The sequence below is a fragment of the Octadecabacter sp. SW4 genome (genome assembly GCF_008065155.1).
Classification (GTDB): Bacteria; Pseudomonadota; Alphaproteobacteria; order Rhodobacterales; family Rhodobacteraceae; genus SW4.
This window is the reverse complement of record NZ_CP042819.1, coordinates 2,097,921-2,212,017: the sequence shown is the minus strand read 5'-3', so window position 1 is coordinate 2,212,017 and position 114,097 is coordinate 2,097,921. Positions and strand designations below refer to the sequence as shown.

Sequence of the window (114,097 nt, the reverse complement as noted above, 5' to 3'; positions counted from 1 at the left end):
ACCTCGGCGTGGGTAAAGTTGCGAAAACCGTGGGCACTGGCATCGAATGTGCCCGCGACCGTGCCTGGACACATCGGGAAGACACGTTTGGTTTCAATGTCTTCCCAACATTCGGTCAGGCCAAGGGTAAAGATGAACACATCCGCCTTGCGCAGCATCTGTGCGGTGCGTTCAAGGTGGTAGTCGCGGTGAAACAGAACCTCTTGGGCGGTGTCCAGTCCTTCAGGTTCGACGGTGGGGCGAAAGGCATCGACAAAACGCCCGCCCTTGGCCCAGACGAACCGTGGATCGGGTGCGCCATCGGTCATCTCCTGCAGCAGTTGCACCATCTGACGGGCGGTGTAGATATTGCCATAACGCCCTGAAAACAGGCCATATCCAAAGGTCTTGCAGATATTTTTGTCCATCGTCACCGGGCGCGGTTCGGCATCAAGCACGTTGACACCCGCGCCGCGCAAGGCCTGCGCGATGTGCTGGGCAAAGCAGCTTCCCGCGGTGGCGACCCGCGTTTCCGCTGTCACCGGGAATTTCGGGACATGCAGGTGTTCAAGCCCGCCCGCCGCCGTGCCGGTGCGCCAGAATGCCCGTTGCGGCAGGTTTTCATAAGGGTGCGACACGCTGTTCTCCCGGGGTGGCAAATCTGCCCCTGTTGGTGAAATTACCATTGAAATTCAGGTGGGTCCAGCTTGGGGCGGAGGGCATATGGCGCGACGCGCTTGACAGCCATGCGCGGGCAGGCCAACCCTGCGCCATGTTCGATCTACGCCCCGTGGGATATGTCATTGGCTTGCTGGTCTGCGCCCTTGGGGTGACGATGCTGGCCCCTTTGCTTGCCGATCTGGTCGCGGGCAACGGGCATTGGCCCGCATTTCTGGAAAGCGCGGTGATCACGATCCTGAGCGGCGGTTTTATCGCGCTTTCTTGTGCCAATGGCGTGTCCTCGGGGCTTAGTATCCGACAGACCTTTATGCTGACGACGCTGGTGTGGTTCACATTGCCGCTATTCGGGTCGCTGCCCTTTATGCTTGGCGCGACCGAGGCAAGCTTTACCGATGCCTTTTTCGAAGCCATGTCGGGGCTGACCACGACCGGATCAACGGTGATTGTCGGGCTTGACGATTTGCCTGACGGGCTGAAGCTGTGGCGCGGGGTTTTGCAGTGGTTGGGCGGTATCGGCATCATTGTTGTGGCGATGGTGTTCCTGCCCGAACTGCGGGTTGGGGGGATGCAGATTTTCCGGTCTGAATCCTTTGATACAATGGGAAAAATCCTGCCCCGCGCGACCGAGATTTCCAGCAATATATCGGTGATCTATGTCGGGATTACGCTGGCTGCCGCGCTGGCCTATGCGGCCACGGGGATGAATGCCTTTGATGCGCTTGTGCATGCGATGACGACCGTGGCGACGGGCGGGATGGCCAATTACGACAGCTCCTTCGCGCAATTCGGGGCGGGCACGCTTTATGTGGCATCTGTCTTCATGATCCTTTCTGCGTTGCCTTTTGTGCGGTATGTGCAACTGATTTCCGGCACGGCCAAGCCGCTGTTTCAAGACAGCCAGATCAGGGTTTTCTTCGCCACAATCGCAGTGATTGTGACCGTCATGACGCTGTTCTTGTGGCGAAACTTTCACGGATTCGAGGAAATCGCCTTTCGCGAGGCCTTGTTCAACGTGGTCTCGATCATGACCGGCACGGGGTATAGCAGCACGGATTACATGGCCTGGGGGTCATTTGCTGTGGTGGTGTTCTTTTTCATTGGCTTGATTGGCGGATGCGCCGGATCGACTGCCTGTTCGATCAAGGTGTTCCGCTATCAGTTGCTGTTCACCTCGATCAAGGCGCAGGTGCGCAGGATCCACTCGCCGCATGGGATGTTCACGCCGCGCTATGATGGTCGCCCCGTCAGCGAGGATGTGTTGAATTCGGTCATGGCATTCTTTGTGGCCTTCCTTGTGTCGATGGGCGCGGTGGCGGTGCTGTTGGGGCTGACGGGCCTTGATTTCATCACCTCGATTTCGGGCGCGGCCACGGCGCTGGCCAATGTTGGCCCCGGATTGGGCAATGAAATCGGGCCAGCGGGAAATTTTGCCGGATTGAATGATGCAGCAAAATGGATTTTGTCAATTGCGATGCTGGTCGGGCGGTTGGAAATCATGGTCGTCTTTACCATGCTGACCTGGCAGTTCTGGAGGGTCTGATGTCTGAACGTCCGCTTGGCGCGCAAATTTCGCATATGCTGAAATCCCGTGGCGTGGATGTCATTTTCGGCATTCCGGGCGTCCACAACCAAGAGATGTATCGCGGCATCGAGGAAGCGGGGATCACTCATATCCTTGCGCGCCACGAACAGGGCGCGGGGTTCATGGCCGATGGCTATGCCCGTGCAAGCGGCAAACCGGGCGTGGCCTATGTGATCACGGGGCCCGGGCTGTGCAACATCATGACGCCGATGGGGCAGGCCTATTCTGATTCTGTGCCGATGCTTGTGATCTCGAGCTGTCTGGATGAGACGGCGGCACGTCGTGGACAGCTGCACCAGATGCGCGACCAGCGCGCGGCGGCGGCGATGGTCTGCGACTGGTCGGAGGAGGCGCGCAGCCCGCAAGCGGCCTATCAGCTGATCGACCGTGCCTTGGTCGAGTTCGAGACGCAGCGCGCACGCCCGAAACATATTCAGGTGCCGATCGGCGCTTTGGTGGCCGCAGCCCCGCCGCCGCCTCCGCCAAGCCATACGGACATGTTGGGCACGCCGGAATGGGACGGTCACGCGGTCAGAAAAATCGCATTGGCACTGCGGCAGTCGAAACATCCACTGTTTGTACTCGGCGGCGGCGCGGTCGAGGGCGGCACGCTGTGGGACAAGCTGTTGCACGCGACAGGCGCTGCGGTTTTCACCAGTTATGCGGGGCGCGGATGTGTGTCGCCAGACTATCCGCTTTCTTTTGGCTCCTATCTGGCGCGGCCTGACACGCCAGAGGTTTTTGCACAGGCCGATCTGGTTATCGTGGTGGGCAGCGAACTGGCGGAGGTTGACCTGTGGAAAGACCATCTGGGCCATAACTGTCCGATGATCCGTGTCGACATCGATCCTGCAACGCTGATTTCCGATGGCCACCCTGCGAGCGAGCAGCATATTGGCGATGCCTATCGGACGTTTGAAGCGGTCTATTCAGAACTTGCGGATCATAGGGCGCGGACACATTGGAACCCAGATCAGGTAGCCGCCATCCGTGCGCGGTGGCGGGCTCAGACAGACGCGGAGCGGCCCGGCATCGTGCCCGTGTGCGACGCGCTGCGCGCGGCGGTGCCCCCGGACACGATGATCTACTCCGACATGACCCAATTTGCCTATGTCGCCAAGGAAGTCTGGGACATGGACCGCCCTGGTCATTGGCACCACCCCTACGGCTTTGGAACCCTGGGTTATGCGCTGCCCGCGGCCATTGGCGGCGCGGTGGCGCGCAAGGGGCGGCCCACGGTGGCCATCGCCGGTGACTATGGGTTCCAGTTCACGGTGCAGGAACTGGGGGCGGCAGTAGAACTGGGCCTGCCCCTGCCGATCATCATCTGGGACAATGGCAAGCTGGGCGAGATCGAGGATGGCATGGTGCGCGCGCAGATCGCGCCAAATGCCGTTGTTCAGCGCAACCCCGATTTTATCATGCTCGCCAAGGCATACGGGGCCTATGCGGCCGCGCCCGAATCACTGGATGCCCTGCAAAAGGATGTGAAACAGGCGCTGACCGCAGACCGGCCAACGGTTATTCATGTGCGATCAGATATCGTTGCGGGGTAGGGTGGGGGGCGACCCAAGTTGCGTTTTTAGTCGTCCCAGCAGCTAACCAGCACGGTCACATCGGCTGCCATCAGTGTCATGATTTCCGGCGTCATATAGGCGACAGTATCGGTTGTTTGCGGGCTGATTTCGGCAGTCTGCAAGGAGGCGATGATCTGGTCGGCATCGACGGCAAAGCCCACCTCGGGGGGGAGGATCTGGCCGTTCACCGGCACCCTGGGCAACAGCATCCCCAGCACCGCGCCGCCGGCATCAAAGACCGGCCCGCCCGCGTCACCCGGTTGGGTGTGAATCGCAAGGCGTTTGATCGTGTCTTCGCCGTTCAGCCCGCGAATATCGGCCAATGTGCCAAACGTCAGCGACGGGGCCGACAGCACCCCACCATAAGGGAAACCGGCCACGGCCACCTCTGACGTGATACGCGGCACCCGGGTTTGAAGGGCCGCGACCTGCACCGGTGCAAGGGGCGTGTCAGGGCGCAACACCGCGATCCCAAGTGCGTCGTCGCGATGCACGACCGCCGCGTCATACTCGGCGTTGATGGTGATCGACGCACAGTCATCCACGGCCTCGGTTGTGGTCAGCACATCGCCGCGCGCGTCGATGAAGAAACCGGAACGGGCCAGACGGGGCTTGCGAACCTGCAAGCCCGCGATCAGGTCAATCGCCTGTTCTTCATCAGGGGTGGCGATGGCGGGGTCCAGAACCCCGTCGACCGTAGTAAAGCTGGCCTTCATTTCGTCCAGGATGCGCGTGCGGCGGTCTTCGTCACCTGCGGGCCAGATCAGGCTAAAGCCCTTGATCTGCCCGTTTTCCAGCCGCGCAAAGGTATAGGATGCGATTTTGTCGTCCATGCCATTGATTTCAAACGCGCGATCAGCGCGGTTGCGCGCCCCCTCAGCGGGGATGATCGCCAAGGTTTGCAGGATTTCGTAAAGGCCGAACAGGCGTGTCTGGTCGCCTTCCTGCGAGATCAGCAAGACGCGGGCGTCAATGTCACCGATTGGATCAAACCGCGCGAAGGGCGGTTCGTATTCGGCAAATTCAACCACGCCCGTAGGGATGCTGATTTCGATACCGGTGGCATCGTCACGCAGGGTTTGCAGGTTCATTCCGTCAAGGACCGCGTTGTAATCATTCAGCAGGTCGGCCCTTTGTTGGGTGGTCAACACGCCGGTGACCTCGACATTTCTGGAGTCCTGCCATGCGGACATCGCCGCGCGGGTGCCACGGCCAAACGCCCCGTCAATCGCCGCGTCGTAGAAACCGGCCCATTTCAGGGCGATTTGCAGCTGTTGCTTTGCCTCGCGATCAAGTTGGGCTTCGCTGGCGCGCGCCTCGCCAAGGGTTTCATCGGGGGCGGGAATGGGATTGGGTTCAACCTCGGGTGCGATCACGTCGGCGACCTCGGCGTCTTGATCCGCCGTTGCCGTGTCGCGCGCAGCGTCACTGCCCGGGATCGGTTGCGCCGTGGTTGGCGCGCCGACGCCGACGGGCCAGAACTGTTGCTGAAAGCGGCTGCCATCGGCGATAAAGCTGTCCTGAGGGATCACACCGGCATTGCGCAGGTCGCGCAGCACGGTTTCGGCGTCTTGTGGCGTGTAGGGACCAAGGGCAATGCCATACCAGCCCGACCCAAGGTAGTAGCCGTTCACGTTCTCGAGACGGCCCGCATAGACACGGACGCGGTCCTGCGCGCCGCTCAGGGTCGGTTCGGCCTCGACCTGGACCCAGACGATTTCCTGTGCGTATGCGCCGCTGGAAATGAATGAAGTGAATAAAAGCGCTGAAAGTGCCGTTCTCATAGCCGTCCCGAACCCGTCAAATCTGGTGTCAACTGCCCCGCACGCGGAGGATTACCATGAACATTAACAGACCACTGCGCGGGTGCATCAAGATTTTCGACAGCCTTGGCGGTCTGGATTCCAGCGCTGTCTGATTGACCCGCGCCGCCCGCGCGCCTATTGAACGCGCAAAGCTTTGACGAGGGCGGATATGGCCGACAAACCACGCAGTTTCCAAGAGATCATCCTGCGGCTGCAAACCTATTGGGCCGCCAAGGGCTGCGCGATCCTGCAACCCTACGACATGGAGGTCGGGGCAGGGACGTTTCACCCTGCAACGACCCTGCGGTCCCTGGGGTCAAGACCCTGGGCGGCTGCCTATGTGCAGCCTTCACGCCGGCCCACGGACGGGCGCTATGGTGAAAATCCGAACCGCCTGCAGCATTACTATCAATTCCAGGTGCTGATCAAACCCAGCCCGCCGGATTTGCAGGACCTTTATCTTGGGTCTTTGCAGGCGATCGGCATTGATGCGGCGCTGCACGACATTCGTTTTGTCGAAGACGATTGGGAGTCGCCAACCTTGGGGGCCTGGGGCCTTGGCTGGGAGGTGTGGTGCGACGGTATGGAAGTCAGCCAGTTCACCTATTTCCAGCAGGTTGGTGGCCACGATTGCCACCCGGTATCGGGCGAATTGACCTATGGGTTGGAACGTTTGGCGATGTATGTGCTGGGTGTGGATCATGTCATGGACATGCCGTTCAATGACCCCGACGCGCCTATCGCCCTGAAATACGGTGATGTTTTCCTGCAAACCGAACAGGAATATGCGCGCTGGAACTTTGATGTGGCCGATACGGACACGCTGTTGCGCCACTTCGAGGACGCCGAGGCCGAATGTCAGCGTATTCTGGATACGCCCGCCGTTGACCCGAAAACCGGCGCAAAAATCATCATGGCGCACCCTGCCTATGATCAGGCGATCAAGGCGTCGCATTTATTCAACCTTTTGGACGCGCGCGGTGTGATTTCGGTCACCGAACGCCAGGCCTATATCGGGCGGGTGCGCGCGCTGACCAAGCTGTGTGCCGATGCCTTTGTGCAAACTGACGCCGGAGGAGCCGCCGCATGACCCCGATCCGTATCGCAATTCTAGGGCTGTTCGCGACGGCCTTTATCGCTGGCTTTGCCATCTATTACCTTCAGGTCTATGCCTATTATGACGAGGTCACGGTAGAGGATGTTGGAGAAGTGCAACTTACCTCAGTGGAATTTGGCGCGCCTGCACCCATTTTGTTCGAAAACTTCAAGGCGATTGATAGCAACAGCAGCCCGATCCGGTTCCGTTCCTGCTTTGAAACGCCGCTGTCGCAGGACATGTTGCAGGAAACCTACGAGGTTCTGGAGGATGCGGCCCCGCTGGTCGCACCATCGTGGTTTGATTGTTTTGACGCCCGCGAAATTGGTGAAGCCCTTGAGAGCGGCGAAGCGATTGCCTTTATGGGCGTCGAGAACATCACCTTCGGGATTGACCGGGTTGTCGCGATCATGCCTGACGGGCGCGGTTTTTCGTGGCACCAGATCAATATCTGCGGCGAAAACGTATTTGACGGCAATCCGGCCCCCGAAGGCTGCCCACCTGTGCCGGAAAGGGGCGAGTAATGCCTGATCTATTGATTGAGCTGTTCTCCGAGGAAATTCCAGCGCGGATGCAGGCCAAAGCCGCTGCCGATCTGCAAAAGCTGGTCACGGACGGGTTGGTTGATGCGGGCCTGACCTATGCCGGGGCGGCCGCGTTTCACACGCCGCGCCGCCTGACCCTGTCGATCAACGGGCTGAGCGGCGAAAGCCCTGACACCCGCGAAGAACGCAAAGGCCCCAAGGTGGGCGCGCCCGATCAGGCGATTGACGGGTTTTTGCGCGGCGCTGGCGTTGCGCGCGAAGACCTTGACGTGCGCGACGACAAAAAGGGGCAGGTCTATTTCGCGGTGATCGCCAAAAAAGGCCGCAAGGCTGATGCGATTGTTGCCGAAGTTCTGGACACCACGATCCGCAGTTTCCCTTGGCCGAAATCAATGCGCTGGGGTGCGGGCAGTCTGCGCTGGGTGCGCCCGCTCCATTCCATCCTGTGTATCCTCAGCGACGAGGCGGGCGCGCAGGTGGTGCCGTTGGACGTGGACGGGATTGTGGCGGGCAACACCACGCGCGGGCATCGGTTCATGGGGCCGGATGCGTTTAGCGTCACGGGTTTTGACGACTACGAGGCCAAGCTGAAACGGGCCAATGTGATCCTGCGCGCCGATGAACGTGCCGAGATGATCTGGCACGAAGCCACCAATCAGGCCTTCGCCCAAGGGCTTGAGGTGGTCGACGACAAAAGCCTGCTGGCCGAGGTCGCCGGGCTGGTGGAATGGCCCGTGGTCTTGCTGGGTGAAATCGGCCAGGACTACTTGAACTTGCCGCCGCAAGTCCTTCAAACTTCTATGAAAGAGCATCAGAAATTCTTTTCGGTGCGCAATGGCAAAACCGGCCGGATCGAGAAATTCGTGACCGTCGCCAACATCGAGACAGCCGATCAGGGCGCGACCATTCTGGCGGGCAACCAAAAGGTGTTGTCGGCCCGTCTTGCGGACGCCAAGTTCTTCTGGGAGAACGATCTTCGGGTGGCCAAGGATGGCATGAAGATATGGCTGCAATCCCTTGAAAACGTGACGTTTCACAACAAACTGGGTTCACAGGCTGCGCGGATTGAACGCATCGCCGCGCTGGCCAAGGATATCGCGCCGCTGGTCAAAGCTGATGCTGCGCTGGCCGAAAAGGCAGCGCGCGTTGCCAAGGCTGACCTGTCATCCGAAATGGTCTATGAATTCCCTGAACTTCAAGGACTTATGGGGCGTTATTATAGTGCCGAGGCAGGGCTTGATCCGGCGGTGGCAGCGGCCTGCGAGGAACATTATTCCCCGCTTGGCCCCACTGACGATGTGCCAATCGCACCCGTTTCGGTGGCCGTGGCGCTGGCCGACAAGATCGACCTGCTTACAGGGTTCTGGGCGATTGATGAAAAACCTACGGGGAGCAAAGACCCCTTTGCGCTGCGCCGGGCGGCGTTGGGGGTGATCCGGCTGGTGCTTGCCAATGACGTCCGCACGCGTCTTGATCAATCGATCGATGCGCAACTGGTGCGGCACAAGATTGCGATCAACGGCAATGCCCTTGATGCGGGCGAACTGGATGGGTTGAACGCATTACTGCAAGAGATCGCGGAACATGGCGTTTTCGGAGCGGCAATCGACGCGGTGCACGACCAGCTCAGTAAGAAGTCAAAGGCCGTCGCCGATAAGATCCCGGATGTGTCCAGCGATCTTCTCGCCTTCTTCCACGACCGCCTCAAGGTGTTCCTGCGCGATGAAGGCATTCGCCACGATGTCATCGACGCCTGCCTTGCGATGCCGGCCAATGACGACCTGACGTTGCTGGTTAACCGGGCCCGTGCCTTGCAGGCCTTTCTGCAAACCGATGACGGTGAAAACCTGTTGCAGGGCTTCAAACGTGCCAACAACATCCTCACCCAAGCCGAGGAAAAGGATGGGGTAGAGTATTCGTTCGGCGCGGATGTGAAATTTGCAGAAGACCCCAGTGAAAAGGCGCTGTTTGCCGCCCTGGATAAAGCCGAGAAAACCATCACTCCGGCGATGGAGGCCGAGGATTTCGGCGCTGCCATGACGGCGATGGCGGCCTTGCGCGCGCCGATCGATGCGTTCTTTACCGATGTGCAGGTCAATGCCGACAGTTCGGTGGTGCGGCGCAATCGGTTGAACCTTCTTAACCAAATTCGCACGATTTGCCTTGGTGTGGCCGATTTGACGGTGGTCGAGGGCTAGGTTTCCCTTGTGATAGGGCGCGGCAAGTCTATGCTGCGCCCACACAAAGCAGGTGCCGCAGTGCAGAAAATCGTAACTCTCAAAGAAGTGACGCTGATCACCCCGACCGCATCAATGGATGCGACGGTGCATGGCGGGCGCGCGAAATGCCTGCAACGGTTGGTGTGTCTTGAAATGCCGGTGCCCACGACGGTTGCGATTTCGTTTCAGGCGGTGCACGGGATTGCAACGGGGCGGATGCCCAATGTGTCCGCGATCCTGTCGCATTTTGGTGAAGCGCCGCTGGTATCCGTGCGCCCCAGTAGCCAGGACCCTGATTGGGGCGGGCCGGGTGCGATCCTCAATATCGGTATGAATGACGCACGCTTTGACGCCATGTGCGAGACGATGGGCGAGGCGGCGGCGGCAGCAGTTTATATGCGCTTTATCCAGTGCTACGCTGAACATGTGGCCCGTCTGGACCCTGAATCGTTTCATATGCCCGACACGCCCAGCGGCGAAACCCTGCACGCGTTTCTGGCCACCTACGAGGCCGAAACCGACGAGGAATTCCCGCAAGACCCGCAAGAGCAGTTGGCCGAGGTGTTGCGCAGCATGGCGCGCACCTGGGAAGGCACGACCGCGCGATTGCTGCGCCAAGCTAAGGGCGCGCCTGCGGATGCGGGCCTTGGGCTGGTGGTGCAGGCGATGGCGCTTGGGGTTGGTGCGGGGGAATGTGGTGCGGGTGTTGTCCAGTTCGTCGATGCCACAACGGGCGCGCCCAGCCTGATCGGCCGCTATCAAAGTCAGGCGCAGGGCCGCGATGCCCTGCATGACAACAAGCGCGCGATTTATCTGACCAAGGACAAGCGCGGCGCGGCGCTGGAAGATATCTGCCCGGATGCCTTTGCCGAACTCATCCGTATTGGCGGCTTGGCGCGCAAGCATTTACGCGAAGAAATGCAGATCGAATTCACCATACAGAACGGGAAACTCCATATTCTGGACGGTGTGCGCGTGCAGCGGTCGTCGCGCGCAGTGGTGCGGGTGGCGGTTGATCTGGCCAATGATGGCGTGATCCCGCGTGAAGAGGCGGTGATGCGCGTGCCGCCTTCGGCCCTGTCGGAGATGCTGCACCGTCAGGTGGACCCGCGCGCCAGCCGCGACCTGATCGTGCGCGGGATTGCCGCCAGTCCCGGTGCCGCCACAGGGCGGATCGTGTTTTCTTCAAACGAGGCGCAGGCCAGCGCCGCGCGGGGCGAGGCCTGCATTCTGGTGCGCCGCGAAACCACGCCCGAGGATATTCGCGGGATGCACGCGGCCAACGGTGTGCTGACAATGCGCGGCGGTGTCACCAGCCATGCGGCGGTGATTGGTCGCGGGCTGGGGTTGCCTTGTGTCGTGGGCGCGTCCGATCTGGAAATCAACGCCAAGAAACACGCGATCATCACCCCGGACGGGCGCAGTTTTGTCGAAGGCGATGTGATCACTGTTGATGGCACGACGGGCGATATTCTGGCCGGTGAACCTGCCATGCTCGAGGCCGCTTTGGATGAATGGTTCCGCACGCTGCTGACCTGGGCCGAGGAATTTTGCGATATCGGCATTCGCGCCAATGCCGACACCCCCGCCGATGCCCAGACCGCCCGCAATTTCGACGCGCAGGGTATCGGTTTGTGCCGCACCGAGCACATGTTCTTTGAAGGCGACCGTCTGGGTGTCATGCGCGAGATGATCTTTGCCGACGATGCCGATGATCGCCGCGAGGTGCTTGAACGCCTCTTGCCCATGCAGCGCAGCGATTTTGTCGAGTTGTTCAAGATCATGCAGGGGCTGCCGGTGTGCATTCGCCTGTTTGATCCGCCGCTGCACGAGTTTTTGCCCTCAGACAAGGCCGGGATGCGCGATCTGGCCGAGGGGCTGGATTTGCATCTGTCCGAGGTCATGGCCCGCGTCGCGGCCCTTGAGGAATATAATCCCATGCTGGGGATGCGGGGCGTGCGTCTGGGCATCAGCGTCCCCGAGATTTACGACATGCAGGCCCGCGCCATTTTCGAAGCCACCGTCGTGGCATCGCGCAAGGGTGATCCCGTCGCGCCCGAGGTGATGATCCCGCTGGTGAGTGCGGTGCGCGAGGTTGAACTGGTCAAGACGCGGATTGATGCGGTGGCCGCCGCCGTCAAGGCCGAAACCGGCGTCGATTTCAGCTATCGTCTGGGCGTCATGGTCGAAACGCCCCGCGCGGCCCTGCGCGCCGAGGATATCGCCCAGCACGCGGCCTTTATGTCATTTGGCACCAACGATCTGACCCAGATGACTTATGGGTTGTCGCGCGACGATGCGGGGCGGTTCATGTCGTCCTACGTGCGCCAAGGCGTTTACGCCGAAGATCCGTTTCATACACTTGATGTCGAAGGGGTCGGAGAGTTGCTGTCGATTGGCGCCGAGCGGGGGCGCAAGGGCAACGAAAACATCGTTCTGTCGATCTGCGGCGAACATGGCGGAAGCCGTGCCGCGATCGCGTTTTGCCGGGCGCGCGGGTTCGATTATGTCTCTTGTTCACCGTTTCGTGTGCCCGTTGCGCGGTTATCCGCCGCTCAACTCGCTATTTCCAAACCGGAAACAATCTAGGGATAGGGGCGATTTACGCTTTTATTTCTATGTGTTGTGTGCGTTTTCGGACCCGTTGCCATTGTGCATCGGTTGTGGCGGAGCACCGCACCTGCATGGGTGGACCGTTGCCACATTTTCGCCTAGATGCCCCCTGCCTGTGCGGGGCTGGACCGCATGGAACTCTGGGTTTGGGATATGCGGATTGTATTGGGACGATTGACACGCGCGGCTGGATTGGCCGCATTGGTTGCACTGGCAGCGGTAAGCGCGCAGGCCGAGCCTCTGCTCGAAAGCCGTCTTGGCGCTGTGCTTGGACAAGAGCGCGAGGCGCTTCGTGTTGTGCCATCGTCGCGCATGACAGCCCTGACATCGCCACCTCCCGCCGAAGCCCGCAATATCGCCGTTGGTCCGGCGTCGATCACTTATGATCGCGCTTTTCTGGCCGCCCAGCCCCGCGCCAGCGGTGGTGCCGAATGGGAATGCCTGACCGAAGCGCTGTATTTCGAGGCGCGTGGCGAAAGCGTGCGCGGCATTTTCGCCGTTGCCGAAGTCATCTTGAACCGTGTCGATAGCAGTGTATTCCCGAGTTCGATCTGTAGTGTCGTTAATCAGGGCACCGGCCGTCGGTTTGCCTGCCAGTTCAGCTATACCTGTGATGGCCGTCCCGAAAGGGTCTCCGAACCTGCCGCATGGGCACGTGTTGGCAAGGTCGCGCGTCTGATGGTTGACGGGGCGCCACGTGATTTGACCGGTGGCGCGACCTATTACCATACCAAGGCCGTGAACCCGTCATGGGCGCGCCGTTTCCCGCGCACGGCCAGCATCGGGGCGCATTATTTCTATCGCCCGGACACCCGCACCGCGTCCAACTAGTCGCGATTGACCCAAGGGTGGCGCATCCCTGTGCTTGCGATGACGCGCGTGGCTTAGTATGCGGCAAGTGCTGCTGCTGATAAGGACCGCGCCATGCCATCGGACACTCGCCTTGCCTTTGCCCATCCATCGGAACGGGCCGAAGCGACCACACCCGAAGGGGCGCAGGGGCTGCGCGACCGGATATCGTTGCGCGACTATGTGACCGAAGTCGAAATCGGAGCCTTTCAGGCCGAACGCGGCACATTGCAGCGGATCAGTTTCAATGTGGTGGTCGAGGTCGAACCCTTGCGGGGCCCCGTGGATGACGATGTCGATCGTATCCTGTCCTATGACCGCGTCACCGAGGCGATTCAGATCGAATTGCAGGCCGAGCGGTTGAACCTGTTGGAAACGCTGGCGGCCCGCGTGGCAGAACGCATCCTTTTGGAACCCCAGGCGCTGCGCGTCTTTGTGCGGATCGAAAAGCTGGATCGGGGCCCCGGTGCCTTGGGTGTCGAAATCGTGCGTAGTGCGGATGGCACGATGCCGGCGGGTGTTGAACTGGTCGATGTGCCCCATCCGCGTTTGCTGTTCCTGAGCAATGATGCGATTGCCGCGGTGCACTTGGCCGGATGGATTGATCGGCTGACTGGTGATGCGCCTTTGATCATCTGTGTTGGTGCGCCCGATGCCTCTGCGCCCAAGGTGGGGGCGGCGATGCCCCAGCGCCGGATTGACCTGCTAGCGATTGAACAAAACGCCTGGGTGCTGGCGGCGCGTGACAAGCGCTGTGTCGTGGTTGGCACCCGCACCGAACTGGACTGGGCGATGAAGAACGGCCAGATCTGCGTTTGGGCGCCGTCCAAAATGGTGCTTGATGCCGTGGATGGCCCCAGCGCCTCCCCGCGCGATGCCCTTGCGCTGACGGCATGGTTTGCCGATGAAATGCAGGCGGTCGAGCTGCTGGTGATCGGGGCGGATGTGCCCGCGACCAGTATACCGACCCGCGCCGTTGCGGTGACCGAGGCGCAGCTTTGACGACCTATTACCGCCCCATTTTGCAAAGCGATCCCCATCGCCCCGACGACGCAGTGACGCTGGCAGGCGGGTGGCTGTGGTTTACCCATGTTGCAGTGTCGGGGCGCGAACAACCCGATCGCCTGCTACCCGCGCTGGACTTGCCTGCCGACGCGCGCGCCCGTCTGACGACGCCGCGCGCGGCGCTTGCTGGCCTGTCGCTGGACGCCCCGCGCATCATGGGCATTTTGAACGTCACGCCAGACAGCTTTTCCGATGGTGGGCTGTTTGACGACCCTGCCGCCGCTCTTGCCCATGCCCGGGCGATGGAAGCGGCGGGCGCGGATATCCTTGATATTGGCGGCGAAAGCACCCGCCCCGGCGCAGCCGAAGTGACCATAGCAGATGAAATCGCCCGCACCGCACCGGTGATTGCCGCGATCCGTGCCGACAGCGCCGTGCCGATCTCGATCGACACGCGCAAGGCGGCTGTGGCGCAGGCCGCGCTCGCGGCGGGGGCCAGCATGGTGAACGATGTGGCGGCCTTTACCTTTGACCCCGAACTGGCCGATGTGACCGCAAAGGCGCAGGTGCCTGTCTGCTTGATGCATGCGCAGGGCGATCCTGAAACGATGCAGGCCGATCCGCGCTACGACGATGTGCTGCACGATGTGTACGACTTCCTTGAGGCGCGTGTCGCCCTGGCGGAAGCGGCGGGTATTCCCCGCCACCGGATCGTCGTCGACCCCGGCATCGGCTTTGGTAAGACGCTGCAACATAACGTGACGCTTTTGCGCGGTATTTCCCTCTATCATAGTCTTGGCTGCGCCATTCTACTGGGCGCATCGCGCAAGCGGTTCATCGGCACACTGGGTCACGCGCCTGACGCGCAGGACAGGATGCCGGGATCGCTTGCCGTCGCGCTGCACGGGGTGGCGCAGGGCGTGCAAATTTTGCGCGTTCATGATACGAAAGAAATGCGGCAGGCGCTGAACCTGCACATGACAATGAGCGGGCAAGTGGCTGATGACTAAGACACTTTTCGGAACTGACGGGATTCGCGGCACGGCAAACAAGTGGCCGATGACTGCTGAAAACGCCTTGCAGATCGGTGCGGCGGCGGGGCGGTATTTCCGCAACGATGGCAGCAATGGCCACCGTGTCGTGATCGGCAAGGATACGCGCCTGTCGGGCTATATGTTTGAAAATGCGCTGACGGCGGGGTTGACCAGCACCGGCATGAACGTACTTTTGCTGGGGCCGATCCCGACACCGGCGGTGGGGTTATTGACCACCTCGATGCGGGCCGATGTGGGCATCATGATCAGCGCCAGCCACAATCCCCACCACGACAACGGCATCAAGTTTTTCGGTCCCGACGGGTTCAAGCTGTCCGATGAGGCCGAAGCCGAAATCGCGGCGCTCGTCGCAGGCGAAATCCAGCCCGTCCAGCCCAACAACATTGGCCGCGCAAAACGCATCGATGACGGGCGGTTCCGCTATGCCGAGCGCCTGAAGTCAACCTTTCCGTCGGGCATGCGGCTTGATGGTCTGAAGGTCGTGATTGACTGCGCCAATGGTGCGGCGCACCGGGTCGCCCCCGAAGTGTTGTGGGAACTTGGTGCCGAGGTGATCCCCGTGGGTGTCAGCCCGAACGGCTTTAATATCAACGACGGTTGCGGATCGACCAACACGCGCGCCGCGGCGGAAACGATCGTCGCACACGGAGCGCATCTGGGCATTTGCCTTGATGGGGACGCTGACCGGGTCATGATCCTTGACGAAAACGGCGCGGTGGCCGATGGCGATCAGATCATGGCACTGTTCGCCGCACGCTGGGCGGCGCAGGGGCGGCTGGCCCAAGACACGCTTGTGGCCACGGTGATGTCGAATCTGGGTCTGGAAAATTTCCTTGAAAGCAAAGATTTGCACCTGAAGCGCACCGCGGTGGGCGACCGCCATGTGGTGGCCGAAATGCGCAGTGGTGGCTATAATCTGGGGGGCGAACAGTCCGGCCATATCGTGATGACGGACTACGGCACCACGGGTGATGGTCTGGCTGCGGGCCTGCAATTTCTGGCGGCGATGATTGAAACCGGTGAACCGGCTTCGGCCCTCGCGCGCAGTTTTGACACCGTGCCGCAGATGCTGAAAAACGTCCGTTTCGGGGAGGGGCAAGACCCGCTCGGCGCTGCGTCGGTGCAGTCGGCGATCAGTGCCGCCGAGGCTGCGGTGCAGGGCCGCGGCCGTATCCTGATCCGCAAATCGGGCACCGAACCCTTGATCCGCGTGATGGCGGAATGTGATGACGACGGGCTTTTGTCACAGGTTATTGACGGGATCGTTGCAGAAATTACATCTGTGACAGCAGCTTAGCTGCGCATGAATAGCTTTTGCAGGCCGACCCACTGGCTGATCAGCAACCCCGTGAGGATCAGCGCAAGGGCTGCAAAGAAACGCAGCGGCAAGACTTCGGACAGCACCAGCGTGCCGAATACCACGGACCACAGCGGAACCTGGTAGTTCACCAGCGTCATGAAGACCGATCCGGCGGTGCGGATCGTCTGCACCCGTAAAAGCGCTGCAAAGGCCGTGGGCACGAGGCCAAGAAAGATGATCGCGTAGCCTGCGCGCCCCGCGGGCCAAGTTGGCAGACCTTCGATCAACAACATCGCCGGGATCAGGCAGATGGACCCGACCACCAGCGTTAGCGCCGCCATCGAGATACTGTCAACGGGCGGACAGCGCCGCGTCAGGACCGAACTCACCGCATAAGACAGCGAGGCGGCGATACAGGCGAGTTGTGCCAGCGGCACGATCCCCTGACCGATCCGCAGGGCGTTGGGGCCAATCAGCACCGCCGCGCCGGTAAAGCCGACGACAACGCCGAGGGCTTTGCGCCCGCTCATCTTTTCGTCACTGAACAGATGCGCCAACGGCAGCACGAACAGTGGCAGCGCGGCCATTGAAATGCCCGCAAAGGCAGAAGGCACATATTGCTGGCCCCAGGACAACAGCGCAAAGGGCAGCGCAGTGTTGAGCGCACCGATTACCGCCAGATACCCCCAAACCGCGCGCCCCGATGGCATCGGGCGACCCAGCGCGCGCATCAGGATCAGCAGCGATACGGCCCCCAACGTTGTGCGCGCGCTGGCAACCGTCAGCGGCCCGAAGCCTTCGAGGGCGATTGCGACAACCATAAAGGTGCCACCCCAGATCACGCCCAGGGCGGCGATGGACAGCCAGTTTGAAAGGGTAGGGTGCGTTGTCATGGGATCGCTTGGACCAGAGGGGGCGAAGTTTGTCCAGAAATCCCTGTGACTTAGTGCGCCGATGATGGTGGGCCACAACTTGGAAAGGGGCCGCATCGCACATGAACAAGGGCGTTACGGCGCCTTTTTTGTGATCGTGACGGCCCGCCCTAGCCCAAAGGCCAAGCATAGGGATTTGCGTCGCGCACTTGCGCCCAGTAGGTCGCAAGCCTGTCGCGCCCCTGGCTGACAGGCAGACTGTCAGCTTCCGGGGTAAAGATACGGCGAAAAAGGGCGAACATCACGCATCCTCCTCTTGCAGAAAATACGACAGTTGTTCGACAAAGCCGAAGCGGCGCATCATGGCATCGCCTTCGGCGGTGCGGCTGGCACTGCGGACACGGTCAATATCCTTGACGTCGCCGACCAGAGCGATCTGATAGGGATCGTTTGGATCGCGCAGAAGTGCCTTCAGCGCCATCGCATCCCCGAAAATTTTGTCATGCGCGTCGTGAAAATCCTTTGAACCAAAGGGGTTTTCGGTTGTAGACACGCGCGCGATCGAGACCATCAATGTCATTTTGTTTCCTTTCGACTTTTGCTGCAATGCGCCACCATCCGGTGACTTGACCATTGATCGCAGATGTCAGATCATACGATAATCCGGTATGTTTCGGTTTCATAATCCCATCCAGTCGAACAATCGGGGGCTTTCATGATAGACCAGTTGCGGGCAATGGCGATCTTTCAGGCAGTGGCCGAAGCGGGATCATTCAGGCAAGCGGCGGCCAAATTGCGCTTGTCCCCTTCAGTGGTGAGCCATCACATCACCCAGTTTGAAGCGCGTCTGGGAACACCGCTTCTGTATCGCTCGACGCGACGGATATCCCTGACCGAGGCGGGTACCGACCTTCTGCGTGCCAGCCAGCAGATGTCGCGGGCCGCGCAGGAAGGGCTGGCTGCGATTAACCGGCGTGTCAGCCAGCCGCAGGGCCGCCTGTCCATCACGGTGAACACGTCCGCCGCAAACCGACCAGTCTGTGACATCTACACCGGATTTGCCAAGGCCTATCCCAATATCCAGCTTTCGATGCACATCAACGATCGTCAGGTCAGCCTGGAAGGTTCGCCCTACGATCTGGCCATTCGCGGGACCACCAACGGTCTGGACGACAGCAGCTACAAGGCGACGCGGCTGGGGTCTCTCAAATTCTGTATTTTTGCATCGCCTGAATATGTCAACGCGCGACCGCCTGTGCGCAGCCTCGACGATCTGACAAACTGGGACTGGGTTCAAACACCGCAGATCGCATGGTCGTCCTTTGCAGGGATGTGCGGGCTCGCCCCCACAAAGAAGGAACCGCGGATCGCGGTCTCGTGTGACAACTTTGAAATGGGGATGCAGTTTGTCCGCGCAGGCTTGGGGTTTTGCGCCGAGTTCAAACTGCTTGTGGCCGCAGATCTGAAATCCGGGGAGCTGGTGGAAGTCCTGCCCGGCGCATTTTCAAAAAGCTTGGATGTCTTTGCCGTCTACCCGGCCAACGCCCCCGACGACAGCCCCGCCCGCTTGTTCGTCGAATACATGCTGGACCAGAGCTGGATTCTCGAGGGCGGTTATTTTTCGCGGGATTAGGCGATACGGGGGCGCCAAGGCCGACATCGGACAAGGCTGCCTTTTCGGGGCCGCCCGTTTATGGGCTGTTCAGCAAAGGCTGGCGTTCAAGCCGTCTTGTTCTTTCAGCAATTCTTTGAAATTCACTTCCAGTATGCCGTAACTGATATTGCCAAACAGGGTCTGGCGACCATTGTTGAGGATATAGGTCGGGCTGCCCTTGATCCCCATTGTCTGAACAAGCTCGTAATCAGAGGCCAGTTTTGCCATCGCTTCGCCTGTTTCAATCTTTTTGCTGACATCCGCAAAGTCGACACCAATTTTGTCACTCACGTGCCGTTGCACCCCCCAATCGGAAATGTCGTGCGCTTCCTTGAAAAAGGCCTCGCGCAGAAGCTTGGCGGCTTTCACGGACAAGCGTGACTGGAACGGCGTGGCACCGGCGTGTTTTTCCAGAAGTTCAACGGCCTTGATGAACAACTGCGGGCTTGCCGACGAAAACGGCCGGGTCTTTGACCAGACATCTTCATGGATTTCGACGCCATCAAAGCCATCGACAACTTCTCTCACGTGGCGGGCATATCCTTCAAACTCGCCTTTGTCGCGCCAGAGTTTGGACATCTTGGCTTGGGTGTCGGGAAACACGGAACAGTAGTGCACCTCGATATCCAAATGGTCCCCAAACCGTTCGGCAAGCCGGAAAAGCGGTGCCTGCCCGACATAGGCCCAGACACAAAGGATATCTGAGAAATGAACCAGTTTCAGCGGGGCCATGGGGGCATTCCTGTGTTGCTATAGGGTGAATATTTGCGGGCGCGGGCTTATTCAAGGCCTTCGTTTGTAACGCAATGTCGCGGCGGCACGACCCAGGGGCTGCATCAAGGCCGTCATTGTCTTCATTTTGCGCCCTCGCTTCAGGACGTCAGATGACCGATCCGGGGACAAGGGTGTGCCATTGAAAGAAATGATCACCCACGATGAAAGCCCTTTTGTGGTTCAGGCGTGGCGCACCACAAATGCCTTTCAACATTCCGGGTGCCCCTGTTAAGATTTCAACAAGGAGAGAGTGATGACATCTGATGCGATCAAGGTTGAAGTAGTTACGGATCTCGCTGATGCGCCCGGCTGGGCAGAAATGATGCGCGAGTATTTGCACTTCGCCGCCGCTCGTCATCGGGAGGCGACAGGCGAAATTGTCGATCCCGACGCGCATATGAAGCTGACCACGGAAAAGATCGACCATTATCTTGATCAAGATGGTCGCTTTATCGTCGCCCGACATCCCAAAGGCGGGTTGGCAGGTATGATCCTGTTGCAGCGTCTGGCGAACGGGAAGGGCGAAGTGAAACGACTTTATGTGGCCCCGACGGCGCGGCGCATGGGGATTGCAAATAAGCTGATGGCACGACTGGAGGCCGAGGCGCGCGCAATGGGCTGCATGACCCTTTATCTGGATACGACGACCGGACTTCCCGAAGCGATCGCCTTTTACAGAGGGCTGGGTTTTGTGGATGCCGTGTTCGATCCCGAGAGCGTGCAAGACCCCGCGATCGTCGCGCATCTTGTGTTCATGGAAAAACCCCTCGCAGATATAAAGCAGAAGTGAGCCAATAGAAAAAGGGGGATCAAGCTGACCCCCCTTTTCCTTTGTCTTGCAGATTTGACCTAGTTCCGGGCTTTGTCGACCATCTTGCCAGCGGAAATCCACGGCATCATGTCGCGCAGTTTCTGGCCGACCTGTTCGATCTGGTGTTCGTCGTTGGCACGGCGCGACGCCTTGATCGTCGGCTGGCCAACGGCGTTTTCCAGCATGAAATCACGCACGAATTTGCCCGACTGGATGTCGTTAAGCACTTCTTTCATGCGCGCCTTTGTCTCGTCGTAGTGCAGGATGCGCGGGCCCGACACATACTGGCCGTATTCGGCGGTGTTCGAGATCGAGTAATCCATGTTGGCGATGCCGCCCTCATAGATCAGATCAACGATCAGTTTGACCTCGTGCAGACATTCGAAATAGGCCATTTCGGGTTCGTAGCCAGCTTCGACCAGGGTTTCAAAGCCCATGCGGATCAGTTCGACCAGACCACCACAAAGAACGGCCTGTTCACCAAAAAGATCGGTTTCGCATTCCTGACGGAAGTTGGTTTCAATAATGCCGGACCGGCCGCCACCGATGGCCGAGCAATAGGACAGGCCAATTTCATGGGCTTTGCCGGACGCGTCGCGGTCAACGGCGATCAGGCAGGGCACGCCGCCGCCTTTGGTGTATTCGCCGCGCACAGTGTGGCCGGGGCCTTTGGGGGCCATCATGATCACGTCGACGCCTTCTTTGGGTTCGATCAGACCAAAGTGCACGTTCAGCCCGTGAGCAAATGCGATGGCCGCGCCGGGTTTGATGTTGTCATGCACGTATTTCTTGTAGGTTTCGGCCTGCAATTCGTCGGGCATGGTGAACATGATCAGATCACACCAGGCAGCCGCTTCGGCGATGCCCATAACCTTGAGGCCTTCGCCCTCGGCCTTGGCCTGGCTGGGAGAGCCTTCGCGCAGGGCGACGACAAGGTTCTTGGCGCCGCTATCGCGCAGGTTCAGGGCGTGGGCGTGGCCCTGGCTACCATAGCCAAGGATCGCGACCTTCTTGTCCTTGATCAGGTTCACATCGCAGTCACGGTCATAATAAACGCGCATGTCGGGCGTCCTTTCGGGTTGGGGTGCATTGGTGGCGTTTATGACCCGACGTTGCACCGTTGGCGAGTGGTGTTCTTTTGAGTTGTATTGGCCAAGATGAAGTTGTTATGCGTAGTTTTGTAAATAATAGGGTTTTTCATGCTTGATGACATTGATCGCCGTCTGTTGCGCCAGATGCAGGCCGACCCGAGCCTGACCGCTGCCGATCTGGCGGCGCGTGCGGGTGTTTCGCCGTTGAAGGCGCAGCGGCGTCTGGGCCGTTTGCAAGAGCGCGGTATTCTGAAGGGCCAGCACGCGGTGATTGACTGGCGCGCGCTGGGCTACGGCGTCACGGTGTCGCTGCGCATCACGCTGGACAAGACGCAGGCCCGCGCCTTTGACGAATTTATCGCCGCGGCGCGGGGCATTGCCGAGGTCACCGAAATCCAGACCTTTCTGGGCCGTGTCGATCTGCGCCTGTCGGTCATTGCCCGTGACATGGGCCATTATCAGCAAATCTATCGCGACAGTATTCTTGCCCTACCACATATGGCCGATATCGAGGCCTTGATGACGGTCGCGACACTTTATGACGATGAAAGCCTGCCGCTGTGATGGATCTGGATGACACTGACCGCGCGATCTTGCGCGCGCTTGAACGCGATGCCAGCCAATCGGCGGCCGCTTTGGGCGGGCGCATCGGGTTGAGCCAGCCTGCCACATGGCGGCGCATGAAACGCCTGCGCGACGGCGGCGTGATAGCAGGGCGGCGCGTGGCATTGGATGCGGAAAAGCTGGGCTTTGGTGTGACGGTGTTTTTGGGCGTCAAGCTGGCCACCAAAGGGCGCGTATCGCTTGAGGATTTCGAGCGCGCCGTCATGGCCATTCCCGAGGTGCAACTGGTTGAGCATGTGCTGGGCCTTTATGATTACCGGTTGCGGGTTGTCGCCCGCGATCTGGCGGATTTCGAGCGGGTCCTGCGCCGCCGCGTGATGACCCTGCCGGGTGTGGGGAATGTCGAGGCCAATGTGCTGCTGAGCGAGGAGCGCCGCCCGGGGCCGCTGTAAGAACGTGGCTTACACTTGGCCGGTGGCGCGCTAGTATGGGCAAAACCCATGATGGCGGAGCCGCACAATGATCAATACCCCAGTCGATCCCGATGGCCTTATGGAATTCAGCGTCGTGTTCACCGACCGCAGCCTGAACCATATGTCCAAGGCATTTCAAGGTGTCATGACGGATATCAGCGGCATGTTAAAGGACGTCTACAAGGCCGATGCCGTGGCCATCGTGCCCGGGGGCGGCACCTATGGGATGGAGGCCGTGGCGCGCCAGTTTGGTGGCGATGCCCATGCGCTGATTGTGCGCAACGGCTGGTTTTCCTATCGCTGGAGCCAGATTTTTGACGCAGGTCAGTTCACGGCGCAGACAACTGTGTTCAAAGCCCGTCAAACCGGCAATGACAGCCGTGCCCCCTTTGCGCCCGCCCCGATTGCCGAAGTCACCGATGCGATCCGCGCGACCAAACCGGATGTGGTGTTCGCGCCGCATGTGGAAACCAGCGCGGGGATCATCCTGCCGGACGATTATATCACCGAATTGGCCGCCGCCGCCCACGAGGTTGGCGCGCTGATGGTGCTGGATTGCATCGCTTCGGGGTGCGTCTGGGTGGATATGGCGGCGACAGGGGTCGACGTGTTGATCTCCGCGCCGCAAAAGGGCTGGTCCTCTACGCCCGCTGCCGGATTGGTGATGCTGTCAGCGCGCGCTGTTGAGCGGATGGGCAGCACCGCTTCGGACAGTTTCGCGCTGGACCTGAAAAAGTGGCATGCGATCATGCAGGCCTATGAAAACGGCGGTCATGCCTATCATGCGACCATGCCCACTGACAGCCTGCGCGCGTTTCGTGATGCGATGGTGGAAAGCCGCGAATTTGGCTTTGACAAGCTGCGCGCGGCGCAATGGGCTTTGGGCGACGGGGTGCGGGCATATTTCGCGGGCAAGGGTATCAAATCTGTCGCGGCGGACGGGTTTGGTGCGCCCGGAGTCGTTGTCAGCTATACCGATGATGGCGATGTGCAAAACGGGTCAAAGTTTGCGGCACTGGGGATGCAGATCGCGGCGGGGGTGCCGCTGCAATGCGATGAACCGGCCGATTTCAGAACCTTCCGCATCGGGTTGTTCGGATTGGATAAATTGTATGACGTCGACGCCACACTGGCACGGTTCAGGCCGGTCGCCGATCAGGTATTGTGACTCCCACTTTGGCTTGAGGCACCAAGGCCCATTTGCATCAGTGTCTTGCGCAGGGGGGCGACGGAATAAAGCGCCTCTATGCCCTTGGCGCGCAGGTCGCGCAGCATTGGCGACCCGGCGATTGACGCGCGGTTGAGGGCATCGACACCTTTGACGCGCAGCACGACCTCGGGGTGGCGGCGTGCGTGATAGGCGTCCAGCATCTTGCGATCCCCAAGGGTGGAGGGGCTGGCCACAGCCAGATCCAGCAGGCAGGTCATATCGGCCAGCGACATGTTCAGCCCCTGCGCGCCGATGGGCGGGACCACATGCGCGGCCTCGGCCACAAGAGCGACCCGTTCGCACGACATGCGGGCGGCCCGCTGGCTGATGATCGGCCAGACCATGCGGCGCGAGGCGAGGGTGAGCGGGCCATAGGTTCCCGCAGATCGTGTGGTGGCGGCCGCCTCGAAATCGGCCGCTTGCAACGCCGCCAATCGCAGCGCTTCGGGGCCGCTTTCCATCCAGACCACGGCAGAACAGGGCTTGCCATCGAGGTCGGGCAAGGGGACCAGCGTAAAAGGGCCGCCGGTGCGGTGCACTTCGGTTGATACATTGTTGTGGGGGGCTTCGTGGGTAACGGCGAATGTCACCGCTTTTTGCCCGTAGCGCGTTGTTTTCACGTCAATTCCCACGGCCTGACGCACGGGGCTGTCACGTCCGTCAGCCGCAATGACCAGCTGCGCGCGGACCTGCGCGCCATTGGACAGGGTCACCAGGGCCTCGCCCTCGCGGGTCAGCAGGGACTTGAAGCCGACGCCGGCGCGGAAATCGACCGTATCAAGTTCAGCCAACCGCGCGGCCATCTCGCGGCGCAGCAGCCAGTTGGACAGGTTCCACCCGAAGGGTGCGTCGGAAATATCGGCGGCGTTGAAATCGCGGGTGACGCGGGCATCGGGCGCATCGCCGCCCGCATCGACGATCCGCATGATCTGCAACGGCGCAGCAAAGGGTGCAAGGCGATCCCACAGCCCCGCGCGGTCCAGCAAATCGCGCGCTGGTTGCAGAAATGCCGTGGTGCGCAGATCGGCGCCTGCAGCCGTTTCATCCGTGACGGGCGGCGCAGGATCAACACAGATCACGCGGAACCCGGCGCTGCCAAAGGCGGCCGCTGCGGTCAGCCCAGCGACACCGCCGCCGGAAATCAGGATATCAGTGTCTTGCCGTTCCATCCCTCAGACATAGGCCTGTGCGCAGGTAGGGGAAAGGGGTGTCAGACCAGCTGCGACAAGAAGGCGGTCAGATCTTCGGTGTGGTGATGGATGTGATCGGCCAGAAAGGGCGCAGGCGCCACATGCACCGTGCGCATTCCCATCGCATGTGGCGCGGCAAGGTTGCGGGTGTCGTCCTCGAACATCGCGCCCTGTCGCGCATCCAAGCCGTCTAGGGCAAAGACCGCTTCGAATGCGGCCTGTTCGGGTTTGGGGCGGTAACCGGCGTGTTCAACACCGTAAACCGCATCAAAAAGCCCATCCAGACCGCGTGCTGCCAGCACGCGCTGCGCATAGGGTTCGCTGCCGTTGGTATAGACGATGCGCCGCCCGGGCAGGGCGCGGATACGGGCGGCCAGATCGGGGGCTTTTTCAAGGTGGGACAGATCAATATCGTGGACCGCACCCAGATAGGGGCCTGGATCGACACCGTGCTCGGCCATCAGTCCTGCCAGTGTCGTGCCATATTTGCGCCAATAGTGGTCGCGCAGGTGATCGGCGCGCGTCGCATCGACGCCAAGCGCGGATTGCACCCATGCGGTCATGCGCACCTCGATCTGGTCAAACAGACGGGCGCTGGGCGGATAAAGCGTGTTGTCCAGATCAAAGACCCAGGCACGCACATGGGCAAAGGATGCGGCAACCATAGCGTCACCCTAGGGCGCGCGGCGCAGGGTCGCAATCGCTTTGCCTTGATTGGCAGGGCTGCGCGGGAGTAGGGTATGCAGACTGAACACAAGTGAGCCGCATGACTGACCAAACCACCCCGCAAAAAGATGCATACGCCCTGATCCTCGAGGCGATTGATACAGGTCTTTACCGCCCTGGTGACCGGCTGGTCGAGAACGAGCTGGCGGATCGTTTCGGTGTGTCGCGCACGCCTATTCGCGAGGCATTACAACGGCTTGAGACCCAAAGCCTGCTGACACGTGACGGCCGGTCATTGATCGTTGCGTCGCTGGATCACAACCAGTTGGCCGAACTGTATGTGGTGCGCGGCGAGTTGGAGGGGCTGGCGGCCCGTCTGGCGGCGCGTCATGCCAACCCCGAGGAAGTGCGTGTCCTGCGTGATATGCTTGAGGCGGATCGCGCTTTGGTGGATGATCCTGCCGCGCTAAGCCGTGCCAACAAGCGGTTTCACAAGCAGATCCATCTGGCCAGCCACAACCGGTTTCTGGTGCAGCAGCTTGATCTGGTGCATCGTTCGATGGCCTTGCTGGCGACTACATCCTTGGCGGCCGAGGGGCGCCCCGAAGGGACGCTTGAAGAACACGCCGCCATTGTCGCCGCGATCGAGGCCGGCGATGGCGAGGCGGCGGCGGCGGCCCTGCGCGATCACATTTCAAAGGCCTTTGTCACCCGCCTGAAACTGGATGCCGAGAAGGTCGAGGCGGCAGAGTAGCCGCAGCGTCAGGCCCGCCCAGCACGCCATGTTCGGTTTTGTCCCAGTAAAATGGCTGGGTCGCCAGTTCCAGCACGCCCTTATAGGCGGCGATGGCGGCAAGCGGGAAGTAGACATGCAGCGTGGGCGTCCATTTCAGCAGGCGGGGTTTTCGGGCGCTTTTGACGGCCACCATTGCCACGGCGATATTGATCAGTTCCGACATGAAAAACACGCCCCCCAAGCTCCAGAAGGCCCAGGTTGGCAATACGCCGGCCAGCGGATGGGGCAGACCTAGGGCGACCAGCCAGAACGACCACAAGACCGGCGCAAGGGTGAATTGTGAGAGCGTTCCCGCGAACAAAAGTTGCACACCAAAGAACCGCCACGCCCCGAGTTCACGCCACGATTTCTTTGGGTTGCGCATATGAACCCCGTAAGTGATCGCATACCCCTTGAGCCAGCGCGAGCGTTGCTTGACCCAGGGCCAGACGCGGGCATTTGGCTCTTCTTCGGTCACCGAGGCGATCAGTTCGGTGCGATACCCGTGTCGTGCAAGACGAATACCAAGATCCGCGTCCTCGGTCACGTTATGGGCATCCCAGCCGCCCAATTCCTCGAGAACCGCGCGCCGCATGAACAGGGTCGTGCCACCCAGCGGAATGGCCAGTCCCAGCCGTTGTAGGCCGGGCAGCATCACCCGGAACCAGGTGGCGTATTCAACGGCAAAACAGCGCGACAGCCAGTTGGTTTCGTAATCATAAAAATCAAGCACGCCCTGCAGGCAGGCCACCTGCGGGCCGCGTTGGGCGAACCGCTCCACGACCTTGCGGATCTGGTCAGGGGCGGGGGCATCTTCGGCGTCATAGACGCCAATGATCGTGCCGCGGGCAAAATTCAGCGCGTAATTCAGGGCGCGCGGTTTGGTCTTCAGCAGGCCATAAGGCACCATGATCGGCCTGATCCACGGCGGCAGGGTGGCGCGGGCCACGGCGGCACGGGTCATGTGATCGTCTTCTTCAAGGATCAGGCAGACATCCAGCAGTTCACGGGGATAATCCAGGGCCGATAGCCGCCCGATCAGCGCGCGCGCCACGTCCTGTTCGTGGAACAGTGGCACAAGGATTGTGACGATGGGCAGGCGGGCGGGTGTCGGGTTGGCCGGGGTTTCCCGAGGTTCGCGGGCGCGCAGATGCATCACCCCAGCCGTGGCCTTGAGCGCGGTGTTGAGGACCAGCGTCAGCACTGCCCAGACGCTAAGCAGGCCAAAGGTAGCGGCTGGCCAGTGCAGCGCCGCGGCGAGCAGTGCAAACACGGCCGCCAACCCGATATTTCGCGCCGCGCGGCGGTTCCATGTGCGGCAGCTTTGGGCGGCGGGCACACGCGATTCTGCGTGCCGGATCAGTGGCATATCGCAGGCCTGCTTGATCGCCTTGTGCAGCAGTGGTTCGCTGGTGACGGCCATGCGCACGGGGCCAAACAAAACGCGCAGCGCATCACGGTGACGCGGGAAAAGATCGGGGCGCGTGGTCAGCACCAGCGTGCTGCCGCCAGTATTGCGCAGTGGCAAAAGCCCGTGTTTGAGGCAGACAGCAACCCCCAGTTTATGAACCAACCGTCGGTCTATCTGTTCACGGGTCGGATCGACCAGCGTGGTTTTCGCCGCCTCGGCTTCGGCGCGAGCAAGGGTGTTGGCGGGCAGGTTCAAGCGGTTGCGCAGCACATCCGCGACCCGCACTGCCGCGTGATTTGCACGCTCGGTCTCCTGCATCAAACGACGCGCAGAGATAAGCCCCTTTGCCTGCAACACATCCCCCACCGTCAGGGGTTGTGCCAGCCTTGCTGCGCGGTTTGGCGCAGGTGTATTGGCGTGGGCATGGCCCACGGATGTGTCTGATTTCAGTGCCATTGCCTACACCGTTACTGTCCCGAGGATCACCTTGGGGCAGGGGTGGTTAACAGGCCGTTAAGTATGATTATGAGCGCGTAAATTAAGCGTCGCGCGCGGCCATTGCAGCGGCAAACCGTTCAAAAAGATAGTAGCTGTCCATCGGACCGGGGCTGGCTTCGGGGTGATATTGTACCGAAAATACTGGCCGGTCGGCCATCGCGATGCCGCAGTTGGAGCCGTCAAACAGCGACACATGGGTTTCGCGCACACCTGCGGGCAGGGTCTGGCTGTCCACGGTGAACCCGTGGTTCATGCTGGTGATTTCCACCTTGTTGGTGTCATAGTCCTTGACCGGGTGGTTGGCGCCGTGATGGCCGTGGTTCATCTTGATGGTCTTGGCCCCCAGTGCCAGCGCAAGCATCTGATGCCCAAGGCAAATCCCGAAAACCGGCAGGTCGGTCGTGTTCAGGACGTGCTTGATCATCGGCACGGCATAAACGCCCGTCGCCGCCGGATCGCCGGGGCCGTTGGACAGGAAAACACCGTCGGGGTTCAGTGCCAGCACGTCTTGGGCGGTGGCTGTCGCGGGCAGCACCGTCACATCGCACCCCGCGCTGGCAAGACAGCGCAGAATGTTGCGTTTCGCGCCGTAATCAATGGCGACGACCTTGTGTTTGGGGGCGTTCTGGGGCTTGTAGCCTTCGGGCCAGGCCCAGCGCATTTCGTTCCAGTGGTAGGATTGGGCGCAGGTCACGTCCTTGGCCAGATCAAGCCCTTCAAGCCCTGCAAAACCACGCGCGGCCTTGACCAGAGCGTCCAGATCGAAATGACCTTCGGGATCATGGGCCAGTGCCACATGCGGCGCACCCTGCTGGCGGATTGCCCGGGTCAGGCGGCGGGTATCAACACCGCCGATGCCGATGCGTCCGCGCCGTTCCAGCCAGACGGTCAGTTCTTCGGTGGCGCGCCAGTTGCTGGATTGGGTCGGGTCCCATTTGACGACCATGCCCGCGGCGACAGGATCGGCTGTTTCATCGTCCTCGGGGGTGACGCCGGTATTGCCGATATGGGGAAAGGTAAATGTCACAACCTGACCGGCATAGGACGGGTCGGTCATGATTTCCTGATAGCCGGTCATGGCGGTGTTAAAGCACAATTCAGCGGTTGTTTGCCCTTTTGCCCCAAATCCCTTGCCGTAGAACACCGTGCCATCTGCCAGAACAAGGCAGGCCGTGGGTTTGCTGGATTGACTGGTCATGGCAACAGATCCCCCGAGGCGCCCGAAACCGGGCCAAACTTGGCGATGTCTAAGGTTGCGGCAGGGGCGGGTCAAGGGTTGATCGGCCCTGTCACGGGCCAATTTGACGTAGCGACACGGCCCGTTGTCACCGCGCGATTGTCGGGGTAGTGTCGCGGCCTTGTCACCGCTCACATCAGGGATACATCGATGGATATGCGCGAACGGGTCTCAACCGCCCTGAAAGAGGCGATGAAGGCAAAAGATGCCGACCGCCTGTCGACACTTCGTTTGATCAATGCCGCCATCAAGGACCGTGAAATCGCCGCCCGTGGCACGGGGGATGACGATACGGTCACGGATGATGACGTGCTGGGGATCCTTGGCAAAATGGTCAAGCAGCGTCAGGAAAGCGCGCGCGCCTATGAAGAGGGCGGACGGCTGGAACTGGCGGAAAAAGAGCAATCGGAAATCGGGATCATTGAGGAATTCCTGCCCCGCCAGCTGGACGAGGGCGAAACTGCCGCCGCGATTGACGCCGCGATTGCGAAGGTCGAGGCGCAAAGCGTGCGCGACATGGGCAAGGTCATGGGGATTTTGAAAAAGAAATACACCGGTCAGATGGACTTTGGCCGTGTTGGCCCGATGGTCAAGGACCGCTTGGGCTAGGAGCGGATTTGCGGCGTAGCAATCGCCCGTCCAACACGATCAACCCAAGCGCAAGCAGCGCCAGCCCGGCGTAAACGTTGGGTGACAGCACCTCGTCAAGCACGAGCGCGCCCAGCACGATCGACACCGGCGGAATCAGCAGGGTAACGATCATCGTGTTACCCGCACCGGCTGCCGCCAGGATGCGGTAATAGAGCAAATATGCGCCTGCCGTGGCAAAGATCACGTAATAGGCAATCGCTGCGACTGCCTGCCAGCCGATATCAAAGCGCGGCGCGCCATCCATCAGCAGCGCTGCGGGGACCATCACCAGTGACGATCCCGTCAGCATGCCTGCCGCCGCGACCTGCGGAGCCAGCCCCGTCAGACGCAGCCGCGCCCAGATGCTGGCAAAGGCATAGGATACTGTCCCGGTGATCACCGCCAGTTGCGCAAGGCTGCGGATATCAAAATCGCGCAGTGACTCCAGCCCGATGGCGACGGCGACCCCTGCAAAGCCGAGCCCGATGCCGATGGATTTGCGCAAGGTCAGCCGTTCATCCGCCAGCAGGAGTGCGGCAAGCAGCGCGCCAAAGATTGCCGTGCCTGCGTTGAACACCGATGTCAGCCCGGTGGGGATATGCAGCTGTCCCCATGCCATCAAGGAAAAGGGGATCACATTGTTAAGCAGCCCCATGACGAAGAAGGCGATCCAGATGCGCGGGTCGCGCGGCACCGGCAGGCGGGCCACGGCGACATAGCCCCACAGGATCAACGCCGCCCAGAACACGCGATGCGCCACGGATGTGACAAAGCCGACCTCGTTCAGGGCCAGTCGGATCGCAAGGAAACTGCCGCCCCAGATCACCCCGAGTAGGGCGAGTTCGATCCATGTGCGGGTCGGGATGCTGCGGGCTGTCATGGGGTGACGCTAGCGGTGGTGCAGCGGTCTGGCGACCCGAAAGATGCGGATTTCGCGCCCCGGGGGCTTGCCCCTGACCCCCAGAGTTTTTTTGAACAGAAGAAGGTGGGGTCAAGGATTGGTAAAGGCGCGTCGCAGGTCGCCGTAAAGCGCGCGGCGTTCGTCCTCGGACAGGAAGGCGCCGATTTCGACCTCGCGCGGGCCGCCCTTGAGCGTGAGGTAAAAAGGGACGGGGCCACCGCCCTCGTGCAGTTCAACGCGAATCCAGTGGGGATTTGCCTCCCAGGTTTGGGTGGGCTTGCGCGGGGTATGGCGGGTCAGCGTCGCCCGGTCATCCCAGATGCGCAGTTCCTCGAGCAGTTCACCGTCGCGGTAGCTGCGGTTCAGCGCGAGCCAGACTCCGGCGATCATGGCAGCCAGAAACGGTAGCAGCGCCCAAAGCACCGGCGAGCCGATCACCGCGAGCAGGGGGAGTGTCACCAGCGTGGCCGTGCCGGCAATGAAGATCACGAAATCACGGCGGAGTAGCGACCGGTAGGGCCAAAGGTGCAATTCGGCCCGTGGCGAATCGGGGGTGTCGGGCGGGGTGATCCATTCGACCGGCATCAGCGACGCAGCCGTGCGATCACCGACCAGAGCATCAGCGTGACCATCAAGAGGAAGGCCAGGGCGGCAGAACCTGCAAGGATCATGTTGATCGTGTTGGGCATCGCCGAGGCTGCCGTATAGTCGGTGTAACGGCGCGGCATGCCCTGGCGACTCAGCAGCAGCGCGACAAACGGCATGGCAAGCACACCGAGGTGCAGCACCCAGAACAGGGTTTTAGCCAGCCATTGATGCACCAATGCGTTCCAGCGGGTCAGCACCCAAAGGATCAAGCCGATCCCGCCAAACAGCAGACCGGGCATGATGACCGGTCCGATATTGGCGACGACGTAATAGGTATCAAGATAAGGACTGTTGTCACTGGTTTGCGACAGGGTGATTGTGCGCAGCACGGTTTGGGCGATAGCGGGCGGCAGGGCGGTGATCAGCCAAAGGCCAAAGACCATCAGCGCATAGATCGCGGCGACTGACAGGGCCATGCCCGCCGCCCCGACCCCACGCAACTGCATGGCCAGCGGTATGGCGATCAGGACCAATGCGAACAGAATGGCCAAGAGCGGTTTCCTTCATGAAAAAGGCCCCGGCGTTTCCGCCGAGGCCCGATGTTTTTCAGCCTCTGGCGCAGCTAGTGCGCGTGGCCCTTGTCCCAATCGCTTTGCTTGGGGAGGGTTTCAAAGGTGTGTTCCGGGGGTGGGGATGGCAATGTCCACTCAAGCGTATCCGCATATTCGTTCCACGGGTTCGCCGGTGCTGTGCGTTTTGCAAAGATCAGCACATAGAACAGCACCACGATGAAGAACACGAAGGATGCGAACGACAGGAACGCGCCCCAGCTCGAGACGTAGTTCCAGTATGCGAATGCCTCGGGGTAGTCGATGTAGCGGCGTGGCATCCCCTGACGACCCAGGAAGTGCTGTGGGAAGAAGGTGACGTTGGCCCCGATGAACATCGACCAGAAGTGGATCTTGCCCGCCCATTCCGGGATCATCTTGCCCGAGAACTTGGGCAGGTAGAAATAGATACCGGCAAAAATACCGAACACGGCACCAAGGCTCATCACATAGTGGAAGTGGGCGACCACGTAATAGGTATCGTGGTAGACACGGTCGACACCGGCTTGTGACAACACGATACCGGTCACACCGCCAACGGTGAACAGGAACAGGAAACCAAAAGCCCAAAGCATCGGCGTCTTGAATTCAACCGAGCCGCCCCACATCGTGGCGATCCAGCTAAAGATTTTTACCCCAGTGGGCACCGCGATCACCATCGTGGCCAGCATGAAGTAGGACTGCTGCGTCAGCGACATGCCGACGGTATACATGTGGTGCGCCCAGACGACGAAGCCCAGAACACCGATCGCAACCATCGCATAGACCATCGGCAGGTAGCCAAAGATCGGCTTGCGCGAGAAGGTCGCGATGACGTGGCTGATGATCCCGAAGGCGGGAATGATGATGATATAGACTTCGGGGTGACCGAAGAACCAAAGGATGTGCTGATAAAGCACCGGATCGCCGCCGCCGGCGGGATCAAAGAAAGACGTGCCAAAGTTGCGGTCCATGAGCAGCATGGTGATGGCACCGGCCAGCACGGGCAGCGCCAGCAGGATCAGCCAGGCGGTGACAAAGATCGACCAGCTAAAGAGCGGCACCTTGTGCAGGGTCATGCCCGGCGCGCGCATATTGAGGAAGGTCGTGATCATGTTGATCGCACCCAGGATCGAGGAGGCACCCGAGACGTGCACCGCGAAGATCGCAAGGTCCATCGAGAAACCCGCCTCGTTGGTCGAGAGCGGTGGATAGAGCACCCAGCCTACGCCCGAGCCGGACTGGCCGTTGCCACCGGGCGCCAGAAGCGAGGCCACACCGAGCGCCACACCGGCCACGAACATCCAGAACGACAGGTTGTTCAGGCGCGGAAAGGCCATGTCGGGCGCGCCGATTTGCAATGGCATCAGGTAGTTACCAAAGCCACCGAACAGCGCCGGAATAACCACAAAGAACATCATCAGCACACCGTGATAGGTGATCATGACGTTCCAAAGATGGCCGTTGGGGGTACAGTCTTCAGCCGCCGCAGCGATAAAGCGCGCGCCTTCGAGGCACATGTATTGCACGCCCGGCTCCATGAGCTCCATGCGCATGTAAACGGTGAACAGCACCGAGATGAAACCAACAGCACCGGACACGAAAAGGTAAAGGATACCGATGTCTTTGTGGTTGGTGGACATGAACCAGCGGGTAAAGAAACCGCGCTCGTCGTGATGTTCTTCGCCGTGGATGGCTGCGTCTGCCATGTGGCACTCCCCGTTTATGACTGCGTTTCAGACGGCCCGAGTCATACCCGGGCCGTCATGTTGATACATGTTCTAGTGCGTGTCGCATGGATCGGCAACTGTGGATGCACCGGATATGGTGGGTAAAATTGGCGCAGGTGCACCCCGCAGCAGCTGGGGGGATGTTGCGGAGTGCAGTTCAGGTCTGCGGCTGTTGCCGATGGGGGCGTGATAAGGTGATTCTGATGGCGTGACTTTGCGCTGGATCAAATGGGCATTCCTAACCGCGTGGCGATATGGACAATTCGACATCGTCGATGCAAATCTCTTGCGCGCTATCGAACCCGTCCTTGATATCAAGGTTCAGGGTGACGCGGTCGATCTGGCGCACGATCTGCGACCAATCGCCGTCTTCTTCCCACCAGAGAGCAGAGATCGGCACGAAGACATCCTCGTAGGGGAGGTCGTTATACGAACTCAGGGATTCATAGCGGATGGCAGTGCCATAGGGGCTGTGCAGTGTGATCACGATCGGCCATTGCGTTGTGCCGGTGTAATAGGCGCGAAAGGCGAAGTGGCCGCGGCTGCCTCCCCAATCGCCAAGAAACCTGGCGGGCAAATCGACGATCAGATCACCTCTTTGATTGTCGATCAGGCACAGGGCTGCGGTGCGATCCACGATCAGGGCATCCGGGCCGTCATTGGTTGTCCAGTCCGGCGCCCCATTTGTGAAATCTTCGGTCACGATGATGGGTGGCCCAAGGCCGCGAAAGCGCAGATCGCGCGCGGTTTGCGCGACGCGGGGCGCGCGCCATCCCGCAAAGGTAAGCGGGGCGGTGGCCGCAAGCCCTGTGGCCCCAAAGCCGCGAAACGCCATGCTGTCGGTGGCGGCGGTCGCGGGCGCAGCCCAGCCTGTGAAGGTCACGGCGGCAAGCGGATCAGGGGCCGCCGCCCAGCCCGCGAACGCCAACGGTGCGCTGGGTGGCGGTGCAGGGTTGCGCCAGCCGTTGAAACCGATCCGCGCTGTTGTCGGGCCGTTCGTATCGCGCCATCCCGAAAATCCCAGTTGCGCCACTTGCGCGTCAGGCGCGGCCCAGCCGACAAAGGTCAGTGCCTTGGTTTGCGTCGCGCCCTCTGCGCCAAAGCCCGCAAAGGCAAGCCCTGCCGTGACCACCGCTTCATCCCCCCAGCCCCGAAAGGCCAGTGGGGCGGTGGCGGGTGCAGTGGCGGCTTTCCACCCGGTGAATTTCAGGGCTGGCGTGGTGGTTTGCGCGCTGCCTGTGCTGGTCAGCGTGATCCAGACCGCACATGCGGCCAGAGCGCGCAAGGCCCGCCCTGTCATCTACTCGGCCGCGCTGTTGGGCATGATCACGGTGCCGTCCTCATTAAAGCTAAGCCCTTCGCGCTGAAAGGTGACTTCGGTCAGGCCCTCGGAGCCGGGAAAGCGGCAATGGGCAACGCTCGCCCCACCAGATTCGCCGCAAAACTCAGGGCGGCGGAACCGGACCTCAAGAGACCTTTCCATCGCGTCGTCAGCCGACAGGATATCAAGGCTACATGTCCCCGAAGCCCAGGCGTCGATGTAGTATCCGGGAAAGGCCTCGACGGTGACCACGACATCGCCGGAATACCCTTCGAGCGTGGTGACGATGTTGTAGAAATCGTCACCTGTGCTGACCAGAGCATACCGCCGTTCCAGTTCTGTCGGATCGACATCGTCAATCAGAAAGGTCTGTCCCAGCGCGAAAGGTTCACCGTCGCCCGAGAACACCTCGCAGGCGACCGACACGGCGATCACGTCTTCTGTCAGGTCCGACAGGCTGACCGGCACGGTCACGTCCAGCGTATTCGCGGTGTCGGCGTCCTGTGCGATGGCCGTGTTTGCGCCCGCGGCAAGGCCAAGTGCGACCGCAAGGATCGGCGTCAAGTTGTGCATTGTCATTCCCCCATCACCCGACACCCCCACGTGCCGTTTCAACACCGTAGCAGGGTTTTTGGGATCGGCCAAATGTGGGGGCAGGGGTGCGGACCCAAGCTGTCAGTGACACCGCGCCACTACCGTCGCACCATCACCTGATCAAAGGTCTTGCGCAGGGCGACATCGACATCCTCCATCGTCACGGGCAGGCCCAGATCGACAAGTGACGTGACACCATGTTCAGTGATCCCGCAGGGGACGATCCCGCTGAAATGGTCGAGGTCGGGTTCGACGTTGATCGACAGCCCGTGAAAGCTGACCCATTTGCGCAACCGGATGCCAAGGGCGGCGACCTTGTCTTCTTGCGGCTGGCCTAGGGCGGTCAACGGTTTGTCAGGGCGCTGCACCCAGACGCCCACGCGCCCCTGCCGGATTTCGCCCTTGAGGTTGAATTCGGCCAGCGCGGCGATGATCCATGTTTCAAGGTCATGCACAAAGCAGCGCACATCACGGCCCCGTTCGGCCACGTTCAGCATGACATAGGCAACCCGCTGGCCTGGGCCGTGATAGGTGTATTGCCCGCCGCGTTTGCTGTCGTGCACCGGAAAACGGTCGGGGTCGGTCAGATCGGCGGGTTTGGCGCTGGTGCCGGCCGTGTAAAGCGGCGGGTGTTCGACCAGCCAGATACATTCGTCGGCTTCTCCGGCGGCGATGCTTTGGGCGCGGGTCTCCATGACATCGACGGCCTTGGCGTAGTCGGTCAGCCCAGTGGTGGTAATCCATTCAACCATGCGTATCGAGGGCTATAGCCCCGTCTCCTTCTTGCGCGAGAACATCGTGGCGGGCGTGAATATCGCCGTCTGACCAGACATAGGCAATCAAACGCGGACTGCCAACGACCAAGGCTGCACTATCCGCGGCGCTGCGCGCGCGGTGGCCGCAAGTAGCGCGGGTTTTTGCGCGCCCCAGAGCGCCGCGAGGGGGCCTATTTTAGCACTTGAGGTGGCGCAAGCCTTGGTCTAGAGAACCGCCAGCCCTGACTTGCGGTCGTGGCGGAATTGGTAGACGCGCAGCGTTGAGGTCGCTGTTCTGTAACAAGAGTGAGGGTTCGAGTCCCTCCGACCGCACCATAGCCTGAATTTGATTTTCTGAAACGACTTTGGGCAGCGGCGGCGAAGGTTTTGCCCTCGCCATCATGGTCCATCTACATCGGGAATCGGGTGGGTTTGGCTGCATTGACGGGCGAAAACGCCTACTTCTGAACGGTTCTAAGAGCTGGGGCCAACAGCGAAAGGACGAATGTCCTGCGTGTGGGTAAAATTTACGCGTTTTCGCCTGTAAGGTAGGCAATCCCGTGGCGATTGTCCTGCGGCCATTTTGTTTGCGAAAACATTTTGTGTTTCCAGTTGCAATGTCGGAGTGGCTTTGTTTTGCTGCGTATCTGACAAGGCGGAACAATCCGCTGGCAAACGGGGAGATACGTGTTGGCCGATGGCACAACCGAAAATGCGTTCGTTGAATTCGAGCGTGTCCAGAAAAGCTACGATGGCGAAGTGCTTGTCGTAAAAGACCTTAACCTCTCGATGCCCAAGGGCGAGTTTCTGACGATGCTTGGGCCTTCGGGTTCCGGCAAGACAACTTGCCTGATGATGCTGGCCGGGTTTGAAACCGCGACTCACGGCGATATCCGCCTTGATGGTGTGTCGATCAACAACATTCCGCCGCACAAGCGCGGCATTGGCATGGTGTTCCAGAACTATGCGCTGTTTCCGCATATGACGGTGGGCGAGAACCTCGCGTTTCCGCTGGAGGTGCGCAAGATTGCCAAGTTAGAGCGCGAGGAAAAGGTCAAACGCGCGCTTGATATGGTGCAGATGGGGGCTTTTGCGGGCCGCCGCCCCGCGCAACTGTCGGGTGGTCAGCAACAGCGGATCGCGCTGGCCCGAGCGCTGGTGTTTGAACCCGAACTGGTGCTGATGGACGAACCGTTGGGCGCGCTGGACAAACAGCTTCGTGAAACCCTGCAGTTTGAAATCACGCATCTGGCTCACCGGCTGGGGATCACCGTGGTTTACGTGACCCACGACCAGACCGAAGCCTTGACCATGTCAGACCGCGTGGCCGTGTTTGATGATGGCCGCATTCAGCAACTGGCCCCGCCCGACAAGCTGTATGAAGAGCCTGAAAACAGCTTTGTGGCGCAGTTCATCGGTGAAAATAACACAATGGAAGGCGTCGTTGCCGAGATCAAAGGCGATGTCTGTTCCGTCAAGCTGGACAGTGGCGATATCATCGATGCCAAGCCGGTGAATGTGGCGACGGTGGGCGAGCGCACCAAGGTGTCGATCCGCCCCGAGCGGGTCGAGATCAACCCCGCGCGCCTGCAAGAGAACGCACATACGCTCAAGGCCGAAGTGCTGGAATTCGTCTATATGGGCGATATCTTTCGCACCCGTCTGCGGGTTGCCGGCATGGACGATTTCATCATCAAGACACGCAACGCGCCTGATCAGGTCCGCCTTGAACCGGGCACCCAGATCGACATCGGCTGGTTGCCGCAAGATTGCCGCGCGCTCGACGCCTGAACGTCAGCGCGCGAACATACGGGGATGCCGCCGCCCGGAGGCGCCCTCGAAACGTTTTAACCGGGTTAACTAACGGGAGAATACGAATGAAATTCACCAAAGCACTAATGGCGACAACGGCGCTTACGGTTGCCGGCTCGATGGCCGGCGCCGAAGCCCACATGGCCAGTGAAATGACAATCGTCAGCTGGGGTGGTGCCTATCAATCCAGCCAGACGAACGCCTATTTCACCCCCTACACAGAAATGAACGACGGTGTGACCATCATCACCGACGAAAGCTCGGCCGAGGCTGTGACCAAGCTGCGCGCGATGTCCGAAGCGGGCAACGTGACATGGGATGTGGTTGACGTTGTTGCCTCAGACGCCATGCGTCTGTGCGACGAAGGTTTGGCGCTGGAAATCGACGCTGACACGCAACTGGCACCTGCGCCAGATGGCACGCCCGCCTCTGAAGACTTTGGCGACCTGATCGTCAGCGACTGCTTTATCCCACAGATCGTCTATTCGACGACCTTTGGCTATCGCACCGACCTGATCGACCAGCCCACGTCCGTCTGCGACATCTTTGACCTCTCTGCATACCCCGGCCAGCGCGCCCTTGAAAAGCGCCCGATCGGTAACCTCGAGTGGGCGTTGATCTGTGACGGTGTCGATATCGCCGATGTTTATGACGCGCTGGAAACCGAAGAAGGTGTCGCGCGCGCATTTGCCAAGCTCGACACGATCAAGGACAGCACTGTCTGGTGGTCTGCCGGTGCGGAAACGCCACAGCTTCTGGCTGACGGCGAAGTCGTGATGGGATCGACCTACAATGGCCGTCTGTTTGCCGCGATTGCCGAACAGGGCCAGCCGATTGGCATGCTGTGGGATTGGCAGATGTTCGACCTTGACGGCTGGATCATTCCTGCCGGTCTGTCGCCGGAACGCGAAGCCCGCGCGCTGGACTTCGTTTACTTTGCCACTGACACCCAGCGTCTTGCTGATCAGGCCCAGTATATCTCTTACGGTCCTGCACGTCTTTCTTCGGCCCCACTGGTTGGTGACCACGCCGAACTGGGTATCGCAATGGCACCCCATATGCCGACCGATCCGGCGAACGCTGTAAACACCTTCCTGTTCAACTACGAATGGTGGGCCAGCTACCGCGACGATCTGGACGCACAGTTCCAGGCCTGGTTGCTGCAGTAATCTGAACCCGGCGGGGGGCTTTGCGGCCCCTCGCCATCCTTGTTTTCGACAAGCGGAGCGCCGCTTTCCCAAGACAAGTCAATGACGCCGATCACGGCGCGCCAAGACCGACAGGGGGCACCAATGGCCGAGACCCACACCGATGCAAGCGGACTCGTGCTTGCCGCCGATGGCACACCGCTCAGGCAAAGCCTGAACCGGGCGCTGCGGGCGCAAAAGATGCGCGCGTTGCTGCTGATCGCGCCGCTGTTGCTGTTCATTCTCATCAGTTTCGTGCTGCCGATTGGTGAAATGCTGCTGCGCTCGGTGCAGAACAAGGCCGGCACATCCTATATTCCCGACGTGATCCCCAATGTTGTCCAGACTCTCGAAGACTGGGATCCGCAAAGCGGCGAAATGCCACCCGAAGCCGTTTACCGCGCGCTGGCCATCGACCTTGCCACCGCGTTCGAGGATCGCAATCACACCCAGCTGGGCCGCCGGTTCAACTATGAAACGCCGGGCATGTCATCGCTGTTCCGCAAATCAGGGCGGCCCGTGTCGCGCTGGGACATCGAAACCGATGGCCCCTTCCGCGAGGCATTTCTGGATATCGACGACGATTGGGGCAACATCGAATACTGGGCCACGATCAAGGCCAATTCCGGCTATTACACCAGCAGCTATTTCCTGGCGGCGGTTGATTCCCAGCGCACCTCTCAAGGGATCACGATGAAAGATCCTGATCAGAGGGTTTATCAGAAACTCATGGTGCGCACCCTGTGGCTGAGTTTTGTGATCACGCTTTGCACGCTTGCGCTGGGTTATCCGGTGGCGTGGCTGTTGGCGGACTTGCCCGCACGCACGTCCAACCTGTTACTGATCCTCGTGTTGCTACCGTTCTGGACATCCCTTTTGGTGCGGACATCGGCATGGAAAATCCTGCTGCAACAACAGGGCGTGATCAATGATTTCTGGATAGCGCTGGGCTTTACCGAACGATTATCGCTGATCAACAACCAGTTGGGCGTGATTATCGCGATGACGCATATTCTGCTGCCGTTCATGATCCTGCCGCTTTACTCGGTGATGAAGACAATCCCGCCGTCCTATCTGCGCGCCGCCAAATCGCTGGGCGCGACCAATACCACGGCCTTCTTGCGGGTCTATTTCCCGCAGACCACGCCGGGGATCGGGGCGGGGGCGCTGCTCGTGTTCATTCTGGCGGTCGGTTACTTCATCACGCCCGAACTGGTGGGTGGTGCCGACGGCACGTTCATCTCGAACCGGATTTATTACCAGTTCTCAAGTTCCGGCAACTGGGGGCTGGCGGCCGCCCTTGGCACGATCATGCTCGCGGTCGTGCTGGTCCTTTATTACATCTACGACAAACTTGTCGGCGTCGATAACGTGAAGTTGGGATAGATCATGGCAACCACACTCCAACCCTATGCCACACTTGGGCAGCGCATCTGGTTCTACGCATTTCGGGTGATCTGCGGTTTGATCTTTTTCTACCTGATCTTTCCGATCCTGGTGATCATCCCGCTGTCGTTCAACGCGCAGGATTTCTTTACCTTTACGCCGGAAATGCTGCGGTTTGATCCCGATGGGTATTCGCTGAAACACTACCGCGACTTCCTGGGGGCGAATGGTGACTATTCCTGGCTGCAAGCCCTTGGCAATTCGTTCAGCATCGCGCCGCTGGCGACATTGATCGCGGTGTCATTCGGCACCTTGGCATCGATTGGTCTGACCCAACCGCATGTTCCCTTCAAACGCCAGATTACGGCCCTGCTGATTTCACCGATGATCGTGCCATTGATCATTACCTCGGCGGGGATGTTCTTTTTCTACGCCAATATCGGCCTGCAGGGCACGTTTTTGGGCGTGGTGCTGGCGCATGCTGCCCTTGGGATTCCGTTTGTGATCATCACCGTGACAGCCACGTTGTCATCGTTTGACACATCGCTGACCCGCGCGGCGGCGAATATGGGCGCGGACCCTGTGACCACGTTTTTCCGGGTGCAGATGCCGCTGATCCTGCCGGGCGTGATTTCCGGTGGGTTGTTCGCATTCATCACCTCCTTTGACGAAGTCATCGTGGTGCTGCTGGTCGGGTCGGCCGGTCAGAAAACCCTGCCGTGGCAGATGTTCCTTGGCCTGCGCGAACAGATCAGCCCGACCATTCTGGCGGTGGCGACGATTTTGGTCGTGATTTCGATCGGTCTGCTCACCACCGTGGAATTGCTGCGCCGCCGATCAGAACGTCTGCGCGGAATGACGCCCAGCTAAGGCAGGATCGTCAGCCAGAACAGCGCCGTGAATATGGTCAGTCCCGTGCCAATCAGCACGGCGCTGGCCGCCACACGCCGCGCCGCGCCATACATATTTGCAAAGACATAGGCGTTGATTCCCGGCGCCATTGCTGCCGTGACCACAGCGCTGCGGAAAGCGGGTGTATCAAGGCCCGTGGCGCTGCCCAGGCCCCAGACAATCGCCGGATGAAGCAGAAGCGACACCGCACAGACAAACAGGATTGCGCGCAGATCGCCTTCGGGGCGGTAACGGTAAAGCACACCGCCAAGGCCAAACAGCGCGGCGGGCAGGGCGGCGCTGGTCAAAAGGTCAATGGCTTCGGTCAGGACTTCGGGCAGGGTGATGCCACCAAGGTTGACGACGAACCCCAGCCCGATCCCGATGATCAGCGCGTTGGAAAACATCGCCTTGGCCACCGTGCGGGGCAGCGCGCGCAGCGGTTTGCCACGGGCGCGCACGATCTCCATCGCGGTGATGCCGACGCCGTAGCAGAATGGCGAATGGATCGCGATGATGGCGTAGTTCGCGGTCAGCGCAGCCACGCCATAGGCGCGTTCGGTGATTGGCAGGCCCAGCAGTAGCGAATTGGAAAACAGACAGCAAAAGCCGATGGCAACGCTGTCTTCCCACGACCGGTTGAACAGCCAGCGCGCGCCAAACAGCCCGACAAAAAAACCCGCGAGCGCGCCCATGTAAAAGCTGAACAGCAGTGCCACGTTAAAATTCTGCCCCAGATCCAGCGTGGAGATCGCGCTGAACAGCAACGCCGGGATCGCGAATTTCTGGGTGAACACCATGAGGCCATCCACGCCTGCATCGCTGAACAGCCCGCGCCAAACGGCGACATAGCCAAACCCGATCAGGATAAAGACAGGCAGGATGACGCTGGTCAGGTCGCCCATCTAGACGTCAAACGTCAGGGTCATCCCGTCATAGGCGGGGGTCACGTGATCGGGGGTTTCCACCGCGATCGTGTCATGGTCCAGATCAATGTGCATATTGGTCAGCACCGCATGGCGCGGCTTGGCCTTTGCGATCCATTCCAGGGTGCGGGCAAGGTGGGCGTGGGTCGGATGCGGCGCGCGGCGCAGCGCATCCACGACCCAGGTGTCAAGGTTGTCCAATACCGGCCAGACGTCGGCGGGAATGTCGGACACGTCGGGCAGATAGGCCATATCGTTGATCCGGAAGCCCAGCGCGTCGATGCTGCCATGTTTTACCTCGAACGGGGTGAAGGTAATGTCGCCTCCCTTGCCGCCGATGGTGGTTGGGCCGGTGATTGTATTCAGCTCGCAAATGGGTGGATAGGATGACCCCTTGGGCTGCACAAAGGCATAGCCGAACCGCGCCAGCAGTTGGTTCCCGGTCTCGCCGTCTGCCCAGACTTGCAGGCGTTGACGTATGTTGAAAACCACCATGCGCAGATCGTCCAGCCCATGCACGTGATCGGCATGCGAATGAGTGTAGATCACGGCATCCAATTCGCCCACCTCGGCGGCCAGCAGTTGATGGCGCAGATCAGGCGAGGTGTCGATCAAGACGCGGGTGGTGCCGCCGCTGTCATGGCGGCTGACCAGCGCGGAACAGCGGGTGCGGGTGTTGCGCGGGTTGGTCGGGTCGCAATCGCCCCAATGCCCACCCAGACGCGGGACGCCACCGGATGATCCACAACCAAGGATGCGAAATTCAAGGGTTGCCATTACGCTGGTGTCCACGTGGCGGCCTTGGAGAACAGCCGGTTAAAATTCGCTGTGGTCCGCGCCGCGAATGTATCGAAATCCACGCCGAACAGTTCGGCCCCGACGCGGGCGGTGTCGGCCGTGTAGGCCGGTTCGTTGCGTCGCCCGCGATGGGGTTTGGGCGCAAGGTAGGGACTGTCGGTCTCGACCAGAACCCGGTCCAGTGGGGCGGCGGCAAAGATATCGCGCACCTCTTGGCTTTTGGGAAAGGTTGCGATGCCGGACATGGACAAATAAAATCCAAGGTCCAGCATGGCACGGGCCAAGGCGGGGCTGCTGGAAAAACAGTGCATGACACACGTGAACGGTTTGGCCTTGTAGCCCGCTGTCAGGATCTTGGACATGTCATCGTCGGAAGCGCGGTTGTGGATGATCAGTGGCAATCCGGTTTCCTGCGCCGCCGCGATATGAATGCGCAGGGATTGTTTTTGCACCTCCGCGCTTTCGGCGGTGTAGTGGTAATCAAGCCCGCTCTCACCGATCCCGACCATTTTCGGGTGCTGCGCAATGGCGATCAGGCCATCGACCGTTGCCATCGGTTCGTCAGCCGCGCTCATCGGGTGGGTGCCTGCGGCGTAAAAGACGGGGGCGTAGCTTTCGGCCAGCGCGCGCACGGTAGGTTCATTGCGCAGGCGCGTGCAGATCGTCACCATGCGTGTCACGCCCGCTTCCGCCGCGCGCGCGATCAATGCTGCGTGTTCCCCGTCAAAATCGGGAAAGTCGATGTGGCAGTGACTGTCAACAAGGGTGGTCATACGCGCCTTCAGGCTTTGACGGCCTTTTTCGCCGTGGCTTCGATCTTGAAAATCATATCAAGGATCAGCGCCGCAGGGTCAAGGTTGACGGCCCGCCCGTGACGGCTGCGCGCGGACAGATCCTGGCCCAGCTCTGCCCAAATCCGCGCCGCACGATCCGTGGGCGAGAGTTTGGCCAGCAACAGGGCTTCGTGGGGCGCGCCTTGGGTCGTGGGGGGGCCGGAAACGCCGGCGCGGGCCGTGCGTGACAGAAACCGGTCCATCAGATCAAGGGTCATGGCAAAGCGCACTTCGGCGCCCTTGCCTGCGCAGGAATTGGCCAGCGCAAGGGCGATCTGACGGTCACCGTCAGGCAGGGTGCCAAAGAGTTTGACCAAATCCCCATAAAGCGCGAGGCCATCGTGGTGCAGCAGACGCACCGCTTCACCCACGGAACCTTCGGACAGGGTGGCAAGGCTTTCGGCGTTGGGAACATCAATGCCCGCCTGATGCAGCGCCGCCGCCATATCGTCATGCCCAAGGGGCGCGCAGCGCAGCACGCGGCAGCGCGACCGGATCGTCGGCAACAACCCCGATGGTTGGTGCGAAATCAGAATAAACGTTGTGTTTTTTGGTGGTTCCTCAAGTTCCTTGAGGATCGAGTTGGCAACGGTGCGGTTCATCTCGTCGGCGCAATCAATGATGATCACGCGCCGCCCGCCCTCGGTCGCGCGCATGTGCAGGAACGCCTTGAGCGTATTGGGGCCATCGTCGTGCCCGCACAGGGCCGCCATTGTGATATCTTGTTGCAGCGCGGTTTCGGTCTTGTTCATCACGCGGCGCAAGACGTAAAGGCGCGGATGCGCGCCCGATTGCACAAGGCGTGCGTCAGCATTATCAGGCGAAACGGTCAGCGATGTGGGCGGTGGCGCCTCGCCAAACAGGCCTGCATCGGCGGGCGGTTCTGTCAGCAGGAAGGTCGCGATTTTCCACGCCAGCGTTGCCTTGCCAACCCCTTGGGGGCCGGTGATCAGCCAGCCCGAATGCATACGGCCTGTGCTGTAGGCTTCGAGAAATGCGTCTTGGGCGCGCGGCTGGCCAAACAGGGTCCGGGTTTCGCGTGGATGCGGTGCGCCCGCGATCTGGTCGGGGTGCGGGTGGTCGGGCACGGTGCTCATGGCGCGCGCATCGCCACATGAGCGGCGATTTCACTGGCGATCTGGGCGGGATCGCGCCCGCCATCGACCACCACACAGCGTTCGGGAAAACTGTGTGCCAGCGACAGAAAGCCGTGGCGCAGGGTTTCCTGAAAGCCAAGGCCGAAATCCTCGAAACGGTCCTCGCCGGATTTGCGTGCAAGACCACGTTGCAAGGCCTCGGCGGGATCCATGTCGATGATGAATGTCAGGTCAGGTTCGCGCCCAATCATCAGGGCATGAAGCTGATCGACGGTGGCGCGCAAATCACCACGCGTCGCCCCCTGATACACGCGGGTGCTGTCGGCAAAGCGGTCGCAGATCACCGTGCGGCCCGCGTCCAGTGCGGGCTGGATCGTCTTTTCCAAATGGTCGCGGCGCGCGGCATTGAACAACAGCAGTTCGGTTTCAGCCGACCAGCGGTCCGGATCGCCCGTCAGGACCAGCTGGCGGATTTCCTCGGCGCCGGCACTGCCGCCCGGTTCGCGGGTCAGCACAGGTTCGCTACCGGTCGCGCGGATGCGTTCGGCCAGCAAGCGGGTTTGCGTGGATTTGCCCGATCCGTCGATGCCTTCAAACGTGATAAACAACCCTTGCGTCGGCACTGCGCCTAGGCCCCGCCGGGCAGGGGCGGCACGCCCATCTTGCCAAGAACGACCTGAAAGGCGGTGCGCAAGCGCGTCGTAAAGCCGCCCTTGGCCACATCGGATTCCGCGATCAGCGGCACGCGGGCTTCGGGCAGACCTTCAAGGGTGACGACAAGTTCGCCAAGCTGATCACCGGCGGTGATCGGCGCGGTGACCGGGCTGTCATAGACCACTTCTGCAATCAGACCTTCGGCCGAAATTGTGGGCACCAAGAGCGACAGGTCTTCGGCCAGCGTCATACCAACAGAGGGGCTTTCACCCATCCAGACCTCGGCCTCGGCAATGCGAGTGCCAGCGCGGGACAGATCGCGCTGGGTGAACTGCCGGAAGGCCCAGTTAACGATGTTTTCGGCTTCTTCGGCGCGGGCCTGTTCGGTGTCGAGGCCCGTCAGCACGAAAACGATGCGCCGGTCTCCCTGTTTGGCCGATCCGACAAGCCCGTAACCGGCCTCTTGGGTGTGGCCCGTTTTCAAACCATCCGCACCAATCCCCAGACCAAGCAGGGGATTGCGGTTGCGGGTGTTGGCGGGGTGTTCGCCATCGTAATCAAATTCCTCTTCGGCAAAGAGCGGATAAAACGTCGGGAAATCCAGGATCAGCCGATTGGCCAGAATGCCAAGATCGCGGGCCGACATCAGATGGCCCGGTGCGGGCCAACCGTTGGAATTGAGGAAGGTTGACTGGGTCATACCCAACGCCCGGGCGCGTGTGGTCATGGTTTGGGCAAAGCCAAGCTCGGTTCCGTTAGGCGACAAAGCCTCGGCGATAACGCAGGATGCATCATTGCCGGACAGCACGATGATGCCGCGCAACAGATCCTCGACGCTGACTCGGTCCCGCGTATCAAGGAACATCGTCGAGCCGCCGTAATCCATGCAGCGCTGCGAGACGCGCAACTCCTCGGACACCGAAAGGGTGCCCGTGGCAATCGCCTCGAAGGCCATATAGATCGTCATCAGCTTGGACATCGAGGCGGGGGGATAAGCACATCCGCGTTCTTGGACAGCAAGACGGTGCCTGTTGTCTGATCGATGACATAGGCTGCGCGCGCGCGCGTATCAAACGATTGGGCCGCTGCGGCAAAGGCGCTGAGCGCAAGTATTCCGGCGGCGACGAGAGTAGTGGCTGTCAAACGGGCGGGCATTGCGCGCATCCTTTCGAGTAGATCAGTTGGTCACGAAATAGGCATCCGCAAAGCCTTGGGCCCTGACTTTTTCCAGCAGGGCGGCGCGTTCGGACGCCGAGGTTGCGGGGCCGACAATCACGCGCCAGAACGGGCGACCCTGGCTTTCCTGTTCCAGCACCGTCGGGACAATGCCTGTGGCGCGCATCTGGTCGGCTGTGCGGGTGGCGTTGGCTTCGATACTGAAAATCCCGATTTGGATGAACGGTTTTTCAAGACCCGAGGGTGCACGCGGGGCAGGCGCAGGGGCGGGCGCTGTCGGGGCCATCTCGGCCGCGGTTTCGGCTGCGTCAATCGCGGCGGCGGCTCCGGCGATCGGATCAAGGGTGGTTTCCTCGATGGGTGTCGCGGCGATGTCGGTGGGCTCTGCGAAATCTGTCACGGCCTCGGATGTCGCGGCCACGGGGGCTTCCTCGCGGCGCAGGGCGGTAACGTTCAGATCGGCCGGCGCGCCGGCAAGCATATCAAGCGCCGTGGCAGCATCAGAGGACACTTGCAGGCGCGGGCCGTTATTGTCGCGTTCACGCCGGAACAGCGCACCGATCACAAATGTGCCGTTGGCATCATTGCGGATGATCACCCTTTCGGGGTCTTGCACATCCGGATGGGCGACCCAAACGCCGCCAAGCGAGGGGCGCCCGTCCCACAATCCCGGTTCGGTGACTTGGAACACGTCGGGCGCTTCGACGTCGCGTTCAACCAATTCAACGCTACGGGTCGTTCCTTCGCCCGCTTGCACGGCACTTTCAGCGCCGCCACCGGCAAGGATGAACTGGCCGTTTTCGTCACATGCTGCCAGCGTCAGGGCCAATGCAATGGCTGCCGGAAGTTTGAAATTTGCCAGTCGTATGAATGGTTTGCCCAACGTGACTTGCCCCTTTGTTTGCGCCTGTTTTCAAGCGCGTGACCGTTGACCGATCGTTGATGCCCGAGAGGGAGCGGCGAAAATCCGCTCCGTTTCGGGGACAATAGCGCTGCAAGGTGCGTTTTGAAAGGCTTGCGGCAGCACTGTCGGCGGATTTCCCCAAGTCGTGATCGCGCCTTGATTGACCTTCCCGAATCGCGACAGGCATACTAAGGGTGCGCCCGACGGAGACTTGGCAGAGTGGTCGAATGCACCGGTCTTGAAAACCGACGAGGGTGAAAGTCCTCCCAGGGTTCGAATCCCTGAGTCTCCGCCAATCACCGGCATCAAGTCATTGAATTTAAATTAATTTCTTTAGGTACTCATTGGTAGACCCTAACTGTAACCCTAACTTGGACGCGTTGCTGACTATCAAAATTGTGTAGATTGACTGGGAACGATGCTCGCTGCTGTTACCGCAATCAATCGATCCAATCCTCATTAGCCAGCGGCGCAGCATTGAGTTCATCTCTGATCAGCCGCCATTGTGGCAGCTTTTGATCAAGAAGTGCTACAAACCGATCCGAATGGTTCCGCTCGAAGAAATGGCATAGCTCGTGTACGATGACGTACTCAAGGCAATGCGGAGGTTTCTTTACCAATTCCAAGTTAAGCCAAACCCGCTTCGCCTCGATATTGCAGCTGCCCCACTTGGTCTTCATCCGCTTAATCCCCCATTTCGGAGGATTGATGCCGAAGACCTCAGCCCACGCAGCCATCAAGGGTGTGGCACTGCTTCGTAACTCGCGGCGATACCATTCAAGAAATACGCGTTCTCTCGTTGCCGTTTCACTCCCCGTCCGAACATACAGGTCCAACGTCCGACTGTTGCGAATGCACACACGCCCAGCAGGCGCGCCATCAATAACATTCAGACGGTAGCGCTGGCCGAAGAAGAAATGGCTCTCGCCCGAGACATAAGAACGCTCGGACTGCCTCGGCTGGCGGTCAAACTTAGACTGCTGTCGTTTGATCCAGCCCATCCGCGTGACCACTGCAAGTCGGACGGCTTCATCGCTTACACTCACAGGGGCGGCCACTCGGATGCGTCCATCGGGCGGGTACACTCCCAAATGAAGGTTCTTGATTGGCTTTCGAACGACTTCAACATCGAGACCACCAACCGTAATCTGATGCCCCTCAGTACTCATGTTGATTTCGCACCAGATCGAAGATCACATCGACCAAAGCAGGATCGGCAATATGGGCTTTGATCGCATTGTGCACTTCTTTTTCCTTGAAGCGGTTGCCACGCCACGCGTCTTTCTTTGTGGCGCGAATGGCAGCGTCGACTGCCACAGCTAATTCGTCATCTCCACCAAGGTTATCGAACAAGGCCCGCTTTGCTGCAGAGTTGATCGACGCTGGGTACGACGTCGTAGTTTCGGGGCTTTTTGCCTGCTTGGTCAGTTCGACGATCTTGGCAAGATATGCCTCATAGTCGATTGCATCGGTTTTCCGCTGCGCAATCAGCGCATCCAAGAGTTCCGACATTTTCTCATAGTATTTCGGATTGATCGGGGTCTCGTCGATAATCAATTTACGGACGTTGTTTTCGATGGTTTCGGCGACCGCTTCCTTGTTCTTGCGGATGCCACTTGGCAATGCGTCGACAGCATCAACGCCCCGGTTAACGATCAATTGGATCAGCGACAAATCGTCGAACTTCGAAATGACTTCGCTTTCCTCGGCACGGATGTATGTGTCGATCAAGTGACGCATCGCAGGTTCGTACATCTTGAGGTCGATGTAGTCGCCGCTGGCAAGCTTTACCTCGTTTCGGACCTTTTCGAAATGATCGACATCCGCCTTGATCGCCGTTGTTTCACCGTCGGAATATCCAGCATCGGTCATCTCATTCGCAATATCGGCGTAGGCGCGCAAAAGCGCGGCCGCCAGCCGATAAAGAGCCAGACGCTTCGGCTCGTTTTTCTTCAAAGCGTCTTTGTCAGCGGTGTCCTTGGCACAAAAGAACTGCAAATAGGCGTGAGTATCCCGAGGCGCCTCGACTGGCTCGCAAAGCGCCCTTACTTCTTCCAGCGCATCGTCCAGGCGCTCCCGCGCCATCTTCAGCCGATCGGTCAGCAGCCCGGCCACATCCTCCTTGTCATACCCATCGAAAGCCTCGGTCGTGTAATCCTTAATCGAGGTCTCAAGACTTTTGAACAAGTCCTTGTAGTCGATGATGTAACCGTATTCCTTATCGTCACCGTCCAAACGGTTGACCCGGCAGATTGCCTGGAACAGGCCGTGATCCTGCATCTTCTTGTCAATATAGAGGTATGTGGCGGACGGTGCATCGAACCCCGTCAGAAGCTTGTCCACAACGATCAGCAGCTTCATCTGCGCGGGCGCGTCGATAAACTTCTTCTTGGCCTGCTTCTCGAAGGCCTCGGCCTCCATACCGCCCAACATCTTTGTGTAAATGTCGTATTGCCGCAACCGTTCGGTCAGGCCCTCACCGCTTTCTTCGCCTTTGATATCGCTCGCTGTCGGCTTGTATGACGTGACGATTGCGCATTTGCCTGCCAGATCGGTCTTGTCAAACAACTCATAGAACTTGCACGCCTGATAGATACTCGACGACACCAGCATCGCGTTTCCGTGGCCGCTTTTGAGCCGGTCTTTCAATTCCATGTCCATCAGGATATCGCCAACGATCTTCTCAAGGCGCGACTGGCTGGACAGCACTTTCTGCATGGTTCCCCAACGGGCCTTCAGCTGCGCCTTGGCCAGATCGTTCAACCCCTTCGTCTTCACCTCGAACCATTTGTCGATCTTGTCCTGCGATGTGATGTTCTGATCGACATCCCGCGCCTCATAGCGCAGGTCGAGCACGACACCGTCGGCGACAGCTTCGTTGAACTTGTAGGTGTGGATATAGGGGCCAAACACTTCGAGGCTGGTCTGCTTGTCTTCCTTCAAAAGCGGCGTTCCGGTAAAGCCGATGAACATCGCATTCGGCAGGATTACCTTCATGGCCTTGTGCAAGTCCCCGCTTTGCGAGCGGTGGCATTCATCGACAAAGACGTAAAGATCACCCTTGGCACGAAAATCCTTGGGCAGCGCCTGTCGCACGTCTTCGATGTAGCCGCTGACATCACCGTCGGCCTCTTCCTTGCCGCCAAACTTGTGGATCAGCGAACACAGCAGCCACGGCGCCTCAGCGTTCAGCTCCGCGATCAGCTCTGCGCCGCTCTTGCTGCGCTGGATGTCCTCATTGACGCCCTTGAAAACCTTCTCGATCTGCTCGTCCAACTCGGTGCGGTCGGTGATCACCAGCACGCGGGCGTCTTTCACGTTTTCCCGTATCCACTTGGCCAGCCACACTGTCCGTCGTCAGGGTTTTTGGAACCAATGGCAGCTTAAACTAAGTGAGAGTTTGGCTCATCTGGTTGGTTTCATTATGCGGCGTGCTGTCGGTGATGCAAGCGCCGCGCTTCGAGTGTCTTTCGTTTGATCCTTTCCCTTTGTTTTAGAATGGCTTTGTCACGGCCAAAGTAGACGTCGGCGGGTGTGACGTTGTTGATGCTCTCGTGATACCGCTGATGATTGTAGTGGTCGACGAAGGCTTCGATTTGAGCTTCAAGATCACCCGGCAGGAAGTAGTTTTCCAGCAGGATGCGGTTCTTTAAAGTCTGATGCCAACGCTCGATCTTGCCTTGGGTTTGCGGATGGTATGGCGCGCCGCGAGAATGCTTCATGCCTTTGTCCTGCAACCATTCCGCCAGATCTCCAGAGACGTAACTCGATCCGTTGTCGCTGAGCAGACGTGGCTTGTGAACGACGTGAACTTGGTCGCAGCCGGATGCTTGCAATGCGAGGTCAAGCGTATCGGTAACGTCTTCAGCCCGCATGTTGGTGCAGAGCTTCCAGGAGACGATGTAGCGGCTGTAGTCGTCGAGGACAGTGCTGAGATAGAACCAACCCCATCCCAGAACCTTGATGTAGGTGAAGTCTGTTTGCCAAAGCTGGTTGATCGCAGTTGTTTTGTCTTTGAACTCGCTGGCTGCCTTGATGACGATGAAGGCCGGGCTAGTGATTAGATCATGCGCCTTTAGCACCCGATACACTGTGGATTCTGAGACAAAATAGCGCTCCTGATCCGTGAACGTCACCGCCAACTCGCGCGGTGACAGTTCCGTTTCCTGCAAGGCGAAGTCGACAACCTTGCGCTTCACCTCGTCAGGCACGCGGTTCCAAACGTGCTTGGGCTTGGGGGATTGATCCTGCAATCCGGCCTCACCGCGCTGCAGGTACCGATCGTACCAACGGTAGAACGTCGTGCGTGGGATACCCAGCTTGGCCAGTGTCAGACGCGCCGACAGATGGCTGCCCTCAACCAAACGAATGATCTCCAGCTTCTCTGATGCAGGATACCTCATTCGTGGTCGCCCCCATCGCCTGTCATGCTTTTTTTGAGAAGACGCAATTCGAGCGTCTGTTCCGCGACAACCTCTTTGAGATCCTTGGCCTCACGGCGCAGTTCTTTGACCTCATCGGTGTTTGCAGCCCGCGCAGTGTCGCCTGCCAGACGCCGCTTACCGGCTTCCATGAAGTCCTTGGACCACTTGTAGTAAATGCCTTGCGATATGCCTTCACGGCGGCACAGCTCTGCAATGCTGTCCTCGCCACGCAGCCCATCCAGTACGATCCTGATCTTCTCTTCGGATGAATAATGCTTGCGCGTGGCGCGCTTGATGTCTTTGACGATCTTCTCGCCAGGGCTCTTCGTTGTCTTTCTCATCGTCCACTCCTCAGTGGCTACGATGAGCAACAAACACTCTCTTAGCAAATAACGCTATTTGGACCCATGGGCGCTGACGTCAGACACCGGCCGATTTTGTTGAAAAACTCCGAAATTCAGATGTCGCAATTTTCCGACAAAACCCCATGATGCCAAGAAGTCAGGTGAAATCGTTTGCAAGGCGCAGAGAGCTGGCACATGAGCGGCGAAAGACCAATTTGGCCGACGCCCTCGCCGCCGAAAGCTGGTTGATCTGTATGGCGAAAAATTTCGCTGCTCTGGGTCAAAAATGGAGCTTTTCAACAAAATCGGCCTATTTTGTTGAAAAACTCGGGGTTGATCGAGAGGTAAGTCGCTGATTCAATTCGTCCTGCAAGGGGGGATTTTGCGATGATGGGCCCGAGGCAGGAAGCACAAGCAGCGTTGTTCTATCAGTTCTCGCTGGAGGATCATGTTCCCCAAGATCATCTTTTGCGGTCAATCGACCAGTTCCTCGATCTGAGCGACATTCGTCAGTATCTGGCCGAGTTCTACAGCCATACTGGTAGACCTTCTGTCGATCCAGAACTGCTGATCCGTATGTTGCTGGTGGGGTATTGCTTTGGAATCCGGTCCGAGCGGCGTTTGTGTGAAGAGGTGCATCTGAACCTCGCCTATCGCTGGTTCTGCCGTCTGGATTTGAGCGATCGCGTTCCCGACCACTCCACCTTCTCGAAGAACCGCCATGGCCGTTTCCGTGAGAGCGAGTTGCTTCGGCATCTGTTTGAGACGACCGTGGCCCGCTGCATCACCGAAGGTCTGGTCAGCGGGCAGCGCATGGCCATTGATGCCAGCTTGATTGAAGCGAACGCGAACAAACAGAACTCGACACCGAAGGAAGATTGGGACGCGGCCAGCATCGATCCGACCGATGCGCCGAGGGCGATTCGCGAGTATCTCGACACGCTGGACGAGGCTGCGTTCGGCGCAGCCAGCGAGGTGCAGCCCAAGTTCACCTCGCATTCCGATCCGGCCAGCCAATGGACCGCAGCACGCAAAGGGCCGGCATTCTTTAGCTATTCCGACAACTACCTGATCGATACGGATCATGGCGTGATCTTAGATGTTGAAGCCACCAGATCGATCCGGCAGGCCGAGGTTGGATCAACGAAGACCATGCTGAAACGGGTCAAAGCGAAGTTTGATCTGCATCCTGAACGCATAATCGCTGACACTGCCTACGGTACTGGCCCGATGTTGGGCTGGCTGGTCGAACGCAAGATCGCGCCGCACATTCCGGTCTTTGACAAGTCCGGGCGCAACGATGGCACCTGGACGCGGGCCGACTTCGAGTGGGATGCCGAGAACGATCAATACGTCTGCCCGGAAGGGCACGCTCTCAAGCAGTTCCGGCGTAACTACTCGGACCCGAACCGGGGACCGACCGGAAAAGGCACAGCGCGCTATCGCGCCTTGAAAGAAGTTTGTCAGGTCTGTCCGTCTAAGTCCAAATGCTGCCCGAACGCCGATACGCGCAAAATCACCCGCGAAGAACACGAAGATGCACGCCAGGTTGCCCGCGACATCGCCAAAACCCGCCAGTACGATATCTCTATGAAACTCCGAAAGAAGGTCGAAATGCTCTTCGCCCACCTCAAGCGCATCCTTGGCCTGGGACGGCTGCGATTACGTGGGCCATGCGGCGCAAACGACGAATTCCTCCTCGCAGCAACAGCCCAAAACCTCCGCAAACTAGCTAAGATCTTTCCTGCACCGCAGCAAACGCGCAAAGCCTGATCACAAAGGCACTCGCGCTCAGTTCAACGCATCACTTCCTGCGCTAGCAACACGTTGTTTTTCCACAGAATCGGCCCATAGCCGCCGTTCGACGTCATCGCAGCGAACGGCAACTCCGAGCCCACAATGACCAATGCTGCGTTTTGCACCAACGACCAGTCTGGAAAAGAGAGATAAATGCCTCTCAACATCCCTGCCCATTGCTGCCGTTCACCTACCCTCGGTCATGCGGATGTGCAGCCTACCAGACCGGACACTCGCCAAACACGCAAAATTGGGAGGTGGTTGAACTCACGGTCTGCGATCTGTTTTCATAGGGTATGCGCAACACTTTAATCTTTTGGGAAATATGGAGTGGCTAATATAAAGTATCGCACATGAAAGTTGTATACGGACCTAGAAATGTCCGAGATGTGGGATCGGTGGCAACGCGGTGATTCAATGGGCTCGAAAGGCCGTCAAATCAACCGTGAGTCGTCTTCGATTGCTCAAGATTTGAACCCGTCAACTTCGACGGTCGGTCGCGAAGTTCGCAAAAACTGAGGACTAACTGCTTAGCCTCATGTAGGGCCGCAAAGGGCACACCATATGATTTCACTTCGTACGCTCAGCACTCAGTGGAATTGCGAGCCCTTGAGAAGTCTGCGGTAAGCGTTTGGCAATAAGTTCTACCGTCGTGTCGATGTGGTTTTCAACCAGCGCAACGCAACGTTCGATGTCGCCATCAATCGCGCTTTCAAAAATTTCGGCGTGTTCCTGGCTAACATCACGGTGTTTGCGATTGTCCTTCAGAACAAGGCGGTGATAGCGATCGCTGTGTTGATGAAGGAGCCGTCTGAAATCAATCAGCCACGGGTTTCGGCAGTTCTGCACCAGACAATCATGGAACTGTCTATTCCGAAGATGCCATTCGCTCGTCAGATTGAGATCTTGCTTGGATAACAAACGGTCTTCGACAAGCTTTAATTTGCGATAGGCCGCAAATAGATCACCCTCCCAATTGTCGTCGCGGTGATCGAGTGACGAGCGTAGCGCGCCTATTTCGACGATCTTGCGGGCTTCGCTGATGCTGCGGAAATCATCGAGGCTCAGATCACGAACCCAGAACCCGCGCTGGCGCTCTGTTGTGACAAGGTTGTCGATGAGTAGTCGCGACAGGGCTTCGCGCATTGTCGCTGTCGAGACATCGAACTTGAGCCGTAGTTTGTCCACCTGGAGGCGGGTTCCGGGTGGCAGGTCGAAGTTGAGGATCTGATCCCTAAGCTGTGCCTGCACCGTTTCAACGGCCGTTTTCTTGGTCTGATTTGGATTTTCAATATTCATGGGGCCCTGCACTTCAGAGATTTTGTCATACTTAGCGCAGATCATACTGACAACCAACGATAAAGTTCTGATAAAACGTTTATACAAACCTAAAGCGTTTATAAAATTGACAAAACGTTTTTTCAGGAACACTGTGCAGGCTGGGACTGGTCAAATTTCAGAGGGGGACACCATGACGGATCACGAACAAGGGGGTGTGGGCGATGTGCCGAAGATCACTCTATACAACAACAGGATGTCTCCCTGTGCCCAGAAGGTGCGCATAGTCTTGGCGGAAAAGGTAATTCCCTATGAAACACGGGATGTTGATCTTCCGGGGAAGGAGAACTTGCAGCCCTGGTATCTAAAGCTCAATCCGGCGGGCGTGGTGCCGACTCTTGTTGATGGGGACCATGTTCTGCGGGAATCGTCACTGATCTGCGAATATCTTGACGAAGCCTATTCCGGTGACGTGTCACTGCGGCCGGACGCGCCGCATCTTCGGGCTGAAATTCGACTGTGGATGAAACATGTCGATAACAGCCTGCATCCGTCATGTGGGGCGTTGCAATGGCCGTTGGCGATGCGACCGCGGCTTTTGGAGATGGACCGGGATGAAGCGCTTGCGCTGATTGCTCAGGTGGTCGAAGCCCCACGCAGAGAGCGTCAAAAACGACTTTTTGACAAAGGGCTTGATGCGCCTGATGTCAGGAATGCGGTTGGCGTTTATTGTCAGACGATTGATCGGATGGAACGGGACTTGCAGGATCGCGATTGGTTGATTGGCGACCACCTTAGCCTCGCTGATATTGTGGTTGCACCATATTTCCAGACGCTTTTGCAGTACGGCTGGACCGATCTTTACGCGGCAACACATCCGCGCGTCACCGGTTGGATTGAACGATTGCAGGGTCGGGACAGCTGGAAGGCGGCAATCAAGGCAGACTTTGACGCCGAAACACGGGCGTATTTGCGCGGAATCGGCACCAAGGCGTGGCCCAAAATCCAAACCCACATGGCGTATACCGGCGCATCCTGACGAATCTGTCATGAAATGGTGGAACGATCCGTCCCACTGTCAGGAACGTGTCCAACCAAAATCTAAAGTGATAAGTTGCTTCGCCATCGCGCGAATGCCTTGCAATACAAAGGAAAATCAATCCCACGAAGAGCAAAAACGTTCTTAATGTTTCAAAAACGTTTTTAAGGTTGACGAAACGACTTTAACTGAGCATCGTTCTGAATAGCTGGTTCGGCGGTGTGCCGGGCATTGATCAAACTCTGGAGATGATATGCTGGATAACGGGACCCTCACTGAACACATGCTGTTTATTGACGGCGAATATCGGTCGGCTCTTTCGGGGCGAATGTTTGATAAGGTGTCGCCTGCGACGGGTCAGGTCATTGCGCATGTCCATGAGGCAGGCCGCGAGGATGTGGACCATGCTGTTCGTGCCGCAAAGGCTGCGCTGAATGGTCCCTGGGGCCGTATGGCTGTAGTAGAACGGGCGGGCATCCTGCAGCGCGTATCGCAAGGCATCAATGATCGCTTTGAAGAGTTTCTGGCGGCCGAAGTGGCTGACACCGGCAAGCCATCCAGTCTTGCGCGGATGGTTGATATTCCGCGCGGCGGGGCGAATTTTTCTACTTTCGCTGATATGATAAAGAACCTCGGTTCGGAGTTCTTCGAGACCGATACTCCCGACAGCGGCAAAGCGATCAACTACGGCGTGCATCGGCCCAAAGGGGTAATCGCGGTAATCAGCCCTTGGAATCTGCCGCTGTTGTTGATGACATGGAAAGTTGGACCCGCGTTGGCATTGGGCAATACGGTCGTTGTCAAACCGTCCGAGGAAACACCGCACACGACGACCCTTTTGGGCCAGGTCATGAATGACGCGGGCGTGCCGAAAGGGGTCTACAATGTCATCCACGGGTTTGGCCCAGAGTCAGCCGGTGAAATGCTGACGCAACATCCGCTTGTCAACGGGATCACGTTTACTGGTGAGACCGCGACCGGCGAGGCGATCATGAAGCAGGCCGCCGTTGGGCTGCGTGATATTTCGTTGGAGCTCGGTGGCAAAAACGCGGCGATCGTCTTCGCAGATGCCGATCTGGATAAAGCCGTCGCAGGCACGATGCAGTCCGTATTTGCCAATTGCGGCCAGGTTTGTCTTGGAACCGAGCGAGTCTATGTTGAGCGCCCGATCTTTGATGAATTCGTTTCCCGGCTTAAAGATGGCGCGGAAGCCATGGTTCTGGGCGGACCGGACCATTCGGGTGTGAATATGGGGCCGCTGATTTCTGCGGAACACCGCAAGAAGGTGCTGTCCTATTTCGAGCTGGCCAAGCAGGAAAATGCAATCGTTGTGACAGGGGGCGACGTGCCAACGTTTGATGATGCGCGTGATGGCGGCCATTTCGTAGAACCGACGATTTGGACTGGCTTGCCAGAAACCAGCCGCGTTGTTCGCGAAGAGATTTTCGGCCCGTGCTGCCATATCACTCCGTTCGATTCAGAGGATGAGGTGATCGCAATGGCTAACGACAACGATTATGGCCTCGCGAGTGCGATCTGGACACAGAACATTTCTCGCGCACACCGCGTCGCACCAAAAATTGAAGTGGGCCTTGTGTGGGTAAATTCCTGGTTTTTGCGCGATCTTCGCACGGCTTTTGGTGGCTCCAAAAAGTCAGGCATCGGACGCGAGGGCGGCGTGCACTCGCTCGAGTTTTATTCAGAGCGCGCAAACATTTGCGTGAAGCTTTAAGGAGAGAATTGGCGATGTCTGACACGATTGAAACCACAGCAAAAGCCCTGATTGCAGCGGGACGCGATTGTGCGGCGGTCGCGCCGATTGCCGCGGACTTCGGCAACAAAGCCGATGTTGACACAGCCTATGCCGTTCAAAAAGCCGTGACAAAAGCCGCGCTAGCGCAGGGTCGTCGGATTGTTGGGCGCAAGATCGGCCTGACTTCAACTGCGGTTCAAACGCAGATGGGTGTGGATCAACCCGATTACGGGATGCTGTTTGCGGACATGGAATATGCCGATGGCGACACCATTCCTGCTGATGCGTTGATTCAACCGAAAGTCGAAGCGGAAATTGCTTTTGTTCTGGGGCGTGACCTGCCGGCCGTGGATGTAACAACCGCAGAATTGATCGGCGCGATCGATTATGCGTTGCCCGCTATTGAAATCGTAGACAGTCGTATCCGGGACTGGAAAATCGGCATCTTCGACACGATTGCCGATAACGCATCGTCCGGGCTTTATGTGCTTGGGTCGCGGCCCGTGCGTCTTGCCGATTTTGATCTGCGGCTCTGCGGAATGGTGATGGAGCGGATGGGGCAACCGGTCAGCTTCGGGGTTGGCGCTGCCTGCATGGGCAACCCGCTGATCGCATCGCTCTGGCTTGCCCGTCGCATGGCACAAGTCGGGCGTCCGCTGATGGCGGGTGATGTGATCCTGTCCGGTGCGCTCGGCCCGATGGTCACCGCCGCTCCAGGGGACACGTTTCGCGTTTCAATCAATGGCCTCGGCGAGGTTACAACCCATTTCGCAAAGGAAGAATAGGCATGACTTTTAAGGTTGGGATAATTGGGTCGGGCAATATCGGCACGGACCTCATGATGAAAATCCTCAAAGGCTCGGATGAGCTTGAGATGGGCGCGATGGTCGGGATCGACCTGGAAAGCGACGGGCTGAAACGCGCAGCTGATCTTGGCGTGCTTATCACTCACGAAGGGCTGGAAGGTTTGCGCGCTCTGCCGAATTACAAAGATATATCCATCGTGATGGATGCGACGTCGGCCGGGGCACATATGAAGCACCATCCTGTGCTGGTGGCCGATGGCAAACAGATCATCGATCTGACGCCTGCGGCGATTGGGCCTTTCGTCGTGCCATCCGTGAACCTCAATGAAAACCGTGGTGAAAGCGCGCTGAATATGGTGACTTGCGGCGGGCAGGCGACGATTCCCATGGTTCACGCGGTACGCCGTGCGACGGATCGTCTGATCTACGCCGAGATCGTTGCATCGGTCTCGTCGCTCTCGGCAGGACCGGGAACGCGGGCAAATATTGACGAGTTCACCCAGACCACCAGCCGCGCAATCGAGAAGGTCGGCGGAGCGGAGCGGGGCAAGGCGATTATTATCCTCAACCCTGCCGACCCACCGATGTTGATGCGCGATTCCGTCTTTACACTCAGCCAGGGCGGCGACGAAGCCGCCATCCGCGACAGCGTCGCGCGCATGGTGGAAGAGGTGCAAACCTATGTGCCAGGCTACCGTTTGAAACAGGACGTGCAGTTTGAAAGCATTGGCGACAACGCGCCGCTGAACGTGCCTGGCATCGGGCGGGTTTTTGGCCTGAAAACGTCGATCTTCATCGAGGTCGAAGGCAACGCCGACTACTTCCCGTCCTATGCAGGCAATCTCGACATTATGACGTCAGCAGCGAAGGCGGCTGCGGAAAACTGGGCGCGCGCCCATAAAGTGGCGGCAGCGTAAAATGGCAATCCTCAACAAAGACAAAATTTACGTTCAAGACGTGACAATGCGCGACGGGATGCATGCCCTGCGCCACCAGATGAGCCTCGACGATGTGGCGACAATCGCAGGTGCGCTTGATCGGGCGGGTGTCGATGCGCTGGAAGTTACCCATGGGGACGGGCTTTCGGGGTCGTCGTTTAACTACGGGTTTGGCAGCCATTCCGATCTAGACTGGATTGGTGCGGCGGCGGACGCTGTGGAAACGGCCCGCATCACGGTGCTTTTAGTACCCGGCATCGGTCTGGCAGATGATCTGAAGGACGCATATGGCGCCGGTGCCCGATCAGTTCGGATTGCCACCCATTGCACAGAGGCTGATGTATCACGCCAGCACATCCGTGTGGCCCGTGACCTAGGATATGACACGGCCTGTTTCCTGATGATGGCGCATATGACGTCGCCTGAAGCCTTGGTCGCACAGGCGCTGTTGATGGAAAGCTATGGTGCGGAATGCGTCTATGTCGTGGACAGTGCGGGTGCAATGCTGCCTGCTGATGTGACCGCGCGGGTGACTGCACTGCGTGAAAATCTGAAGTCGGAAACGGAAGTCGGCATTCACACCCATGAAAACCTGCATCACGGCGTTGCCAATGCGGTGGCCGGAATCCAGGCCGGCGCGGTGCGGGTCGATGGATCGCTTGCCGGACTTGGGGCAGGGGCCGGAAACGCCCCGATTGAAGCCATGATCGCGGTCTTTGACCGGCTTGGGATACAGACCGGGTGTGATTTCGCGCAGCTTTCGGCCACGGCTGATGATGTTGTGCGCCCGTTGATGGACCGCCCTGTTCGGGTGGACCGCGAAAGCCTGATGCTGGGGTATGCGGGTGTCTACTCGTCGTTCCTGCGTCACGCAGAAAAGGCAGCCGCAGACTACGGCATTCCGACTTCGGACATTCTTGTTGAGTTGGGTAAACGAAAAATGATTGGCGGTCAGGAAGACATGATCGTCGATGTCGCTTTGGACCTTGTCGCTGCACGAAAGGATGCATCATGACGAACTCTCTCTCAGCAATCGCAAAACGGCTTGATGATGCCATCCAATCTGCCACAGCGACCCACCAGTTGCCGAATGACCAGCAGGTCGATGCAGCCACAGGTTACGCCATTCAGGCCATGGGGATCGAGCTGCGCCAGCAGCGTGGTGAACGCATTGTCGGTGTCAAAATGGGCCTGACCAGCCGCGCCAAGATGGAACAGGTGGGTGTCGAGGAGGTCACATGGGGACGTCTGACCGACGCAATGCGTCGCGAAGAAGGCGGCACGCTGGTTCGGGCCGATTTTATCCACCCACGCGCAGAACCCGAGATTGCGTTCGTTCTGGGCCGTCGCTTGACCGGAGAGGTCAGCATGGCGGAGGCCGCGCTTGCCATCGAAGCGGTCGCACCCGCGATTGAGATCATCGACTCCCGATATGAGAATTTCAAATTTTCGCTGGGCGATGTTGTGGCTGACAATTCGTCGTCAGCCGCGTTCTTTATCGGCCCCTTTGCGCGTCCCGATGTCGACATTGCCAATCTGGGCATGGTTCTTTCCATCGACGGGAAACCGCGTGAGGTGGGGTCGTCCGCCGCAATTCTCGGCCATCCGCTACGCGCACTTGTTGCGGCAGCACGGATGAGCGCGCGTGCGGGCCATGTGCTTGAACCAGGCGATATCGTTCTTGCCGGTGCTGCAACAGCGGCGGTGCCGGTGACGCCCGGAATGCAGGTTGAAGTCGAAGTTCAACACATTGGCCGCGTCAGATTTGACGTTTCCTAAGGGAGAAATGACATGCCGCTCGTAGAAATCACGATCATCGAAGGGCGCACCAGCGCGCAGAAATCAGACCTCATCACGCAGGTAACGGATGCTGTCGAACGTGCGATTTCCGCCCCTCGTCAAGCCATCCGTGTGGCGATCCGCGAATTGCCCGCCGAGCATTGGGCCATCGGCGGGGTTTCCATCGCTGAAACCCGTGCGGCACAGGCCGAAAAGAAAACGCCGAGCTAGCCGTTGCCGACATGAAGATATTGCCGCCCCGATCGTGGGGCTGCCACGAATAAACGTCTAGAGATGCGGGAGGGCATTGATAAATGTTAGAAAACCCAGAAATTGGTAGTCAAATCACGATCGACGGCATCAAGACGAATTACCATGATATCGGGGACGGCCATCCGGTCTTTTTCATTCATGGCTCGGGGCCGGGTGTGTCCTCCTGGGCGAACTGGCGGCTGAACCTGGCGCCGATTGCCGCCCATGGGGTCCGGTGTATTGCACTGGATATGGCTGGCTTTGGCTATACTGACGCGCCCGAGGGCTTGCAGTTTTCCCGCGATGCCTGGGTCGAACATTTTGCTGCATTCGTGGATAGCCAGACGCGCGACAAGATTTCCATTGTCGGCAATTCGTTTGGTGGCGCGATTGCCTTGGCTTATGCGATCCGGTTTCCGGAGCGGGTCGACCGCTTGGTCCTGATGGGCGCTGTCGGGCTGGATTTCCCGATCACGCAGGAACTTGATCAGGTTTGGGGACACGTTCCGACTGTGGAAAACATGGTGGAGCTGCTGAAGATATTCGCTTTCGACGCGTCATTTGTGAACGACGACCTAGCAGAACTGCGCCACCGCGCTGCGATGCGTCCGGGCGTGATGGATGCTTATTCGTCCATGTTCGAAGAACCACGTCAAGACGCCCTGAGCTCCCTTGCATCTCGCGAGGATGACGTCGCGCGGGTGAGAGTTCCTACCCTGATTGTTCACGGGCAGGACGATCGGGTTATCCCTGTCGATGTTTCCAGACGGCTGTTCGCGCTGCTTGGGAACTCGGAACTGCATCTGTTTCGCAATTGCGGACACTGGACACAAATCGAAAAGGCCGACCGTTTCAACACGATTGTCGGTGATTTCTTAAACTGATTGCGATCCGCTGGAATGCCGGCGCCAGAACAAAGACGAACTCTCCCGGTCCTTGCGGCTGGCGGATTACTAAAAGGAGGAGGCAACATGTCTGTGAACTATAATAATGCGGCGGCCGGAGAGACGATCAGTCTTGCAGGCGTGTCGAAAACCTACATGACCGCAAAAGGGCCTCTGCCCGTGTTGCGCGATATCGACCTTGAGGTCAAAGCGGGTGAATTCGTTTCGTTCGTCGGACCATCCGGCTGCGGCAAATCCACTTTGCTTAAAATCATCGCCGGCCTTGTAAGCTATGACACCGGCAATGTTTCCGTCGGCGGTGATGCACCGCGTGAGGGACGCGAAGATATCGGTTTCATGCTACAACAATCGGTTCTGATGCCTTGGCTGAACGTCAGCAAGAATGTGGAACTGCCCTTTGCAATCTCGGGCCGTCGCGATGGCAACACGGCCAAACGGGTAGCGGACCTCCTTGAGCTTGTCAGCCTTACTCCTGTTGCAAAACTTAATCCTTGGGAATTGTCGGGCGGCATGCAACAACGCGTTGCGCTTGCGCGGGCGCTGGCGCTCGATCCGGGCATCATGCTGATGGACGAACCATTCTCGGCACTTGACGAATTCAAGCGCGAATTTCTGAACATCGAAGTTGCACAGATGGCCGATACGCTTGGCAAGACCACATTGCTGGTGACGCACTCTATTGCCGAAGCCGTCTTGATGTCGGACCGCATCATCGCGTTGGGGGCCAATCCAGGGCGGGTTGTCGGCGATATCAAAGTCGATCTCGAACGCCCGCGTCGCTCCGACATGGTCGGCACCGACCGTTTTCAAGAAATCAGCAACGAAGTGCGCGTCGCATTGGCCGCCGATCTACAAGGGGCCAAGTAATGACAAATTCAATTCTCTATCGGGTCGGGTTGCCGACCTTCGTGGGGGTCTCGATCATCGGACTCTGGCAGTTGATGAGTGTTGTCGGGGCGATAAATCCGATCATGATCCCGTCGCCGTGGGACATCGGCGTTGCTTTCAGTGAGCTCGTGACGCGCGGATATTTCTGGCAGGCTACATGGTTTACCTTGCAAGAAACAATTTACGGTTTCGCAATTGGTGTAACGCTCGGGTTGATCATCGGTGCACTGACGGGAACATTCCCGATGTTTCGCACTGCTATCTACCCTTTCGTAATCGCGTTTCAAAACACACCCCGTGTAGCATTGGCTCCGATCTTTCTGACATGGTTCGGCTTCGGCATGACGTCCAAGGTCGTGATGGCTGCTGTGATCTGCTTCTTTCCTGTCGTGATCAACACTGTCGCCGGTATGGCAAGCGTTGGAGACAACGCCAAGATGCTGTTCCGGTCATTGGGTGCGAGTAGGGCACAGACGTTTTTCCGCCTCACTTTGCCGGGCGCGTCAGAAATTGCCTTTGCCGGCATAAAGACGGCGCTGACGCTTGCTTTGTTGGGTGCGATCGTTGCCGAGTTTGTCGGTGGATCCGTCGGTCTTGGCGTGTTGATCAAGGAACTGAATTTCCAGCTCGAAGTCGCCAAAGGATTTGCTGTTGTGCTGTTCCTCGCCGTGATCGGCCTAACCCTCTATGGGCTGATCGAGCTGCTTGAACGCTACCTGATCACTTGGAAACACGACTGATAAATGCTGCTTAGATTTTGTTTATCGGAGTATCGGAAAGGAGACGTCGATGAAGAAGCTAAAACCAAACACCAACGCGGTCGTGAACTTGCCGCAATCAAATCAACAAGGGAGAAGACAATGAAGCAACTGTTTAAAACCACCGGCATGGCCGCAATCGGCGCTGTGGCGCTGCAAATGGGAACGATGAATGCGGCGTTCGCGCAAGACCTGACACCGCTGGAAGTGCTGCTTCCGATCCCCGAGGGCTTTGCCTTCACACCGCTGATCGTTGCCCGCGAGCTGGGATACTTCGCCGATGAAGGCATCTCTGTCTCGACAGTGGTCGCTGACGGTTCCGGCTACCTTTCTCAGCAGATCGTGGCGGGGAACAGCGAATTTGCACTTATGGGCGCGACCGATGCGGTCGTCGCTTTCAACCGGCGCGATGATATTCGCGTTCTTTTTTGCAATCAGGTGAAAAACGTCTACAGGATCGTTGCACGCGCCGATACGGGCATCACGTCGATGGCAGGTCTGGAAGGCAAAGTGCTTGGCTACACCGAGGCCGGCGGCGGCGAAAGCCAGCTCGTCTCGGCAGCGATCGCCGAGGCAGGCTTGGTCGTCAACCAGACGATCACTGTACTTCCGATTGGCCCAGCAGGCCCGCAATCTCTGGTCGCTTTGCAACAAGACACCGTGCAGGCTTATAGCTCGAGTTTTCCCGATGTCGCAGTTCTGGCTGCATCGGGTATCGAGTGGGTCGACATTACGCCTGAAACCTACTCGAACGTCCCAGGGGCATGCATGGTGACGACTGAGGAAGTTCTTTCTACAGAGGAAGGGATGAGCGTTGCAAAGGCTCTGACGACCGCGTGGGTCGAAGGCCAATACTATGCTATCGAAAATTCACAGGCGGCATTTGATCTTGTCTGTGACGCCGTCGAGGTGGCATGTGAAAGCCCAGTCGTCGCCGCAGCATTCTATGCCGAAGCTATGAACCTCATCACGCCTCCTGAGGGTCAGCGTCCGGGCGAACTCAAGCTGTCGTCGTGGCAAACTGTTGTGGACATCCTTGCGTCAAGCGAAACGGTTTCCGCAGACTTTGATGTTGCGCCATTGATTTCCGGCGACAATGTGCAAGCAGTTATCGACGCGGCCTACGCCGACCGTTAAATTCGCTGTTTTGTGCTGCAGTTAGTAACGGTATTTGAACTTTAACAAGAACGCCCCGACTATAAAGCTCGGGGCGTTCTTGCCTCATACCGCGGCAATTCGACCACCCTAAAGCGAACTCTCACAGCATTGTCCACGATTAGTAATTTGGACTCACGGCCGTCATTAGAAAAAGTCGCAGCATTTTGGGGTTCAACCCTCAATGAACGGCAGCTTTCACGAGGCCGCATGAGAACTGGCGCAAACGAAACGAAGGGCCGGTTTCCGCCCTTGGTGCATTTTGCCTCAATTGTAACCAGATGAGAGCGGCCTTTGGTGAAACAAAACTTAAGGTCGGGTTCGTCCCGCACAGCAGACCTCTATGTAAAGCGCCGCGAATGTCTCCTCCCCGCCCTTGAAGCATACTGTTGATACCGACCACTAAGCATCTGTTATGCACTTCGTTGAATGCAGCTTCTTAAAAGCTCTTGAGATTTCTTGTTTTCGAGCTTGTTGCCGCGCCGCATTCCGCCGTCTCTCGTCGATTGCTGAACGAGAACTGCCGAGGTCATTGGCAACTTCAGACGGCAATATCTTGAAGATCTGTGCCAAGAAATAGCTGAATGGCGTCAACTCTTCTTTCTTGGTTTCCGCGGGAAACCCGGTGCTCCGTAGCCACCAGTTGTCCAAGTCCAATTGCAAGTCTGCCTTTAGACCATCTTGGTAACGCATACCGACATTCTTCTTTCCATCTTCATCCTTTGGACTGCGCGGGTCCATCCTAGCAAGCACGTCCAGTGATGCCAAAAGCTGGCCTGACGTCATGGGCGCTAGATCATAGTCCAAAATCTTGCCCAGACCGAGTTGTGTAGCTTGGTCAATTGCTAACGATAATTTACTAGCCTTCGATGCTATCCCTTCAATTTTCACCACTTCACCCTTGTTGAGATACCCGCGCCAATCGACGCAAGTCCGGCTAAATTTATGAAGTAAAATTTCCAAGAGATCCCACTCCGAGACTGAAACTGTTAGCTCAATGTGGAAATTTCGTTTCAAACCAGCGGCGATCTCGTCGCGCCGTTTTTGATCAATCGGCCTTAGACTGTCCCTTTCATCAAATTTTTCTGTCTCTGGCATATGATCCCTTCCTTATGACTGGGCGATAGACAAGCAGTGACCAGCCCAGGCAGTCATCAGTTCACGCCTTTTTTCTAAAGCGTCGGCACGCCGATATGCTCTTTCTGTTTCGTTGCCAACTTGATGCGCCAGCGCTTGCTCCGCGATATCTCGCGGGAAGTGTGTTTCATCTCCGGCCCAATCGCGGAATGCAGACCGAAAGCCATGGACGGTGTAGATGTCCATTTTGATACGCCTCATAAGCATCGTATTGGCCATGTTGGACAATGGTTTATCCGGTTTCTGTCCAGCAAAGACAAAGTCTGACACTTTGCGGTCAGATAGATCCTTAACGATTTTTGAGGCACGGGCTGACAGCGGCACTCGGTGTATTTTTCCGGCCTTCATCCGTGATGCAGGCACCGTCCAAACACTCTTCTCGAAATCAAATTCACTCCATACCGCCTCGCGAACCTCGCCCGACCTAGCGGCCGTCAATATGAGGAACTCAAGGGCGCGCGCTGAGTTCGCTTCAAGGCTCTGCAACCTTTCTACAAAAGCTGGAACTTCCGAGTATGGCATAGCGGCATGATGGCCACGCGACAGTTTGGTTCTAGCGGGCAGTATGCTCTTGAGGTGCCCGCGCCACAGCGCCGGGTTTTCACCCGATCGCCAACCACGGACCTTGGCATAGTCAAGAACCCGTTCAATGCGGCCGCGCAGTCGAGACGCCGTCTCGGGGATGGTCTGCCAAATCGGGTTTAGGATCCGAAGCACATCGTCGGTATTGACGTCTGATACACTCTTCGATGCGATCGGCTTGGCATATGTCAAAAGCGTTGCCCGCCATTGCGCACGATGCTTTTCATTGCGCCACTGAGGCTCCATGGATTTGATGAACAGTTCAGCGCATTCGCCGAAGGTTGGAACAGCCTCCCTTTTGCGCTCGACGATCGGATTGCGGCCATCAGCTATCGCCTCACGGTGTTCCGCGGCCAACGCGCGCGCCTTCGCTAGAGAAACTGCCGGGTAAGGTCCGAGACCCAACTCATGGCGTTTGCCGCCGCTCTTCCAGATAAAGCTCCACGAGCGGCTGCCCGAAGTTCTAATGCCTAAGTATAACCCTCCACCATCGCCCAACATGCCAGCTTTGGTAGACGTCTTGCAGGTCCGGTCAGTCAACTTGTGAATTGCGCGTGCCACGTGGATGTCCCTAACTTTGACCCTAACTTGAGTTAGGGATAATAGTGGACTTCCGTGGATGAGCAAGGACATGTTTTCGCATAATGAGTATAAAAACATAAGATTAGTGGGCGGTTACAGACTAATACGGACGGCAGTTCGGCGGACTGAGTCTCCGCCATCCACACCCCATTGATATTGTTGGCAAGTATGGCGCCGCACAGGGCGTGTGTACCGCTTGCTTCGGGTATGTAATCGGGGTGTGAGGCGGCGAATTTCCGCATCTCAACGAATTTTGGCCACTTAATCTCAAATCCAGATGTTAACGGGTCACTTTTGTGCAGAGCATTGCGTTCAAGGTGCAAATTTTTTGATGGCCTGAAGCACCGGCTTCAATATCTTCGGAAGGCTGTGGAGTATCATCCGCTGGGCGTCCCAATCGGCTGGGTGCCGGTTGTGACCTGTGCGCGCAAATCGGGTCCGAGGAACGACAGGTCGTGTAAGTCGCGAAAACGACTGCGGCAGGTGCCTGAGTTGGCGATCGCGCCGACGGAAGTCCAGTCGAGAAGGGCGAAAGGCGGGCGTTCGCTGGAATTGGCAGCCGGAATGAAACCTTGATCCACCTTAAATGGGGCGCAAACTGGTCAAAATTCTGGGACCACCACTGGTGGGGGTCCCCACATTCAACTTCGATGCTGGAGATACGTCACGACCAGACAGGTTGATCAGCCGCGCAATGATTGCGTCTGATCAAATTGTAAGTTGAAAATGTCGGCCACGAATGGCGCAACAGTCCGCCCGCATACATTTGCCAAAAATAGACCGGCTCGCGACCCGGACGCGACACCGTTGAATGATGTGCAGCCATCTGAACTTGGGGGCGCCGTTGCCTCACCCAAGGGTGAAACAACGGCACTGTTTCGTTGGCGTTTATTGCAACGCTTGATCAGTAATCACGCTTGTCCACGCCCCTTCGGGTGCGACTGTAATTACCGGATCCGAGCCACCGCCAAGCAGTGTCGCGACGGTGCGTTCGTAGTCCGCCTCGTCCAAGGCACCGTCAGAACCGGCTGTCAGTTTGGCAATCTCGGTCATCATGCGGATCTGTGCTTGCTCGGACTGCGTACCAGTTTCATCGTTGTCCACGACGATACCTGCCGCTTCCTCGACGTTCTCCTCGGCGTATTTCCAACCGCGCATCGACGCGCGCACGAAACGCACCATGTTATCAACGAACACCGGATCCTCGAGGTTTTCTTCAAGCACATACATGCCGTCTTCGAGGGTAGCGACACCTTGATCTTCATACATGAAGGTCACCAGTTCGTCAGGATCAACACCCGCATCCAGCACCTGACCGTATTCGTTGTAGGTCATCGTGGAAATGCAGTCCGCCTCGCGGTTCAGCAGCGGATCAACGTTGAAACCCTGCTTGAGGACCGTGACACCGTCTTCGCCGCCTTCGGTCGGAATACCGACCTGGCTCATCCAGCTGAGGAACGGATATTCATTGCCAAAGAACCACACGCCGATGGTCTTGCCGCGGAAATCCTCGACGCCGGTGATGCCGGTGTCTTTCCAGCATGTCAGCATCAGGCCGGACGTCTTGAACGGCTGGGCGATATTGACCACAGGCAAGCCGCGTTCACGCGCCGCCAGCGCTGACGGCATCCAGTTCAGCATCACATCGGCCCCGCCACCGGCAAGCACCTGCGGTGGCGCGATATCGGGACCGCCCGACAGGATCGTCACGTCCAGCCCTTCTTCCTCGTAGAACCCCTTGTCCAAGGCCACGTAGTAGCCCGCAAACTGAGATTGTGTGACCCACTGCAACTGCAACGTTACGCTGCCTGCGTGCCCTTCGGCGTGGACCGCCGTTGCGCCGATGCCCGTCGCGAGCGCGGCTGCTATCATTAGATTTTTCATCGTGTTGACCTCCTAGTCAGTTGAATGATTTGGCTATTCCGCCTTGTTATCGTTGAGAGGGGTGCCAGAACGTCACCCGTTTTTCGATGAGCGCCACCGCGCCATAGAATGCTGTGCCCACAAGTGCGGTGACAACGATTTCGGCCCAGACCATATCCATCGCCAGACGCCCGACCGAAGTCGAAATGCGAAACCCCATGCCCAGCGTCGGCGAACCGAAGAACTCGGCAACAATGGCACCGATTAACGCCAGAGTCGTCGCAATTTTCAATCCGTTAAAGATAAACGGCATCGCCACAGGGATGCGCAACTTGAACAGCGTGGCCCAGTATCGCGCGCCGTAGGTGCGCATCAGGTCGCGTTGAATGGCCGAGCTATCCTTGAGCCCCGCAACCGTATTCACAAGGATCGGAAAGAACACCATGACACTGACGACCGCCGCCTTGGACTGCCAGTCACTGCCCAGCCACTTCACGAAAATTGGCGCGGTTCCGACGATGGGAAGGGCTGCAAGGAAGGCGCCGACGGGCAAGATGCCTTTGGTCAGGAAATCGGATCTATCAGCGATGATGGCAACGAAAAAGGCAGCAACCGCCCCGACCAGATAACCTGTCAAAGCGCCCTTGATAATGGTTTGCTGAAAGTCCGCCCAGAGCAGTGGCAATGAATTGGCGAACTGCACGGCGATGGCGGATGGCGCGGGCAGAATAACCGCGCTGATGTCCAGCATCTGCACCAGAACCTCCCAGATGAGCAGGATTGTGACGCCGAAAATGGTCGGGATAATCAGGCTCACCACGGGCGCGTCAGCGGCCGAGGAATTGGACAGTCGGGTGTTGAGCCACCACCCGCCAATCCAGATGACAAGGGCAATCGCATAGGCCATCACGCCGCCTCCATGCCCATTTGGCGCAGGGTGCGCCGTTCAATCATGCTTAGGATCGCCAGCAATCCAGCGGCGGTAATCGCGGCGGCAAGCAGCGCCGCCCATGTCACCAAAGGCTGGCCATACTGATCGCCCACCAACATCCGCGCGCCAAAACCGGCCTTGGCCCCTGTCGGCAATTCACCGACAATCGCGCCCACCAATGCGGCCGAAATACCGATCTTGAGCGAAGCAAAAAGATAGGGGATCGACGCGGGAAGCCGCAGCTTCCAGAACCCTTGGCTGTCGCTCGCATTATAGGTGTGCAGCAGATCAAGCTGCATCGCGCCGGGGCTGCGCAACCCCTTGACCATCCCTACGACGACGGGAAAAAAGCTGAGGTATGCGGAAATTACCGACTTGGGCAAAAGCCCCTGTATCCCGACCGACCCCAAAATCACGATGATCATCGGCGCCAGCGCGAGGATCGGAATGGTCTGCGAAACGATGGCCCAAGGCATCACGGATTTATCCATCGTCTTGTTCAGAACGATCCCGATCGCCAGCAATATCCCGAGGGTTGTGCCAATCGCAAAGCCCAGCAATGTGGCCGAAAGCGTGACCCAACCGTGATAGACAAGGCTGCGCCGCGAAGTGACTTTCTGTGTGAATACAGTGTTATACAGCTCGACCGCGATCTGATGCGGTGACGGCAAACGCGGGCGCACCTGCACAAAGGTCAGCGGAATAATATCTGGGTTTTTCAGGGCCAGCGTCAGCCCCAGATAGTCTTGCCGGTCGGCTGCAGATGCAGGGGTGATCACGATGTCATCGCGCGCCGCCTGATCGGCAGTCAGATGCGCGTTCATCGGAATGACGGCCAGCGTCCAGATCAAAAGGATCGCTGCAATGATCGTCAAAACCGGAAAGAACGCGCCGCTTTTATTCATCGCCATGCCCCGCGCGCAGGCCTTCGCGGACGCGGTGCGCAACCGCGATAAACGCGGCTGAATCGCGAATATCCAACGGGCGTTCTTTGGGTAGCGGGCTGTCGATAATGTCGGAAATTCGTCCCGGTCTAGGTGACATCACAACGATTTTCGTGCTCAGATATACGGCTTCGGGGATCGAGTGCGTTACGAAAGCGATGGTCTTTTGCGTGCGCGCCCAAAGCTGCAACAACTGCTCGTTCAGGTGGTCGCGCACGATCTCGTCAAGCGCGCCAAAGGGTTCATCCATCAACAGAATATCGGCATCAAACGCCAAGGCACGCGCAATCGAGGCGCGTTGCTGCATACCGCCGGACAACTGCCAGGGAAACTTCTGCTCGAACCCCGCGAGTTCGACCAGTTCCAGAACGCGGGCGACACGCTCGGCCTGCTCGGCTTTGGAAAACCCCATGATTTCAAGCGGTAAACGGATATTCCCGCCAATCGTGCGCCACGGATAAAGCCCCGCCGCCTGAAACACATAGCCATAGGCGCGCGCGCGCCGCGCCGCATCGGGCGTCATCCCGTTGACGGAAATGTCACCCGCCGTCGGCGTTTCCAGCCCGGCGATACAGCGCAGGAACGTGGTCTTGCCACAGCCCGACGGGCCGATGAAACTGACGAAGTCTCCCTTGTTGATGTCGAGGTTCACGTCCTTGAGGGCATGGACGGGGCCATCGTTCGTCTGAAACGTCAGGTCGAGGTTTTGGGCGGAAATGACTGTCATCGCGGGGTTTGCACCTCGCCCCGGACCTGATCCGGGGCCTCGCCGCCAAGTTCATAGAGGCCCCGGATCAGGTCCGGGGCGCGATAAGTTTTTCTCACTGAATCAAACCCCCGTCACCGGAATACCGGACCGTTTCACCGGCCGTGGCGAGGTGAGTTCTTTCCATGATGACAGCGCCTTGTTGGTCGCGGTGTTGCCCTCGCGACGCACGAACTTGCCGTGGCCTTCCTGCGTGCGAATTTCGCCATCGTGCACGGCGACTTGGCCGCGTGTCAGGGTAAAGCGTGGCAGGCCTGTCACTTTCTTGCCCTCGAACACGTTGTAATCAATGGCAGATTGCTGCGTGTCGGCGGTGATCGTTTTGGACTTTTTCGGATCCCACACCACCAGATCGGCATCCGCCCCGACCAGCACCGCACCTTTGCGCGGATAGCAGTTGAGGATTTTCGCGATGTTGGTCGAGGTCAGCGCCACAAATTCGTTCGGCGTCAAACGTCCGGTTTCAACGCCGTGCGTCCAAAGCATCGGCATCCGGTCTTCCAGCCCGCCCGTGCCGTTTGGGATTTTCGTGAAATCGCCCACGCCGTGGCGTTTCTGGTCGGTCGTAAAGGCGCAGTGATCCGTCGCGACAACCGACAGCGAGCCTGACTGGATACCAGCCCAAAGGCTGTCTTGATGTTTCTTGTTGCGGAAGGGCGGTGACATGACGCGCCGCGCGGCGTGGTCCCAATCCTTGTTGAAATACTCGGACTCGTCCAGCGTCAGGTGCTGGATCAGCGGCTCGCCCCAGACGCGTTTGCCTTGGCTTCGCGCACGGCGGATCGCCTCGTGTGAGTCCTCGCAGGATGTATGCACCACATAAAGCGGCACGCCCGCCATATCGGCGATCATGATCGCGCGGTTTGTCGCCTCGCCCTCGACCTGCGGGGGGCGGGAGTAGGCGTGTGCCTCGGGGCCGGTGTTGCCCTCGGCCAGCAGTTTGGCAGAGAGTTCGGCCACCACATCGCCGTTTTCAGCGTGCACCATCGCAATCCCGCCAAGTTCGGCAAGCCGTTGGAAAGACGCATACATTTCGTCGTCATTCACCATCAGCGCGCCCTTGTAGGCCATGAAGTGCTTGAAGGTGTTGATGCCGCGGTCCTTGATGACGGTTTCCATATCTTCGAACACCTTTTCACCCCACCACGTCACCGCCATATGGAACGAATAGTCGCAATTGGCGCGGCTTGATTTGTTGTCCCAGCGCTTCAGCGCCTCGTGCAGCCCTTCGCCCTGATTGGGCAGCGCAAAATCAACAACCATCGTCGTGCCACCGGCCAGTGCGGCGCGGGTGCCGCTTTCGAAATCATCGGTGGAATAGGTGCCCATGAATGGCATCTCGAGGTGCGTATGCGGATCAATCCCACCGGGCATGACGTAGCAGCCCGTGGCGTCCAACTGATCATCACCCTTCAGGTTCGGCCCGATCTCGATGATCTTGCCACCGTCGATCAGGACATCGGCCTTGTAGGTCAGATCGGCAGTGACGATTGTGCCGTTTTTGATAACTGTGGTCATGGGGTTTCTCCTTGACGATACCCGCCCCGAACTTGATCCGGGCCCTCGGCCACAGAGATCAAGGAATGGCGTGTGTCATGTCTTGCCAGTGTGGGTTTGCTTGGGTGATCAGCGCATCTTTCCATGCGCGGCGCCATCTCTTGAGCAAGCGCTCGCGTCGAAGGGACGTCTCGAAATCGTCGTGCGCCTCGAACCAGACGAGGGTTTTGATTTTGTATTTTGCCGTATGGGCAGACAGGCCAGACCGGTGCGCTTCTACGCGCATACGCAAGTTTCGGGTGCGACCCATGTAGAGAGCACCGCCGGGTCGCGAGGCCATGATGTAAACAAAGTGGGGCATACTGTTTTTGTGCCTGACCTTGGTTAACGACAGGTGAACCACGCCCCGGACTTGATCCGGGGCCCCTCGGCGTCAGAAGCATGAGGTCCCGGATCAAGTCCGGGGCGTGATTGACAGGATCCCTCACGCCACAATCTCCGCCGTCTCAACAACCGCATGCAGCAGCACATCTGCGCCTGCCGCGGCCCACTCCTGCGAGATATCTTCGGCTTCATTGTGCGATAGCCCGTCAACGCAGGGGCACATCACCATCGCCGTGGGGGCGGTGCGGTTGATCCAGCAGGCGTCGTGGCCCGCGCCGGAAATCAGGTCACGATGTGAATATCCAAGCCGTTCGGCGGCGTTGCGCACCGCCGTGACGCAGCCCGCGTCAAACGTCACGGGATCAAACCCGCCGACCTTTTCAAACTCTACCGTCATCCCCATGTCATCAACGATTTTCCGCGCCTCGGCATGCAGCCGCGCTTCCATGTCTTCGATCACCGCGAGGTTGGGCGAGCGCAGATCGACGGTGAACACCACCTTGCCGGGGATCACGTTACGCGAATTGGGATAGACGTCGATATGGCCCGCCGCACCGACTGCATGGGGGGCATGGGACAGGGCGATTTCCTCGACCTTATCCAGTATCCGCGCCATCGCCAGCCCTGCGTTCTTGCGCATCGGCATGGGCGTTGAGCCGGTGTGGCTTTCCTTGCCCGTCACCGTGACTTGGGTCCATGACAGCCCCTGACCGTGGGTGACAACGCCGATATCCTTGCCCTCGGCCTCGAGGATCGGTCCCTGTTCGATGTGCAGCTCGAAGAAGGCGTGCATCTTGCGATCGCCGACCTTTTCGTCGCCCTTCCAGCCGATCCGCTCCAGTTCGGCCCCGAATGTCTTGCCCTCGGCGTCGGTGCGCCCATATGCCCAGTCCTGCGTGTGCATTCCCGCAAACACGCCGGACGCCAGCATCGCGGGGGCAAAGCGGGTGCCTTCCTCGTTGGTCCAGTTGGTGACGACAATCGGGTGTTTCGTTTTGATCCCAAGGTCATTGAGCGTGCGGATAATCTCGAGCCCGCCAAGTACGCCCAACACGCCATCGTATTTGCCACCCGTGGGCTGTGTATCAAGGTGCGAGCCGACATAGACCGGCAGCGCGTCAGGGTCTGTGCCTTCGCGGCGCGCGAACATATTGCCCATCTGGTCAAGGCCCATCGTGCAGCCCGCGGCCTTGCACCAATCCTGAAACAGGTGGCGCCCTTGGCCGTCTTCGTCGGTGACGGTCTGGCGGTTGTTGCCGCCGGCGACGCCGGGGCCGATCTTGGCCATCTCCATCAGACTGTCCCACAAACGGTCGCTGTTGATTTTCAGATTTGCCCCGATGGTCGCCATTTGAATTTCCCCGCATATTTGACCAACTGGTCAAAGGAACGCTAACAGAGGGTATGGGTGAGTCAAGGATTGTGCTTAACCATTGCGCCTTATGTCGCTAGACACGCCCAATGATTGGGCAACTTGCCTTGATGTAGCCAGCAAAGTGGATGCCCTAGATGTCGAAATCCGAAACACGCATCCAGAAAAAGAACCAGGCCACGATTCTTGCGGCAGGGCTTGAGGTTTTTTCCCAATACGGATTTCGCGGATCGACATTGGATATGATTGCCGAGGTCGCCGGGCTGTCCAAGCCGAATCTGCTCTATTATTTTTCGTCCAAGGACGCGATCTACAAGACCCTTTTGGCCCAGCTTCTCGAGAACTGGATGGAGCCTGTTTACGCGATCAATGCGGACGGTGATCCGGTCGAGGAAATCCTGAACTATGCAAAGCTCAAGCTGAAGATGAGCCAGAATTTCCCGCGTGAAAGCCGCCTTTTTGCCAACGAAATCCTGCAAGGCGCGCCTCAAATCAGTGATGTGCTGCACGGTGAATTGCGCCGCGCCGTTACCGATTTGGCAAAGGTCATAGAGGGCTGGATTGCGGCGGGGCGTATCCGCCCTGTCGATCCCTATCATCTGGTGTTTTCGATCTGGTCGCTGACCCAGCATTATGCCGATTTTGACGTGCAAATTCGCGCTATCATGGGCGACACCGACCCGATGATCGGCGCAGAACATCACATCGAAGACATCCTGCGCCGCCTGCTGACGCTCTAGCTATTCCGCTGCGGTCACCGACGGATTGTTCGGGTGCGTCGTCCAGTTTGCATAGTCCTTTTCAACGACCTTGCCTGTGCGCGGATCGATCGTGCCGGGGGTCATTTGTTCCATCGTGATGCAGTTTTCGACCGGGCAGACATCGACGCATAGATTGCAGGCCACGCATTCCTCGTCGATCACGGTGAAAGTGCGATCTTCGGACATGGCGATCGCCTGATGCGAAGTGTCCTCGCAGGCCGCATAACAGCGCCCACAGGCGATGCAGGCGTCCTGATCAATCTTGGCCTTGGCGACATAGTTCAGGTTCAGATACTGCCAATCGGTGGTGTTGGGCACGGCCGCGCCCATGAAATCGGCGATGCTTGTGTGGCCCTTTTCGTCCATCCATTGTGACAGGCCGGAAATCATCTCATGGACGATCTTGAAACCGTATGTCATCGCCGCCGTGCAGACCTGCACGTTGCCGCAGCCAAGGGTGATATATTCCGCCGCATCGCGCCATGTGGTGATGCCGCCGATGCCGGAAATTGGCATGCCCGCCGTTGCCGGGTGGCGCGCTATTTCCGAGACCATCGACATGGCAATCGGTTTGACCGCAGGACCGCAATAGCCGCCGTGCGTGCCCTTGCCGTCGATGCTGGGCTCGGGTGACATCGTATCAAGATTCACAGAGGTAATCGAATTGATTGTGTTGATCAGGCTGACCGCATCCGCCCCGCCGCGCCGCGCGGCTTCGGCGGGTTTGCGCACGTCGGTAATGTTGGGCGTCAGCTTTACGATGACGGGTTTCGAGTAATACTGCTTGCACCAGCGCGTCACCATTTCGATGTATTCCGGGACCTGGCCGACGGCGGCGCCCATACCGCGTTCCGACATCCCGTGCGGGCAGCCGAAATTCAGCTCGATCCCGTCAGCGCCTGTGGCTTCGACGCGCGGCAGGATCGCTTTCCACGATTCCTCCTCGCAGGGGACCATGATCGACACGACGATCGCGCGATCAGGATAGTCTTTCTTGACGCGGGTGATTTCTTCGAGGTTGATCTCGAGCGAGCGGTCGGTGATCAGCTCGATGTTGTTGATCCCCAGAACGCGGCGATCTGCCCCGTAAATGACACCATACCGCGGGCCGTTGACGTTAACGATCGGTGGCCCCTCCTCGCCAAGCGTTTTCCAGACGACACCGCCCCAACCCGCCTCGAATGCGCGGCGCACGTTGTATTCTTTATCCGTGGGCGGGGCCGAGGCCAGCCAGAACGGATTGGGGCTTTTGATGCCCAGAAAATCAGTTGTCAGATCAGCCATATTAAGCGCCCTCCATCAAGGTTGCGTGCATGTCCATCGCGGCGTCGCGGCCTTCGGCGACCGCCGTGACTGTCAGATCGTCCCCACCTGCGGCGCAATCGCCACCGGCCCAGACCTTCGCACGGCTTGTGCGGCCCGCACCCGTGACGGCGATCTTGCGCCCGTCACGTTGCAGGCCCGCGTCGGTGACAAGTGTCTGGCCAATTGCGCGGTAAACCTGATCGGCGGGCAGGCGGATCACCTCGCCCGTGCCTTTGAGCTTCCCGTTGTCGGTGGCCGTGTATTCCAGTTCAATCTCGGCCACGGCGCCATTGCCGTGAATCGCCTTGGGCTGCACATTGAACAGCAGTTTCACCCCGTGCGACGCCGCAAGGTCTTGCTCGTATCGGCTTGCGCTCATCGCATCGCGGCCGCGGCGATAGGCGATTGTGACTGTATCCGCGCCCAACAGCTTTGACTGCACGGCGGCATCAACTGCAGTCATCCCGCCGCCAATGACAACCACGTTGCGCCCCACTGGCAGCTTGGACAGGTCACTGGCTTGACGCAGGTCCGCGATGAAATCAACCGCATCTTCGACGCCTTCCGTGTCGTCCCCTGCGATCCCCAAGGCATTGACGCCGCCCAAGCCAACCGCAAGGAACACTGCATCAAAATCACCCGTCAGCCGATCAAGGCGCAATCCATCGCCAAGCGCCTGACCCGTTTCCAGCATGATGCCACCGATGGACATCAGCCAGTCAACCTCCTTGGCCGCGAAATCATCCGTCGATTTATACGCGGCGATCCCGTATTCATTCAGACCGCCCGCCTTGGGCCGCGCGTCATAGATCACAACCTCGTGGCCAAGCATCGCCAGCCGATGTGCATTCGAAAGCCCCGCAGGCCCCGCGCCGACCACGGCAACACGCTTGCCTGTCGCTTTGGCCCGCTCAAACGGGTGGGTGTCTTTCGCCATCAGTGTATCGGTCGCGAACCGCTGAAGCCGCCCGATTTCGACCGGTTTGCCTTCGGCCATTTCGCGCACACATGCCTGTTCGCATAGATCTTCGGTGGGGCAGACCCGCGCGCACATGCCACCCAGAATGTTCATCTCGAATATCGTCTTGGCGGCCGCTTCGGGTGTGCCGGTGCTGATCTGTCGAATGAAAAGCGGGATATCAATGTCGGTCGGGCAGGCCGTGATGCAGGGCGCATCATGGCAGAAGTAGCACCGATCCGCCGCTACTGCGGCCTCGTGCGCGCTTAGCGGCGCGTGAAGGTCACCAAAGTTCTGCGCCAATTCCTCTGCGTTCAAACGCTCAGGCACTACGCCGGGGGTAAATGCACTGTTCATGTCTGCTCCGTCCATCAGATTCACGCCAATGTTGGCACAGAACGAAATTTTATCAAACGGTAAAATATTGATCGGCTCTCATGAGAGCTTTTCCCCTGCGCTAGCTTGAGTTGATTCCAGTCTCGACGGCCTTCTCCGACTCGCAAACGAAACGGTCCGACGCGCTTTTCGTGTGATGATGGTTCACACGCACATCCATTTTCTTAAAGAGTTGAGTGTTGCGTCGACCCATTGAAACCACCACCCAACGCAGGGATTCGCGACCGCGACAATTCAATTGCCGGGTCAGTACATCTGCGACGTTTGGTGATTAGAGCTGCCCGACCCGGTTCGGAACATAAAAAATACGCCGATAGTGCAGCCTTTGCATTTGCACCGCGATGGGGCGGGATACTCCCGTGTCGGACATAAGTCCCATTTTCACCTCGAACCTCACCGGTCTAGCAACAACGTCGTCGCATCCTTCGCTTAGGCGGCAGATTGGTGGAAGGGTGGTTCGCATGCCGGTTCTCGCCCAGATGGGCTCTCTGTCGCAAAAAACCTCAAGATAGCCAGTGTCGCGGTCCGTCAGTTTGACCCGAAACTCAACCCGGTGCCAATTACCCAGCTCATTTGGCCCAATACACGTCCTGCCCATCACCGTCACACCCCGGGCCGCGCTTAGGTCTGCTGAAATAATGTCAGTTGGCGATGCACCCGCTCGCGTCAGCCGTGCGAGGGACACAGCCTCGTTTCCGATCCCTCCGGGGGCGACACGTATGTCAAAACCGAACAGATAAGTTTGCCCCGTGCGCCATTCATTGCCGCCCCATTCGCCGGTGGCCACCAGAGCGCTGTTGCGTTCGCCGTTTTCCAGTCGAAACGTGACGGTCGGGTCCTCCACAAGCGGCGCGCGATCTGACGCAGGATGGACGGAACCTGGCGCTGTGACCCAACTGTAAAGCTTTGAATCGACCTGATATACTGGCCCGGTTTCGGTTGCCGTACAGCCAGGCAAAAGCAATACAGCCAGCAGAAGGAGGGCCCAACGTGTCATCCGACCGTCGCCGAGGTGCGTTGTCGTTCACGCAGCATCGCCCGGGACGGAAAGGGGATCATCCTGCCAATCTCTTCGTCAAAAAGTTTCCAGCGCAAGCAACGCAAGCCCTCCAGGAAATTAATCTTTTCTGACTGAATCAGACCCTCGGCCTCGAGTGCGGCATGCGCATTTCGCAGAGAATACCCGGGGATCTTGGCGTTGAAGTGGTGCAGATCATGGTAGCCAATATTCAGTGTCACCAGATCGAACAGGCGGCCCCAGTCCAGCACGGCGCTGCCGTCAAGTGCGGCCGACGCAAAGGTCAACTCAGGTCGCCTTCCCCAGCGCACGTTTTCAAAGTTGTGAACGATATACGGAATCAAACCGCCAAAAGCACAGGCGAAATAAACTGACGCGACCCAAAATCCGAGGCCCGCCCAGCCGGTCGTCCACCAAATAATGCCAAGATAGGCCGCAAGCAAAACGTTGTGAAAGACGAGGTCGCCCACGCCGGTCTTGAACCCGTAAAGTGGAAGCCGTCTCAGCACACCAAAGAGGACGAAGGGACCAATCAAGATCAGGACAACGGGGCTGCGATAAATCCGGTAATGGAGCCGCTTCCATCCGGGTGCGGCCTGCCACTCGGCAAGCGTCATGGTAAATATCTCAAATGAATCCCTGCGTTCGAGATCACTGACGTAGGTATGGTGAAGGCCGTGAATATAGCGCGTCGCCTTGTAAGGCGTCATCGCAATCGGCGATAGCAGCATGCCAATCAAATCGTTCGTTTCGCGTGATGCGAAAAACGACCGATGCAAACAATCATGCTGGATCATGTAAATCCGAAGCCCCATTGCAGATGCAAGCAGGACTGTGGGGAGTGTGATCCACCAGATGCCAAGCGTCGCCAAACCGACAAAGACCGAAGAAACATATAACCCGAAAGTCACCGCAAGCTCGACCCAGGCGCGTCTGCCGTCAGATCTTGCAAATCTTTGTGTGGCAGAAAAAATATCGGAGGTGGAACTCAAAATACAACACTCCCATGGATCAATGCTTAACATAAAACCTACTCTGCGAGCTTACTTTACGTCAAGTTCGGGGGTTGCCAGACTCGGTTCGCGCGAAACGTCGGTGACTGGTCGAAAAGCCTAAGGGTCTCAATTCACTGCGTATTTGACATCTTGTTGTTGGGAATTGGTATCGGCTTTGGCCCGGAATGCTGCGGGTTCGTTGTCAGTCATGGCCATCTGACATCACGCAAGCCGCGGCACGGAAATTGTTTCTTTCCACGGGAATGCATGGCATTTTTACGATGCGCGCTGCCGATGGTATTTCGGGGCAGACTTGCGAAATTTTGGGTTGGGGAAACGGGGAAAGGCATTTGGGCACCACTGGTTTGTCACGCGCGGTCATTCATGGGCTGCTGGTCGAGGTAACGGCGCAAATTCTGCAGGCGTCTGTTGATCCGCAGCAATCGCTTGTCGCGCAGGGGCTTGACTCCTTGGGAGCCGTTGATCTGCTCGAGGCGCTGCACGCGCATGGCTATGAGGCGGATTATGAAGACCTGCTGAGCGATGCAAGCGTCGATAGTCTTGCCGGTTTGGTGCGCGAAAAGGCGGATGCCGGGCCAACTCCGACGCCGCGCGACCTTGCTGGCAAACCTGTGGCACTGACCGGGCCGCAGGTGCTTTGGGCCAATCTTGAACGGCAGGGGTGGGGCGATTGGGCCAACATCAGCCTTTGTCTGTCGATGCCCGCATCTGTCATTTCCGCAGCCTATTTGCCCGCGATTGCGCAGTCGCTTTGCGATGCCAATGATGCGATGCGGATGGTTCTTGTCCGGTCGCAAGACGGCGATGAGACGATCATGCAGCGCTGCATCCCGAACGTCCAACTGCCCTGTCAGTCTTGCGATGCGCCCCGGAGCGCGCGTGATGCGATGCGCTTGGTTGAAGCGTTTGAAGGACAGCCGGTATCGGCCTTTGCGCCCTCGGCCCGCGCGTTGGTTCTGGCGTCAGCAACTGAGGACGGGCGGCATTGGCTGTGTATCACGATGCACCATGCCTTTTGTGATCGCATCAGTATGCAAAGCCTTGCGCGCCAGATCAAAGAGATGATTGCACTGGGTGGGGTCCATAGCGCCAAGCCCCCTGCGATTGGCTATGTCGACTTTGCCAACTGGCAGCGCAAACTTGCAGCGCGTGCGCACTCCATACAAGGCTTCCAAAGCCTTGGCGCGCGCTTGGCAACCCGTGCAGGCCCGCCGGGCCGTCCCACGCCGCGCTTGATGAAGCCTGCGGATTTTGACGTGACGGATACCCCAGCGGTTGCAAACCTGCGCCCGTCCGAAAGTCAGGCGCTTGAAGGCCTTGCGCACCGTCTTGGCACGACCCTTCCTTTGCTGTTGCATGGGGTTTTTTCGCTGCTTGCGGCGCGTCTGACGGGTGATGAAGGTGCCACGGACGGCACATCCGATGTGCTGGTCTGCCATGTTGCTGCAAACCGCGAGCGCCACGTTGCGCTGAAGAACCTGATCGGGTGTTTTGATACATCGGTGCCTGTGGCCCTGCGCATCGGCAAGGCGGAAACCCTTGAATCCTTTAGCAAACGGACGCGGCGTTCCTTTGCGCAGACCTATGGGGCCGTGTCCGATTTTGCGCGCGGCGGCTGGCTGGCACCTGACGTAAGCGACCCACTAAGCCAGCATTGGCCGGCGTTGCTCGAACGGGTGCCGCATATCAATATCGTCCGCGCGCCTGCCAATGATCCGCGCGACGATGGCGCCTGCGATATTCGCGAACATCCGGTGCGGCGGGTTCAGAAAACCCGCTGGGGTCTGCTGCTGCGCGTAACACTACCCCGGTCGGACGATGCCAAGGCAGAGGGCATGAAGATCCGCGCATTTGCCGAAGATCGTGCGCTGGCGAGTGTCACCCAGCAGTGTTTTGTCGATCTTCTGCATGACCTGCTGAGTTACCCACCCGCCGAGGCGGCGCAGTTGCCCATTCTTGATCAGGTTGATCGGGTGATCGACCGCGCCAGATTTGCCGCCGCACAGGTGCGCCGCGCCGCCGCCCTTGTGCCCAAAGGGTCCGCTGCCCCCTTTATCTACGAGAAACTGGTTGCGCGTCAGCAGCGATGGTACGAGCATGATGCCCGTTTCGACCTGTGCCGTGACGCTGACAATCGCTTTGTTGGCACGGCGGAAAATCCGTTTCCCTTCACGCAGCTTGATAAGCTGAAAGAGCGCGCCTTTCTTGAAGGTCTTGGTGCGCCGATGCCCAGGCTGCGTCAAGTTCTGCCCAAGGATGGCCTGCAGGAGGCGTTGATGAACATCGCGTCGCAACTGCCTGAAAGCTTTGTCATAAAGCCTGTCGGAGCGGGGCATTCCTTTGGCGTGACGGTTGTGCGCGATGGTATTGATCTGACTCGCAACGGCGTGGCGTTTGATGTTGCGGCGGTCGCCGCAGAGCTGGCGCAAATGGCCGCACGCGGCTACTGCATGCACGAAGGCCGTCGGTTCGCGTTCAACTTTTCGGCCTTCCTGATCGAAGACCTTGTGATTGACGAAAGGGGGTTTGAAGCCCCGTCCGATTACAAGGTGTTCATGATCGGCAAGACACTGTTGTGGGTGCAGCTTCACTTTCGCCACGACGGTCACACCTGGGTCGCTTTCGTTGATGCCGATTTCAATCTGTTGCCGCAACCGGCGTGGGATCCGACAGTCTGTTGGCGCACGCACAAGGCACTTGTTTGCACCGATCAGGCCATGGTCGATGCGCGCAAACCCGCGTGTCTGGCGGCGATCCTTGATCATGCGGCGCGTCTTGCCGGGCAGATGGGTATCTTTGTGCGCCTTGACTGGTATGCCGACAAGGATCGTGGGCCGTTGTTGGGGGAAATCACCACATTTCCGCATATGCTCCAGCCGCGCAATTTCTACACAGCATGGGCGAATGACAGGGTCAGGGGCTTGTGGCAGGACCCTGACGGCGTTGGTGCACCAGACATTGGTTCGACAGCCGATCAGGGTGATATCGCAGGATTGATGGGCAAGGCGGGCGCAGGCGGCATTGCACTTGCCGATATATTGGCCCGACCGTCCCAAGGTATCTGGGCGGCTCGGGACGGGGTGACCTACGCGGACTTGCATCGCTATCTGGATGCGTTTGATCTGTCACCCTGGGGCGTGTCGCGCGGTGATCGTGTCGGGCTGCTGATGGGCAATGGCGTGCCCTTTGCGGCAACATTGCTTGCGGCAATGACCCGTTATGTGGCCGTGCCAATCGGGTCGGCGCAACCGGCCGAATTCGTCGCCGCGCAACTGGCGGCTTGTCGTGCCAACGCGCTGATCGTGATCGCAGGAACCGAGGCGGCGCAAATGGCCCGAGTGATCGCCCGCCAGATGCCCGGCCTTGTGGTGATCGCATTGGACCTGCCCCCGCAGGCGGTGCTTCCTGAACCGCCGACAGCCGCACAAACTGTCCGAAAAGCGGTGCGAAACCTGGATGATGTTGCGCTGGTCTTATGCACCTCCGGGGCGACCGGCGACCCCAAAAGCGTCTGTTTTTCACTTGAAAGGCTCGTGCGGTCGGCGGCGATGATTGGTCGGTCACTGGACCTTGGCCCGGATGATCTGGGGGTGTCGATGCTGCCGCTGCATCACGTGGGCGGGATTGCATGCAACCTGGTCGCCCCGATGCTTGCCGGTGGGCAGACGCGGTTTGCAACGGGGTTTGATCCCAAGGCCTTTTTTGCTGCACTTGCTGGCCCCGAAGGTGCAAGCTGGTGCTATTTGGTTCCGGCGATGTGGCAGACGGTGCTGGACTACGCCAAAGAGCACCCCGAGCTGGGTGCAACCAGACCTTGGCCCCGCTTGCGCGCGATCCGCAGCGCGGGGGCCGATCTACCCCATGCCCTTGCCTGCGCCCTGGCGGACCTGTTTGGTGATCGCGTGCGTGTCCTGCCAACCTATGGCATGACCGAAGCCATGCCCATCGCGGCCCCGCCATTGACCTACCGGCTCACGCATGCCGGAAGTGTGGGGCGCGCGTTGCCCTCCTTGTCCATCGAAATCATCGACCCAACCGTGGGGGCGGGCTGCGCTGTCGTGCCAGACGGGACGGTCGGCGAGGTGACGGTCAAGGGCGCGGCGGTCTTTGACGGATATGACCAAGGCGGCCCCGTGCCGGTCGAAGTCCTTACCCCGCGCGGATATTTTCGCACCGGCGATCTGGGTCGCCTCGCCGCAGATGGGTCGGGCTGGCTGTCCATTCATGGCCGCATCAAGGACGCGATCAATCGTGGTGGCGAAACCATTGCACCGGCACAAATCGAGGCTGTCTTGCGCGATTATCCGGGCTGGCAGGGTGGTGCCAAGGTTGATCTGATGGTCTTTGCCCGCGCGCACGCCGACCTTGGCGAAGATGTGGCGCTGGCAGTAGCCCCGATGGCTACTGAAATTGATCTGGCTGATCTGAACGATTGGGCGCGACAGCATTTGCCCTCGTCGATGCTGCCGCAAACCCTGATCCTTGTGTCTGAAATTGCCCGAACCGAAATGGGCAAACCGCATCGCGTCCGGTTTGCGCAACAGATGAATGGGCTTTTGCCGCCTGGCAAACTTGGGGTGATGCAAAACTATGTTCTGGATGGGCAGGGCGGTGCAGCGCAGTTGCGCGCCCAAAGCAAATCGCCGATGCGTGACATCCCGCAACAGACCGTCGCCGATGTGACCCTGGACGCCGTGTTGGCGGTCGCGCGTGGTTTTGTGCAGGGCGAGGGCCACATCGGGCCGGATACGCGGTTTGACGATCTGGGCGTCAACTCGCTTGCGGCGGTTGAACTGTCGGCGCGCCTGAGTGCCCGCTTCCGGTGCGATCTGCCCACTTGGTTGATCAGCGATCATCCAACCCCGCGCGCGGTCTTTGAACACCTGATCGATAAGGTGCAGGGCGCAACGCCGGAGCAGACAGCGGGCGAAAACCTTGCGGCGCCGCCCCGGCAAACCCGCCCGCTTCGTATGCTGTTCCTACATGGTGAAGGGGCGGATGGCGATCTGATGGACCTCAGCCTGCAGGCGACATCCTGGAAAGGGCAGCTTGCGACGCGTATCGAATTTGTCTATCTGGACGCCCCGCATATCTGCGCGCCCAAACCGGAACTTCATGCCAAAGCTGTCGCGGCGGGGATATATTCCAAAGACGCCTATCGCAGTTGGGGTGTTTATGATGCGGACATGCTGGCGCAAAGCCTGTCTGCGGTGACAACCGCCCTTGAAACGCTTGGACCGATTGATGCGATTGGCGGTATCTGTGACGGTGGGCTGGTGGCCGCCCTGATTGCGTCGCGCAGGCCCGAGTTGCGGCTGTTCCTGAACATCGCGCCAAGCCCGCTGCACAGGGTGGCCCGCCAGGGCATAAAGACGGATTGGGCGATCGCATGCCAATCAATCCATCTGGTTTCTCATGATGACCCGCTTCATTCCTTTGCGGAGCTTTCGAATATCTTTGCCCATTGCGAAAAGGCAACCCTGCTGCAGCATGATCACGGGCACGCGGTTCCGATGCTGAAGGGCGCGCTTTGCGATGATATTTGCGCCGCAATTGATTGGGTCACGGGCGCGCCGCCGCAAAGCTTTGGCAAATCGCACAGGTCCGGACATGACCGGACACCAGTGACGGGCGATCGGCGGGCGAGTGCCAAACATGAAGCAACGGTCGAAAAGGCGATGGCAGAGGTTCTTGGCCACGCTGATTTCCGCAGGGATGATGATTTTTTTGATATTGGCGGCAGCTCGTATCGGGCGGTGGCGTTTGCGGCGAAACTTGAGCAGTTGTTTGGCGTCGAATTCCCGCTCGAAAGCCTGTTCCTTGACGGCACGAGCGTGCGCGACCTTGCCCATAAGATCGAAACCTTCGTTAAACAAGAGGACGAGGTTGTGCTGGTCCCCCTGAACCGGTCGCTTGCAGATTCCGTGTACTACGCCCTCCCGACATTCTCGGGTGGCCTGACGGATTACCTGCCTTTGGCCGCGACCTGCGCGGGCTCTGCAAAGCTGGTCGGGCTTCGGATCAAGGCGCTGCAATCGACTGCTTGGGCAAAAACCATCACGATTGATGATCTGACAGATATGGCCGCAGATATGATCATCGCGCGCGAGGGTCGCAAAGCGATCAATCTGATCGGATTTTCCGCCGCCGGAATGATCGCGTTTGAAACAGCGCGCAAGCTGCGTGAAAAGGGGCATGAAATCAACAGTTTGATCCTGATTGATGCGGGTGCGCATGCATCGCGCAAACGTTGGCCCGTGCCGATGCATGTTTTTGCGAACCGGTTGCGTGCCTTTTCGCGACGTCTGCGCGGCAAGGAATACTGGCTCCAGCGATATCATTATGTCGGGCTGCACCTGAAAAAGCAGTTCGCCGATTGGCGCCCGGCCCCAATTCCGGTCAAACGGCCGATCCTGCTGGTGGCCGCACACGGCCCGCTGCAGGCGCGCGAAATTGACAGGTGGCGGGCGGCCTTTGATGGCACGCTTCAGGTGGTACCTATTTCCGGCAAACACACAGGGCTACGCAGCCCCGATATCGCCGCCGAAATTGCACAGGCGATTTTTGGCAGCAATGGCTGATGGGTTGCGTTGCGGGCGGCCGATTAAGGTGCCTTCAAGATATGAATCGTTGCGATGACAAACCCGTCGACAGCGGCCCATTTGCCGCCTGATATCACCATCGGCGCGGGCAGGGCGGGGGCTGTATCGCACAGGGTGGCGGTCCAGTTTCCGCTCTCGTGTAGGTCCACGTTGGCGTCCAGAAAGCCGAAAAACTGCCCTGTGATCGGGTAGATGGCTTTGAAAAGTGCCTCTTTCGCCGCAAAGGTGGCCTTGCAGCGCGATGAGTTGGCGACCAATGGTCGCGCCTTGCGCGCCGCGGCTTCGCTGCGCGTCAGGATATATTTTCGCAATTCTTTCTTAAGCGGGGCGTCCCCTTCGATGTCCAAACCCACACTGGCCGTGGTTTGATCATGCCCGACTATCGCCGCGGCGATCCCATCGGTGTGACTTATGCTGCCGATGATGCCGTTGGGCCAAAGGGGGCGGCGATCAGCGGCACGTGGGATCGGCACAGGCGCGATGGCAAGGGTCGCGAGTGCGCCACGCGCCGCCGCGCGACCGGCCGCAAATTCGTCCCGCCGACGGGGTGCGGCGTTGTGGATCGCGCGGTCTTCGACATCGAACAGATCATGAGAGCCGTCGATAGGAGCGATCTTTGCCGCCATACCATCGGGTGTGACACTGACCAACACGGCGCTGAGGTTTGAATGTTCCATGTCGTCTTGGTGCAATCCATCACTTCGGAGGGTTCCGCTGGGCGGACATTGATGGGCAGCCGCGACGCGGCTGCCCATATCGCCTTCATGAAACAGGCAGCGCGCGGTGGCAAGCGCGCCGAACCTTTTGCGATTATTGCCCTTCACTATCGGCAACAAGAGCCTCCATTTGACCAATATCGCCGCGCTGCGCCTTGATGATTGATGTTGCCAGTTCCTGCACGCGCGGGTCGGAAAGTTCGGCCCGTTCTCTGGTCAGGATGGCGATGGAGTGGTGCGGGATCATGGCCTTTATCCAGCTGACGTCCTGAACCGTGGCCTGGGATCGCACTAGCCAGAGTGCCAGGACGAAAAGCAGAATAGACCCGGCATAAATGCCCAGTTTCGACCCGCGATTGCGATACTTTGCCAGCATGAAGGTCAGCATCACGACCGCCATGCTGGCAAAGTATCGGAAGATTGAGTTGTGTCGTCTTGCATCTTTATGTCTCCTCTTGACGGTAATTGAGGGGACAACAACCTTCCGAAACTGGAGCGTTTAGAAAACTCTTGAAAGATGCGGTCTTGACGGCGTCCAGTCGCGTCAAGGCGAAGGGGCTGTGGCGACTGGAAAACCTGCCAAAAAAACAGCCATAAGGGCACCTTTGCCCAGCCAGGCTGCGCGCCGTTACTGTTCGCGGAAGGCGCGGTTCATGCTGTCGGTGATGGGTTTCATCAAATATTGAAAGAAGGTGCGTTCTTCGGTCTGGATCATGATTTCGGCGGGCATGCCGGGGGTGGGGGTAAAGCCACGGACACGATCCAGTTGCTCTGGTGCCACCGATACGCGGGCTACATAGACTTCCTGTGCCAACTCCTGACTGCGATCAACGATGCTGTCGGCCGACACGTAAAACACTTCGCCCGTCAGGACCGGCGTTGTCCGCGCGTTCAACCCGGTCAGGCGCACCGTGGCCTCCTGACCTTTTTGCACCACATCCACTTCGGTGCGCGCAATGCTGACTTCGATGATCAGCGGCTCGCCAGCGGGCAAAATCTCGGCGATGGGTTTGCCGCTTTCGATCACACCGCCCGGTGTATAGTAATGCAGCGTCACGATCGTGCCCGACACCGGCGCGACGACCTCGGATCGGCTCAGGACGTTTTCGGCGCGGCGCACCTGTTCACGCACGCTTTCCAGTTCCGATTGCACGATCTGCAATTCATCAAGAGCAGCGCCCTGGCGTTCGCTGATCGTCTGGGCGATTTGCGCTTCATAGCGTTTTGAAACTTCGGTGATTTCATCAATTTCGGCGGTCAGCCGCCCGATCTGGCCTTCGGCCTCGGCGATGGCGCGCCGGATGCTGTTGACTTCGGAGCGGCGAATGAGGCCACGATCCAAAAGCTGTTCCTTGGCGGTCATGTCTTCGCGCAGAATTTCAAGTTGGGTGCGCGTCGAGATAAGTTGATAGTCATAGCCCGTCGCGCGCACCGTCAGCGCTTCGATGCTTTGCTCCAAAAGCGAAAGGTCGTTGTTCAGCTGGCGCGCAGCCGCATCAAATGTCACCGTTTGTGCGTCCAGCATCGAGGCGATGGAAAAGTCTGATCGCAGGGCCTCGATACTTGCGGGAAAGATCAGCCTGTCGGCGCCGCTGTGTTCGGCCAGAATACGCGCTTCCATCGCTTCAAGTCGGACCTGACGCAGGAAAAGCTCGCGTTCGGTCGCCAGGGCGGCGGTTTCGTCGAGCAACAGGATGGGCTGCCCTTCGACGACGGTATCGCCCTCTTCGACAAGGATTTCGCGAATGATGCCGCCCTCGAGGTGCTGAACGATCTTGTTACGGCCCGTGGCGACGAAACTGCCTTGTGCGATCACGGCGGCCGCAAGCGGCGCGCGCAAGGCCCATGCGCCAAAACCGCCGAACGTCAGAATAAACAAAAGAATCCCGAATGTGATGTGTTTGGTGACCGAGCGGGGCACATCCGCATACCATTCGGCGGGTTCGGCATAGATCGTCACGTTGCTCATCTTATTGGCCCCCCTGTCCACCCTGTGCGGGCGGCAGGTTGCCCCCGGCATTGCGCTGCGCCAGTTGTTCAAGCACCTGCTGGCGGTGCCCGAACATCGCGATGTTGCCGTCAGCCATCAGCATAATCTTGTCGACGACACTTAGCAGGGACGGCTTTTGCGTGATGACGACAACGGTGATCCCGTGTTCGCCGGCATGTTTGATGGCCGTCGCAAGGGCGCGATCCCCCGCCGTATCAAGGTTCGAGTTGGGTTCATCGAGCACCAGAAAACGCGGGTTACCAAAGAAGGCGCGTGCCAGTGCGATCCGTTGCTTCTGCCCGCCCGACAGTGGCGAGCCATCGGCCTGCACCATCGTTTCATAGCCGTGCGGCAGCATTGCGATCATGTCGTGCACATCCGCCAGCATGGCGGCGCGATAGACGTCTTCGTCTTTGGCATCCGCCCGCATCCGCGCGATATTGGCCTTGATCGAGCCGGGGAAAAGCTGCACGTCCTGCGGCAGATAGCCGATGTTTTCGCCCAACTGGCGCGTGTCCCAGTTGCGCAGGTCCATCAGATCAAGCCGCACGTTACCCGACGTCGGCAGGATCGACCCCACCAGCATCTTGCCCAGGGTGGTTTTGCCCGCGCCCGAATTGCCGATCACACCCAAGGAGTCGCCGGGGTTCAGGGAAAACGTCAGCCCGTTCAGGATCACCTGCTTGGTCCCTGCGGGGACAAACAACAACCGCTCGACGTTCAGGCGGCCTTCGGGGTTGGGCAGCACCAGTTTCTCGAACCGCTGCACTGAATTGTGCATCAGCGATTTCACCCGGTCATACGCGCTACGCGACAGGATATAGCCGTTCCAGCCTTCGATGGACCCTTCGATGGGGGCCAGTGCACGTCCGGCAATGATCGAGGCGGCAATCACCATGCCGCCGGTGATTTCACCCTGAATGGCCAGAAAGGCGCCCCAGCCCAGCATCGCGATCTGGGTCAGCAGACGCGCCGCACGCGACACGGCGGCCCAGGCGATGTTGCGGTCCTGCGCCTTGACCTGCGCGCGCAGGGAATTGGCCGTGTCCTTGCCCCACAGCGCAACCGCCTCGGGGACCATCGCCAGCGCGTTGATGATCTGGCTGTTACGGGTCATGGAATCGAGGTGCATATTGGCGTGGCTTTGCGCGATATTGGCTTCGGCAAAGGGTTTGGCAGTGGCCTTTTGGTTGATGATCGCGATGACCATCAAGACCAGAGAAGTGGCGATCACGATCATCCCAAGGTGCGGATGCACAAGGAAAATCGCCACGATGAAGAGCGGGGCAAAAGGCACATCCAAAAAGGAAATCAGCGTGCCAGACGTCAGAAACCCGCGCAATTGCTGCAGGTCGCCCAAGGTTTGATACTGTCGCCCGTTGTCTTGCAGGGATGCATGGGCGGCGGCACTGAGAACCGGCGCGCCAAGCCGCACTGCCACCTCGACGGCGGTGCGCATCAGGATAAAACGGCGCACCGCGTCAAAGACGGATTGCATGACCACCGCACCTACCATCACGATGGTCAGCATCACCAGCGTATCTAGGGACCGGCTGGTCAGAACGCGGTCGGAAATCTGGAACAGGTAGATCGGGATCGCCAGCACCAAAAGGTTCGTCGCGCAGGTCAGAATCATGACAAAACCAAGGTTGCGTTTGACGATGCGGGTGCCCGTGTTCAGCTGTTGCACGAATTGGTCGGGGGCCGCGCGTTTGTGAAAACCCTGCGATCCGCCACCGCCGCCACCGCCCTTGCCGCCGCCTGTCGTGCTAGGGGGCTTGCCCGCGCCGTCCTGTTTCATGATCGGGCCGGTATCACCTTCGATCTGTTCGCCGCCCAGCCCCTTGGCCGGTGTGCCCTTGCTTTCAAACGCCGGCGCTTCATCGGGTTCGGCCCGCTGATCCGGGGTCAGGGTCAGGGGATCTGTGCGCCGCGCCGTAGACCGGGCCTTCGCAGCCTGGGGGCTGTTTGCTTGATCTGTCTGTGAGTGGGGCGCGGCGCGTTCGAAACGTTTGGGGTCATCGAAAGTCATTCTTGCAATATCCTATTAGGCGAGCATTGTTTGCATCATATCCGGTGATGCGGTGCTTTCGGGTGCTGTCGCCACAATCGGCACATCGACCGGGCCGTTGTCTGGCGTCAGCATGTCATCGGCCAGAAATACGACCGCCTCTGACGCAAGCGCGGGCATGTCCACACCCAGCGGATCGGCGTCGGTGTCGATCAACTCGGCCTGATATAGGAGGGCATCATCATAGACTTCACCGCCCACCATGACGTTTGAATCGACCCCGTAGTCGGTGATGGTGGCCAGGTTTATGGTAGCGTTCGATCCTGTGATGACATTCACTTCACCACCGTTTTGCGCGGTGAAATCATCAAGGGCCAGATGCACCTGATCGCTATCGCCCAGCACGTTGGTCTGTTCGATCCAGTTGATCGTCGTATAATCGCCCTCGATATAAAGGACGCGCAGGATATCGATGCCTTCAAAGACGCTGTCCTGGGCGAGGCCGGCGTTGATACTGGTCGCGCCTTGGGCAAAACTATCGGCGGCGCTGGCGAAATTGTCCTGCATTTCGCCGTAGGCATCGACGCCGGAACTGGTGATGCTTGCGCCGTTGAACAGCAGGTTGTCACCGCCCAGCATGCTGGTTGGGGTCATGCCGGAATAGGTCATGGTATCGTTGTCGATCATCACATTGATCTGATTGATCCAGTTGATCGAAATCATGCTGCCCCCGACGACGATCAGGTCATAGCCAAAGCCCAGTTCGGACAGATTGGTAAGGTTGATCACGGTGTTGTCGCCCAGCCCGATGTAGGTATTGGAGCCGTTAAAGGTGATCTCGGCAATGTCGTTGTCGGTCTGGAATGTGTATTGGGATACCTGATTGACGCTGAACAGATCGCCATCGATCCGCGTCACTGCCCAGTTAACGGGCAAGCCCAGATCGCCCGTATCTTCGGAGGCTTCAGCGCCCTCTTCGGGCACCGGGGCGGTGCTTGTGAACGCGAAGGTTGCGGCGTTCATTGCCACGGATCCGACAACCTCGCCGATGCTGCCCAAGTCATGATCGACCAGCACGTTGATCTGCGAAATCATGTTCAGATTTACGACATCGCCCATCACCGAAATGACAGAGGCGTCCAGCCAGGCCGTCGTGATCGAGACCTCGTTGACGACAAGGTTACCCCCGGACACGACCAGATGGCCCTCGTCCACTTCGAACAGGCTGTTATCGGTGCTGCTGCCGCCAAGCCCTTCGAAAGGGTCGGGAAACTCATAGTCGGCGGCGGCGTCATCAGCCGCATCCTCGGACGTGCTATCGCTCGCGTCTTCGTCATCCGTGGCGGTTTCTTCCGCATCATCGGGCGCCATGAAGGCGGGCATCAAATCCGCAAGCTCGGGGGCTTCCTCGGCGGCTTCGCCGTTCACATGCAGGCCAATCGCATCGACCCCGTGCAGCACGGTCGCCGCGACCCCGGTCAATGTCGTGGGGGCTGTGGAGCCCACTTGCGCGTGCAGGGCGATCGCGTCTTCGGTGACGGTTTCGCCGGGGGCGACCATCTTGGCGCTCACGGGGGCGGCGATGGCTGTCGCGATCATTTCGTATTGCTGCAGCTCGGCCAGGAACACGGCGGGGTCGACAAACTCGATCCCGGAGTCGGTCATGCGCAGGGTGTCGTTGTCGTAGAGAAAGGCGCTTTGATATGTGAGAACGACCACGCTTGAGGGTGGTTCGAGCGTCAGAAGCGGACGTCCGGCACCAAAAAGCGGAAAGGCTGCCGGCACGGTATTCGCCGCCAGACCGTAGAACGGGGACTGATACCACACAGGGAAAAGTGCATCAAAGAAAAGCGGGTCGGGTGAGCTGACAAACGGGCCAGCGGGTGCAAAGGGGACATAGATCAGACCGGGGTTGAAATCGCCAAGATCATATTTGGCACTAAAGCGCAGCGCGACGGCCTGGGTATCATCGAGGTCGGGATCTTTGGCCTTGAGAGCGCTGAACTTGTCATAGACATCGCGCATCCGCTCTTCTTCCAGCGTGATGTGGAAAATGCCGATCATGTGGGCGACCATTTCGGTCACTTTGTCCATTAACATCGCAGCCTCGCTATGATTTCTAATGGTTTACCCGGTCGTCAATCATGAAATACTGTCGGTCGCGACCTCGGGGTCGAATAAAAGGGATCGTCATAAAATCTGGTGCCAAAGCCCGGATCATGCCGGGCTTTGGCGTTGTTAAGGTCAGCGCCTATGCGCCATCGGCATCGTCGCCGATGTAGCTGGAGCTGAACGAGCCGCCGACAACTGTCATATCGACAGTGTTGCCCAGCACGTTCGCGCCTTGCACGATGGTCTGGTTGAACGCCGAGGTGTCGATCTGCGACGCGGCCGAAGCAAAGCTCTCGCCGGTGATGTAACCATCATCCCCGTTGCCAGAGCCCCACTGACCGGCGTTGCCACCGGCACCACCACCGCCAGCGGTTGCGCTACCGCCAGCGCCACCTGTGCCGCCACCGACACTTGCACCGCCTGCAGTTGCAACGCCGCCATAGCCGGCACCGCTACCACCGCCCATCGACATGCCGCCAAAGCCAGCACCACCATCACCGCCATCGGCATAGTTGTGGCCACCCGAGCCGCTTGTTGCGTTGGACGCACCAGAGAGCGCGCCGGAATCGCCGCCGTCTCCGGCGTTCGCGTTGCCTGCGGTTCCGGTGCCCATTCCGGCACCAATGGCACCCGAGTGCGCGTCGGCTGCGCCGCCGTCACCGCTTACGCCCTTGCCAGCGCCAAGTCCGGCACCCATCGCATCGGCATCCGCCATGCCGGTGGACCCGTTGTTGGCACCTGCAACACCAAGGCCAAGCAGGCCAAGGCCTGCGCCGATTGCACCGGCATCGCCCGTGTTGCTGCTGTCAGCACCGGCGCCTGCAGCGCCAAGTCCTGCACCAAGGCCACCGGCATCACCGGAATCGCCACCATCAGCATGCGCACCGGACAGACCCAGGCCTGAACCCATGCCAGCCGCAAGAGATGCACCGCTTCCGCCAGCACCAGCAGTCGATGTTGCACCCGAAGAAGCACCACCAAGGCCAAGGCCAACGCCTACGGCTGTTGCACCGGCACCGGCACCACCGGTTCCACCCATAGCATGCGCGTTGCCGCCATTGCCGCTTGTGCCACCGCCTGCAAGAGCAACGCCGCCCCCGCCGATGCCACCTTGGGCCTGACCGCCGTCGGCATAGGCTTCGCCTTTGCCATCACCACCAGCGGCACCTGCGCCGATGCCGTCATCGGCTTCAGCCTTGCCACCAGTCGAGGTGTTGGTCTGGGTTATTGAGCCGTTGTTGTCGACCTTCCCCAGACTGTCATTGTCGGTGAGGTTGTTGGTCTGGACGTTGACCGTGGCCACATCATTGCCCATCCCGAAGACCGCGTCATTCAGGAAGTCATTGACGTCGACGTCATCGCCTGGGTTGTAGTCGATGTCGCCCTTGGCCATGATGAAATCACCGGCGCTCGCGCCATGGCCCAGATCGATGTCGGCAAAGTCGTCATCGGTAGGCATATAGCCTTCGATCCCGACACCCACATTAACTTGGACACCAACGGTCGTTTCCGAGGTGTTGGAGTTCGCGTTCAGGTTGGCATTCCCGTTCAGGTTCCCATTCAGGTTGCCGTTGGCGCTGGTGTTGGTGCTGGAATTGTAGTTTCCGTTGCCGTTCAGGTTTCCGTTCCCGTTCAGGTTACCGTTCCCGTTCAGGTTACCATTGCCGTTACCATTGTAATTGTCGTTGTCACTGGTGGACGACTGTTGCTGGCCTTGGCCCTGACCTTGAAGCTGGGCCTGAAGTTCGGCCTGCGCCTGATGCTGATCCTGATCTTGGTCCTGATCCTGGTGGCCACCGCCACCCATCATTGGGAAAATCATGTTGTTATTCTTACCAGACATTTTGGTATCTCCGTAAATGACATCTACGGGATCGCCACTCTATCAAAAGCGATCAACGTGCAGATGTGGTTTTGAATTGAAAGTTTGGTGTGTCGGGCCGTCGGACGATAACTCGGTCCAAGGTTCACCCGGGATGTCTGTGCTATTTCTCGATATGTAATCCCCCCCAGAATTATTTTCGCCATTTCTTAGGTGCGGCGCCGGAATGATTCGGGGTAAATCCCCACCAGCAATCGCCCTGACGACCGCAATCAGTGATCGTCGCCACTTCAATAATGCGTGACCCCATCAGCTTTGCCTGAACCGAGGCATCCGTTAAGCTACACAAAGGGTTAGGGTGCAGATTTCAGCTTAAGTATATGATTTAAAATGAGAAAACTGACAGGTACTAATTCATATCGCAAGAAGCATACCGATTCGATCAGGGGGGATTAGCATCTGAAAAACAGTTAAAGATCAGTTGCCTAGGGCACATGTCTTTTTAGATAAGCGGACATTAACCGAAAGATGTGTTACATTAACCTTTCGGTAAGGTTTGCCTGACTGGAGAGGGAGCTTTGGAAGCGCTACACTGAGCATGATTTGAAGGAGAATTTGGTTATCGCGATACGGTATCTGGGTGGCGGCTTTTCGCGTCACACCGCGTCCGATTTAAGAAGAGGCGAATAAACGCTTCGTATGTTGTGAATTTGTGATGTGTTCGTCTTAACATATGTCAATTCAACCCCGTGACGGGGGATATAGTTCCAAAAGGAACGCTGCATTTTGTAATACTAATCATTTGGGTTCTTTGGGGGGATCTTGTTATGTTTATCAATTCTGAACCACCTGCGAAAACTGTCAGCGGTTTGTTCGTTGGAAACCCGCTCAGCTTTTCGGACAGCGTGCTTCGGCTGGCGGATATGGAAATGCCCTGTCTTGGGTTTACCCGGGCCGCATCGTTGCATGACCTGTTGTTCATGAGCGACGACAGGGCAGAGCCTGTCTGCATCATCATCATTGATGAAACCATGCTGGGTGAACTGATCGAGGTCATGCCAGAGCTGCGCGCGCGTTTCCCGCACGCCAATATCGCTATGGCCTATCGCGACGATGCGATCGCACGGCGGTTGATCGCCGTGATCAAGGATACGCCGCGCGTCGGCCAGATTGGGCTGCTTCCCATGAAGCTGCATGTGGATAGCTGGCTGTCGGTGCTGCGCCTGCTGGTCTGCGGTGAAAACTATGTGCCTGCCGACCTGATGGCGCAGGCCCCCGCTGTCGATGCGCAAACCGCGCATGTTCCCGAAAACACTGCGGAAGACGCGGACGCGGTGCATCTGACCGAGCGCGAAATGCAGGTTCTGCGCTCGGCGGCGGAAGGCAAGCAGAACAAGATCATCGCGGATGAACTCAAGCTGTCTCAGCATACCATCAAGCTGCACATGCATCATATCATCGCCAAGCTGGGCGTGCACAACCGGACCGAAGCGGCCGTTTGGTTTCTGGATCAAGGGCAACGCGGGCATTGAAATGGCCAGGCCAGCGGACCCAATCGATTTCGATGATTTCCTGCTTTTGATTGGCAAGCTGAACTACACCTGGACCAACACCGAAAGCCTGCTGATCCATCTGATTGCCGGGCTTTCGGGGATGGACAAAGAGATCGCCACCGTTGTCTTTCTGACCCTCAACACATCGCGCGCGCGGATCGATATGGTCGAACGGCTGTCCAAGCTTGACCGGATCGCCAAGGCAGAACGCGACACGACGCTGGCCCTGACAAAACGGATTCAGAACCAGTCCGCGCTGCGCAACCGCTATAACCATTGCATCTATGCCTTCGACAGCGAGGGAGGGCATCCGCGGTCTATTCTGATGCGGATTGCTGACCGAAAGGACAAGCTGATGATGGGGCAGGTCAATGATCTGGACGCCGAGGCGGCAGACAACATCAAGGCGGCGATCGCCGAATTGGGCGCGATCAATCGCGATATCTGGCAGGCTGTCAGCGACTTTGGCTATCCACAATAACTATTTGCGGTAAAGTCCGGTAACCAGCCCCTCGGCCAGCCGTTGCAGATTGTCGGGGGCGGTGCCGGGTGGCTGGATCGGCCCATAGTGCAGGTCATACTGGCCGCCAAGTTTGCCAAACAGCTCGGATGCATAACGCAGCGAGGCCACGGCGCGCCCGAAATCATCATTCCCACCGCTTGCCATCCGCGCCAGCTTGCGGGTGCGGTAATAGTGGCGCGAATTGCGGGCGTCGATTGACGCGGGCACGATGGGTGCCCCGCTTGCTGCGGACATGCGGGTGATGCCCGACCGCCAGGGCGGTTCAACCAGCATCCCGCCAACCATATCGGGCACGCGCCCCGACCCGAACACCAATAAAGCCCCGCCAGCGTCCAGGTGCGCCTGCATCCCTTCGCGGGTGTGGCGCGCCGTCAACACATTGTCCTTGCGGTCCAGATCCACGGCGATGATCCGGTCAGTGCCCAGGAACCTTTCGGCCTCGCGGTTGGCCACAACCTTGAGATCGGGTCGGTGATCCAGCAGGACACCGGCATGGGCGATGAAATCAAAGGTGCCGATGGGGTGGGTGGCGCCGATCACGACAGCGCCTTTGGCTGGCACATGCTTGAGGCCATGCGCGCGCAACTGCGTCCCGCCATTTCGCGCCAATAGGGCCGCGACAAGGTCCGGTCCCGTGCGCCCGTCAAGATCAATCAAGACCTGTTCGGTCTCGCGCAGGGCAAAGAAAGACTGCCCCGTCACCGCGCGATTGACCGCATCCACCGAAGCCATCAGCCCCCGCAACGCCCGCAAGCGCAGCCCAGCGCCGTGGGGAATGCGTAGCCGCGCGCGCAAGAGGTCGTCCATCGGGTTGGTGCTGTTGGATTTGATCAAGGTCTGCTTTGGATAAGTGTTAGGGGTTGCGATCGGCTTGGCCTATCATGGCGACATCGCGCCGCGAGGCAATAGCGGCGCGCGGGCTTTGGGTGATCGGGGACAATATCATGAACGGTCTGGACGGCACCGGCATTGACGCGGTCATGCTGAACTTTTCGCCCACGAGCCTGCAAATCCTGAATGCCGTGCTGGCGATCGTCATGTTTTCAATCGCGATCGACCTTAAGCCGTCAGATTTCAACAAACTGCTGCGCGCGCCCAAGGCCTTGCTGACAGGGTTGTTTTCCCAGTTTTTGGTCTTGCCAGCGTTGACGTTTGGGATCGTGCTGGTGACCACGCCGCCGCCTTCGATTGCGCTGGGCTTGATACTGGTCGCCGCCTGTCCGGGCGGGAATATCTCGAATTTCATCACCCACCGGGCGGGCGGAAATTCTGCCCTTTCGGTGTCGATGACGGCCTTTGCGACGGTCGTGGCAATCTTTTTGACACCGTTCAATATCGCGCTTTGGGGCAGTCTCTATGCGCCAACCCGCGCGATTCTTCGCGAAACTGCGATTGATCCGGTTTCGGTGGCGGTGACGGTCGGTGTCATGCTGGTATTGCCGTTGTGCCTTGGGGTGCTGCTCAATATGAAACGGCCCGAGGTGACGGCGCGGTTGCGCACGCCGCTTCAGTTTCTGTCGATGGGGATATTCGTTGCCTTTGTGGTCCTGGCGCTGGCGGCAAATTGGTCGCTGTTCGTGCAATTTGCCGGGGCGGTGGCCTTGCTGGTGCTGTTGCACAATGCCGTGGCCTTGGTCGGGGGATACGCGACGGCGACGGTGATGGGCCTGTCCGATTTTGACCGGCGCGCGGTGATGATCGAAACCGGTATCCAGAATTCCGGCCTTGGTCTGATCCTGATCTTCGGATTTTTCAGCGGCTTGGGCGGGATGGCGGTGGTTGCCGCGTTCTGGGGGATCTGGCACGCGATTTCCGGGATCGTCATGGCGATCTATCTGGCGCGCACCAAAGTGGCGTGAACGCGCGCCTGTTTCTAGCGTCCGCGTGAAACGTGGCGCAACGCGAAATAGGTAGCGGGCGGCCCGACAATTTCAAAGAACACTGTCGCGGCGATGGTCAGTGTCATGATCACCGCTTCCCATTCGGGCAGGGTTTCGGCCGCGACCAGCGCCATGCCGACGGCAACGCCTGCCTGTGGCATCAGGGCAGGGCCAAAGGCATGGGCCTGCGCGGGGGGCACCCCACCGATGCGCTCTCCGATCTCACCCCCCACAACGCGTGAAACGATCCGCAGTGCCATATAGGCCAGCGCAATCCAGCCCAGCGACCGCAGCGCCTCCACTTCAAGCGACGCCCCGGCGAGCACAAAGAACAGCAGCATGAACGGCCATTCGATATTTTCGATTTCGTGAAAAGCGCGCGCATGGTGGCGCGCAAGATTGGCGATCAGCGCGCCTGCGGTCATGCCCGCCACAAGGAAGGAGACCTCGAGCCAGATCGCAAGGCCCGCAGTCAGAAAGACAACGCCGATGGCCTCGGTCTGGAGGGGTTCACCGGCTTTCAATCGCCCCGTCAGATAGGCCGACGGCACACCGATGATCGCACCCAGCAAGACAGCGCCGCCAATGTCGCGCCCGGCACCGATCAACGGTCCGGCCCAACCGCCCGATTGATCGACCAGCGCAAGGCAGATGCTGAACACGATCAGCCCCCAGACATCATCAATCGCGACGATCCCGTTCAGGGTTTCGCTGAACCCGTTGCGGATCCCGGACTGGCGGATCACATCGGCAATCGCTGCCGGATCGGTGGCGGTGGCGATTGCCCCCAGCAGCAGTGCAAGGCGCGGGTCCATCCCCATCAGCGACAGGCCTGCCCAGACAATCGCCGTGGTTGCCAGAACCACACTTAGCGAGATTGCCGATATCGCCCGCCCGTGGCGCGCCAGGTTTTCGCGCGTCAACTCGCCTCCCAGCAGGAAGGCAACCATCGTCAGTGCGACGTCGGATATGGGTGCGAACCATTGGGCCGATGCATCTGGCAGCAGTCCAAGGCCAGCTGGCCCCACCGCCAGCCCCAACAACAACAACAGGGTCACGCGGGGCAACCGGGTGTAACGCCCGATCTGATCCGCCACCAGCCCGCCAAGGAAAAGCACGCCCAGCGTCATAAGCAAAAGCGGTTGTTCCATCCCGTGCTGTTCCTTTGCGGCGGGTGGCCCGGTCAGGCCGCGGGTGGCTGCTATCTCAGCAGGTTGAGGGTGGCCATGTCGATGCCCAGGGGCGCGCTCAGATCCTCGATCGAGTCATAGAGCAGTTCAAGCGCGTAGTGCGGGTTGTGCGCATAATTGCCCGGATCAGAGGTGACCAGCTTCCAGTTATAGGCCGCGCGCAGACTGCGTGGTGTCCAGCCGTTATAGGCCACATTGCGCCCATCACTTTGGTCAATGACACCATCGCCATTCGCGTCAGTAAAGAAGTAGGGGTAGCTGTTGCCGTCATAGACCATCGGCACGCCCGCAATGTCGGCCGCATAGGATTTTACCGAATCCAGCAACAGTGCCGCGTTGGCCTGAATATCCGAGCTGATGCCCACCGACGTGTCGCCGCTGCCGTCATAGCTTTGCCGTGCGATGCGGATGTCTTGCGGGCTTTCGCCCTGATGACAGGTCAGGCAGGGTTCGAACGCGACCTCCAATGTGTGCGGTTCGTGACAGGAATTACAGCTTGAAACCGGGCGGGCGTGGAAGAAGCGACCGGAATAGTCGCGCCCGTCATATTGATAGCCCGCGCCACCATACCCGCCCAGCCATGTGGCGGCGGCTGTGGCGTAATGCGGGTTCACAAAGCGCAGTTCGGCATTCGCCGTATCCAGATCCATGTCAGTGATTGCCGCGCGCACGGTCACGCCCGCAGTGCGGCCCTGATGGCATGTCATGCAGGACGCCTCGACGCCCTGAACGGGGTGCATCAATCCGCTTGGAAAGGCGACTTCGGTAATGTCGGCAAGGCCCGCATTGTGGCAGGTGCCGCAATCGACAACGCCGCCCACATCAATCGGACCCTCGACAACCCCGGGTTCACTGCCGTCCAGGCCGTGGAATGCGCGGAACCCCTCGCCCGAGTGGCAGGTGGCGCAGGCGGGGGCGATTTCCTCGTCCTCATCCCAGTGGCGAAAGGCCTCGGCGGCGGCATCAGCATGGGCCGAGCGGAACCAGTTGGCGATCGCCTCGTCGTTGTCGATGCTGATATCGGCGGGCGTGAATGGTCCGGTTTGCGGCAGGGCAAAGGGAATGACATTTTCGTCCGCGGCCCCGTCAGCGTCCGCAGTCTGGCTGACAACGCTGCGGGCATCAAGCACGAGGACCAAAACCAGGGTTAAAGCCAAGAGGCTGGCACAAATCTGAGAAAAAAATTTCATGGGTGAGTCTCCGCTAAAGTGGAAATCTGTGCCTTTATTATAATCACAAATCTGTTATCGTGACAGGGAAAATTGTAACACTTCGGGATCTTCCCCTTGCTGGGAAGGGCGTGAGGCAAGAGAGGATTGATACCAATTCTCAGGTTTGGTTCAGGATTGACCCCGCAATTTCCGTCGCCACCCCTTGATGCGGCGGACCCCGAAAAGATGATCACCCAAGAGGCGGGGATTCGCACTTCGGTTGGTCAAACCCTGCGCATATCGCCCCTTGTCGCCCAAGACGATCTTGTCGCGCAGGGCGCGCCGCTTGCCTGCCTGCGTGATGCGCCCGACGTGCAGTTTGTCGCGCCGATGGCGGGCCGTGTGGCGCGGATTTCACTGCAGCCGGGGCGCAAGCTGTCCGAAATCGTGCTGTTTGCCGAAACGGTAGGCGATGTTGTGGAACACGCCAGCAAAAGCGCCACATCAGTTACCACCCTGCGCAAGTTGATGCAGGCGGCGGGTGTTTGGCCCTGGCTGCGCCGCCGCCCCTTTGGCGGGATGCCCGGCGCTGCGGAACGCCCTGCGGCAATCATCGTCATGGCGGCTGACACACGGCCCTTTGCGCCCGATCCGCGGCTGGCGCTGGCAGGGCGGCAGGCGGCGTTCGGGCGGGGTTTGCAGGCGCTGACCCTGCTGACGGACGGCGCGGTTTTTGTCTGCCACGCGCGCGGCGCGCCATTGTCTGATCCGATCGAAGGGGTGCAATCGATCGACACAGGTGTGCGCCATCCGCAAGGGTCGGCGGGTTTTTGCATTCACACGCTTGCGCCTGCGTCGGTCGATACGCCCGTCTGGGATATCCACGCCGAAGATGTGGCGGCCTTGGGGGATTTGCTGGACAGCGGGGTCTTGCCCATGACCCGCCTTGTGCGCATTGCGGGCGCGGGCCTGCGTTCCAGTCGGCTGGTCCATACCCAAGCGGGTGCCGACCTGCGCGAACTGACCCAGCGTATCACCACGCCGGGCGCGCATATGGCGCTGTCAGGATCGCCGCTGGACGGGCACGAGGCCCATTGGCTGGCACCGCGTCACCGGCAGGTCACTGTCTTGCCACGCCCCCGAAATGGCGCAGCCCCGCATTGGTTCAAAGCGGCCCTGACGCAGTCGGCCTTGCCCAAACCGGTGATCCCGACCGCGGCCTTGACGCAGGCCTTTGGCGGTGCCGTTCCGGCGGTGGCGTTTGTGCGCGCGCTCAGCGCGGGCGACGATGAAATGGCGATAAAACTGGGCGTTCTGTCGCTGCTCGAGGAAGACCTTGGTCTGGCCGATTATGTGCTGGGCGGCGGGGCGGATCTGGCCGCGTTGCTGCGCGGCATGCTTGATCGGATCCGCAAGGAACTGGCGCCATGATGCGGGGGCTTTGGGACCGTGAAACGGTGGCGCTGATGCTACTGGCCGCCTATTTGCCGCTGGCGTTGTTCTGGCTGTTTTATGGCGGGGCCGAGGCGCTCGCCCGTTTGGGTCTGGCCACGCTTGTGATAGCTGTCTGGCATCTGGTGTTCATGCTTGCGCGGGCACAGCCGCCGTCGCTGGCGGCGCTTATCACGGCTCTGGCGGTGGCGATGCTGGCCCCCGTGGATCTGGGCGTGTTCCGCCTCGTGCTGGGGATCAGTTTCGGCGTGGTGATGGGCGAGCTGGTGTTCGGTGGCTGGGGGCGCAACGTTGTCAATCCGGCGACGGTCACGCTGGCCTTTCTTGGCTTCGGTTTTCCCAGCTTTGGCTGGCCCGGTTTTGATGATCCGGTAATCTGGGCCGCAATTCCTGCAGCGCTGATCGGCGTCGCCACGGGCGTCCTGCCTTTCGCCGTTCTGGCGGGCGCATTGATTGTGGGTGTGGGCGTCTATGCGGCGGGCGTGCCCATTGACAGCGAGGTCTGGGGCGGTGCCGCGCTTGTGCTGGTGCTGCTGGTTGCCGATCCGGTGACCAGTGCCGGGACCACCCTGGGCCGCTGGCTGAACGGCTTTGCCTATGGCGGGTTTGTGCTGCTTTTTGCGACGGGCTGGGGCGGGGCGGCACCGGTGCAAATCGCGGTCGCGGCGGCGCTGCTGACGTCGCTGGCCACATCCCTTTTTGATGAAATCGCGGTCAATCTCTGGATCGCAAAACGCAGGAGGCGTCATGGCCGGAACTGATTGGAACCCGTGGCGCCGATTGCTTGCGCTTCCCAACGAAAGCCGCACGAAAACTGTCATCGTCGCCTTTCTTGTGTCGGCGATCAGCGCCGTGCTGGTCAGCAGCGCAACGGTGGTGTTGCGCCCGATCCAAACGGCCAACCGCGCTGCCGAAGAACAGGCGCGTATCAGCGATCTGGTGCGTGGTATTCCCGGCATGGCGGCGCTGCTTGAAGATTCCGGCGGCACGCTCTCTACGGTCGTGATCGACCTTGAACGCGGGCGCGCGGCCCAGGATATCACCCCGGAAACGCTTGATGTCGCCCTGACGGATCAGGCCAACTGGACGGTTCTTGAGGCTGGCGAAGACCTTGCCGGACTTGGCCAGCGGCCCAATTTCACACAGGTCTTTTTGCTGCGCGAGGGTGAAGACATTTCCCTGATCCTGCTGCCAGTGACCGGTCAGGGTTACGGCGGGCGGATTGACGCGATTGTCGCGGTGCATGGCGACATGAACACGATCGCGGGTATCGCTGTGACCCAGCATTCCGAAACGCCCGGTCTGGGCGCGCGGATCGAAGACCCATCCTGGCAGGCAAATTTTCCCGGCACCCTGATCCGCGATGACAGCGGCGATGTCCGCTTTAGCGTCGCGCGCGGCGTGGCCACGACCGACTATGATGTCGACGGCATCACCGGCGCCACCCGCACCAGCAGCAGCGTGACGCGGATGATGCGGTTCTGGCTGGGGCCGCAGGGCTATGGCCCGCTTTTGGATGCGATTGGGCGCGGGGAATTCTGATGGCAGAGCGCGTGTCATACTGGTCAACCCTGACCGAGCCGCTGATCAAACAAAATCCGGTGACCTTGCAGATCTTGGGCATCTGCTCGGCTTTGGCTGTCACAACAACCCTGGCCACGGCCTTGACCATGTCCGTGTCGCTGACGGTCGTGATCACGCTGGGGGCGGGCATCATCAGTGTGATCCGGCGACATATTCCCGACACGATCCGGCTGATCGTGCAGATCGTCATCATCGCTTCGCTTGTGATCGTGATCGACCAGTTCCTGCAGGCCTATTTCGCCGATATCAGCCGCGCGCTGTCTGTCTATGTCTGGTTGATCACCACCAACTGTCTGGTGCTTGGTCGCACCGAAACCTATGCGCGCTTTCATGGTCCGCTGCCGTCGATGGTGGATGCCTTCGGGAATGGGTTGGGCTATTCGCTGGTGCTGATCGTGCTTGGCGGTATCCGCGAATTGTTCGGCAAGGGCGAACTGTTTGGCGCGCAGGTTCTGCCCCTTGCGGACGAGGGCGGCTGGTTCACACCGCTCAGTCTGATGCTGCTCGCGCCCTCGGCGTTCTTTTTGCTTGGCGGGCTTGTCTGGGCGCTTCGCTCGGTGCGCAGTGAACAGGTCGAGCCCCCCGATCATACGCCCCCTGAGACGGAGCCCGCAAAATGAGCGAGGTCTGGTCATTCTTTCTGTTCGCGGCCTTTGTCGACAATATGCCGCTGACCCTGTTTTTGGGGCTGTGCACCTTTCTGGCGATGTCACGGCGCACCGAAAGCGCGCTGGGGCTGGGAATTGCGATGACTATAGTGCTGGGCATCACGGTGCCGCTGAACCATATGATTTATCAATGGTTCATGGCGCCGGGTGCCTGGGGTTGGGCGGGCTATCCTGATCTTGATTTGTCCTATCTGGCGTTGATCGCCTTTATCGGTTTGATCGCCGCGACGGTGCAATTGCTGGAAATGGTGCTTGAAAGGTTCTTTCCCGCGATTCATGCGGCCTTTGGCGTGTTCCTTCCGCTTTTGACGGTGCAATGCGCAATCCTTGGGGGCAGTCTTTTCATGGTCGAGCGCAACTATACCCTTGGGCAATCGGCCGTGTTCGGGCTGGGCAGTGGCGTTGGCTTTGCGGTGGCGGTTGTCATGCTGAGCGCGATCCGTGCGCGCCTGTCCTATGCCGACCTGCCTGCGGGGCTGCGCGGGCTGGGCATCGCGTTCATCTTGACGGGGCTGATGTCGCTTGGGTTTGCGTCATTTGCGCAAATGACGGCATCGTTATGACCGAAGTCCTGATTGGCAGTCTGGTGATTGCGGCCCTTGTGGTGATCCTTGCCATCGGGCTGTTGATCGTCCAGCGTCGGCTGGTGCCTCGGGGCGATGTCGATGTGGCCGTGAACGATACGATGCACATCGCGGCGCGGCGTGGCAGCAAACTGCTTGATGTGTTGCACAATGCCGAAGTCCGCATTCCGGCGGCCTGCGGCGGGGTGGGAACCTGCGGGCTGTGCCGTGTGACTGTGACCGGTGAAGGGGCAGGCAAGCATCAGGCGACCGAACGTGGCCTGCTGTCACCCCAGGAAAGGCGCGCACATGTGCGTCTTGCCTGTCAGACGACGCTGCGCGGGGATTGCGCCGTGCGGGTGCCCGATGACATCCTCAGCGCGGGCGGCGGTGCCATCTGCACCGTGTCGTCAACCCGTATGCTGGCACCGCTGATCCGCGAGATCGTGCTTGATTTGCCCGCCGACCATCCAACCGCATTTCGCGCAGGCGATTTCATGCAGATCACCGCGCCCGAATATCATCTTGATTTCAAGTCCCTTTCGGTTGCGCCAGCGTTTCAGGATGCATGGGATATGAACGGCTGGCCGGGGCTGTCTGTCACATCCGACGCCGAAGTGACCCGCGCCTATTCACTGGCCAACCGGCCGCAGGATGCAGGCCACGCCGTGTTCAACATCCGCCTTGCCGTGCCACCCGCAGGGCACGAGGCCGACATTCCGCCGGGAATCGTATCATCATGGCTCTTTGCGCTGAAAGTTGGCGACCGTGTTGCCACATCCGGCCCGTTCGGGGATTTTCACATTCAGCCCACGCAACGCGACATGGTCTTTGTCGGTGGCGGCGTCGGCATGGCCCCTTTACGGGCCATGATCCATCAAGAACTGGGCAAGGGCACAGCCCGTCAAATCTACTTTTTCTATGGGGCACGCTCGGCGGCTGATCTGTTCTATAGCGATGAGTTTGCGAGCCTGGCGAAAGAGCACGGGAACTTTACATGGACACCCGCGCTGTCAGACCCTGCGCCGGGCGATCGCTGGACCGGCGCGACCGGTTTCATTCACGAAATGCTCGGGGCTGAAATGGGCCAGCATCCCGCGCCCGAAGATTGCGAGTATTACCTGTGCGGCCCGCCGGTGATGATTTCGGCGGTGCTTGCCACGCTTGAACGGCTTGGCGTTGAATCGCGCACGATCTTTTTTGATGACTTTGGAGGCTAGGACATGACTGAGCGACACATACACCCAACCCGCCGCGCCGCCCTTGGGTTGATCGGTGCCGCCGTCGCGCTGCCCCGTCTGGCGGGGGCCGCTGCGGGCGCGATTTCGGGTATCGCCTTTGGCACCACCTGGCAGATCAGCGGGGCCGCACCTGCCGATCTGGAGGGCTTGCGCCCGAAAATCGACGCGCTTTTCGCCGCGATTGACGCGCAGATGTCGCCCTGGCGGGCCGATAGCGGGTTAAGCCGCTTCAACGCGATGGGGGCGGGGGATATGGCTGTTGATCCCGAAACGCTCCATGTCACCCGTGCCGCGCTGGCCCTTGCACAGGCGAGCGGCGGCGCGTTTGACCCCACGGTTGGGCCGCTGGTCGCGCGTTGGGGGTTTGGCCCGATAGCGGGTGGCGCGACACCGGACTGGCGGGGCTTGCGCGTCGGCAACGGGGCGATCGGCAAGACCCGCGACGACCTGACGCTGGACCTCTGCGGGATCGCAAAGGGGCGCGCGCTGGATCTGGCTGTCACCTTGGTGCGGGACGCGGGGGGCGATAACCTGCTGTTCGATCTTGGCGGAGAACTGCGCGCGCTGGGCCAGCACCCCAGCGGGCGTGACTGGCGTGTCGCGGTGCAGCATCCCTTGCCCGATCAGCCACCGGCGGCCACCTTGCGGCTGGCGCAGGGGCAGGCGGTTGCGACATCGGGTTTGCGCACCCAAAGCTATGTTCTGGATGGCCGGACCTATGGCCATATCATTGATCCGGGCGCGCAGGCTCCCGCCGATGGGGGGCTTATGTCGGTGACGGTCCTTGCCGACGACGCGATGACGGCAGATGGTTGGGCGACCGCGCTGTTCGCAGCAGGGGCAGGGGGCGGGATCGATCTTGCGCGCCGCAACAGTGTCGCGGCGCTGTTTCTGGTGCGGGACGGGACGGTGATTGCGCAACGCGCGACGGGCCGGATCGCGGATCAACTGCTTTGAGAAAGGACCAGCCCAGATGGAAATTCTGATTGCGATCCTCATTTTCGGCCTTGCGGCGGCGGGGCTTGGGTTTGGTCTGACCTTTGGGCGTGGCCCAGCGCGCACAAGCTGCGGCGCGGCGGCAGGCTTGCGCAAGGATCGCTGCGAGGACTGTCCGTTGCGCCGTATGGCCGCCGAGGAGGCCGTGAAATGACTCAATACCGGGTGGCGGAAATTCTGCGTGACGATGGGCCGATCCTGACGCCGGATATGCCGATCCGGCGCGCCGCAACGCTATTGGTGCAAGCGCGCGCCGCCGCCGCAGTCGTGATCGGCGAAGATGGCCGCCTTGACGGCATTTTGACACAGAAGGACTGTTTCAAGCCCGCCCTGCACGCCAGCTATTATCAGGAGTGGACGGGGCGCGTGGCCGATCAGATGTCGCGCAATGTGATCAGCGTAAATCTGAGTGATGACGTTGTTGCCGTCGCCGAAAGGTATTTGCGCTGCCCGCACCGCGTCTTTCCGGTGATGGATGGGCCCAAGGTTGCGGGGCTTGTGCATCGTTCGGATGTGCTGGCGTTGTTGCTGCGCATTGGCTAGGTCGGCTGCGCGAACCCTTCGATCAGATGTTTCAGCCCCAGTCGCGCGCCGATGAATATCGCCGCAAATGTCAGCGGGGCCGAAAAGGCAAGCAGCGAAAAGGCCGACAGGCCCTGGCCGATGCTGCACCCCAAGGCCACGACAGCACCAGCACCCATCATCGCCGCGCCGATGATCTGGCGGCGCAATTCGCGCGGGTCTTCGCAGGCTTCCCAGCGGAAATGGCCCTTGATCAGGCTGCCGATGAAAGCCCCGGCCAGGACACCCGCAACCGACCCGATCCCAAAGCTGAGCGTCTGCCCCGAGGCGGTCATTGCATATAGCATCGTTTCGCCCAGGGGGGCCGCAAATGTGTGCGACACGACGGGCGTGCCATCAAACCCGTTGGCGGCAATCCAGCTTGTGAAAACCCAGGCGCTGGTGATGGCCAGCCCCACAACGGCGGACCAGAATATCGCGACCTTGTTCGCGCGGATCGACGCGGCCCCCAGCGCCAGCGCAATCACCCCGATGCCGATCGCCATGCCGATCGCCCACACCGGCAAGCCGCTGATATTGCCAAGCAGATAAGCGATGCTTTGGGGCTGGTCCGCCGGTCCCGGGGGTCGAAAAACCACGACACGCAGCCATGCAATCGGGCCTGAAATCGTGGCATAGGCTGCAAGCCCCATCACGATGACAATCACGAATGATCGCAGATCACCGCCCCCCAGCCGCGCCAGCGCGCCAAAGCCGCAGTTGCCCGCCATCGCCATACCATAGCCAAACACCAGCCCGCCGCTGATGGCGGCAAAGGGCGCTACGGTCTGGCTGATATAGAACGAAGACATGGGCGCGACCCAATCAAGTGCGACGCAGGCAAAGGTCGCCAATATGGCCGTGCCAATCGCAAGCACCCACATGCGCAAGCGCAGATCGCTCCCGCCATAGGTGAAATCTTCGATTGCACCCAGGGTGCAGAACCGGCCCAAACGCGCCGCAAGGCCAAGCAGAACACCACCAAACAGGCCAGCGAGTGCCGCAACATTGCCGTCGCCCCAAGCATCAAGCATGGTGAATCCTCCATTGTCCGGACCGGTCACCTGCGGATGGCAGCCTGGTCAGTCCGTTCTGCAAAACAAGTCGTAGACAACCGATATGATCCGCTTACAGCGATCATCCGTCAAGCTATAGTAGATCGCCTTGCCCTCGCGGCGCGGCTGCACCAGCCCCTCAAGGCGCAAACGCCCAAGCTGCTGGGACACGGCGGCCTGTCGGGCTGACAACAGCCTTTCCAGCTCGGCCACGGATTTTTCGCCGGTCGCCAGATGGCACAGGATCAGCAACCGGCCTTCGTGTCCGATTGCCTTGAGGAAATTCGTGGCACGGGTTGCGTTCTCGACCATCAGGTCGATCTCGGCTTCGCTTAGACTGTCGTCTATGACTGGCAAACTCATCTGTTTTGTCCGTTCCTGACGCGACGTGTGGGGCGATCCCCGCAGGTTTGCGCCCCGCTTACATAAAACAATCCCACCTGACGAGGGAGTGTGGCAAATTAATCCAAAACTGTGTCACTGCGCACCCGGTTGCGTGGCGTTATGGAGTTCAAAGGCCACGTCATTGCGGTCCAGCATCATGCCCAACATCCCCCAAAAGAAATCCTCGCCCGGATAGCCTTCAAGGCGGGACACCTCGGTGCCGTCGATCAGCAACACAAAGGTCGGTGTAAAGTTGATGGCGCGTGCCAGCGTGATGTCACCGGGAATGGGGTCGGTGATGTCTACACGGCGCAGGGGGGCGGCGGCCCCTTCGCCGGTCTTGTCGTAAACCGGACCGATATCGCGGTTCCAGGCGGCGCACCAGATGCACCCCGGTTCCTCGGCCATCATCAAAACGGTTTGGGCACCTGCGGTCACAGGCAGCGCGACCATCAACCCCATGCCAAGGCCGAAGGCAATCGTGTGGAAAAGGCTGGTCAAACGCTTATGCATTCACGTATCGTAATGTGAATCATCTTTCGTTTCAAGGACGCCCGCGATGCTAGAGATCACGTATTTCGGCGCAGTAATTGCCGGGCTGTTGTCATTCTTCACGCCCTGCGTCCTGCCGATGGTGCCGTTTTACCTGAGCTACATGGCGGGGATTTCCATGCACGAGCTGCGCGGCGCGGATGACTTCCCGCCCGGCACCCAGCGCAAGCTGGTGTTTTCTGCCGTCGCCTTCGCCCTTGGCGTGACGACGATTTTCGTGCTGCTGGGCATGGGCGCCACGGCAGTGGGGGGCGCATTCGGACAATGGAAACAAGAACTGAGCTATGTCGCGGCGGCGGTCTTGCTGCTGTTTGGTCTGCACTTTCTTGGGGTGATGCGCATCCCGCTGCTTTACCGTGAAGCACGAGTTGAAAGCGCGGCCGCGCCCTCGAACATGCTTGGCGCGTATCTGATGGGGCTTGCGTTCGGCTTTGGCTGGACGCCCTGCGTCGGGCCAGCCCTTGCGTCAATCCTGATGATGGCCAGCGGCTTTGGCAATATCTGGCAAGGCGGGGTGCTGTTGTTCGTTTACGGCTTCTCGATGACGTTGCCGTTCATTGTCGCGGCGCTGTTCGCGCGCCCGTTCCTTGGCTGGGCGCAGCGCAACCGCAAATATCTTGGCGTGGTGGAAAAGGCGATGGGCGTCATGCTGATCGTCTTTGCCATTCTGATCGCCACCAATTCGGTCAACTACATTGCCCAGTGGATGATCGAAACCTTCCCCAGTTTTGCAACCATCGGATAAAGGAGATTTGACCATGTTCCGCACCACACTTGCTGCTTTGGCCTTGATCGCAACGCCGCTGTTTGCCGCGCAATTGGGCGATGACGGATTGTATGATGCCGACTGGATCGAGGAAACGTTCAAGGACCTGCGCGAAGATCTGGCCGACGCCAATGACCAAGGCAAAACCCTGTTGATCATGATCGAACAGCGCGGGTGCATTTACTGCAAGGAGATGCACGAAAATATCTTTCCCGATCCGGAAATCGACGCCGCGCTGCACGACAGCTTTTTCGTAGTGCAGATCAACATGTTCGGGGATGTCGACGTCACTGATTTCGATGGTGAAGTCATGCCCGAAAAAGATATCGTGCGGCGCTGGAATGCGCAGTTCACACCTACGATGATGTTCTTTCCGCCCGAGGTGGCCGAGGACGCGATCGCAAGTGAGGCGGCAATCGTCACCATGCCCGGCGCTTTTGGCAAGTGGACGACCTTGAACCTTCTCAACTGGATTCGCGAGGGTCACTACCTGACCGATGAACCCTTCCAGCGCTACCACGCGCGCATCCTGCAAGAACGCGGAATCGTTGATTAAAACGCGGCGCTCACATCGTCATATTCAAATAATTAATTTTGATGTTGCGAGAATCTGAACGGGTGGTCTACGATACGCCAAGAGGACTGAGTACCCAGGGAGGGACCATGAACAGGATTTTACTCTCGGCATTCGCCGCTGGTTTTGGCACGGTCGCCATTGCGCAAACCGCGCCCGGTGACGTCACATTCGGCGACTACGGGCAGGTCGAAATGTCGTTGTCGGGAACTGTCGGTGAT

103 protein-coding genes, 2 tRNA genes and 2 pseudogenes (2 of these 107 only partly in view) are annotated in these 114,097 nt (G+C 59.3%); 53 read left to right on the top strand and 54 right to left on the bottom strand.

Annotation, left to right across the window (positions count from 1 at the left end; all coding sequences use genetic code 11):
* Window positions 1-617, bottom strand: the 5' portion of a protein-coding gene (locus FTO60_RS10845) for a GSCFA domain-containing protein (protein WP_148055973.1). 424 nt of this gene lie to the left of the window's left edge; only the first 617 of its 1,041 coding nucleotides appear in the window; it begins with the start codon at window positions 615-617; the stop codon falls past the left edge of the window.
* Between the two features lie 134 nt (window positions 618-751).
* On the opposite strand from FTO60_RS10845, the gene FTO60_RS10840 reads away from it, so the two are divergent.
* Both FTO60_RS10840 and FTO60_RS10835 read left to right on the top strand, forming a co-directional pair.
* Complete coding sequence (locus FTO60_RS10840; protein ID WP_148055972.1) at window positions 752-2,200, top strand: TrkH family potassium uptake protein; 1,449 nt, start codon at window positions 752-754, stop codon at window positions 2,198-2,200.
* Window positions 2,200-3,798, top strand: a complete 1,599-nt coding sequence (locus FTO60_RS10835) for a thiamine pyrophosphate-binding protein (protein WP_148055971.1) — start codon at window positions 2,200-2,202, stop codon at window positions 3,796-3,798. The genes FTO60_RS10840 and FTO60_RS10835 overlap by 1 nt, the downstream gene beginning before the upstream one ends.
* Window positions 3,799-3,824: 26 nt before the next feature.
* Here FTO60_RS10835 and FTO60_RS10830 read toward each other — a convergent pair whose 3' ends face one another.
* Window positions 3,825-5,603: a serine protease gene (locus tag FTO60_RS10830; protein ID WP_148055970.1), complete on the bottom strand. Its 1,779-nt coding sequence runs from the start codon at window positions 5,601-5,603 to the stop codon at window positions 3,825-3,827.
* Window positions 5,604-5,793: 190 nt separating this feature from the next.
* On the opposite strand from FTO60_RS10830, the gene FTO60_RS10825 reads away from it, so the two are divergent.
* From FTO60_RS10825 to glmM, 8 genes are all read left to right on the top strand, one after another.
* On the top strand, window positions 5,794-6,714 hold the full coding sequence (locus FTO60_RS10825) for a glycine--tRNA ligase subunit alpha (RefSeq protein WP_148055969.1): 921 nt from the start codon (window positions 5,794-5,796) through the stop codon (window positions 6,712-6,714).
* Window positions 6,711-7,244, top strand: coding sequence for a DUF6446 family protein (locus tag FTO60_RS10820; RefSeq protein ID WP_148055968.1), 534 nt, complete (start codon window positions 6,711-6,713; stop codon window positions 7,242-7,244). Before FTO60_RS10825 ends, FTO60_RS10820 begins: the two co-directional genes overlap by 4 nt.
* A complete protein-coding gene (gene glyS / locus FTO60_RS10815) occupies window positions 7,244-9,463 on the top strand; it encodes a glycine--tRNA ligase subunit beta (RefSeq protein WP_148055967.1) in 2,220 nt (739 codons plus the stop codon). The genes FTO60_RS10820 and glyS overlap by 1 nt, the downstream gene beginning before the upstream one ends.
* 30 nt (window positions 9,464-9,493) lie before the next feature.
* Window positions 9,494-12,073 (top strand): putative PEP-binding protein, encoded by a 2,580-nt coding sequence (locus FTO60_RS10810; protein WP_148055966.1) that lies wholly within the window; start codon window positions 9,494-9,496, stop codon window positions 12,071-12,073.
* Window positions 12,074-12,250: 177 nt separating this feature from the next.
* Window positions 12,251-12,928, top strand: coding sequence for a cell wall hydrolase (locus tag FTO60_RS10805; protein WP_148057129.1), 678 nt, complete (start codon window positions 12,251-12,253; stop codon window positions 12,926-12,928).
* A 93-nt stretch (window positions 12,929-13,021) separates the two neighbouring features.
* Window positions 13,022-13,948, top strand: coding sequence for a dihydroneopterin aldolase (locus FTO60_RS10800; RefSeq protein WP_148055965.1), 927 nt, complete (start codon window positions 13,022-13,024; stop codon window positions 13,946-13,948).
* On the top strand, window positions 13,945-14,961 hold the full coding sequence (folP, locus tag FTO60_RS10795; RefSeq protein ID WP_148055964.1) for a dihydropteroate synthase: 1,017 nt from the start codon (window positions 13,945-13,947) through the stop codon (window positions 14,959-14,961). Before FTO60_RS10800 ends, folP begins: the two co-directional genes overlap by 4 nt.
* Window positions 14,954-16,303: a phosphoglucosamine mutase gene (gene glmM / locus FTO60_RS10790; RefSeq protein WP_148055963.1), complete on the top strand. Its 1,350-nt coding sequence runs from the start codon at window positions 14,954-14,956 to the stop codon at window positions 16,301-16,303. The genes folP and glmM overlap by 8 nt, the downstream gene beginning before the upstream one ends.
* Here the strand turns inward: glmM and FTO60_RS10785 are convergent.
* The 3 genes from FTO60_RS10785 to FTO60_RS10780 form a co-directional block, all read right to left on the bottom strand.
* Window positions 16,300-17,199: a DMT family transporter gene (locus tag FTO60_RS10785; RefSeq protein WP_148055962.1), complete on the bottom strand. Its 900-nt coding sequence runs from the start codon at window positions 17,197-17,199 to the stop codon at window positions 16,300-16,302. The two genes, glmM and FTO60_RS10785, sit on opposite strands and share 4 nt — an antisense overlap.
* Window positions 17,200-17,348: 149 nt before the next feature.
* Window positions 17,349-17,480, bottom strand: a complete 132-nt coding sequence (locus FTO60_RS17970; protein ID WP_302849689.1) for a hypothetical protein — start codon at window positions 17,478-17,480, stop codon at window positions 17,349-17,351.
* The gene (locus FTO60_RS10780; protein ID WP_148055961.1) at window positions 17,480-17,758 is read right to left on the bottom strand and encodes a hypothetical protein; all 279 of its coding nucleotides are present in this window, start codon (window positions 17,756-17,758) and stop codon (window positions 17,480-17,482) included. The genes FTO60_RS17970 and FTO60_RS10780 overlap by 1 nt, the downstream gene beginning before the upstream one ends.
* A gap of 135 nt (window positions 17,759-17,893) precedes the next feature.
* Here FTO60_RS10780 and FTO60_RS10775 point away from each other — a divergent pair, with 135 nt between their 5' ends.
* The gene (locus FTO60_RS10775; protein WP_148055960.1) at window positions 17,894-18,811 is read left to right on the top strand and encodes a LysR family transcriptional regulator; all 918 of its coding nucleotides are present in this window, start codon (window positions 17,894-17,896) and stop codon (window positions 18,809-18,811) included.
* A gap of 69 nt (window positions 18,812-18,880) precedes the next feature.
* Here FTO60_RS10775 and FTO60_RS10770 read toward each other — a convergent pair whose 3' ends face one another.
* Complete coding sequence (locus FTO60_RS10770) at window positions 18,881-19,564, bottom strand: DsbA family protein (RefSeq protein WP_148055959.1); 684 nt, start codon at window positions 19,562-19,564, stop codon at window positions 18,881-18,883.
* 295 nt (window positions 19,565-19,859) lie between these two features.
* Here FTO60_RS10770 and FTO60_RS10765 point away from each other — a divergent pair, with 295 nt between their 5' ends.
* Window positions 19,860-20,396, top strand: a complete 537-nt coding sequence (locus FTO60_RS10765) for a GNAT family N-acetyltransferase (RefSeq protein WP_148055958.1) — start codon at window positions 19,860-19,862, stop codon at window positions 20,394-20,396.
* Window positions 20,397-20,455: 59 nt separating this feature from the next.
* Here FTO60_RS10765 and ilvC read toward each other — a convergent pair whose 3' ends face one another.
* Window positions 20,456-21,478 (bottom strand): ketol-acid reductoisomerase, encoded by a 1,023-nt coding sequence (ilvC, locus tag FTO60_RS10760; protein ID WP_148055957.1) that lies wholly within the window; start codon window positions 21,476-21,478, stop codon window positions 20,456-20,458.
* 138 nt (window positions 21,479-21,616) lie between these two features.
* Here ilvC and FTO60_RS10755 point away from each other — a divergent pair, with 138 nt between their 5' ends.
* From FTO60_RS10755 to FTO60_RS10745, 3 genes are all read left to right on the top strand, one after another.
* Entirely contained in the window at window positions 21,617-22,072 is a 456-nt protein-coding gene (locus tag FTO60_RS10755; RefSeq protein ID WP_148055956.1) for an Lrp/AsnC family transcriptional regulator, read from the top strand.
* On the top strand, window positions 22,069-22,524 hold the full coding sequence (locus tag FTO60_RS10750; RefSeq protein WP_148055955.1) for an Lrp/AsnC family transcriptional regulator: 456 nt from the start codon (window positions 22,069-22,071) through the stop codon (window positions 22,522-22,524). Before FTO60_RS10755 ends, FTO60_RS10750 begins: the two co-directional genes overlap by 4 nt.
* 67 nt (window positions 22,525-22,591) lie before the next feature.
* Entirely contained in the window at window positions 22,592-23,713 is a 1,122-nt protein-coding gene (locus FTO60_RS10745; RefSeq protein WP_148055954.1) for an aminotransferase class V-fold PLP-dependent enzyme, read from the top strand.
* On the opposite strand, the gene FTO60_RS10740 is transcribed toward FTO60_RS10745, so the two are convergent.
* Together FTO60_RS10740 and FTO60_RS10735 are read right to left on the bottom strand one after the other, a co-directional pair.
* A complete protein-coding gene (locus FTO60_RS10740; protein WP_148055953.1) occupies window positions 23,701-24,924 on the bottom strand; it encodes a UbiH/UbiF family hydroxylase in 1,224 nt (407 codons plus the stop codon). The two genes, FTO60_RS10745 and FTO60_RS10740, sit on opposite strands and share 13 nt — an antisense overlap.
* 41 nt (window positions 24,925-24,965) lie before the next feature.
* Window positions 24,966-25,610, bottom strand: a complete 645-nt coding sequence (locus tag FTO60_RS10735; RefSeq protein ID WP_148055952.1) for a pyrimidine 5'-nucleotidase — start codon at window positions 25,608-25,610, stop codon at window positions 24,966-24,968.
* 101 nt (window positions 25,611-25,711) lie between these two features.
* Between FTO60_RS10735 and FTO60_RS10730 the strand changes: the two genes are divergently transcribed.
* Window positions 25,712-26,365, top strand: a complete 654-nt coding sequence (locus tag FTO60_RS10730) for a GntR family transcriptional regulator (RefSeq protein ID WP_148055951.1) — start codon at window positions 25,712-25,714, stop codon at window positions 26,363-26,365.
* Here the strand turns inward: FTO60_RS10730 and FTO60_RS10725 are convergent.
* Window positions 26,319-28,253 carry a glycosyltransferase gene (locus FTO60_RS10725; protein ID WP_254696784.1) on the bottom strand — a complete coding sequence of 645 codons (1,935 nt, stop codon included), beginning with the start codon at window positions 28,251-28,253 and terminating at the stop codon, window positions 26,319-26,321. The two genes, FTO60_RS10730 and FTO60_RS10725, sit on opposite strands and share 47 nt — an antisense overlap.
* A gap of 82 nt (window positions 28,254-28,335) precedes the next feature.
* Window positions 28,336-29,493: a glutamine-hydrolyzing carbamoyl-phosphate synthase small subunit gene (carA, locus tag FTO60_RS10720; RefSeq protein WP_148055950.1), complete on the bottom strand. Its 1,158-nt coding sequence runs from the start codon at window positions 29,491-29,493 to the stop codon at window positions 28,336-28,338.
* A 189-nt stretch (window positions 29,494-29,682) separates the two neighbouring features.
* Between carA and FTO60_RS10715 the strand changes: the two genes are divergently transcribed.
* A complete protein-coding gene (locus FTO60_RS10715; RefSeq protein ID WP_148055949.1) occupies window positions 29,683-30,141 on the top strand; it encodes a GatB/YqeY domain-containing protein in 459 nt (152 codons plus the stop codon).
* Here the strand turns inward: FTO60_RS10715 and FTO60_RS10710 are convergent.
* The 7 genes from FTO60_RS10710 to lipB all read right to left on the bottom strand — a co-directional run bounded on the left by FTO60_RS10710 (window position 30,122) and on the right by lipB (window position 36,635).
* Window positions 30,122-31,042: a DMT family transporter gene (locus FTO60_RS10710; RefSeq protein ID WP_148055948.1), complete on the bottom strand. Its 921-nt coding sequence runs from the start codon at window positions 31,040-31,042 to the stop codon at window positions 30,122-30,124. The two genes, FTO60_RS10715 and FTO60_RS10710, sit on opposite strands and share 20 nt — an antisense overlap.
* 111 nt (window positions 31,043-31,153) lie before the next feature.
* Window positions 31,154-31,648 carry a DUF2244 domain-containing protein gene (locus tag FTO60_RS10705; RefSeq protein ID WP_148055947.1) on the bottom strand — a complete coding sequence of 165 codons (495 nt, stop codon included), beginning with the start codon at window positions 31,646-31,648 and terminating at the stop codon, window positions 31,154-31,156.
* Window positions 31,648-32,202 (bottom strand): hypothetical protein, encoded by a 555-nt coding sequence (locus FTO60_RS10700; RefSeq protein ID WP_148055946.1) that lies wholly within the window; start codon window positions 32,200-32,202, stop codon window positions 31,648-31,650. Before FTO60_RS10700 ends, FTO60_RS10705 begins: the two co-directional genes overlap by 1 nt.
* Window positions 32,203-32,273: 71 nt before the next feature.
* On the bottom strand, window positions 32,274-33,947 hold the full coding sequence (gene ctaD / locus FTO60_RS10695; protein WP_148055945.1) for a cytochrome c oxidase subunit I: 1,674 nt from the start codon (window positions 33,945-33,947) through the stop codon (window positions 32,274-32,276).
* A 259-nt stretch (window positions 33,948-34,206) separates the two neighbouring features.
* On the bottom strand, window positions 34,207-35,268 hold the full coding sequence (locus FTO60_RS10690; protein WP_148055944.1) for a hypothetical protein: 1,062 nt from the start codon (window positions 35,266-35,268) through the stop codon (window positions 34,207-34,209).
* Window positions 35,269-35,868, bottom strand: coding sequence for a hypothetical protein (locus FTO60_RS10685; protein ID WP_148055943.1), 600 nt, complete (start codon window positions 35,866-35,868; stop codon window positions 35,269-35,271).
* A 113-nt stretch (window positions 35,869-35,981) separates the two neighbouring features.
* Window positions 35,982-36,635 (bottom strand): lipoyl(octanoyl) transferase LipB, encoded by a 654-nt coding sequence (gene lipB / locus FTO60_RS10680; RefSeq protein ID WP_148055942.1) that lies wholly within the window; start codon window positions 36,633-36,635, stop codon window positions 35,982-35,984.
* Between the two features lie 252 nt (window positions 36,636-36,887).
* On the opposite strand from lipB, the gene FTO60_RS10675 reads away from it, so the two are divergent.
* The 5 genes and pseudogenes from FTO60_RS10675 to FTO60_RS10655 form a co-directional block, all read left to right on the top strand.
* Window positions 36,888-36,974 (top strand) — tRNA-Leu (locus tag FTO60_RS10675).
* 354 nt (window positions 36,975-37,328) lie between these two features.
* Window positions 37,329-38,429 carry an ABC transporter ATP-binding protein gene (locus tag FTO60_RS10670; RefSeq protein WP_148055941.1) on the top strand — a complete coding sequence of 367 codons (1,101 nt, stop codon included), beginning with the start codon at window positions 37,329-37,331 and terminating at the stop codon, window positions 38,427-38,429.
* An 86-nt stretch (window positions 38,430-38,515) separates the two neighbouring features.
* Window positions 38,516-39,619, top strand: coding sequence for an extracellular solute-binding protein (locus FTO60_RS10665; protein ID WP_148055940.1), 1,104 nt, complete (start codon window positions 38,516-38,518; stop codon window positions 39,617-39,619).
* A gap of 123 nt (window positions 39,620-39,742) precedes the next feature.
* The gene (locus FTO60_RS10660; RefSeq protein ID WP_148055939.1) at window positions 39,743-41,023 is read left to right on the top strand and encodes an ABC transporter permease; all 1,281 of its coding nucleotides are present in this window, start codon (window positions 39,743-39,745) and stop codon (window positions 41,021-41,023) included.
* A 15-nt stretch (window positions 41,024-41,038) separates the two neighbouring features.
* A pseudogene (locus FTO60_RS10655) lies at window positions 41,039-41,893 on the top strand (ABC transporter permease); the annotation flags it as partial.
* Here the strand turns inward: FTO60_RS10655 and FTO60_RS10650 are convergent.
* From FTO60_RS10650 to FTO60_RS10620, 7 genes and pseudogenes are all read right to left on the bottom strand, one after another.
* On the bottom strand, window positions 41,890-42,819 hold the full coding sequence (locus FTO60_RS10650; RefSeq protein WP_148055937.1) for an AEC family transporter: 930 nt from the start codon (window positions 42,817-42,819) through the stop codon (window positions 41,890-41,892). The pseudogene FTO60_RS10655 and the gene FTO60_RS10650 overlap by 4 nt on opposite strands.
* Window positions 42,820-43,617, bottom strand: coding sequence for an MBL fold metallo-hydrolase (locus tag FTO60_RS10645; RefSeq protein ID WP_148057127.1), 798 nt, complete (start codon window positions 43,615-43,617; stop codon window positions 42,820-42,822). It lies immediately after the preceding gene.
* The gene (locus FTO60_RS10640; protein ID WP_148055936.1) at window positions 43,617-44,411 is read right to left on the bottom strand and encodes a TatD family hydrolase; all 795 of its coding nucleotides are present in this window, start codon (window positions 44,409-44,411) and stop codon (window positions 43,617-43,619) included. The genes FTO60_RS10645 and FTO60_RS10640 overlap by 1 nt, the downstream gene beginning before the upstream one ends.
* An 8-nt stretch (window positions 44,412-44,419) precedes the next feature.
* On the bottom strand, window positions 44,420-45,568 hold the full coding sequence (locus FTO60_RS10635; RefSeq protein ID WP_148055935.1) for a DNA polymerase III subunit delta': 1,149 nt from the start codon (window positions 45,566-45,568) through the stop codon (window positions 44,420-44,422).
* Entirely contained in the window at window positions 45,565-46,176 is a 612-nt protein-coding gene (tmk, locus tag FTO60_RS10630; protein WP_254696783.1) for a dTMP kinase, read from the bottom strand. The genes FTO60_RS10635 and tmk overlap by 4 nt, the downstream gene beginning before the upstream one ends.
* Before the next feature lie 20 nt (window positions 46,177-46,196).
* Window positions 46,197-47,377, bottom strand: a pseudogene (locus tag FTO60_RS10625) (D-alanyl-D-alanine carboxypeptidase family protein).
* Window positions 47,378-47,399: 22 nt separating this feature from the next.
* Window positions 47,400-48,281 (bottom strand): SPOR domain-containing protein, encoded by an 882-nt coding sequence (locus tag FTO60_RS10620; protein WP_148055933.1) that lies wholly within the window; start codon window positions 48,279-48,281, stop codon window positions 47,400-47,402.
* 226 nt (window positions 48,282-48,507) lie between these two features.
* On the opposite strand from FTO60_RS10620, the gene FTO60_RS10615 reads away from it, so the two are divergent.
* Window positions 48,508-48,597, top strand: a tRNA-Ser gene (locus FTO60_RS10615).
* Between the two features lie 145 nt (window positions 48,598-48,742).
* Here FTO60_RS10615 and FTO60_RS10610 read toward each other — a convergent pair.
* The 3 genes from FTO60_RS10610 to FTO60_RS10600 all read right to left on the bottom strand — a co-directional run bounded on the left by FTO60_RS10610 (window position 48,743) and on the right by FTO60_RS10600 (window position 53,067).
* Window positions 48,743-49,471 carry a M48 family metallopeptidase gene (locus FTO60_RS10610; protein ID WP_148055932.1) on the bottom strand — a complete coding sequence of 243 codons (729 nt, stop codon included), beginning with the start codon at window positions 49,469-49,471 and terminating at the stop codon, window positions 48,743-48,745.
* Entirely contained in the window at window positions 49,461-51,650 is a 2,190-nt protein-coding gene (locus FTO60_RS10605; protein ID WP_302849688.1) for a type I restriction endonuclease subunit R, read from the bottom strand. The genes FTO60_RS10610 and FTO60_RS10605 overlap by 11 nt, the downstream gene beginning before the upstream one ends.
* 74 nt (window positions 51,651-51,724) lie before the next feature.
* Window positions 51,725-53,067 (bottom strand): IS3 family transposase gene (locus FTO60_RS10600; protein ID WP_148057338.1). Its coding sequence is split into 2 segments (ribosomal slippage): window positions 51,725-52,738 and window positions 52,741-53,067, totalling 1,341 coding nucleotides; the frame shifts between segments, so codons are not numbered across the junction.
* A 164-nt stretch (window positions 53,068-53,231) separates the two neighbouring features.
* Between FTO60_RS10600 and FTO60_RS10595 the strand changes: the two genes are divergently transcribed.
* Window positions 53,232-53,426, top strand: a complete 195-nt coding sequence (locus tag FTO60_RS10595) for a hypothetical protein (protein ID WP_148055931.1) — start codon at window positions 53,232-53,234, stop codon at window positions 53,424-53,426.
* Between the two features lie 31 nt (window positions 53,427-53,457).
* The gene (locus FTO60_RS10590; RefSeq protein ID WP_148055930.1) at window positions 53,458-54,843 is read left to right on the top strand and encodes an IS1182 family transposase; all 1,386 of its coding nucleotides are present in this window, start codon (window positions 53,458-53,460) and stop codon (window positions 54,841-54,843) included.
* A 594-nt stretch (window positions 54,844-55,437) separates the two neighbouring features.
* Here the strand turns inward: FTO60_RS10590 and FTO60_RS10580 are convergent.
* Window positions 55,438-56,298, bottom strand: coding sequence for a GntR family transcriptional regulator (locus FTO60_RS10580; RefSeq protein ID WP_148055929.1), 861 nt, complete (start codon window positions 56,296-56,298; stop codon window positions 55,438-55,440).
* A 40-nt stretch (window positions 56,299-56,338) separates the two neighbouring features.
* Here FTO60_RS10580 and FTO60_RS10575 point away from each other — a divergent pair, with 40 nt between their 5' ends.
* The 11 genes from FTO60_RS10575 (at window position 56,339) to FTO60_RS10525 (ending at window position 66,400) form a co-directional block, all read left to right on the top strand.
* Window positions 56,339-57,184, top strand: coding sequence for a glutathione S-transferase family protein (locus FTO60_RS10575; RefSeq protein WP_148055928.1), 846 nt, complete (start codon window positions 56,339-56,341; stop codon window positions 57,182-57,184).
* A gap of 283 nt (window positions 57,185-57,467) precedes the next feature.
* Window positions 57,468-58,916 carry a 2-hydroxymuconic semialdehyde dehydrogenase gene (locus FTO60_RS10570; protein ID WP_148055927.1) on the top strand — a complete coding sequence of 483 codons (1,449 nt, stop codon included), beginning with the start codon at window positions 57,468-57,470 and terminating at the stop codon, window positions 58,914-58,916.
* A 14-nt stretch (window positions 58,917-58,930) separates the two neighbouring features.
* Window positions 58,931-59,722: a 2-keto-4-pentenoate hydratase gene (locus FTO60_RS10565; RefSeq protein ID WP_148057126.1), complete on the top strand. Its 792-nt coding sequence runs from the start codon at window positions 58,931-58,933 to the stop codon at window positions 59,720-59,722.
* Window positions 59,723-59,724: 2 nt separating this feature from the next.
* Entirely contained in the window at window positions 59,725-60,660 is a 936-nt protein-coding gene (locus tag FTO60_RS10560) for an acetaldehyde dehydrogenase (acetylating) (protein WP_148055926.1), read from the top strand.
* Window position 60,661: 1 nt separating this feature from the next.
* Complete coding sequence (gene dmpG, locus FTO60_RS10555) at window positions 60,662-61,696, top strand: 4-hydroxy-2-oxovalerate aldolase (protein ID WP_148055925.1); 1,035 nt, start codon at window positions 60,662-60,664, stop codon at window positions 61,694-61,696.
* The gene (locus FTO60_RS10550; RefSeq protein ID WP_148055924.1) at window positions 61,693-62,460 is read left to right on the top strand and encodes a 2-keto-4-pentenoate hydratase; all 768 of its coding nucleotides are present in this window, start codon (window positions 61,693-61,695) and stop codon (window positions 62,458-62,460) included. The genes dmpG and FTO60_RS10550 overlap by 4 nt, the downstream gene beginning before the upstream one ends.
* Window positions 62,461-62,472: 12 nt before the next feature.
* On the top strand, window positions 62,473-62,691 hold the full coding sequence (locus FTO60_RS10545) for a 2-hydroxymuconate tautomerase (RefSeq protein ID WP_148055923.1): 219 nt from the start codon (window positions 62,473-62,475) through the stop codon (window positions 62,689-62,691).
* An 83-nt stretch (window positions 62,692-62,774) separates the two neighbouring features.
* Window positions 62,775-63,596: an alpha/beta fold hydrolase gene (locus FTO60_RS10540; protein ID WP_148055922.1), complete on the top strand. Its 822-nt coding sequence runs from the start codon at window positions 62,775-62,777 to the stop codon at window positions 63,594-63,596.
* Between the two features lie 15 nt (window positions 63,597-63,611).
* The gene (locus FTO60_RS10535) at window positions 63,612-64,484 is read left to right on the top strand and encodes an ABC transporter ATP-binding protein (protein WP_148055921.1); all 873 of its coding nucleotides are present in this window, start codon (window positions 63,612-63,614) and stop codon (window positions 64,482-64,484) included.
* Window positions 64,484-65,245, top strand: coding sequence for an ABC transporter permease (locus tag FTO60_RS10530; protein ID WP_148055920.1), 762 nt, complete (start codon window positions 64,484-64,486; stop codon window positions 65,243-65,245). The genes FTO60_RS10535 and FTO60_RS10530 overlap by 1 nt, the downstream gene beginning before the upstream one ends.
* Window positions 65,246-65,365: 120 nt before the next feature.
* Complete coding sequence (locus FTO60_RS10525; protein WP_172623868.1) at window positions 65,366-66,400, top strand: ABC transporter substrate-binding protein; 1,035 nt, start codon at window positions 65,366-65,368, stop codon at window positions 66,398-66,400.
* Between the two features lie 420 nt (window positions 66,401-66,820).
* On the opposite strand, the gene FTO60_RS10520 is transcribed toward FTO60_RS10525, so the two are convergent.
* The 9 genes from FTO60_RS10520 to FTO60_RS10480 all read right to left on the bottom strand — a co-directional run bounded on the left by FTO60_RS10520 (window position 66,821) and on the right by FTO60_RS10480 (window position 76,455).
* Window positions 66,821-67,516 carry a hypothetical protein gene (locus FTO60_RS10520; protein WP_148055918.1) on the bottom strand — a complete coding sequence of 232 codons (696 nt, stop codon included), beginning with the start codon at window positions 67,514-67,516 and terminating at the stop codon, window positions 66,821-66,823.
* A gap of 12 nt (window positions 67,517-67,528) precedes the next feature.
* Window positions 67,529-68,698 carry a site-specific integrase gene (locus FTO60_RS10515; protein ID WP_254696781.1) on the bottom strand — a complete coding sequence of 390 codons (1,170 nt, stop codon included), beginning with the start codon at window positions 68,696-68,698 and terminating at the stop codon, window positions 67,529-67,531.
* Between the two features lie 909 nt (window positions 68,699-69,607).
* On the bottom strand, window positions 69,608-70,603 hold the full coding sequence (locus FTO60_RS10510) for an ABC transporter substrate-binding protein (RefSeq protein WP_148055916.1): 996 nt from the start codon (window positions 70,601-70,603) through the stop codon (window positions 69,608-69,610).
* 46 nt (window positions 70,604-70,649) lie between these two features.
* Complete coding sequence (locus FTO60_RS10505; RefSeq protein WP_148055915.1) at window positions 70,650-71,489, bottom strand: ABC transporter permease; 840 nt, start codon at window positions 71,487-71,489, stop codon at window positions 70,650-70,652.
* Window positions 71,489-72,418, bottom strand: a complete 930-nt coding sequence (locus FTO60_RS10500; protein ID WP_148057125.1) for an ABC transporter permease — start codon at window positions 72,416-72,418, stop codon at window positions 71,489-71,491. Before FTO60_RS10500 ends, FTO60_RS10505 begins: the two co-directional genes overlap by 1 nt.
* Window positions 72,411-73,184 (bottom strand): ABC transporter ATP-binding protein, encoded by a 774-nt coding sequence (locus FTO60_RS10495; protein ID WP_148055914.1) that lies wholly within the window; start codon window positions 73,182-73,184, stop codon window positions 72,411-72,413. Before FTO60_RS10495 ends, FTO60_RS10500 begins: the two co-directional genes overlap by 8 nt.
* A gap of 102 nt (window positions 73,185-73,286) precedes the next feature.
* Entirely contained in the window at window positions 73,287-74,741 is a 1,455-nt protein-coding gene (gene hydA / locus FTO60_RS10490) for a dihydropyrimidinase (protein WP_148055913.1), read from the bottom strand.
* 58 nt (window positions 74,742-74,799) lie between these two features.
* Window positions 74,800-75,081 carry a GIY-YIG nuclease family protein gene (locus FTO60_RS10485; RefSeq protein WP_148055912.1) on the bottom strand — a complete coding sequence of 94 codons (282 nt, stop codon included), beginning with the start codon at window positions 75,079-75,081 and terminating at the stop codon, window positions 74,800-74,802.
* A 123-nt stretch (window positions 75,082-75,204) separates the two neighbouring features.
* A complete protein-coding gene (locus FTO60_RS10480; RefSeq protein ID WP_148055911.1) occupies window positions 75,205-76,455 on the bottom strand; it encodes a Zn-dependent hydrolase in 1,251 nt (416 codons plus the stop codon).
* Window positions 76,456-76,613: 158 nt separating this feature from the next.
* Here FTO60_RS10480 and FTO60_RS10475 point away from each other — a divergent pair, with 158 nt between their 5' ends.
* Window positions 76,614-77,216, top strand: a complete 603-nt coding sequence (locus FTO60_RS10475) for a TetR family transcriptional regulator C-terminal domain-containing protein (protein ID WP_148055910.1) — start codon at window positions 76,614-76,616, stop codon at window positions 77,214-77,216.
* On the opposite strand, the gene preA is transcribed toward FTO60_RS10475, so the two are convergent.
* The 4 genes from preA to FTO60_RS10455 form a co-directional block, all read right to left on the bottom strand.
* On the bottom strand, window positions 77,217-78,521 hold the full coding sequence (preA, locus tag FTO60_RS10470; protein WP_148055909.1) for an NAD-dependent dihydropyrimidine dehydrogenase subunit PreA: 1,305 nt from the start codon (window positions 78,519-78,521) through the stop codon (window positions 77,217-77,219).
* 1 nt (window position 78,522) lies between these two features.
* A complete protein-coding gene (locus FTO60_RS10465) occupies window positions 78,523-79,857 on the bottom strand; it encodes an NAD(P)-dependent oxidoreductase (protein WP_148055908.1) in 1,335 nt (444 codons plus the stop codon).
* A gap of 310 nt (window positions 79,858-80,167) precedes the next feature.
* Complete coding sequence (locus FTO60_RS10460) at window positions 80,168-80,893, bottom strand: hypothetical protein (protein WP_148055907.1); 726 nt, start codon at window positions 80,891-80,893, stop codon at window positions 80,168-80,170.
* Window positions 80,890-81,939, bottom strand: a complete 1,050-nt coding sequence (locus tag FTO60_RS10455; RefSeq protein WP_148055906.1) for a fatty acid desaturase — start codon at window positions 81,937-81,939, stop codon at window positions 80,890-80,892. The genes FTO60_RS10460 and FTO60_RS10455 overlap by 4 nt, the downstream gene beginning before the upstream one ends.
* A gap of 320 nt (window positions 81,940-82,259) precedes the next feature.
* Here FTO60_RS10455 and FTO60_RS10450 point away from each other — a divergent pair, with 320 nt between their 5' ends.
* On the top strand, window positions 82,260-88,511 hold the full coding sequence (locus FTO60_RS10450; protein ID WP_172623867.1) for an AMP-binding protein: 6,252 nt from the start codon (window positions 82,260-82,262) through the stop codon (window positions 88,509-88,511).
* Between the two features lie 23 nt (window positions 88,512-88,534).
* On the opposite strand, the gene FTO60_RS10445 is transcribed toward FTO60_RS10450, so the two are convergent.
* The 6 genes from FTO60_RS10445 to FTO60_RS10420 form a co-directional block, all read right to left on the bottom strand.
* The gene (locus FTO60_RS10445; protein ID WP_172623866.1) at window positions 88,535-89,209 is read right to left on the bottom strand and encodes a 4'-phosphopantetheinyl transferase; all 675 of its coding nucleotides are present in this window, start codon (window positions 89,207-89,209) and stop codon (window positions 88,535-88,537) included.
* A 133-nt stretch (window positions 89,210-89,342) separates the two neighbouring features.
* Complete coding sequence (locus FTO60_RS10440) at window positions 89,343-89,636, bottom strand: DUF305 domain-containing protein (protein WP_254696780.1); 294 nt, start codon at window positions 89,634-89,636, stop codon at window positions 89,343-89,345.
* A 240-nt stretch (window positions 89,637-89,876) separates the two neighbouring features.
* Complete coding sequence (locus FTO60_RS10435; RefSeq protein WP_148055902.1) at window positions 89,877-91,217, bottom strand: HlyD family type I secretion periplasmic adaptor subunit; 1,341 nt, start codon at window positions 91,215-91,217, stop codon at window positions 89,877-89,879.
* 1 nt (window position 91,218) lies between these two features.
* Window positions 91,219-93,270 (bottom strand): type I secretion system permease/ATPase, encoded by a 2,052-nt coding sequence (locus tag FTO60_RS10430; protein WP_148055901.1) that lies wholly within the window; start codon window positions 93,268-93,270, stop codon window positions 91,219-91,221.
* Window positions 93,271-93,285: 15 nt separating this feature from the next.
* Window positions 93,286-95,343 (bottom strand): type I secretion protein ATPase, encoded by a 2,058-nt coding sequence (locus FTO60_RS10425; RefSeq protein WP_254696779.1) that lies wholly within the window; start codon window positions 95,341-95,343, stop codon window positions 93,286-93,288.
* A 157-nt stretch (window positions 95,344-95,500) separates the two neighbouring features.
* Window positions 95,501-97,204 carry a hypothetical protein gene (locus tag FTO60_RS10420; protein WP_148055899.1) on the bottom strand — a complete coding sequence of 568 codons (1,704 nt, stop codon included), beginning with the start codon at window positions 97,202-97,204 and terminating at the stop codon, window positions 95,501-95,503.
* An 806-nt stretch (window positions 97,205-98,010) separates the two neighbouring features.
* On the opposite strand from FTO60_RS10420, the gene FTO60_RS10415 reads away from it, so the two are divergent.
* Entirely contained in the window at window positions 98,011-98,715 is a 705-nt protein-coding gene (locus FTO60_RS10415) for a response regulator transcription factor (protein WP_254696778.1), read from the top strand.
* Between the two features lies 1 nt (window position 98,716).
* A complete protein-coding gene (locus FTO60_RS10410) occupies window positions 98,717-99,217 on the top strand; it encodes a hypothetical protein (RefSeq protein WP_148055898.1) in 501 nt (166 codons plus the stop codon).
* On the opposite strand, the gene FTO60_RS10405 is transcribed toward FTO60_RS10410, so the two are convergent.
* Window positions 99,218-100,066, bottom strand: a complete 849-nt coding sequence (locus FTO60_RS10405; RefSeq protein WP_148055897.1) for a 1-acyl-sn-glycerol-3-phosphate acyltransferase — start codon at window positions 100,064-100,066, stop codon at window positions 99,218-99,220.
* A gap of 74 nt (window positions 100,067-100,140) precedes the next feature.
* Here FTO60_RS10405 and FTO60_RS10400 point away from each other — a divergent pair, with 74 nt between their 5' ends.
* Entirely contained in the window at window positions 100,141-101,118 is a 978-nt protein-coding gene (locus tag FTO60_RS10400; protein WP_254696777.1) for a bile acid:sodium symporter family protein, read from the top strand.
* Between the two features lie 14 nt (window positions 101,119-101,132).
* Here FTO60_RS10400 and FTO60_RS10395 read toward each other — a convergent pair whose 3' ends face one another.
* Window positions 101,133-102,290 carry a cation:proton antiporter gene (locus tag FTO60_RS10395; protein ID WP_148055896.1) on the bottom strand — a complete coding sequence of 386 codons (1,158 nt, stop codon included), beginning with the start codon at window positions 102,288-102,290 and terminating at the stop codon, window positions 101,133-101,135.
* A 50-nt stretch (window positions 102,291-102,340) separates the two neighbouring features.
* Window positions 102,341-103,519 carry a cytochrome c3 family protein gene (locus tag FTO60_RS10390; RefSeq protein ID WP_148055895.1) on the bottom strand — a complete coding sequence of 393 codons (1,179 nt, stop codon included), beginning with the start codon at window positions 103,517-103,519 and terminating at the stop codon, window positions 102,341-102,343.
* 156 nt (window positions 103,520-103,675) lie between these two features.
* Between FTO60_RS10390 and FTO60_RS10385 the strand changes: the two genes are divergently transcribed.
* From FTO60_RS10385 to FTO60_RS10350, 9 genes are read left to right on the top strand one after another with little or no spacing between them, the layout of a single operon-like run.
* A complete protein-coding gene (locus tag FTO60_RS10385) occupies window positions 103,676-104,911 on the top strand; it encodes a Na(+)-translocating NADH-quinone reductase subunit A (RefSeq protein WP_254696776.1) in 1,236 nt (411 codons plus the stop codon).
* On the top strand, window positions 104,908-105,693 hold the full coding sequence (locus FTO60_RS10380; protein WP_148055894.1) for an RnfABCDGE type electron transport complex subunit D: 786 nt from the start codon (window positions 104,908-104,910) through the stop codon (window positions 105,691-105,693). Before FTO60_RS10385 ends, FTO60_RS10380 begins: the two co-directional genes overlap by 4 nt.
* A complete protein-coding gene (locus FTO60_RS10375; RefSeq protein ID WP_148055893.1) occupies window positions 105,680-106,474 on the top strand; it encodes an FMN-binding protein in 795 nt (264 codons plus the stop codon). The genes FTO60_RS10380 and FTO60_RS10375 overlap by 14 nt, the downstream gene beginning before the upstream one ends.
* The gene (locus FTO60_RS10370) at window positions 106,474-107,136 is read left to right on the top strand and encodes an NADH:ubiquinone reductase (Na(+)-transporting) subunit D (RefSeq protein ID WP_148055892.1); all 663 of its coding nucleotides are present in this window, start codon (window positions 106,474-106,476) and stop codon (window positions 107,134-107,136) included. Before FTO60_RS10375 ends, FTO60_RS10370 begins: the two co-directional genes overlap by 1 nt.
* Window positions 107,133-107,747, top strand: a complete 615-nt coding sequence (gene nqrE / locus FTO60_RS10365) for an NADH:ubiquinone reductase (Na(+)-transporting) subunit E (protein WP_148055891.1) — start codon at window positions 107,133-107,135, stop codon at window positions 107,745-107,747. The genes FTO60_RS10370 and nqrE overlap by 4 nt, the downstream gene beginning before the upstream one ends.
* Window positions 107,744-108,967: an NADH:ubiquinone reductase (Na(+)-transporting) subunit F gene (gene nqrF / locus FTO60_RS10360; RefSeq protein WP_148055890.1), complete on the top strand. Its 1,224-nt coding sequence runs from the start codon at window positions 107,744-107,746 to the stop codon at window positions 108,965-108,967. The genes nqrE and nqrF overlap by 4 nt, the downstream gene beginning before the upstream one ends.
* A 3-nt stretch (window positions 108,968-108,970) precedes the next feature.
* A complete protein-coding gene (locus tag FTO60_RS10355) occupies window positions 108,971-109,945 on the top strand; it encodes an FAD:protein FMN transferase (RefSeq protein WP_148055889.1) in 975 nt (324 codons plus the stop codon).
* Window positions 109,946-109,961: 16 nt separating this feature from the next.
* The gene (locus FTO60_RS17705; RefSeq protein WP_172623865.1) at window positions 109,962-110,138 is read left to right on the top strand and encodes a hypothetical protein; all 177 of its coding nucleotides are present in this window, start codon (window positions 109,962-109,964) and stop codon (window positions 110,136-110,138) included.
* Window positions 110,135-110,527, top strand: coding sequence for a CBS domain-containing protein (locus tag FTO60_RS10350; RefSeq protein WP_148055888.1), 393 nt, complete (start codon window positions 110,135-110,137; stop codon window positions 110,525-110,527). The genes FTO60_RS17705 and FTO60_RS10350 overlap by 4 nt, the downstream gene beginning before the upstream one ends.
* Here the strand turns inward: FTO60_RS10350 and FTO60_RS10345 are convergent.
* From FTO60_RS10345 to FTO60_RS10335, 3 genes are all read right to left on the bottom strand, one after another.
* Window positions 110,524-111,579, bottom strand: a complete 1,056-nt coding sequence (locus FTO60_RS10345; protein WP_148055887.1) for a YeeE/YedE family protein — start codon at window positions 111,577-111,579, stop codon at window positions 110,524-110,526. The two genes, FTO60_RS10350 and FTO60_RS10345, sit on opposite strands and share 4 nt — an antisense overlap.
* A gap of 48 nt (window positions 111,580-111,627) precedes the next feature.
* Entirely contained in the window at window positions 111,628-111,963 is a 336-nt protein-coding gene (locus FTO60_RS10340; protein ID WP_148055886.1) for a helix-turn-helix transcriptional regulator, read from the bottom strand.
* A gap of 114 nt (window positions 111,964-112,077) precedes the next feature.
* A complete protein-coding gene (locus FTO60_RS10335; protein WP_148057121.1) occupies window positions 112,078-112,446 on the bottom strand; it encodes a hypothetical protein in 369 nt (122 codons plus the stop codon).
* A gap of 97 nt (window positions 112,447-112,543) precedes the next feature.
* Between FTO60_RS10335 and FTO60_RS10330 the strand changes: the two genes are divergently transcribed.
* The 3 genes from FTO60_RS10330 to soxX form a co-directional block, all read left to right on the top strand.
* Window positions 112,544-113,281, top strand: a complete 738-nt coding sequence (locus FTO60_RS10330) for a cytochrome c biogenesis CcdA family protein (RefSeq protein ID WP_148055885.1) — start codon at window positions 112,544-112,546, stop codon at window positions 113,279-113,281.
* A 13-nt stretch (window positions 113,282-113,294) separates the two neighbouring features.
* Window positions 113,295-113,858: a thioredoxin family protein gene (locus tag FTO60_RS10325; protein WP_148055884.1), complete on the top strand. Its 564-nt coding sequence runs from the start codon at window positions 113,295-113,297 to the stop codon at window positions 113,856-113,858.
* Window positions 113,859-113,965: 107 nt separating this feature from the next.
* On the top strand, window positions 113,966-114,097 hold the 5' portion of the coding sequence (soxX, locus tag FTO60_RS10320) for a sulfur oxidation c-type cytochrome SoxX (protein WP_148055883.1). It continues 342 nt past the right edge of the window; 132 of the gene's 474 nt are visible here — the first part of the coding sequence; it begins with the start codon at window positions 113,966-113,968; its stop codon lies beyond the right edge, outside the window.

What these genes read in the sequence shown, in the direction of transcription:
- ilvC (WP_148055957.1), bottom strand. Translation starts at nt 21,478, where the DNA reads ATGCGCGTTTATTATGACCGTGACTGCGATGTGAACCTGATCAAGGAC.
- FTO60_RS10460 (WP_148055907.1), bottom strand. Translation starts at nt 80,893, where the DNA reads ATGACACGTTGGGCCCTCCTTCTGCTGGCTGTATTGCTTTTGCCTGGC.
- FTO60_RS10635 (WP_148055935.1), bottom strand. Translation starts at nt 45,568, where the DNA reads ATGAGCACCGTGCCCGACCACCCGCACCCCGACCAGATCGCGGGCGCA.
- FTO60_RS10480 (WP_148055911.1), bottom strand. Translation starts at nt 76,455, where the DNA reads ATGGCGACCATCGGGGCAAATCTGAAAATCAACAGCGACCGTTTGTGG.
- FTO60_RS10645 (WP_148057127.1), bottom strand. Translation starts at nt 43,617, where the DNA reads ATGGCAACCCTTGAATTTCGCATCCTTGGTTGTGGATCATCCGGTGGC.
- FTO60_RS10325 (WP_148055884.1), top strand. Translation starts at nt 113,295, where the DNA reads ATGTTCCGCACCACACTTGCTGCTTTGGCCTTGATCGCAACGCCGCTG.
- lipB (WP_148055942.1), bottom strand. Translation starts at nt 36,635, where the DNA reads ATGGTTGAATGGATTACCACCACTGGGCTGACCGACTACGCCAAGGCC.
- FTO60_RS10710 (WP_148055948.1), bottom strand. Translation starts at nt 31,042, where the DNA reads ATGACAGCCCGCAGCATCCCGACCCGCACATGGATCGAACTCGCCCTA.
- FTO60_RS10665 (WP_148055940.1), top strand. Translation starts at nt 38,516, where the DNA reads ATGAAATTCACCAAAGCACTAATGGCGACAACGGCGCTTACGGTTGCC.
- FTO60_RS10505 (WP_148055915.1), bottom strand. Translation starts at nt 71,489, where the DNA reads ATGGCCTATGCGATTGCCCTTGTCATCTGGATTGGCGGGTGGTGGCTC.
- FTO60_RS10495 (WP_148055914.1), bottom strand. Translation starts at nt 73,184, where the DNA reads ATGACAGTCATTTCCGCCCAAAACCTCGACCTGACGTTTCAGACGAAC.
- FTO60_RS10440 (WP_254696780.1), bottom strand. Translation starts at nt 89,636, where the DNA reads ATGCTGACCTTCATGCTGGCAAAGTATCGCAATCGCGGGTCGAAACTG.
- FTO60_RS10525 (WP_172623868.1), top strand. Translation starts at nt 65,366, where the DNA reads ATGAAGCAACTGTTTAAAACCACCGGCATGGCCGCAATCGGCGCTGTG.
- carA (WP_148055950.1), bottom strand. Translation starts at nt 29,493, where the DNA reads ATGACCAGTCAATCCAGCAAACCCACGGCCTGCCTTGTTCTGGCAGAT.
- FTO60_RS10755 (WP_148055956.1), top strand. Translation starts at nt 21,617, where the DNA reads ATGCTTGATGACATTGATCGCCGTCTGTTGCGCCAGATGCAGGCCGAC.
- ctaD (WP_148055945.1), bottom strand. Translation starts at nt 33,947, where the DNA reads ATGGCAGACGCAGCCATCCACGGCGAAGAACATCACGACGAGCGCGGT.
- FTO60_RS10805 (WP_148057129.1), top strand. Translation starts at nt 12,251, where the DNA reads ATGCGGATTGTATTGGGACGATTGACACGCGCGGCTGGATTGGCCGCA.
- FTO60_RS10735 (WP_148055952.1), bottom strand. Translation starts at nt 25,610, where the DNA reads ATGGTTGCCGCATCCTTTGCCCATGTGCGTGCCTGGGTCTTTGATCTG.
- FTO60_RS10520 (WP_148055918.1), bottom strand. Translation starts at nt 67,516, where the DNA reads ATGCCAGAGACAGAAAAATTTGATGAAAGGGACAGTCTAAGGCCGATT.
- FTO60_RS10445 (WP_172623866.1), bottom strand. Translation starts at nt 89,209, where the DNA reads ATGGAACATTCAAACCTCAGCGCCGTGTTGGTCAGTGTCACACCCGAT.
- FTO60_RS10545 (WP_148055923.1), top strand. Translation starts at nt 62,473, where the DNA reads ATGCCGCTCGTAGAAATCACGATCATCGAAGGGCGCACCAGCGCGCAG.
- FTO60_RS10725 (WP_254696784.1), bottom strand. Translation starts at nt 28,253, where the DNA reads ATGGCACTGAAATCAGACACATCCGTGGGCCATGCCCACGCCAATACA.
- FTO60_RS10730 (WP_148055951.1), top strand. Translation starts at nt 25,712, where the DNA reads ATGACTGACCAAACCACCCCGCAAAAAGATGCATACGCCCTGATCCTC.
- FTO60_RS10330 (WP_148055885.1), top strand. Translation starts at nt 112,544, where the DNA reads ATGCTAGAGATCACGTATTTCGGCGCAGTAATTGCCGGGCTGTTGTCA.
- FTO60_RS10350 (WP_148055888.1), top strand. Translation starts at nt 110,135, where the DNA reads ATGACTCAATACCGGGTGGCGGAAATTCTGCGTGACGATGGGCCGATC.
- FTO60_RS10355 (WP_148055889.1), top strand. Translation starts at nt 108,971, where the DNA reads ATGACTGAGCGACACATACACCCAACCCGCCGCGCCGCCCTTGGGTTG.
- FTO60_RS10380 (WP_148055894.1), top strand. Translation starts at nt 104,908, where the DNA reads ATGATGCGGGGGCTTTGGGACCGTGAAACGGTGGCGCTGATGCTACTG.
- FTO60_RS10535 (WP_148055921.1), top strand. Translation starts at nt 63,612, where the DNA reads ATGCCGGCGCCAGAACAAAGACGAACTCTCCCGGTCCTTGCGGCTGGC.
- FTO60_RS10540 (WP_148055922.1), top strand. Translation starts at nt 62,775, where the DNA reads ATGTTAGAAAACCCAGAAATTGGTAGTCAAATCACGATCGACGGCATC.
- FTO60_RS10825 (WP_148055969.1), top strand. Translation starts at nt 5,794, where the DNA reads ATGGCCGACAAACCACGCAGTTTCCAAGAGATCATCCTGCGGCTGCAA.
- FTO60_RS10660 (WP_148055939.1), top strand. Translation starts at nt 39,743, where the DNA reads ATGGCCGAGACCCACACCGATGCAAGCGGACTCGTGCTTGCCGCCGAT.
- FTO60_RS10345 (WP_148055887.1), bottom strand. Translation starts at nt 111,579, where the DNA reads ATGCTTGATGCTTGGGGCGACGGCAATGTTGCGGCACTCGCTGGCCTG.
- FTO60_RS10390 (WP_148055895.1), bottom strand. Translation starts at nt 103,519, where the DNA reads ATGAAATTTTTTTCTCAGATTTGTGCCAGCCTCTTGGCTTTAACCCTG.
- FTO60_RS10770 (WP_148055959.1), bottom strand. Translation starts at nt 19,564, where the DNA reads ATGGCCCCGCTGAAACTGGTTCATTTCTCAGATATCCTTTGTGTCTGG.
- FTO60_RS10685 (WP_148055943.1), bottom strand. Translation starts at nt 35,868, where the DNA reads ATGACAATGCACAACTTGACGCCGATCCTTGCGGTCGCACTTGGCCTT.
- FTO60_RS10395 (WP_148055896.1), bottom strand. Translation starts at nt 102,290, where the DNA reads ATGGAACAACCGCTTTTGCTTATGACGCTGGGCGTGCTTTTCCTTGGC.
- FTO60_RS10420 (WP_148055899.1), bottom strand. Translation starts at nt 97,204, where the DNA reads ATGTCTGGTAAGAATAACAACATGATTTTCCCAATGATGGGTGGCGGT.
- FTO60_RS10650 (WP_148055937.1), bottom strand. Translation starts at nt 42,819, where the DNA reads ATGGGCGACCTGACCAGCGTCATCCTGCCTGTCTTTATCCTGATCGGG.
- FTO60_RS10560 (WP_148055926.1), top strand. Translation starts at nt 59,725, where the DNA reads ATGACTTTTAAGGTTGGGATAATTGGGTCGGGCAATATCGGCACGGAC.
- FTO60_RS10410 (WP_148055898.1), top strand. Translation starts at nt 98,717, where the DNA reads ATGGCCAGGCCAGCGGACCCAATCGATTTCGATGATTTCCTGCTTTTG.
- FTO60_RS10715 (WP_148055949.1), top strand. Translation starts at nt 29,683, where the DNA reads ATGGATATGCGCGAACGGGTCTCAACCGCCCTGAAAGAGGCGATGAAG.
- FTO60_RS10745 (WP_148055954.1), top strand. Translation starts at nt 22,592, where the DNA reads ATGATCAATACCCCAGTCGATCCCGATGGCCTTATGGAATTCAGCGTC.
- FTO60_RS10800 (WP_148055965.1), top strand. Translation starts at nt 13,022, where the DNA reads ATGCCATCGGACACTCGCCTTGCCTTTGCCCATCCATCGGAACGGGCC.
- FTO60_RS17705 (WP_172623865.1), top strand. Translation starts at nt 109,962, where the DNA reads ATGGAAATTCTGATTGCGATCCTCATTTTCGGCCTTGCGGCGGCGGGG.
- FTO60_RS17970 (WP_302849689.1), bottom strand. Translation starts at nt 17,480, where the DNA reads ATGTTCGCCCTTTTTCGCCGTATCTTTACCCCGGAAGCTGACAGTCTG.
- FTO60_RS10775 (WP_148055960.1), top strand. Translation starts at nt 17,894, where the DNA reads ATGATAGACCAGTTGCGGGCAATGGCGATCTTTCAGGCAGTGGCCGAA.
- FTO60_RS10610 (WP_148055932.1), bottom strand. Translation starts at nt 49,471, where the DNA reads ATGAGTACTGAGGGGCATCAGATTACGGTTGGTGGTCTCGATGTTGAA.
- FTO60_RS10370 (WP_148055892.1), top strand. Translation starts at nt 106,474, where the DNA reads ATGGCAGAGCGCGTGTCATACTGGTCAACCCTGACCGAGCCGCTGATC.
- FTO60_RS10405 (WP_148055897.1), bottom strand. Translation starts at nt 100,066, where the DNA reads ATGGACGACCTCTTGCGCGCGCGGCTACGCATTCCCCACGGCGCTGGG.
- FTO60_RS10780 (WP_148055961.1), bottom strand. Translation starts at nt 17,758, where the DNA reads ATGACATTGATGGTCTCGATCGCGCGCGTGTCTACAACCGAAAACCCC.
- FTO60_RS10475 (WP_148055910.1), top strand. Translation starts at nt 76,614, where the DNA reads ATGTCGAAATCCGAAACACGCATCCAGAAAAAGAACCAGGCCACGATT.
- FTO60_RS10740 (WP_148055953.1), bottom strand. Translation starts at nt 24,924, where the DNA reads ATGGAACGGCAAGACACTGATATCCTGATTTCCGGCGGCGGTGTCGCT.
- FTO60_RS10510 (WP_148055916.1), bottom strand. Translation starts at nt 70,603, where the DNA reads ATGAAAAATCTAATGATAGCAGCCGCGCTCGCGACGGGCATCGGCGCA.
- FTO60_RS10455 (WP_148055906.1), bottom strand. Translation starts at nt 81,939, where the DNA reads ATGTTAAGCATTGATCCATGGGAGTGTTGTATTTTGAGTTCCACCTCC.
- FTO60_RS10465 (WP_148055908.1), bottom strand. Translation starts at nt 79,857, where the DNA reads ATGAACAGTGCATTTACCCCCGGCGTAGTGCCTGAGCGTTTGAACGCA.
- FTO60_RS10840 (WP_148055972.1), top strand. Translation starts at nt 752, where the DNA reads ATGTTCGATCTACGCCCCGTGGGATATGTCATTGGCTTGCTGGTCTGC.
- FTO60_RS10830 (WP_148055970.1), bottom strand. Translation starts at nt 5,603, where the DNA reads ATGAGAACGGCACTTTCAGCGCTTTTATTCACTTCATTCATTTCCAGC.
- FTO60_RS10415 (WP_254696778.1), top strand. Translation starts at nt 98,011, where the DNA reads ATGTTTATCAATTCTGAACCACCTGCGAAAACTGTCAGCGGTTTGTTC.
- FTO60_RS10640 (WP_148055936.1), bottom strand. Translation starts at nt 44,411, where the DNA reads ATGACCACCCTTGTTGACAGTCACTGCCACATCGACTTTCCCGATTTT.
- FTO60_RS10765 (WP_148055958.1), top strand. Translation starts at nt 19,860, where the DNA reads ATGACATCTGATGCGATCAAGGTTGAAGTAGTTACGGATCTCGCTGAT.
- FTO60_RS10565 (WP_148057126.1), top strand. Translation starts at nt 58,931, where the DNA reads ATGTCTGACACGATTGAAACCACAGCAAAAGCCCTGATTGCAGCGGGA.
- dmpG (WP_148055925.1), top strand. Translation starts at nt 60,662, where the DNA reads ATGGCAATCCTCAACAAAGACAAAATTTACGTTCAAGACGTGACAATG.
- FTO60_RS10570 (WP_148055927.1), top strand. Translation starts at nt 57,468, where the DNA reads ATGCTGTTTATTGACGGCGAATATCGGTCGGCTCTTTCGGGGCGAATG.
- FTO60_RS10575 (WP_148055928.1), top strand. Translation starts at nt 56,339, where the DNA reads ATGACGGATCACGAACAAGGGGGTGTGGGCGATGTGCCGAAGATCACT.
- nqrF (WP_148055890.1), top strand. Translation starts at nt 107,744, where the DNA reads ATGACCGAAGTCCTGATTGGCAGTCTGGTGATTGCGGCCCTTGTGGTG.
- FTO60_RS10550 (WP_148055924.1), top strand. Translation starts at nt 61,693, where the DNA reads ATGACGAACTCTCTCTCAGCAATCGCAAAACGGCTTGATGATGCCATC.
- FTO60_RS10430 (WP_148055901.1), bottom strand. Translation starts at nt 93,270, where the DNA reads ATGACTTTCGATGACCCCAAACGTTTCGAACGCGCCGCGCCCCACTCA.
- glmM (WP_148055963.1), top strand. Translation starts at nt 14,954, where the DNA reads ATGACTAAGACACTTTTCGGAACTGACGGGATTCGCGGCACGGCAAAC.
- FTO60_RS10590 (WP_148055930.1), top strand. Translation starts at nt 53,458, where the DNA reads ATGATGGGCCCGAGGCAGGAAGCACAAGCAGCGTTGTTCTATCAGTTC.
- FTO60_RS10335 (WP_148057121.1), bottom strand. Translation starts at nt 112,446, where the DNA reads ATGGGGTTGATGGTCGCGCTGCCTGTGACCGCAGGTGCCCAAACCGTT.
- glyS (WP_148055967.1), top strand. Translation starts at nt 7,244, where the DNA reads ATGCCTGATCTATTGATTGAGCTGTTCTCCGAGGAAATTCCAGCGCGG.
- FTO60_RS10820 (WP_148055968.1), top strand. Translation starts at nt 6,711, where the DNA reads ATGACCCCGATCCGTATCGCAATTCTAGGGCTGTTCGCGACGGCCTTT.
- FTO60_RS10500 (WP_148057125.1), bottom strand. Translation starts at nt 72,418, where the DNA reads ATGAATAAAAGCGGCGCGTTCTTTCCGGTTTTGACGATCATTGCAGCG.
- hydA (WP_148055913.1), bottom strand. Translation starts at nt 74,741, where the DNA reads ATGACCACAGTTATCAAAAACGGCACAATCGTCACTGCCGATCTGACC.
- FTO60_RS10690 (WP_148055944.1), bottom strand. Translation starts at nt 35,268, where the DNA reads ATGACAGGGCGGGCCTTGCGCGCTCTGGCCGCATGTGCGGTCTGGATC.
- FTO60_RS10340 (WP_148055886.1), bottom strand. Translation starts at nt 111,963, where the DNA reads ATGAGTTTGCCAGTCATAGACGACAGTCTAAGCGAAGCCGAGATCGAC.
- FTO60_RS10435 (WP_148055902.1), bottom strand. Translation starts at nt 91,217, where the DNA reads ATGAGCAACGTGACGATCTATGCCGAACCCGCCGAATGGTATGCGGAT.
- preA (WP_148055909.1), bottom strand. Translation starts at nt 78,521, where the DNA reads ATGGCTGATCTGACAACTGATTTTCTGGGCATCAAAAGCCCCAATCCG.
- FTO60_RS10705 (WP_148055947.1), bottom strand. Translation starts at nt 31,648, where the DNA reads ATGCCGGTCGAATGGATCACCCCGCCCGACACCCCCGATTCGCCACGG.
- FTO60_RS10785 (WP_148055962.1), bottom strand. Translation starts at nt 17,199, where the DNA reads ATGACAACGCACCCTACCCTTTCAAACTGGCTGTCCATCGCCGCCCTG.
- FTO60_RS10810 (WP_148055966.1), top strand. Translation starts at nt 9,494, where the DNA reads ATGCTGCGCCCACACAAAGCAGGTGCCGCAGTGCAGAAAATCGTAACT.
- FTO60_RS10375 (WP_148055893.1), top strand. Translation starts at nt 105,680, where the DNA reads ATGGCCGGAACTGATTGGAACCCGTGGCGCCGATTGCTTGCGCTTCCC.
- FTO60_RS10485 (WP_148055912.1), bottom strand. Translation starts at nt 75,081, where the DNA reads ATGCCCCACTTTGTTTACATCATGGCCTCGCGACCCGGCGGTGCTCTC.
- FTO60_RS10835 (WP_148055971.1), top strand. Translation starts at nt 2,200, where the DNA reads ATGTCTGAACGTCCGCTTGGCGCGCAAATTTCGCATATGCTGAAATCC.
- FTO60_RS10400 (WP_254696777.1), top strand. Translation starts at nt 100,141, where the DNA reads ATGGCGACATCGCGCCGCGAGGCAATAGCGGCGCGCGGGCTTTGGGTG.
- FTO60_RS10425 (WP_254696779.1), bottom strand. Translation starts at nt 95,343, where the DNA reads ATGGACAAAGTGACCGAAATGGTCGCCCACATGATCGGCATTTTCCAC.
- FTO60_RS10530 (WP_148055920.1), top strand. Translation starts at nt 64,484, where the DNA reads ATGACAAATTCAATTCTCTATCGGGTCGGGTTGCCGACCTTCGTGGGG.
- nqrE (WP_148055891.1), top strand. Translation starts at nt 107,133, where the DNA reads ATGAGCGAGGTCTGGTCATTCTTTCTGTTCGCGGCCTTTGTCGACAAT.